114 protein-coding genes (1 of these 114 running past the window's edge) are annotated in these 115,343 nt (G+C 41.5%); 1 reads left to right on the top strand and 113 read right to left on the bottom strand.

The genetic code is table 11. The annotated features are described in order from the left end of the window. The 24 genes from MHB45_RS06360 to MHB45_RS06245 form a co-directional block, all read right to left on the bottom strand. Nucleotides 1–63: the start of an outer spore coat protein CotE gene (locus tag MHB45_RS06360; RefSeq protein WP_034313495.1), read on the bottom strand. Its footprint begins 477 nt before the window's first position; only the first 63 of its 540 coding nucleotides appear in the window; it begins with the start codon at nt 61–63; the stop codon falls past the left edge of the window. A 213-nt stretch (nt 64–276) separates the two neighbouring features. Continuing rightward, nucleotides 277–705, bottom strand: coding sequence for a RicAFT regulatory complex protein RicA family protein (locus MHB45_RS06355; RefSeq protein WP_034313499.1), 429 nt, complete (start codon nt 703–705; stop codon nt 277–279). A 1-nt stretch (nt 706) separates the two neighbouring features. After that, nucleotides 707–2,251 (bottom strand): tRNA (N6-isopentenyl adenosine(37)-C2)-methylthiotransferase MiaB, encoded by a 1,545-nt coding sequence (miaB, locus tag MHB45_RS06350; protein ID WP_048684706.1) that lies wholly within the window; start codon nt 2,249–2,251, stop codon nt 707–709. A gap of 342 nt (nt 2,252–2,593) precedes the next feature. Further along, a complete protein-coding gene (gene tdh / locus MHB45_RS06345; RefSeq protein ID WP_048684937.1) occupies nt 2,594–3,634 on the bottom strand; it encodes an L-threonine 3-dehydrogenase in 1,041 nt (346 codons plus the stop codon). Nucleotides 3,635–4,215: 581 nt separating this feature from the next. Continuing rightward, nucleotides 4,216–5,082, bottom strand: a complete 867-nt coding sequence (locus MHB45_RS06340; protein ID WP_048684708.1) for a 2-oxoacid:ferredoxin oxidoreductase subunit beta — start codon at nt 5,080–5,082, stop codon at nt 4,216–4,218. Next, on the bottom strand, nt 5,069–6,826 hold the full coding sequence (locus MHB45_RS06335; RefSeq protein WP_048684710.1) for a 2-oxoacid:acceptor oxidoreductase subunit alpha: 1,758 nt from the start codon (nt 6,824–6,826) through the stop codon (nt 5,069–5,071). The genes MHB45_RS06340 and MHB45_RS06335 overlap by 14 nt, the downstream gene beginning before the upstream one ends. A 215-nt stretch (nt 6,827–7,041) precedes the next feature. Next, on the bottom strand, nt 7,042–7,974 hold the full coding sequence (locus MHB45_RS06330) for a dipeptidase (RefSeq protein WP_048684713.1): 933 nt from the start codon (nt 7,972–7,974) through the stop codon (nt 7,042–7,044). 134 nt (nt 7,975–8,108) lie between these two features. Continuing rightward, nucleotides 8,109–8,369: a stage V sporulation protein SpoVS gene (gene spoVS / locus MHB45_RS06325; RefSeq protein ID WP_029281188.1), complete on the bottom strand. Its 261-nt coding sequence runs from the start codon at nt 8,367–8,369 to the stop codon at nt 8,109–8,111. A 172-nt stretch (nt 8,370–8,541) separates the two neighbouring features. Beyond that, nucleotides 8,542–9,339 (bottom strand): TIGR00282 family metallophosphoesterase, encoded by a 798-nt coding sequence (locus tag MHB45_RS06320; protein ID WP_048684720.1) that lies wholly within the window; start codon nt 9,337–9,339, stop codon nt 8,542–8,544. Between the two features lie 151 nt (nt 9,340–9,490). After that, on the bottom strand, nt 9,491–11,050 hold the full coding sequence (gene rny / locus MHB45_RS06315) for a ribonuclease Y (protein ID WP_034313519.1): 1,560 nt from the start codon (nt 11,048–11,050) through the stop codon (nt 9,491–9,493). A gap of 353 nt (nt 11,051–11,403) precedes the next feature. Next, entirely contained in the window at nt 11,404–12,450 is a 1,047-nt protein-coding gene (gene recA / locus MHB45_RS06310) for a recombinase RecA (RefSeq protein ID WP_034313522.1), read from the bottom strand. A 349-nt stretch (nt 12,451–12,799) separates the two neighbouring features. After that, entirely contained in the window at nt 12,800–14,032 is a 1,233-nt protein-coding gene (locus MHB45_RS06305) for a competence/damage-inducible protein A (protein WP_340907513.1), read from the bottom strand. Between the two features lie 22 nt (nt 14,033–14,054). Further along, nucleotides 14,055–14,639, bottom strand: coding sequence for a CDP-diacylglycerol--glycerol-3-phosphate 3-phosphatidyltransferase (pgsA, locus tag MHB45_RS06300; protein ID WP_034313524.1), 585 nt, complete (start codon nt 14,637–14,639; stop codon nt 14,055–14,057). 165 nt (nt 14,640–14,804) lie between these two features. After that, nucleotides 14,805–15,704 (bottom strand): helix-turn-helix domain-containing protein, encoded by a 900-nt coding sequence (locus tag MHB45_RS06295; protein ID WP_048684724.1) that lies wholly within the window; start codon nt 15,702–15,704, stop codon nt 14,805–14,807. Between the two features lie 17 nt (nt 15,705–15,721). Beyond that, a complete protein-coding gene (locus MHB45_RS06290; protein ID WP_034313530.1) occupies nt 15,722–16,513 on the bottom strand; it encodes a DUF3388 domain-containing protein in 792 nt (263 codons plus the stop codon). Between the two features lie 242 nt (nt 16,514–16,755). After that, on the bottom strand, nt 16,756–17,013 hold the full coding sequence (locus MHB45_RS06285) for a DUF3243 domain-containing protein (protein WP_034313532.1): 258 nt from the start codon (nt 17,011–17,013) through the stop codon (nt 16,756–16,758). A gap of 81 nt (nt 17,014–17,094) precedes the next feature. Further along, nucleotides 17,095–17,820: an elongation factor P 5-aminopentanone reductase gene (ymfI, locus tag MHB45_RS06280; protein WP_048684725.1), complete on the bottom strand. Its 726-nt coding sequence runs from the start codon at nt 17,818–17,820 to the stop codon at nt 17,095–17,097. A gap of 18 nt (nt 17,821–17,838) precedes the next feature. Beyond that, nucleotides 17,839–19,125 (bottom strand): EF-P 5-aminopentanol modification-associated protein YfmH, encoded by a 1,287-nt coding sequence (yfmH, locus tag MHB45_RS06275; protein ID WP_072272737.1) that lies wholly within the window; start codon nt 19,123–19,125, stop codon nt 17,839–17,841. Further along, complete coding sequence (gene yfmF / locus MHB45_RS06270; protein ID WP_048684730.1) at nt 19,125–20,405, bottom strand: EF-P 5-aminopentanol modification-associated protein YfmF; 1,281 nt, start codon at nt 20,403–20,405, stop codon at nt 19,125–19,127. Before yfmF ends, yfmH begins: the two co-directional genes overlap by 1 nt. Before the next feature lie 211 nt (nt 20,406–20,616). Beyond that, nucleotides 20,617–21,576 carry an ABC transporter permease gene (locus tag MHB45_RS06265; RefSeq protein ID WP_094246576.1) on the bottom strand — a complete coding sequence of 320 codons (960 nt, stop codon included), beginning with the start codon at nt 21,574–21,576 and terminating at the stop codon, nt 20,617–20,619. Then, nucleotides 21,577–22,620 (bottom strand): ABC transporter permease, encoded by a 1,044-nt coding sequence (locus MHB45_RS06260; RefSeq protein ID WP_048684732.1) that lies wholly within the window; start codon nt 22,618–22,620, stop codon nt 21,577–21,579. It lies immediately after the preceding gene. Continuing rightward, nucleotides 22,613–24,148, bottom strand: coding sequence for an ABC transporter ATP-binding protein (locus MHB45_RS06255; protein ID WP_072272736.1), 1,536 nt, complete (start codon nt 24,146–24,148; stop codon nt 22,613–22,615). The genes MHB45_RS06260 and MHB45_RS06255 overlap by 8 nt, the downstream gene beginning before the upstream one ends. A gap of 204 nt (nt 24,149–24,352) precedes the next feature. Continuing rightward, on the bottom strand, nt 24,353–25,441 hold the full coding sequence (locus MHB45_RS06250; RefSeq protein WP_048684735.1) for a BMP family lipoprotein: 1,089 nt from the start codon (nt 25,439–25,441) through the stop codon (nt 24,353–24,355). 161 nt (nt 25,442–25,602) lie between these two features. Further along, on the bottom strand, nt 25,603–26,328 hold the full coding sequence (locus MHB45_RS06245) for a GntR family transcriptional regulator (protein WP_048684736.1): 726 nt from the start codon (nt 26,326–26,328) through the stop codon (nt 25,603–25,605). A 306-nt stretch (nt 26,329–26,634) separates the two neighbouring features. On the opposite strand from MHB45_RS06245, the gene MHB45_RS06240 reads away from it, so the two are divergent. Then, entirely contained in the window at nt 26,635–26,934 is a 300-nt protein-coding gene (locus MHB45_RS06240; RefSeq protein WP_048684738.1) for a DUF6509 family protein, read from the top strand. A 32-nt stretch (nt 26,935–26,966) separates the two neighbouring features. Here the strand turns inward: MHB45_RS06240 and MHB45_RS06235 are convergent, their stop codons facing one another. The 89 genes from MHB45_RS06235 to MHB45_RS05800 form a co-directional block, all read right to left on the bottom strand. Continuing rightward, nucleotides 26,967–29,294, bottom strand: a complete 2,328-nt coding sequence (locus tag MHB45_RS06235; RefSeq protein ID WP_340907511.1) for a DNA translocase FtsK — start codon at nt 29,292–29,294, stop codon at nt 26,967–26,969. 237 nt (nt 29,295–29,531) lie between these two features. Then, nucleotides 29,532–29,759 (bottom strand): YlzJ-like family protein, encoded by a 228-nt coding sequence (locus MHB45_RS06230; RefSeq protein ID WP_034313564.1) that lies wholly within the window; start codon nt 29,757–29,759, stop codon nt 29,532–29,534. Then, nucleotides 29,756–30,502, bottom strand: coding sequence for a ClpP family protease (locus MHB45_RS06225; RefSeq protein ID WP_034313566.1), 747 nt, complete (start codon nt 30,500–30,502; stop codon nt 29,756–29,758). Before MHB45_RS06225 ends, MHB45_RS06230 begins: the two co-directional genes overlap by 4 nt. 122 nt (nt 30,503–30,624) lie before the next feature. After that, nucleotides 30,625–32,295 carry a ribonuclease J gene (locus MHB45_RS06220; RefSeq protein WP_340907509.1) on the bottom strand — a complete coding sequence of 557 codons (1,671 nt, stop codon included), beginning with the start codon at nt 32,293–32,295 and terminating at the stop codon, nt 30,625–30,627. Nucleotides 32,296–32,577: 282 nt separating this feature from the next. Further along, entirely contained in the window at nt 32,578–33,447 is an 870-nt protein-coding gene (gene dapA, locus MHB45_RS06215; protein ID WP_048684746.1) for a 4-hydroxy-tetrahydrodipicolinate synthase, read from the bottom strand. Nucleotides 33,448–33,494: 47 nt separating this feature from the next. After that, nucleotides 33,495–34,721 carry an aspartate kinase gene (gene dapG, locus MHB45_RS06210; RefSeq protein WP_048684748.1) on the bottom strand — a complete coding sequence of 409 codons (1,227 nt, stop codon included), beginning with the start codon at nt 34,719–34,721 and terminating at the stop codon, nt 33,495–33,497. 105 nt (nt 34,722–34,826) lie between these two features. Beyond that, nucleotides 34,827–35,882 (bottom strand): aspartate-semialdehyde dehydrogenase, encoded by a 1,056-nt coding sequence (gene asd, locus MHB45_RS06205; protein ID WP_053534389.1) that lies wholly within the window; start codon nt 35,880–35,882, stop codon nt 34,827–34,829. Nucleotides 35,883–36,093: 211 nt separating this feature from the next. Beyond that, nucleotides 36,094–36,696: a dipicolinate synthase subunit B gene (locus tag MHB45_RS06200; RefSeq protein WP_034313581.1), complete on the bottom strand. Its 603-nt coding sequence runs from the start codon at nt 36,694–36,696 to the stop codon at nt 36,094–36,096. Continuing rightward, nucleotides 36,693–37,595: a dipicolinic acid synthetase subunit A gene (gene dpaA, locus MHB45_RS06195; protein ID WP_048684752.1), complete on the bottom strand. Its 903-nt coding sequence runs from the start codon at nt 37,593–37,595 to the stop codon at nt 36,693–36,695. Before dpaA ends, MHB45_RS06200 begins: the two co-directional genes overlap by 4 nt. 228 nt (nt 37,596–37,823) lie before the next feature. After that, nucleotides 37,824–38,093 carry a YlmC/YmxH family sporulation protein gene (locus MHB45_RS06190; RefSeq protein WP_048684753.1) on the bottom strand — a complete coding sequence of 90 codons (270 nt, stop codon included), beginning with the start codon at nt 38,091–38,093 and terminating at the stop codon, nt 37,824–37,826. Between the two features lie 158 nt (nt 38,094–38,251). Further along, a complete protein-coding gene (locus tag MHB45_RS06185) occupies nt 38,252–39,478 on the bottom strand; it encodes a M16 family metallopeptidase (RefSeq protein ID WP_034313588.1) in 1,227 nt (408 codons plus the stop codon). A 46-nt stretch (nt 39,479–39,524) separates the two neighbouring features. Next, nucleotides 39,525–40,484: a polysaccharide deacetylase family protein gene (locus MHB45_RS06180; RefSeq protein WP_048684756.1), complete on the bottom strand. Its 960-nt coding sequence runs from the start codon at nt 40,482–40,484 to the stop codon at nt 39,525–39,527. A gap of 157 nt (nt 40,485–40,641) precedes the next feature. Then, the gene (pnp, locus tag MHB45_RS06175; RefSeq protein WP_034313594.1) at nt 40,642–42,759 is read right to left on the bottom strand and encodes a polyribonucleotide nucleotidyltransferase; all 2,118 of its coding nucleotides are present in this window, start codon (nt 42,757–42,759) and stop codon (nt 40,642–40,644) included. Nucleotides 42,760–43,078: 319 nt separating this feature from the next. Next, complete coding sequence (gene rpsO, locus MHB45_RS06170) at nt 43,079–43,348, bottom strand: 30S ribosomal protein S15 (protein ID WP_034313598.1); 270 nt, start codon at nt 43,346–43,348, stop codon at nt 43,079–43,081. A 135-nt stretch (nt 43,349–43,483) separates the two neighbouring features. After that, complete coding sequence (ribF, locus tag MHB45_RS06165) at nt 43,484–44,434, bottom strand: bifunctional riboflavin kinase/FAD synthetase (protein ID WP_072272735.1); 951 nt, start codon at nt 44,432–44,434, stop codon at nt 43,484–43,486. 33 nt (nt 44,435–44,467) lie between these two features. Further along, nucleotides 44,468–45,388 carry a tRNA pseudouridine(55) synthase TruB gene (gene truB, locus MHB45_RS06160; protein WP_048684760.1) on the bottom strand — a complete coding sequence of 307 codons (921 nt, stop codon included), beginning with the start codon at nt 45,386–45,388 and terminating at the stop codon, nt 44,468–44,470. A 152-nt stretch (nt 45,389–45,540) separates the two neighbouring features. Further along, complete coding sequence (rbfA, locus tag MHB45_RS06155; protein WP_034313607.1) at nt 45,541–45,909, bottom strand: 30S ribosome-binding factor RbfA; 369 nt, start codon at nt 45,907–45,909, stop codon at nt 45,541–45,543. A gap of 17 nt (nt 45,910–45,926) precedes the next feature. After that, entirely contained in the window at nt 45,927–46,208 is a 282-nt protein-coding gene (locus tag MHB45_RS06150) for a DUF503 domain-containing protein (protein ID WP_034313609.1), read from the bottom strand. Continuing rightward, nucleotides 46,205–48,358, bottom strand: coding sequence for a translation initiation factor IF-2 (gene infB, locus MHB45_RS06145; RefSeq protein WP_048684762.1), 2,154 nt, complete (start codon nt 48,356–48,358; stop codon nt 46,205–46,207). Before infB ends, MHB45_RS06150 begins: the two co-directional genes overlap by 4 nt. A gap of 19 nt (nt 48,359–48,377) precedes the next feature. Then, nucleotides 48,378–48,683: a YlxQ family RNA-binding protein gene (locus tag MHB45_RS06140; RefSeq protein ID WP_034313614.1), complete on the bottom strand. Its 306-nt coding sequence runs from the start codon at nt 48,681–48,683 to the stop codon at nt 48,378–48,380. A gap of 4 nt (nt 48,684–48,687) precedes the next feature. Continuing rightward, the gene (rnpM, locus tag MHB45_RS06135; RefSeq protein ID WP_034313617.1) at nt 48,688–48,963 is read right to left on the bottom strand and encodes an RNase P modulator RnpM; all 276 of its coding nucleotides are present in this window, start codon (nt 48,961–48,963) and stop codon (nt 48,688–48,690) included. Between the two features lie 16 nt (nt 48,964–48,979). Then, nucleotides 48,980–50,110, bottom strand: a complete 1,131-nt coding sequence (nusA, locus tag MHB45_RS06130) for a transcription termination factor NusA (RefSeq protein WP_048684764.1) — start codon at nt 50,108–50,110, stop codon at nt 48,980–48,982. 43 nt (nt 50,111–50,153) lie between these two features. After that, entirely contained in the window at nt 50,154–50,627 is a 474-nt protein-coding gene (gene rimP / locus MHB45_RS06125; RefSeq protein ID WP_048684765.1) for a ribosome maturation factor RimP, read from the bottom strand. 192 nt (nt 50,628–50,819) lie between these two features. Further along, nucleotides 50,820–55,142, bottom strand: coding sequence for a PolC-type DNA polymerase III (locus tag MHB45_RS06120; RefSeq protein WP_048684767.1), 4,323 nt, complete (start codon nt 55,140–55,142; stop codon nt 50,820–50,822). Between the two features lie 165 nt (nt 55,143–55,307). Next, complete coding sequence (locus tag MHB45_RS06115) at nt 55,308–57,008, bottom strand: proline--tRNA ligase (RefSeq protein ID WP_072272733.1); 1,701 nt, start codon at nt 57,006–57,008, stop codon at nt 55,308–55,310. A 270-nt stretch (nt 57,009–57,278) separates the two neighbouring features. After that, a complete protein-coding gene (gene rseP / locus MHB45_RS06110; protein ID WP_048684772.1) occupies nt 57,279–58,547 on the bottom strand; it encodes an RIP metalloprotease RseP in 1,269 nt (422 codons plus the stop codon). Between the two features lie 7 nt (nt 58,548–58,554). Next, nucleotides 58,555–59,715 (bottom strand): 1-deoxy-D-xylulose-5-phosphate reductoisomerase, encoded by a 1,161-nt coding sequence (gene dxr, locus MHB45_RS06105; RefSeq protein WP_072272732.1) that lies wholly within the window; start codon nt 59,713–59,715, stop codon nt 58,555–58,557. Nucleotides 59,716–59,758: 43 nt separating this feature from the next. Further along, nucleotides 59,759–60,556 carry a phosphatidate cytidylyltransferase gene (locus MHB45_RS06100; protein WP_048684942.1) on the bottom strand — a complete coding sequence of 266 codons (798 nt, stop codon included), beginning with the start codon at nt 60,554–60,556 and terminating at the stop codon, nt 59,759–59,761. A 25-nt stretch (nt 60,557–60,581) separates the two neighbouring features. Then, the gene (locus MHB45_RS06095; RefSeq protein WP_034313634.1) at nt 60,582–61,355 is read right to left on the bottom strand and encodes an isoprenyl transferase; all 774 of its coding nucleotides are present in this window, start codon (nt 61,353–61,355) and stop codon (nt 60,582–60,584) included. A gap of 400 nt (nt 61,356–61,755) precedes the next feature. Beyond that, a complete protein-coding gene (gene frr / locus MHB45_RS06090; RefSeq protein WP_048684777.1) occupies nt 61,756–62,313 on the bottom strand; it encodes a ribosome recycling factor in 558 nt (185 codons plus the stop codon). Nucleotides 62,314–62,315: 2 nt separating this feature from the next. Next, nucleotides 62,316–63,038, bottom strand: coding sequence for a UMP kinase (gene pyrH, locus MHB45_RS06085; protein WP_034313639.1), 723 nt, complete (start codon nt 63,036–63,038; stop codon nt 62,316–62,318). A 125-nt stretch (nt 63,039–63,163) separates the two neighbouring features. Continuing rightward, a complete protein-coding gene (gene tsf / locus MHB45_RS06080) occupies nt 63,164–64,048 on the bottom strand; it encodes a translation elongation factor Ts (protein ID WP_034313641.1) in 885 nt (294 codons plus the stop codon). Between the two features lie 308 nt (nt 64,049–64,356). Continuing rightward, complete coding sequence (gene rpsB, locus MHB45_RS06075) at nt 64,357–65,070, bottom strand: 30S ribosomal protein S2 (protein WP_034313644.1); 714 nt, start codon at nt 65,068–65,070, stop codon at nt 64,357–64,359. 154 nt (nt 65,071–65,224) lie between these two features. Continuing rightward, nucleotides 65,225–65,326 (bottom strand): hypothetical protein, encoded by a 102-nt coding sequence (locus tag MHB45_RS28230; RefSeq protein WP_397330412.1) that lies wholly within the window; start codon nt 65,324–65,326, stop codon nt 65,225–65,227. A 10-nt stretch (nt 65,327–65,336) separates the two neighbouring features. Further along, nucleotides 65,337–65,840, bottom strand: a complete 504-nt coding sequence (locus MHB45_RS06070) for a hypothetical protein (RefSeq protein WP_340907503.1) — start codon at nt 65,838–65,840, stop codon at nt 65,337–65,339. A 260-nt stretch (nt 65,841–66,100) separates the two neighbouring features. After that, nucleotides 66,101–66,865 carry a FliA/WhiG family RNA polymerase sigma factor gene (locus tag MHB45_RS06065; RefSeq protein ID WP_072272730.1) on the bottom strand — a complete coding sequence of 255 codons (765 nt, stop codon included), beginning with the start codon at nt 66,863–66,865 and terminating at the stop codon, nt 66,101–66,103. Nucleotides 66,866–66,990: 125 nt separating this feature from the next. Then, nucleotides 66,991–67,494, bottom strand: coding sequence for a chemotaxis protein CheD (locus tag MHB45_RS06060; RefSeq protein WP_072272729.1), 504 nt, complete (start codon nt 67,492–67,494; stop codon nt 66,991–66,993). After that, nucleotides 67,487–68,125 carry a chemotaxis protein CheC gene (locus MHB45_RS06055; RefSeq protein ID WP_048684797.1) on the bottom strand — a complete coding sequence of 213 codons (639 nt, stop codon included), beginning with the start codon at nt 68,123–68,125 and terminating at the stop codon, nt 67,487–67,489. Before MHB45_RS06055 ends, MHB45_RS06060 begins: the two co-directional genes overlap by 8 nt. Nucleotides 68,126–68,129: 4 nt before the next feature. Beyond that, nucleotides 68,130–68,585, bottom strand: coding sequence for a chemotaxis protein CheW (locus MHB45_RS06050; protein ID WP_048684800.1), 456 nt, complete (start codon nt 68,583–68,585; stop codon nt 68,130–68,132). Nucleotides 68,586–68,687: 102 nt separating this feature from the next. Continuing rightward, nucleotides 68,688–70,730 carry a chemotaxis protein CheA gene (locus MHB45_RS06045; RefSeq protein WP_072272728.1) on the bottom strand — a complete coding sequence of 681 codons (2,043 nt, stop codon included), beginning with the start codon at nt 70,728–70,730 and terminating at the stop codon, nt 68,688–68,690. 21 nt (nt 70,731–70,751) lie between these two features. Continuing rightward, nucleotides 70,752–71,849, bottom strand: a complete 1,098-nt coding sequence (locus MHB45_RS06040; protein WP_202186293.1) for a protein-glutamate methylesterase/protein-glutamine glutaminase — start codon at nt 71,847–71,849, stop codon at nt 70,752–70,754. A gap of 10 nt (nt 71,850–71,859) precedes the next feature. Next, the gene (locus MHB45_RS06035; RefSeq protein WP_072272727.1) at nt 71,860–72,726 is read right to left on the bottom strand and encodes a MinD/ParA family protein; all 867 of its coding nucleotides are present in this window, start codon (nt 72,724–72,726) and stop codon (nt 71,860–71,862) included. After that, nucleotides 72,710–73,867 carry a flagellar biosynthesis protein FlhF gene (gene flhF, locus MHB45_RS06030; RefSeq protein WP_072272726.1) on the bottom strand — a complete coding sequence of 386 codons (1,158 nt, stop codon included), beginning with the start codon at nt 73,865–73,867 and terminating at the stop codon, nt 72,710–72,712. The genes MHB45_RS06035 and flhF overlap by 17 nt, the downstream gene beginning before the upstream one ends. Then, entirely contained in the window at nt 73,864–75,900 is a 2,037-nt protein-coding gene (flhA, locus tag MHB45_RS06025; protein WP_048684809.1) for a flagellar biosynthesis protein FlhA, read from the bottom strand. Before flhA ends, flhF begins: the two co-directional genes overlap by 4 nt. Before the next feature lie 41 nt (nt 75,901–75,941). Continuing rightward, the gene (gene flhB / locus MHB45_RS06020; RefSeq protein ID WP_072272724.1) at nt 75,942–77,024 is read right to left on the bottom strand and encodes a flagellar biosynthesis protein FlhB; all 1,083 of its coding nucleotides are present in this window, start codon (nt 77,022–77,024) and stop codon (nt 75,942–75,944) included. A gap of 1 nt (nt 77,025) precedes the next feature. After that, nucleotides 77,026–77,802, bottom strand: a complete 777-nt coding sequence (gene fliR, locus MHB45_RS06015; protein ID WP_048684815.1) for a flagellar biosynthetic protein FliR — start codon at nt 77,800–77,802, stop codon at nt 77,026–77,028. Nucleotides 77,803–77,805: 3 nt separating this feature from the next. After that, nucleotides 77,806–78,075: a flagellar biosynthesis protein FliQ gene (gene fliQ, locus MHB45_RS06010; RefSeq protein ID WP_048684818.1), complete on the bottom strand. Its 270-nt coding sequence runs from the start codon at nt 78,073–78,075 to the stop codon at nt 77,806–77,808. A gap of 14 nt (nt 78,076–78,089) precedes the next feature. Then, the gene (gene fliP / locus MHB45_RS06005) at nt 78,090–78,755 is read right to left on the bottom strand and encodes a flagellar type III secretion system pore protein FliP (protein WP_072272723.1); all 666 of its coding nucleotides are present in this window, start codon (nt 78,753–78,755) and stop codon (nt 78,090–78,092) included. Then, nucleotides 78,752–79,411, bottom strand: coding sequence for a flagellar biosynthetic protein FliO (locus MHB45_RS06000; RefSeq protein WP_142953068.1), 660 nt, complete (start codon nt 79,409–79,411; stop codon nt 78,752–78,754). The genes fliP and MHB45_RS06000 overlap by 4 nt, the downstream gene beginning before the upstream one ends. Nucleotides 79,412–79,426: 15 nt before the next feature. Further along, nucleotides 79,427–79,789, bottom strand: coding sequence for a response regulator (locus MHB45_RS05995; RefSeq protein ID WP_048684828.1), 363 nt, complete (start codon nt 79,787–79,789; stop codon nt 79,427–79,429). 17 nt (nt 79,790–79,806) lie between these two features. Then, nucleotides 79,807–81,024 (bottom strand): flagellar motor switch phosphatase FliY, encoded by a 1,218-nt coding sequence (fliY, locus tag MHB45_RS05990; protein ID WP_048684832.1) that lies wholly within the window; start codon nt 81,022–81,024, stop codon nt 79,807–79,809. Continuing rightward, complete coding sequence (gene fliM, locus MHB45_RS05985) at nt 81,014–82,012, bottom strand: flagellar motor switch protein FliM (RefSeq protein WP_340907495.1); 999 nt, start codon at nt 82,010–82,012, stop codon at nt 81,014–81,016. The genes fliY and fliM overlap by 11 nt, the downstream gene beginning before the upstream one ends. A 52-nt stretch (nt 82,013–82,064) precedes the next feature. Further along, entirely contained in the window at nt 82,065–82,493 is a 429-nt protein-coding gene (gene fliL, locus MHB45_RS05980) for a flagellar basal body-associated protein FliL (RefSeq protein ID WP_048684838.1), read from the bottom strand. Next, nucleotides 82,490–82,726, bottom strand: coding sequence for a flagellar FlbD family protein (locus MHB45_RS05975; protein ID WP_207117682.1), 237 nt, complete (start codon nt 82,724–82,726; stop codon nt 82,490–82,492). The genes fliL and MHB45_RS05975 overlap by 4 nt, the downstream gene beginning before the upstream one ends. Nucleotides 82,727–82,752: 26 nt before the next feature. Then, nucleotides 82,753–84,018, bottom strand: a complete 1,266-nt coding sequence (locus MHB45_RS05970; RefSeq protein WP_072272721.1) for a flagellar hook protein FlgE — start codon at nt 84,016–84,018, stop codon at nt 82,753–82,755. Between the two features lie 316 nt (nt 84,019–84,334). Then, complete coding sequence (locus MHB45_RS05965; protein WP_260088753.1) at nt 84,335–84,469, bottom strand: hypothetical protein; 135 nt, start codon at nt 84,467–84,469, stop codon at nt 84,335–84,337. 10 nt (nt 84,470–84,479) lie between these two features. Continuing rightward, nucleotides 84,480–85,115 (bottom strand): flagellar hook assembly protein FlgD, encoded by a 636-nt coding sequence (gene flgD, locus MHB45_RS05960; protein WP_048684848.1) that lies wholly within the window; start codon nt 85,113–85,115, stop codon nt 84,480–84,482. Between the two features lie 8 nt (nt 85,116–85,123). After that, nucleotides 85,124–86,428: a flagellar hook-length control protein FliK gene (locus tag MHB45_RS05955; protein WP_048684850.1), complete on the bottom strand. Its 1,305-nt coding sequence runs from the start codon at nt 86,426–86,428 to the stop codon at nt 85,124–85,126. 25 nt (nt 86,429–86,453) lie between these two features. After that, nucleotides 86,454–87,062, bottom strand: a complete 609-nt coding sequence (locus tag MHB45_RS05950; protein ID WP_048684853.1) for a MotE family protein — start codon at nt 87,060–87,062, stop codon at nt 86,454–86,456. A 4-nt stretch (nt 87,063–87,066) separates the two neighbouring features. After that, complete coding sequence (gene fliJ, locus MHB45_RS05945; protein ID WP_309247764.1) at nt 87,067–87,516, bottom strand: flagellar export protein FliJ; 450 nt, start codon at nt 87,514–87,516, stop codon at nt 87,067–87,069. Beyond that, the gene (gene fliI, locus MHB45_RS05940; protein WP_072272720.1) at nt 87,516–88,835 is read right to left on the bottom strand and encodes a flagellar protein export ATPase FliI; all 1,320 of its coding nucleotides are present in this window, start codon (nt 88,833–88,835) and stop codon (nt 87,516–87,518) included. Before fliI ends, fliJ begins: the two co-directional genes overlap by 1 nt. A 2-nt stretch (nt 88,836–88,837) precedes the next feature. Then, nucleotides 88,838–89,602, bottom strand: a complete 765-nt coding sequence (gene fliH, locus MHB45_RS05935) for a flagellar assembly protein FliH (RefSeq protein WP_048684857.1) — start codon at nt 89,600–89,602, stop codon at nt 88,838–88,840. Then, nucleotides 89,595–90,614 carry a flagellar motor switch protein FliG gene (fliG, locus tag MHB45_RS05930; protein ID WP_048684860.1) on the bottom strand — a complete coding sequence of 340 codons (1,020 nt, stop codon included), beginning with the start codon at nt 90,612–90,614 and terminating at the stop codon, nt 89,595–89,597. Before fliG ends, fliH begins: the two co-directional genes overlap by 8 nt. Nucleotides 90,615–90,626: 12 nt before the next feature. Continuing rightward, the gene (gene fliF, locus MHB45_RS05925; protein ID WP_072272719.1) at nt 90,627–92,225 is read right to left on the bottom strand and encodes a flagellar basal-body MS-ring/collar protein FliF; all 1,599 of its coding nucleotides are present in this window, start codon (nt 92,223–92,225) and stop codon (nt 90,627–90,629) included. Between the two features lie 93 nt (nt 92,226–92,318). Beyond that, entirely contained in the window at nt 92,319–92,627 is a 309-nt protein-coding gene (gene fliE, locus MHB45_RS05920) for a flagellar hook-basal body complex protein FliE (RefSeq protein ID WP_053087411.1), read from the bottom strand. Nucleotides 92,628–92,649: 22 nt separating this feature from the next. Further along, entirely contained in the window at nt 92,650–93,108 is a 459-nt protein-coding gene (gene flgC, locus MHB45_RS05915) for a flagellar basal body rod protein FlgC (RefSeq protein ID WP_072272718.1), read from the bottom strand. Continuing rightward, on the bottom strand, nt 93,108–93,503 hold the full coding sequence (gene flgB / locus MHB45_RS05910) for a flagellar basal body rod protein FlgB (RefSeq protein WP_048684866.1): 396 nt from the start codon (nt 93,501–93,503) through the stop codon (nt 93,108–93,110). The genes flgC and flgB overlap by 1 nt, the downstream gene beginning before the upstream one ends. 747 nt (nt 93,504–94,250) lie before the next feature. Beyond that, nucleotides 94,251–95,030: a GTP-sensing pleiotropic transcriptional regulator CodY gene (gene codY, locus MHB45_RS05905; protein WP_034313657.1), complete on the bottom strand. Its 780-nt coding sequence runs from the start codon at nt 95,028–95,030 to the stop codon at nt 94,251–94,253. 107 nt (nt 95,031–95,137) lie between these two features. After that, nucleotides 95,138–96,547: an HslU--HslV peptidase ATPase subunit gene (gene hslU, locus MHB45_RS05900; protein WP_048684871.1), complete on the bottom strand. Its 1,410-nt coding sequence runs from the start codon at nt 96,545–96,547 to the stop codon at nt 95,138–95,140. 12 nt (nt 96,548–96,559) lie between these two features. Then, complete coding sequence (hslV, locus tag MHB45_RS05895) at nt 96,560–97,087, bottom strand: HslVU peptidase proteolytic subunit (RefSeq protein WP_048684874.1); 528 nt, start codon at nt 97,085–97,087, stop codon at nt 96,560–96,562. Between the two features lie 20 nt (nt 97,088–97,107). Then, complete coding sequence (gene xerC, locus MHB45_RS05890) at nt 97,108–98,010, bottom strand: tyrosine recombinase XerC (protein WP_048684877.1); 903 nt, start codon at nt 98,008–98,010, stop codon at nt 97,108–97,110. 59 nt (nt 98,011–98,069) lie between these two features. Further along, nucleotides 98,070–99,377: an FADH(2)-oxidizing methylenetetrahydrofolate--tRNA-(uracil(54)-C(5))-methyltransferase TrmFO gene (gene trmFO, locus MHB45_RS05885; RefSeq protein WP_048684880.1), complete on the bottom strand. Its 1,308-nt coding sequence runs from the start codon at nt 99,375–99,377 to the stop codon at nt 98,070–98,072. 401 nt (nt 99,378–99,778) lie between these two features. Continuing rightward, a complete protein-coding gene (gene topA / locus MHB45_RS05880) occupies nt 99,779–101,854 on the bottom strand; it encodes a type I DNA topoisomerase (RefSeq protein WP_048684883.1) in 2,076 nt (691 codons plus the stop codon). A 265-nt stretch (nt 101,855–102,119) separates the two neighbouring features. Then, the gene (gene dprA, locus MHB45_RS05875; protein WP_048684887.1) at nt 102,120–102,986 is read right to left on the bottom strand and encodes a DNA-processing protein DprA; all 867 of its coding nucleotides are present in this window, start codon (nt 102,984–102,986) and stop codon (nt 102,120–102,122) included. A 118-nt stretch (nt 102,987–103,104) separates the two neighbouring features. Next, a complete protein-coding gene (gene sucD / locus MHB45_RS05870; RefSeq protein ID WP_048684890.1) occupies nt 103,105–104,007 on the bottom strand; it encodes a succinate--CoA ligase subunit alpha in 903 nt (300 codons plus the stop codon). Nucleotides 104,008–104,025: 18 nt separating this feature from the next. Continuing rightward, nucleotides 104,026–105,186, bottom strand: a complete 1,161-nt coding sequence (gene sucC, locus MHB45_RS05865) for an ADP-forming succinate--CoA ligase subunit beta (RefSeq protein ID WP_048684894.1) — start codon at nt 105,184–105,186, stop codon at nt 104,026–104,028. A 478-nt stretch (nt 105,187–105,664) separates the two neighbouring features. Then, nucleotides 105,665–105,937: an EscU/YscU/HrcU family type III secretion system export apparatus switch protein gene (locus MHB45_RS05860; protein WP_048684899.1), complete on the bottom strand. Its 273-nt coding sequence runs from the start codon at nt 105,935–105,937 to the stop codon at nt 105,665–105,667. Next, complete coding sequence (locus MHB45_RS05855) at nt 105,934–107,853, bottom strand: hypothetical protein (protein ID WP_340907490.1); 1,920 nt, start codon at nt 107,851–107,853, stop codon at nt 105,934–105,936. The genes MHB45_RS05860 and MHB45_RS05855 overlap by 4 nt, the downstream gene beginning before the upstream one ends. Nucleotides 107,854–107,867: 14 nt before the next feature. Next, nucleotides 107,868–108,650 carry a ribonuclease HII gene (locus tag MHB45_RS05850; protein WP_226990470.1) on the bottom strand — a complete coding sequence of 261 codons (783 nt, stop codon included), beginning with the start codon at nt 108,648–108,650 and terminating at the stop codon, nt 107,868–107,870. A gap of 155 nt (nt 108,651–108,805) precedes the next feature. Further along, nucleotides 108,806–109,678, bottom strand: a complete 873-nt coding sequence (ylqF, locus tag MHB45_RS05845; RefSeq protein WP_048684908.1) for a ribosome biogenesis GTPase YlqF — start codon at nt 109,676–109,678, stop codon at nt 108,806–108,808. A 17-nt stretch (nt 109,679–109,695) separates the two neighbouring features. Continuing rightward, the gene (lepB, locus tag MHB45_RS05840) at nt 109,696–110,256 is read right to left on the bottom strand and encodes a signal peptidase I (protein WP_034313700.1); all 561 of its coding nucleotides are present in this window, start codon (nt 110,254–110,256) and stop codon (nt 109,696–109,698) included. A 218-nt stretch (nt 110,257–110,474) separates the two neighbouring features. Continuing rightward, a complete protein-coding gene (rplS, locus tag MHB45_RS05835) occupies nt 110,475–110,822 on the bottom strand; it encodes a 50S ribosomal protein L19 (RefSeq protein WP_034313702.1) in 348 nt (115 codons plus the stop codon). Between the two features lie 130 nt (nt 110,823–110,952). Next, complete coding sequence (trmD, locus tag MHB45_RS05830) at nt 110,953–111,687, bottom strand: tRNA (guanosine(37)-N1)-methyltransferase TrmD (RefSeq protein ID WP_048684912.1); 735 nt, start codon at nt 111,685–111,687, stop codon at nt 110,953–110,955. Beyond that, nucleotides 111,687–112,205: a ribosome maturation factor RimM gene (gene rimM / locus MHB45_RS05825; RefSeq protein WP_034313708.1), complete on the bottom strand. Its 519-nt coding sequence runs from the start codon at nt 112,203–112,205 to the stop codon at nt 111,687–111,689. Before rimM ends, trmD begins: the two co-directional genes overlap by 1 nt. Nucleotides 112,206–112,215: 10 nt before the next feature. Beyond that, nucleotides 112,216–112,602 carry a YlqD family protein gene (locus MHB45_RS05820; RefSeq protein ID WP_034313711.1) on the bottom strand — a complete coding sequence of 129 codons (387 nt, stop codon included), beginning with the start codon at nt 112,600–112,602 and terminating at the stop codon, nt 112,216–112,218. A gap of 221 nt (nt 112,603–112,823) precedes the next feature. After that, entirely contained in the window at nt 112,824–113,054 is a 231-nt protein-coding gene (locus tag MHB45_RS05815) for a KH domain-containing protein (protein ID WP_048684915.1), read from the bottom strand. A 13-nt stretch (nt 113,055–113,067) separates the two neighbouring features. Beyond that, nucleotides 113,068–113,340, bottom strand: a complete 273-nt coding sequence (gene rpsP, locus MHB45_RS05810) for a 30S ribosomal protein S16 (protein WP_048684918.1) — start codon at nt 113,338–113,340, stop codon at nt 113,068–113,070. Between the two features lie 152 nt (nt 113,341–113,492). Continuing rightward, on the bottom strand, nt 113,493–114,833 hold the full coding sequence (ffh, locus tag MHB45_RS05805; protein WP_034313716.1) for a signal recognition particle protein: 1,341 nt from the start codon (nt 114,831–114,833) through the stop codon (nt 113,493–113,495). Between the two features lie 11 nt (nt 114,834–114,844). After that, complete coding sequence (locus MHB45_RS05800; protein ID WP_034313718.1) at nt 114,845–115,177, bottom strand: putative DNA-binding protein; 333 nt, start codon at nt 115,175–115,177, stop codon at nt 114,845–114,847. Between the last annotated feature and the right edge of the window lie 166 nt (nt 115,178–115,343).

Here is a 115,343-nt window from a genome sequence, read left to right as displayed (position 1 = left end):
CTTAGTGAATTTACGTCCTTTTGCCACCACCGCTTTAGTAATTATCTCTCTATATTGTGACATGCTAGCGAACCCTCCTCATACAGTTTCCATTCATCCTATGCGTGGTAAAAGTCTAGTGTGCGTAGAATTTTAATTGTTTGAAAACTGCTGTAATGTTTTAAACCTAGGTTATTTTATGCTCAAGTTTTGGGATATGTGTCACGAATGGGCACTGTATAAGGATTTCCGCATATTAAAAAAGCCCTTCTGAAACCAGAAGGGCTTTTTTACTATTCATGAACAGCTTCCGCCGCCTGCTTGTACCTGTGAACCTGTCTCACCGCGAAGGACATCGCCTTCGGTCGATTCAATAATCAGGTCCGTCACCTTATTCGATACCTGTGAAGAGACCATTTGTAAAAGATCATTTACATCCACTTGGGATTGTTTGAATTCTTGCACGATCGGAAGTTCATCCAATTGTTTTTCCAGTGCATCAATTTTGGCCTGCACTTGACTGTATGCTTTCTCTTTGCCGTAATGTTGGAAGTTTACAGCCTGTTTTTGCAAACTCTTGATGCTGGCGATCATTTCACGGATTTTTTGATTTTCATTGATGTGAGCTTCTGCCCGTTTAAAGAAATCGACTTCTTCCGTGCTGGCGATCATTTCAGCAAGCTCGGCTGCTTTGTTCAGAATGTCATCTTTAGTATATTTAGTCATATTACTCCACCTCAATCGCCGTTGCTTCTTCAACCATATCCCCATTTAATGACCATGTTTTCGTTCCGGTGATTTTCACTTTTACGATTTTGCCAATAGCGGATTTTGGTCCTTTGAAGTTCACGAGCTTATTTTTCGTTGTATAACCTGCTAATACTTCCGCATTCTTCTTGCTTTCGCCTTCAACGAGCACTTCAACAATCTGTCCATCATACTCTTTCATTTTCAATGCGCACGTTTCATTTACAAGGGCATTCAAGCGTTGCAGACGTTCCTTTTTCACTTCCATCGGTACATTATCCTGCATTTTCGCAGCCGGTGTTCCCTCACGTGGTGAGTAGATGTAAGTATATGCTGCATCGAAACCAACTTCACGGTATAATGACATCGTTTCTTCAAAGTGCTCTTCCGTTTCATTCGGATAGCCTACAATGATGTCCGTGGTTAGCGATGCACTTGGGATAGCTTCCTTGATTTTTTTAACTAGCTCTAAATATTGTTCGCGTGTATACTTACGGGCCATGATTTTAAGTGTTTCCGTACTTCCCGATTGAACTGGAAGATGGATATGGTCAACGAGATTTCCGCCTTTAGCCAGTACTTCAATCAAATGATCATCAAAATCACGGGGATGGCTTGTCGTAAAACGAATGCGCGGAATGTCAATTTTGCGGATTTCATCCATCAAATCGCCGAAACGATAATCGATATCCGTAAAATCTTTACCGTAAGCATTCACATTCTGTCCAAGCAAGGTTATTTCCTTGTAACCCTGTGCCGCTAAATGACGGACTTCCTGGATGATATCTCCAGGCCTGCGGCTTCTTTCTTTCCCTCTCGTGTACGGTACGATGCAGTATGTACAAAATTTATCGCAGCCATACATGATATTGACCCATGCCTTGGTTTTTCCTTTACGCACTTTCGGAAGGTTCTCGATTACATCACCTTCTTTAGACCAAACCTCAATGACCATTTCCTTGGAAAGATACGCTTCATTAAGGATTTGCGGCAGGCGGTGGATGTTATGCGTTCCGAAAATCATATCTACAAAATGGTGCTTCTCTAGAATCCGCTTTACAACTGTCTCCTCTTGTGACATACAGCCGCATACCCCAAGCAATAGATCCGGCTTTTCCAATTTCAATGATTTTAAATGCCCCAATTCACCGAACACTTTATTCTCTGCGCCTTCCCGAATCGCACAAGTGTTAAGTAAAATGACGTTAGCATCATCCACCGAGTCTGTCGCCTGATAACCAAGTGCCATAAAGATGCCCGCCATGACTTCTGTATCATGTTCGTTCATTTGACAGCCAAAAGTGCGAATGTAAAACTTTTTACCTTCTCCCATTCCGCGGAAACCTTCAGGAATGGCAAAGTCATCATGATATTCTACTTCTTCTTTTCCTCGCTTTTTCGCATCCTTTAAGGAAGGCGGAATATAAACGGCTTGAAAGTACTTACTGAAGTCCTTTTCGGATTTTTTGTCCGCTGGATTCTCAGCCTGTACTTGTTGTGATTCTAATCGTTGTTTCTCGTTCATAGTTAATCTCCTTTCAAAATAGTTAGTTTATTTCTTTCACCAACTATTCCAAGACCTATCTTCAAATGGATTTATACGGATTCCTTTTTAAGAATTTCCAGTAAATATTAGCTATTAAGTGTGATATATCCACATTATCATAGTATAAAGCTTTTAACAGCAAGAAACAATCATTCTGTCGTGGCTTCTTCAATTGTAAGAAATATTTCACAAATATTGAAAATAAGAACATGAAAGAAGAGGCTATGACGAAGTTAGCCTCTTCTTATCATTTTCGGATGACGCTTTCCCCTTTCAAGATTTTTCAAATGCAGACCATGCAATTTTCACCTTATCAGGTGTTCAAGGTATAAGGAGAACCTTACCACACTGACCTTTGATCATCAGTTCAAAGCCCTTTTCAAAATCACTAAGTAAAAACCGATGGGTAATCATTGGTTTTACATCAACCTTGCCACTTTCAAGCAGACTTGAAACCTGTTGCCAGGTTGAAAACATCTTCCTTCCAGTTATCCCTTGGACAGTAAGACCCTTGAATACGATATCCTCTGTTATATTAATCGTAACGGGCTTAGAAGGCAGACTTAGAATGGATATTCTTCCACCATTGGTCGCCATCTTGAACCCTTGTTGGATAGCTGTAGGGTTACCGCTCATTTCACAAACAACATCTACCCCATCCCCACTTGTAATGCTTTTCGTGATTTCCACTGGATCCTGATTAATTGAATGAATGAGGTGTGTGGCACCCATCTTTTTGGCTAGCTGAAGTCGATAATCATTAATATCAAGAGCGATTACTTTATCAGCACCTGCGGCCTTTGCTACAGCAATCGCCATAAGCCCAATTGGACCACAACCGATTATTGCCACCGTTTTACCCAGCACCTCGCCGGCTAGCACTGAATGGACGGCATTCCCCATCGGTTCTTGGATGGTAGCTATATCGAGTGGCATATCACTTGGATTTTTCCATAAATTCTTGGCTGGCAGAGCTATGTACTCTGCAAAGCACCCTTGTTTATCAACACCGATAATGTTTGTTTTTTTACAGATATGGAATTGCCCTGTTAAGCACTGCCTGCATGTACCGCAAACGATATGTGTTTCGGCAGATACACAATCACCAACTGAAACATTACTGACGCTTGCTCCTATCTCGATTACTTCCCCTGCAAATTCGTGCCCGAATACGTATGGCGGGCTCACCCTTCCTTGTGACCATTCATCCCAGGTGAAAATATGAATATCCGTTCCGCAGATCGAGGTCATCTTCACTCGAATCAAGACCTCGTCATCACGAATGTCCGGTATATCGACAACTTGTAATTGTGCCCCATAACCTCGGTGATGTTTGACGATGGCTTTCATTTTACCTCTCAACATGTACATTCCCCCTGAAATAGGGCTGTGCTTTTTCATCTACCTTAATATGTTAAAGATATGAAAAATCAATCACAAAAATACCATAATCACTTTTGTACCGGCCTTTTCACATTAATAATGATGATTTTTGGGCATTCGTACATTTTTGTTAAATGGGTCATGTTTCTATAGCATCTTGTCCGCTCCCGAATAAGATATCTTGTACAACAAAAACAATGAAGGAGTGACTTATATGTCATGTGGATGCAATAATCATGATCGGGACCGCGATCGGGATAGAGATCGGGACAGAGATCGGGACAGAGATCGGGACAGAGATAACGATAGAATCGCAGACGATTTTTGTCGTGCTGTGAGGGGCTGCAATAGGCGCGACCGCGACCGGGATCGTGATCGGGACCGCGATCGGGACCGCAACCGCCATTGTCGCAGAAGGAATCGTTGCAATTTATTCTCATTCGGCTGTGGATGTAATAACGGTTGGTGGTAAGCTAATTTAGAGTGATTCTCTCTACTTGAGCTTTCCTATTAATCATAAAAAAAGGTTCACCCCGTCTAAGGGGTGAACCTTTTAACTTTTACATAAATTCAGCAACAAGCTTATCAAAATGCGCTTGATCCAGTGTCAGATCTGATTTATTTAACGATTTTTCAGCATACCCTGGCACTAATTCCTGGTAAGAAGGACGTGAAGAGTCTTGATAAATGATCCCTGTCACGAGACTGTCATGCTGCATCAAAGTCTGCATGGCCTGTTCTTTATTTGAAGAATCATAACCTTCAATCGTGTTCAATTTAGTTAAGTTTTGTTTAAACCAATCATACGTATTGATCTTATTGTATGTTACGCAAGGAGAGAAAACATTGATAAAGGAGAACCCTTTATGGTTTATCCCTGCTTCAATGATCGCCGTCAGGTCTTTCAAGTCAGTGGAAAAGCTTTGGGCGACAAACGTAGCGCCAGCTGATAATGCTAATTCCATGGGTGAAACAGCCTGTTCTATTGATCCTTCTGGAGTGGATTTCGTTTTAAATCCAGCAGCGGATCTAGGAGAAGTCTGGCCTTTTGTCAATCCATAAATTTGGTTATCCATGACAATATACGTAATGTCGATATTACGGCGGATCGCATGGATGGTGTGTCCCATCCCGATTGCAAAACCATCTCCGTCACCGCCTGAAGCTATAACGGTCAATTCACGGTTGGCCATTTTTACTCCTTGGGCAATTGGCAGTGAGCGGCCATGGATGCCGTGGAAACCATATGACTTGATGTAACCGGATATACGCCCTGAACAGCCGATACCGGAAACAACAGCCAAATTCTCCGGCTCCAATCCTACATTGGCTGCCGCACGCTGCATGGCAGCCTGAACGGAGAAATCTCCGCAGCCAGGACACCAGTTAGGTTTTACATCATTCCGAAACTCTTTAAACGTTGCCATATTCGAACATCTCCTTGCATTGTGTGTGAATTTCATGCGGGAGGAATGGGTTGCCATCATATTTTAGGATGCTTTTAATTTTATTAACATGTCCGACATTCATCTTGATGATATTAGCCAATTGTCCAGTCGCATTATTTTCAATAACTACTACTTTCTTAGCACTTTGCACCAATGATAGGACTTCATCAGCTGGGAAAGGATGAATCAAACGGATTTGTGCATGATTCACTTTCATTCCATCCGTTTCTAACCGGCCGATCGCTTCATCAATCGTCCCGCGTGTTGAGTTAAAGCCAAGAATTAATAAATCCGCTTCTTCATGCGGTGTGTTTTTGTATACTGGTGTTTGGAATGTGTTAGTTAAATTATTCAGCTTACGCATCCGTTTATCCATTTGCAATTTGCGATTCACGGCCGTCTCGGAAGGTCTGCCCGTTTCATCATGTTCAACACCCGTAACATGGTGAATTCCATTTTTCATACCAGGCACTACCCGTGGTGAGACTCCGTCTTCCGTTACTTCATAACGCTTGAAGTAAGATTTGTTTTCAGGCTCTTCAATTTCAAAGTCAACCAATTTTCCGCGTCTAATCTCCACTTTGCCGTAATCAAGCGGCTGAACCGTCTGTTTACCTAATGATAGCTGTAAGTCGGATAAAACGATAACTGGACATTGATACTCCTCTGCAAGGTTGAATGCTTCTGCCGTATCATAAAAAGCTTCCTCAACAGTACTCGGAGCCATGACGATTTTAGGTATTTCACCATGTGTACCATAAATCATGGCCATTAAATCAGATTGCTCTTGTTTTGTAGGAAGTCCCGTAGATGGACCGCCACGTTGAGTATCGACGATGACAATTGGCGTTTCGGTAATGCCCGCTAAACCAATCGCTTCCATTTTCAAGGAAAGCCCAGGTCCAGCTGAAGCTGTGATGGCACGTACACCGCCATAGTTCGCACCGATTGCCATTGTGGCTGCCGCGATTTCATCTTCAGTCTGTATGACTGTCCCGCCAAATTGAGGAAGTTTCTTAATTAAGTATTCCATAATTTCCGAGGCCGGAGTAATCGGGTAAGCTGCCATGAAGCGGCAACCGCCTGCTACTGCGCCTAAAGCGATAGCATCGTTTCCGATCATGAACATGCGTTTTTGGCCGTCTGCCTTTTCCAGCTCCATCGCGCCCAGTTTTTCTCCAAGCAGCACTTCCATTGCCTTATAGCCGGCAGTAATGGCATCCATATTCTTCTTAACGATTTCTTCACCTTTACGGCCGAATATTTCATCAACCACATCGTTGAATACGGAAATTTCCATTCCGAGAACAGCACATGTCGCACCGATGGCGACCATATTTTTCATTAATGATGTTCCTAATTCGGCTGCTATTTCCGTAAAAGGAACAATATATAATTCTGCCTTTGTATCTTCTGGGCAGACAGGTTTGAATTTTGCATCTGCAATTATGATGCCACCCTCATGTAATTCTTTATAATTGACGTCAATTGTTTCTTGGTCAAAAGCAACTAAGATGTCTAAATCATCAGAGATAGCACGAGTTTCCGTAGTACTTACACGAATTTTGTTATTCGTGTGTCCACCCTTGATTCGGGATGAGAAATGACGGTAGCCATACAAGTAATAACCTAAGCGATTGAGGGCAATACAGAATATTTCTCCTGTACTTTCAATACCTTCACCTTGTTGTCCGCCAACTTTCCATGAAAGTTGATTGATCATGTCTTACACTCCTTTAGGACGTTCGTATATAAATGCATTTAACCGCACCTCTCTTAGAACATTCAACTATGTATAATTATCGTTCTAATTTAGGAAAGGTGTACTAAACGCTTTCAATTCTATCGGTTAAATCATCAAATTGCAACCTTTTTGCTTTTATTTTTTATATTTTCAGAATATTTATTCATATCTATATAGTAAGAATTGAAAATCACTTAAGAAATTTCCTTTTCAAGCGGAAAATTACGAGTGAAATTATCAAAAAGGAGACCTTTTACAAACTCACTGGAATAAAGCCTGTTCAATTCATTTATTAAGTTATGATAATCCTTATATGACGTTAAATTCTCTACCATATGATCGATTCCATCGAAGTCGGAGCCTAATCCAATTTGTCTTTCCCCGCCCAAACTGCATATATGCTCTATATGTTTCAAGATATCCTTTATCGTAACCGAGCCATTTGCTAGAAATTGCGGGACAAAGGTCACGCCGATCACCCCATTTTTCTGTAAAAGGGCTTTTATCTGCCCGTCCTTTAAATTTCGCGGATGCGGACAAAGATGATAAGCATTCGAATGGGAGGCGATCGGGAATTTCGTCAATTTTAGGGTGTCCCAAAATCCAGCTTCAGATAAATGGGATAAATCACACCAAATTGCCTTCTCATTCAGTAGCGTGACCACCTCCGTTCCAAATCCTGTCAAGCCGCCCCCTCTTGTTTCTAATGCTCCATCCGCTACCAAGTTAGCGTAATTCCAAGTTAGGCCTACGGAGGATACTCCAAGATGAATAAGGGTTTTCAGTTTCAACAAATCATTCCCAATACAATCGCACCCCTCCAAAGTTAGCATGGCACCGATTTCCTTTTCTTTTAAAGATTCGATGTCTGCCTTGGTCTTTATAAATTTCATTTCCGGCTCTGACAAAATCTTTTCATGAAAAATATCCACCATCGCCAAAGCCGCTTGAAATCTCATATCAGGGTGGACTTTTTCAGGAATATATATGGCAAAACATTGTACCTTTCCCCCTTCGTCCAATAAACCCCGCTTTGTTATATGTAATTTATCACTATTCGTAAAAGAAATATCCGGATCGATGAACATCTTCATCAGCACATCACAATGTGCATCAAAAATCTCCATGTAATCCCCCTTTCCTGTACCTTTTTTATGATTATATATTCCATTATAAAGGGACACGGGTCTTTCGTCATTTGGATTTCACGACAAAAAAGAGCCTGCTCGCCATCTGACAAACAGGACACCCAAACATGGAATTATCTTGGTTCAATGATTAGTTTTATTGCCGTTCTCTCTTCGCCATCAATAAGTATATCTGTAAAGGCAGGAATACAAATCAAGTCAACTCCACTAGGTGCGACAAACCCTCTTGCGATTGCTACTGCCTTGACGGCTTGATTTAACGCACCTGCACCGATTGCTTGAATTTCGGCTGCTCCTCTTTCCCTGAGCACTCCCGCTAGTGCGCCTGCTACAGAATTAGGATTAGATTTTGCTGAAACTTTTAATATTTCCATTCCTAGTCCTCCTTGTTTTCCCTGCCGATTCTAACTTGGCTCAATAGTTATAACACTTTCCACTGCTACTATATTCATCAAGTAAAACTTGTATGACAAAGAAAACCGGGATTGTACACCATTTATTTAAGAATGGAAAAACGGATGGCAGTTGACTGTCCATCCGTTCGAATCAATGGTAAAAGGGATGATCTTCGTTAATCAGGATCCTTTCTATCTTCTTTGCCTTGCCAGTTTTCTCATCAATTTCAAGGAGAACCCCACTTAATAGGGTCCGTCCCTCTTTTGGGACTTCGAAACGAACTGGCAGGCTGGTCAGGAACCGATGGATGACTGCCTCTCTTTCCATACCAAGGATGGCATCATATGGTCCTGTCATGCCTACATCTGATATGTAAGCGGTGCCTGCAGGTAATATACGGTTATCGGCTGTCTGGACGTGCGTATGTGTACCAACAACGGCTGTAACCTTACCATCCAGGAACCACCCCATAGCTTGCTTTTCACTTGTAGCTTCTCCATGAAAATCGACAAAGATGATCGGTGTCTTTTTTCGAGCCTCCGCCACAAGTTCTTCCGCCTTTTTGAACGGACAGTCCAAATCCGGCATGAACGTTCTCGCTTGCAAATTGATGACCGCTATTTCATGCTGGTTCAATTTTAAAAATTTCATGCCTTCTCCGGGTACCCCTTCAGGAAAGTTTGCTGGACGGACAAGATATTTCGCTTCATCAATAAAATTGAAAATATCTCGATTATCCCAGGTATGGTTTCCCATGGTCACTGCCTGCGCTCCCCACTCTAAAAAACTGCGGTAAATCTTTTCTGTAATCCCCCGGCCACTTGCTGCATTCTCGCCATTGATGACCGTGATATGCGGACGATACTTTTCTTTTAACTTAGGAAGGTATTCTTGGATCATGTCACGACCTGGAGATCCCACTACATCCCCTATAAATAGCAATTTCATTGTAAAACCCTTTCTGGATTCACCTAATTATATGAATTATTCAAGTATGTATTGTAACATAATTTGGGGTAATTATAAGAATTACGCTTAACGATTCATATCGAAAAAGAAAAAACGAAGTGGTTTGCACCACTTCGTCTTTCACTAACAATTATTTGGCATATTCAACTGCTCTTGTTTCACGGATGACCGTGACTTTTATATGACCTGGGTAATCGAGCTCTTCTTCAATCCTTTTCCGGATATCACGTGCGAGTCGATGTGCCGAAAGATCATCGATTTGTTCTGGTTTCACTAGAATCCGCACTTCTCGTCCGGCTTGAATCGCAAAAGATTTTTCCACTCCATCATAGGACTCGGAAATTTCCTCAAGCTTTTCAAGTCTTCTAATGTAATTTTCAAGCGTTTCACTTCTTGCTCCCGGTCTTGCAGCTGATAATGCATCAGCGGCAGCCACAAGCACTGAAATGATGGAAGTTGGTTCCGTATCGCCATGATGTGAAGCGATGCTGTTAATGACAGTTGGATGCTCTTTATATTTGGTTGCTAATTCAACGCCAATTTCAACGTGACTGCCTTCCACTTCATGATCGATCGCTTTCCCAATATCATGCAATAAACCTGCACGGCGGGCAAGAACTTCATCCTCACCAAGCTCAGCGGCCAGTAAACCTGAAAGCTGGGCCACTTCAATTGAATGTTTAAGTACGTTTTGCCCATAACTGGTACGGAATTTCAAACGTCCTAGTATTTTGATGAGATCTGGATGGAGACCGTGAACTCCAACTTCAAAAGTAGTTTGTTCACCAATTTCACGAATATGTTCATCTACCTCACGTCTTGCTTTGTCAACCATTTCTTCAATGCGAGCCGGATGGATCCGTCCGTCCTGAACAAGTTTCTCAAGAGCCAAGCGTGCCGTTTCCCGTCTAATTGGATCGAATCCAGATAAAATGACAGCTTCAGGAGTATCATCAATAATAAGGTCAATACCTGTTAGCGTTTCTAACGTCCGGATATTTCGTCCTTCACGTCCGATTATCCGTCCTTTCATTTCATCGTTTGGAAGATTTACTACAGAAACGGTGGTCTCTGCAACATGATCAGCCGCACAACGCTGAATGGCAAGAGAAAGGACTTCTTTTGCTTTTTTATCAGCTTCTTCTTTGGCACGGGTATCACTTTCTTTAATCATAAGCGCTACATCGTGAGCAAGCTCGTTTTCCATTCGGTCTATAATGATTGCTTTAGCCTCTTCACGAGTTAAACCGGAAACACGTTCAAGCTCTGTTTGCTGCTTACGAACCATCTCTTCCACTTTGCTTTCCATCTCTTCAATATGCTGTTGTCTTTGGTTTAGAGAATCATCTTTTTTCTCCAAAAGGCTCTCACGTTTGTCTAACGTTTCATCCTTACGGTCCAGATTCTCTTCTCTTTGCAATAACCGATTTTCTTGTTTTTGTAATTCGTTCCTTCTTTCACGGGCTTCCCGATCCGAATCGGCACGAACTTTATGAATTTCATCTTTTGCTTCCAACAAGGCTTCTTTCTTAAGTGCTTCCGCTTCACGTTTTGCATCCTCAAGGATGTGTTCTGCAGAGCCCTTTGCCCCTGCTATTCTACTCTCAAATTTTGATTTGTGAATAAAATAACCAACAACTGCACCGACGATTAGGCCAAGCAAAGTGAAGATGATTGTCATGGGTTCCATCGTTTCACCTCCCCTTGCTATGAACTTTTTACATAAAATGTTGAACTGTCGGCAAGTACATTGCACATAAATTCAATATACAGCACTTAATTTTCAAAATTTTAGTTTGAAAAATTGTAAAATATACATATTAATTGTATAGTTGAGAATTTTTATTGTCAAGCGTTTGTCCCTTATGTATCAATGATTATTCAAGTTTTCTTAATATTAACCATCATAATGTACAGCATTCATTATGGAAGAAGTCTGTAAATCTGATTACAATGCCATTTAATCCGCTGGAAATTTCGCATTTTTCTTAAAATATACATAAAAGGCCTAAGCGAATAAGCTTAGGCCTTTTCCAAATATCATTAATCAAGCAATTCAAAATGCTCTTCTGTTTCATTTTCTTCTGGTGGTAATTCATGCTCTCCATCAAGATTATAGTGATCTCTGATTTTCTGAGAAATTTCCTGAGCGATATCCTGATTTTCTTTCAGGAACAGCTTCGCATTTTCACGGCCTTGTCCGACACGCTCTTCATTGTATGAATACCATGAGCCGCTTTTAAGGACGATATCAAGGTCTGCACCCATATCGATGATTTCACCTTCCTGTGAAATCCCTTGACCATACATGATGTCAACTTCTGCTTGGCGGAATGGTGGAGCAACCTTGTTTTTTACAACTTTGATTTTCGTTTTATTACCCACGATTTCATTACCTTGTTTTAATTGCTCCGCACGGCGCACTTCCAGACGAACAGTTGAATAGAACTTCAATGCCCGGCCTCCCGGAGTCGTTTCTGGATTCCCAAACATAACACCGATTTTTTCACGGACTTGGTTAATGAAAATGGCAATGGTATTTGATTTATTAATGGAACCAGACAGTTTTCTAAGTGCCTGAGACATCATCCGGGCTTGGAGACCCATATGGGAATCTCCCATTTCGCCTTCGATTTCAGCTTTAGGAACAAGTGCTGCCACCGAGTCAATGACAATGATATCTACCGCTCCGCTTCGAACTAACGCTTCAGCAATCTCTAAGGCTTGTTCACCCGTATCAGGCTGTGAAAGCAGTAACTCATCGATATTCACACCAAGTTTTTCTGAATATGCTGGATCTAAAGCATGCTCGGCATCAATGAATGCAGCCGTCCCGCCAGTCTTTTGTACCTCTGCAATGGCATGTAATGCTACAGTCGTTTTACCGGAGCTTTCAGGTCCATATATCTCAATGACCCGGCCTCTTGGATATCCGCCCACTCCCAACGCTACGTCCAATGCTAAAGAACCGCTTGAGATCGTTGAAATCCTACGATCAGTCTGTTCCCCAAGTTTCATAATCGAACCTTTACCAAATTGTTTCTCAATTTGTTTTAACGCCATATCTAAAGCCGCTTGACGATCACTCACTCAATTTCCTCCTCTATATTCAACTAATCGGCTGTCCGATTAAAGGTGTACTTACGTTAGCAATTATTCGAGATCAAGGTTTGTACCCTGTCTCAAAACCTATCTTTACTATATACTCTTTTTACTATTTTGCCAAGCAAAAAGTCGAACATTCATTCGTTTTTTTCTTTCGGGATATTCTTTGTAAAAAAGCGTTTTAGCTTAAGGAAATCTCCATTTCGCTTCACTTACTCCCTAAAAAAAAACATTTTCATTGAATTAACTTTTTTCTTTTTTCCCTATTTTTCAAGAAACAAACTTCTAAAACCAAATAAAAAGCAGAGCTGTAAAAAAGCTCTGCTTATGGCGTTTATAAATCCCTTAATAGGTAATGACAGCCGTACTTCACACTCCGAATACGGTTTTGCGCCCTGCTTCCGGAAAGATTCAACTCCTTGAAGTGAGTGTTTCCATCCCGATAGGAAATGCCAATAAATACTGTACCTACAGGCTTGCCTTCTTGTTCGTCCGGCCCCGCAACACCCGTAAAGCTTATGCCTACATCCGCATCGAGCTTACTCCGGACATTAGAGGCCATTTCCATTGCACACTCACCGCTGACCACCCCATACTCAGATATGGTATCATGACTGACGCCGAGGACATTGGACTTCGCATCATTCGTATAGCAGACCATTCCGCCCTTAAAGACTTTACCGGCGCCCGGGATGGTTGTCAGCTGTTCTTGGAACATCCCCCCGGTCAAGCTTTCAGCTGCCGCGATTGAAAGCTTGCGGACCGTTAATTCTTTTACAAGTTCCTTTATTAGAGAAGTATTATCACTTCCATAATGGAACTTTCCGACCCGGCTAAGAATTTCTTTTTCCGTTTCTAAAATAAGTTCTTCGCATTTTTCTTTAGAAGGGCCTTTGGCGGTGATCCTTAACGTCACTTCCCCTTCGGCTGCAAGCGGAGCGATTGTCGGATTCGTTTGATTGACAAGGAGATCTTCAATCACCGTTTCCAGTTCGGCTTCACCTATACCGTAGAACCGAAGAACCTTGGAATCGATCCGTTCATGCTTTTCCAATTTATTCATGATTTTTTCATAACCATAACTTAAAAACATCGGCTCCATTTCACTTGGTGGTCCAGGCAGGAGCATATATGTAATCCCAGATTTGGACAAAACCATTCCCGGGGCCATGCCATGATCGTTTGCCAACACTTCACTGCCTTCCAAGACAAGGGCCTGCTTTTTGTTGTTTTCCGTCATCGGCCGTTCCCGTTTTTGGAAGTAAGCTTCAATGGATTGCAAAGCTTCATCATTAAAAACGAGCTTTTTCCCGATATGGCGAGCAATCGTTTCTTTCGTTAAGTCATCTTTGGTAGGACCAAGCCCACCGGTAAAAACAATCAAGTTCGCCCTCGATTCAGCGATTTCTATAGCTTGTTGTAATCGGCGGTCGTTATCTCCGACCACAGTATGGTAAAAAACGTTGATTCCCATTTCCGCAAACTGCTGCGATAAGAATCTTCCATTAGTGTTATTGATTTGACCTAAAAGAAGCTCTGAACCCACTGCAATGATTTCTGCATCCATCTTTTCAAAACCACCATTCGTTTTACTTTGAATTAACAAATACTTCTTTGTTTTTTATAAAATAATCCAAACCTGACCAGATTGTAAAGATTAATGCAATCCATAATGCGATATTGGCAAATGGAAGTGAAATGAGGGCAAATGGAAGGTTATGCAGCAATAAAGCCGAAATAGAAACAATTTGTGCCCATGTTTTAATTTTACCTAGCTGGTTCGCTGCAACCACTTCCCCTGTACCCGCTAACACCAAACGCAATCCAGTGACTGCAAACTCGCGACTTATGATCACGATGGCAATCCAAGATTGACCGTACATTAAATCTAGATCAACCAAAACGATTAAGGCAGCCGAAACCAGAAGTTTATCTGCCAATGGATCTAAAAATTTCCCTAAATCAGTAATCATATTATATTTTCTGGCAAAATGGCCATCGATCCAATCCGTAGTGGAAGCGATTATAAAGAGGATGGCTCCAGCCAGGTGTGCCACTGGCAAGCTGTATTCTCCCCAAGTCAGTGTCCCCCATGAAAAAGGAACGAGCATGATGATTAAAAATACTGGTATTAAACAGATTCTTGCTACTGTAATCTTATTAGGCAGATTCAAAACTTTTACCTCCAAAATTTACGCCTGCCATTTGGGCAATGCGTCTTAGATCTAAAATAATGCTTATATGTATAATTTAACTCAAAATCCAATCTTATATGCCGGGTGAACCATTTCCCGCCGCCTTACTATTATATAGAGCAAAAATAGTCATCTATAAGATGACTATTCGGCTTTCGTAAATTGTATCGTAACCAATTGCGTATTCACTTCAGTCGGTGAAATGGAATACTCCAGCTTCTCATCATTCACATAAATCTCAGTTTCATATGCCCTGCCTATATTGATGACAGCTTCTTTTTCATTGGTAAAATCAATTTCCTGGCTTTTGTCCTTTTCGATAGTGCCCTGGAAAAGTAATTTACCTTCACCATTTTTTATGCCGACCCATGGTGAGCCTTTGGAGGTCACCTTTAATTTAAAAGTATCGGTATTTTTTAATTCATACGTACTATTTTTACCGCTGGAACTTGTGACGGCAAGATTTTGCTCTTTCTTTTCATCTTTGACAACAGCATCATCTTCATTCTTCTCGTCAGATGACTCAGATTTTTCTTCATCCTGTTTTTTGTCTGCATTCTCTTTTTCTTCGTTAAACCCATCACTTTTATTGTAGCCCACAGCTTCATTCTCTTTAGCGTTCTTTTTATCATCATTATCTGGGTTACTCATATAATTCGATACCAGTACCCATATCAAAACGGCCGCACCAATGACTAAAACGACAGCCAGGATCCTCGGTAACATTTCCACAACCTTTGAATCTCCTGCCGGAATGGTTTTCCGGGATTGGACCCGTGAAAGCTGTTCTGGCAATTCCTCACTATAGACCGATGGTATTTCATTCTTATATTGTTCGAAAATCTCTTCTGGATCCAGTCCGACCGCTTCACAATATTGCTTTATGAATGCCCGTACATAGAACTTTCCAGGCATCATACTGTAATTTCCTTCTTCAATGCCAATGAGGTAACGCTTTTGGATCTTTGTTAATTCCTGCAAATCTTCTAGGCTAAGACCTTTGGCTTCCCTAGCTTCCTTTAATCGATTACCCAATTCAGTCAAATAAAACACCTGCCATTTTAAAAGTCAAAGGAACCAAAATCGGACCCTGAAAACTGGTCTTTTTGGTCGACAACTTCATATGTTATTTCTTCTTCAGGATTGTTTCTCAATTCAATAATATAATCAAAGTCTTCGAGGGTATACTCCGTATTTTGGACAAAAACATCCGGATGTTCGATTACTTTGACAGCATCAAGCCTCATTATTTCACGAATCAACTGCCAATGACGCTCATTTGCACGGCGAGTGGAAACAATTCCATCTAAAATGAACAAATTATCATTATTATATTCATCCTCAATAAGCTGGCTGCGGATAGTCTGCTTTAAAAGGGTCGATGACACAAACAACCATCTCTTATTAGCACAAACACTCGATGCTACGATAGATTCAGTTTTTCCGACACGGGGCATCCCTCGGATCCCGATCAATTTATGACCTTCCTGTTTAAATAGCTCGGCCAGGAAATCGACAAGCAAGCCTAGTTCATCACGAACAAACCTAAAGGTGTTTTTCTCATCGGCATCGCGCTGAATATAGCGTCCATGCCTGACTGCGAGGCGATCACGTAATTTAGGTTCCCTAAGCTTAATGACCTTTATCGTATCCATCGTACGGAGAATTGACTCGAATCTTTCTATATTACGGCTGTCTTTGGCCAACAAAAGTAACCCACGCCTGCCTTCATCTACCCCGTTAATGGTGATGATATTAATGGAAAGCATACCCAGAAGGGATGAAATATCCCCTAATAAACCAGGACGGTTGACTTGAATTTCATATTCAAAATACCATTCTTTATTATCCACGATAACACTCCTTAAGCCTAAAAGCTTTTGCCCTAATCATGGGCAAAAAACTTATCCATCGTAAATTTCAAGGTCTGAACACTTTAATATTAATTGTCTAGCTTCTATAATATAGCATTTCGTGATAAGTTAAAAGGAAAAACCCTATAAAAGTATTCATTTTTATATAAGAGGACAAATAGTCATCCCCCTAGAATCCAAAAGGCCCTGTTAATTAATAACAGGGCCTTTGGATTGATATTTTACTTTGTTCCATTGTTCTCGACTAACTTGACCATGACACTTGCCATGGCATGTTTTTCTTGATCGCTTGCGACTGACCAAAGATCAGCAAGCACTTTCTCTTGATCATTCTGGGGCTCAACCTGATTAGCTAGGTAATCACCGATTTCGTAAGCCAAGTTGTTAACAGCGCCTTCTGACAAGCCTTGTTGTTCACCTTGATGTAATCTGTCGCCTAAGAAGTTTTTCCATTGATCCCAATTGTCCAGTACAGACATGAATGGTCACCCTTTCCTTCAAAATAGTACAAAGATATTTTGTGAAGGAACCGAGGAAATTATACATGTCTTTAAAAAAAATCATGTGTACCATCCGCCATTTACACCTAAAATCTGCCCGGTTATATAGGACGACTTGTCGGAAAGCAAATAGTATACGGCCTCCGCGACTTCTTTGGAATGCCCCATCCTGCCCATCGGGATATCGCCTTTGATGATTTCCAGATCTTCTGCACTGAAAGATTCGAGCATGGAAGTGGAAATCGCACCGGGGGCAACGGCATTCACCCGGATTCCATTAAGCGATACTTCTTTGCTAAGTGCCTTGATAAAAGCATTTTGGCTGCCTTTGACCATTGAATATAATACTTCACAAGATGCACCTGTCTGCCCCCAAATCGATGTGACGGCAACGATGGCAGCCTGTTCTTGGTACATTAGCTTTGGAAGCAGTTCCTTTGTTAATTGGAAAGGGCTCGTTACGTGCAGCTGAACCATTTCAGTAACGATAGTCTCATCCATGTCAGATATAAGACCGTAATAGCTATTGCCACTATTAAGGACGATTGCATGGAGGGCAAAAATATTTTCCGCCAATTTCTTGTAGCCGTCCGGTGCAGCCAAATCCGCTTGTATCGGAATAAGTTCGACTTGATGAGGCTTCAGTTCTTCAATCAGGGCAAGTATCGCTTCTTCATTGCTGTTATAATGTAAATAAAGTGAGTAATTCTCCTCGGCGAGCTTTATAGCGATTTCCCTGCCGATTCCTCCACTGGCTCCTGTAATAAGGGCAAAACGTTTCCCCACTTTCACGCCCCCTTTATATTATTTCGGAAGTACCTGACAGACTGTCATCCGTTCATCGGATATTAAATCCTTGGCGACCTCCCTGATATCTTCGATGGTTAGTTTTTCCAATACCGATACAACATCGAACAAATTCATATCATTGAATGCATATCTGGTGAATTGATTCGCTATATATTCCGGCGAATTCAAGGAACGGAGGAAAGAACCGATTTTTTTCTTGATTGTCCTTTGCAGGCTTTCTTCATTCAGGCCGGTTCCGGCTTTTGATTTTTGCAGGATACCGAATAAAGACTCCGTCAACTCATCAGGTTTGGCACTGTCCCCGCCAATTAACGCAAACCCAAAACCTTGTTCCTGTGTGTAATCATATGAGAAGCTTTGATCGATCAACCCTTCCTCATACAGCTCCTCATGCAAAGGCGAACTCTTGCCAAACAGCATTTCCAAATAAATATTGGTCGCCAATTCCCTTTTCAAAAGCTGTAAACCGGATTGGTCTACGTTGATGGCCTTGATGCCCAGCATCACTTTTGGTGTCTGGACATTCATCCTTAAGACTTCCTTATCCTTGGCAACGATTTCCGGCTCTTCGTCAAATTTACGTTCCACTGCTGGTTGTTCGTTGTATCCTTTATCATTTTGGTTATCCCGAATCAGTTTCATGGTACTTTCGACATCTACCGGTCCTACAACGAATAGGAGCATGTTGCTAGGATGGTAAAACGTATTATAACATTCATAAAGCATATCTTTCGTAATACCTGCAATCGATTCCACAGTACCGGCAATATCGATTTTCACTGGATGCTGATGATACATATTGGCAATAGTCCCGAAATATAAACGCCAGTCTGAATTATCATCATACATGTTGATTTCCTGCCCAATGATTCCTTTTTCCTTCTCTACCGTCTTTTCCGAAAAGTAAGGATCCTGGACAAAGTCAATTAAGGTAGTTAGATTCCTCTCGAAATCCGACGTGCTGGAAAATAAATAAGCTGTACGGGTGAAAGAGGTAAAGGCATTTGCAGATGCTCCCTGCTTTGAAAATTGCTGAAAAACATCACCATCTTCCTTTTCAAATAGCTTATGTTCAAGAAAATGGGCAATCCCATCTGGTACTTTTGAGAATTCCGTTTCATTCAATGGTTTGAAATGGTTGTCGATTGAACCATAATTCGTCGTGAAAGTTGCAAATGATTTATTGAACCCGCTTTTCGGAAGAATATATACTTCGAGACCATTATCCATTTTTTCATGGAAAAGCTCTTCTTTCAATTGAGTGAATGCTATTTTTTCCATTACCCTTGCACCTCCGCTTCCGTTAGGAAATAAATCGTATCAAGCTGGATCTTTTGACCAACTGCAATGATTTCTTCCTTTGTCGTCCGCTCTGTTTTTGCAAACCACTCGTCGAGTGATATATCCTGCCCGGAAATCACATTATGATATAAAATTTCCACAAGCCCTCTCGAAACGTCAATGGTTTCAAGGAGCTGGTTCTTAACGACCGCCTTTGTCTGTGCCAGTTCTTCATCGGAAAAGTTCCCTTGCTTCATTTCCTTCATTTGTGCATGAATGATATCCAGTGCCTGCTTGTAGTTGGCATTTTCAATGCCGGCCATGACCATCAATAGTCCTTTATGACTTTCAAGCCTTGAAGCTGCATAATAAGCAAGGCTGGCTTTCTCCCTGACATTAATGAAAAGTTTGGAATGTGAAAAGCCGCCAAAAATCCCATTGAATAGCTGAAGAGCATAATAATCCGGATCACCGTATGCAACTTGGGTTCGATAACCGATATTCAATTTCCCTTGTTTCACATCCGAATTCTCGATGATTTCTTTTTCCTTCTCCACTGCCTTACCCGTCTCCCTTGGCAGTCTAACAGGCTCACGTTCTTGCAACGACACATATTTGTCAGCCAGTGCCTCCACTTCCGATCCATCGATGTCGCCGATTACATATAAATCGATTTCATCTTCCGACAGCATTTTTTTATAGTAGGCGAATAGGGATTCTGGAGTTATCGTTTCCAAGTCTTGAAGATTACCGCTCGCTTCTAAAGCATATGGTTCGTTTTTGCACATTTCCTCTACTAGACGTGTAGCTGAATATCGCATTTTGTCATCGGAAATGGATTGAATCCGCTGTTTTAAAGAACGGATTTCATTGGAAACCGTTTTAGAGTCAAAGGCTTCGCCGTTTTTCTTCGGATTGAAGATCACCTCTGATAATAGCCCAAAAGCCTTTTCGAGAAGCGGGGTTGAATCACTAAGGAATTTTTCATTTACGATATCGATCGTAAAACTTATGATTTGATATTCTCCTTTTTTGGCTACATCGACATAAAACCCTGCTCCATATAAATCATCAAGATAAGATCGAAGCTCAGGTGTTGTAGGATATTTACTTGTATTGCTTTGTAACACATATGGCAGCAATGCACGATATGTAACGTCCTCTTTTGTCAACGGGGCTTTCATCTTCAGCACGAGAGTATTCGTTTTATATTTATCCGTCCGGACCACATGAAGCTTGTAGCCGCTTTTTTCCGTAATTGTATCGGAAGCAATAGACATGAATAATCCTCCTCATTATATAAATCACCTTTATTAGCTTATTGTTTGTAGATTGGAACCCTTTTAAACATCTACTTAAAATATACATGTGAAAGGAAAAATCATGCAAGTAACAGCTACTTTTTTTGGTTTTTCACCAGCTCACCATCACTTATGGCTCAAATCTCAAAAGAAAAAACCGGCCAGCACAGTTTGCTGACCGGTTAGACACTTATCTTTTCCCTTTGATGTATGGCTGTCCTGATGCTTTTGGAGCATCAGCACGTCCAATGAAACCAGTTAGCGCAATGATCGTCAGAACATATGGAGCGATCAAGAGGTAAACTGATGGAATATCCTTGAAGAAGGGAAGGCTCGAGCCAACGATACTTAAACTTTGGGCCAAACCAAAGAATAAAGCTGCTCCCATTGCCCCGATCGGGTGCCACTTACCAAAAATCATGGCGGCAATGGCCATGAAACCTTGACCATTAATTGTCGCATGATTGAATTCATTTGAAAAGATGGTAGCATAAATCGCTCCGCCGATACCTCCAAAAGCACCTGATAATAAAACGGCGGCATATCGGATTTTCGTAACATTGACACCCATCGTATCAGCAGCCATTGGGTGCTCACCCACTGCACGGATCCTTAACCCGAATGGTGTTTTATAAAGTACATACCAAACGACAAAAGATATGAGAATCGCTATATATACGATGTAATAGCCATTTGCGAAAAAGATGGGTCCAATAAATGGAATATCACTTAGTAACGGAACATCAATCCTTGGGAATGTTTCTGTGATTCTATCAGTTTGACCTTTGTCAAAAATCAACTTCACCAAAAACATGGTCAGACCAACTGCCAACAAGTTGATGGCTACCCCACTAACCGTTTGGTCCGCCCTGAACGTAATGCATGCCACAGCGTGCAGAATGGAAAACAGCAAGCCGGCAATCATTGCCGCTAAGACTGCAAGCCAAGGAGTCCATTCCCCAAATACATCAGCAAACATTAAGTTAAAAACAATCCCTGTAAAGGCACCAATGACCATCAAACCTTCTAAACCGATATTTATGACACCAGCCCGTTCAGAAAACACTCCTCCGAGTGAAGTAAAAATAAGTGGAGCAGCTAGAGCTATCATTGATGGAATAATAATTTGTAATACTTGGTAAAAATCCACTTATTTCACCCCTTTCTTAAATCGAGCGGCAATCCAACGAATAAAATAACTGGAAGCGACGAAGAAAATGATCAATGCTATGACAATATCCACAATTTCACTAGGTATTCCGGTTTCTAGCGGCATATTTAAGGCCCCGGCTTTCAGTCCCCCAAATAATAAGGCTGCAAGCACAACACCAATAGCTGTATTCGCCCCTAATAAGGCTACTGCAATCCCATCAAAGCCCATACCTGTGAACCCGCCTTTGACTGCGGCATAACCGAAAGTTCCAAGGCCTTCCATCGCACCAGCAAGTCCTGCAAAAGCACCTGAAATAACCATGGAAAGTATGATGTTCTTATTGACACTCATCCCTGCATACTCGGACGCGTGCTGATTGAAACCTACCGCTTTCAGTTCAAAGCCGGTTTTGGTCCTTTCAAGCAGGAACCACATGATGATTACGCAAATAATCGCTACCACTATTCCCCAATGCATCCGGGAAAAATCCGTAATGCTTTCAAAAAAAGGAGACCGCAGTGATGCTGTATCAGCAATTCTTTCTGTTTTATCCAGCTTGTCAGTCATTACATTCCTAATTAAATAATTCGTCACATATAAAGCTGTATAATTCAACATGATAGAAACGATTACTTCATGTACACGGAACTTAGCTTTTAAATAACCAGGGATAAATGCCCACAATGCCCCAGCAGCTGCACCAACTAAGATGGCCAATGGCAAATGGATGATCCTTGGAAGATCAAAAGCGATTCCGACCCAAACTGCCGCCAGCCAGCCTACAATTAATTGCCCTTCTACACCGATATTGAATAGGCCCGTACGGAAAGCAAAAGCCACTGCCAAACCGGCAAGGATATAAGGGATGATTGTCCTCACGGATTCCCCTACATAATAAGAATCCCCAATAATTCCATTTACCATGGAGCCATAGCCGGCAACTGGGTCATAGCCGCTTACTAACATGATTATGGCCCCAACGACTAAGCCGAGGATAACTGCTATTAACGGACTCGTTAATTTAGATAAATACTTAGACATTTTGTTTTCCACCTGCTTCCGTCCGTTTACTGCCGGCCATTAGAAGGCCAAGCTCCTGTTCAGTCGTTTCTTTCGGATCGACAATTGCGACGATTTCCCCTTCGTATATAACGGCAATCCTATCGCTCACATTCATGATTTCTTCCAATTCAAATGATATGAGAAGTACCGCTTTTCCTGCATCACGCTGTTCAATCAGCCGTTTATGGATAAACTCGATCGCTCCTACATCAAGCCCGCGTGTTGGCTGTGCGGCAATCAATAAATCCGGGTTCCTATCAACTTCCCGTCCGATGATCGCTTTTTGCTGATTCCCGCCGGAAAGAGCCCTTGCCGGGGTATATTCACTCGGAGTCCGAACATCATAGCTTTTGATCAATGAACGGGCTTTTTCAAATATTTTCTTTGAGTTCAAGATACCGGCTTTTGAGAAAGGCCTTTGATAGTAGGTTTGCAAGACAATATTTTCCCCAATGCTGTAATCGAGAACCAAACCATGCTTATGCCTGTCTTCTGGAATATGGCCGACACCTGCTTCAGTGATTTTACGCGGCTTCAGATTCCTGATCTCTTTTCCATTTAGCTTTATCGAACCAGCTGTTGTCTTCCTTAGGCCAGCCAATGCCTCAATCAGTTCGGATTGACCGTTTCCATCTACACCGGCAATACCGACAATTTCTCCTGCACGGACTGTTAAATCCAAGTTGCGAACAGCTGAAACGCCCCGGGAATCCTTGACTTCCAGTTCCTGAACCTCGAGAACTACATCCGAAGGAGTAGCGGCCGTTTTTTCCGTCTTGAATAGAACTTCCCTACCGACCATCAAGCTCGCCAATTCGTTAGGATTCGATTCGTTGACATTCACTGTACCAATTCCTTGCCCTTTGCGTATAACCGTTACCCGGTCACAAACCTCCATGATTTCCTTAAGTTTGTGTGTGATTAAAATGATAGATTTCCCCTCTTTGATAAGGGCTTTCATAATATAAATCAATTCCTTGATTTCTTGAGGAGTCAATACAGCGGTCGGTTCATCAAAAATCAATATTTCCGCTCCGCGGTAAAGCGTCTTAAGAATCTCGACACGCTGCTGCATCCCTATTGAAATATCGGCAATTTTCGCATAGGGGTCAACACGAAGTTGATATTGTTCTGATAGTTTCCTAACTTCCTCGCTCGCTTCTTTTAAATCGATCTTACCCGCTTTGGATGGTTCTTTTCCTAAAATGATATTTTCCGTTACTGTAAAAGGGTCAACGAGCATAAAATGCTGATGGACCATCCCAATCCCTAAATCATTGGCAATGTTGGGACTGGTAATCTTGACTGGCTTGCCATTCACACGGATTTCTCCCTGCTCAGGCTGGTATAAGCCGAATAAAACATTCATCAAAGTGGATTTACCCGCGCCATTTTCACCTAATAATGCGTGAATCTCCCCTTTTTTAACCTGAAGTGTAACGTTATCATTTGCGACGATGCCGGGGAATTCCTTACGGATATTAAGCATCTCAATTACATATTCCACGTATTATCAACTCCTAAAATGAGTGTAAATATTCCTAAATCATTTAATTGCTTTTACTAGCTTATTGATTTTTTTAAAAAAACCAAATGAAAAACTACGATTCTTTCATAGTTTTTCATTCGATATTTTTCAGTTGCAAAGCGTGATTGGGAAAAGAAAGAATAGAGGGCAATTCTGCCTCCCTATTCTTTCTGGCATTACAGCTTATAAATCAAGTTTTTCGAATTCTTCATCCGTACCCGGAACTACGAATTCACCTGATTTAATTTTTTCTGTCCATTCTTCGACCGCTTTTAATGATTCTTCTGTTACGTTATCTTTTGTTTCGGAAATGCCTACACCATTTTCTTCGATACCGTACTCAATTACTTTTCCGCCTGGGAAGTTTCCTTCTTTCGCTTTCTCGGAAAGGTCTTTAACTGCCACGTCAACACGTTTTAGCATGGAAGTCAGAGTGATGTTGTCGTCAGTTCCAGGAACTGCCCCCAATTTAGCTTGGTCGCTATCTACACCGATAACATAGATTTCTCTCTTAGGATCTTTTTGCTTTTGCTCTACTGCTTCAGTGAATACACCTTTTCCAGTTCCTCCAGCAGCATGATAAATGATATCGATACCTGAAGAATACATGGAGCCTGCAGTTGATTTACCGATATCAGCTTTATTGAAATCCCCGGCATATTTAACTTCAACTTTTGCATCCGGGTTTACAGATAAAACCCCAGCCTTAAAGCCAACTTCGAATTTCTTGATTAACTCAGATTCAACTCCGCCGATAAAACCGACTTTGTTTGTTTTCGTTTGCATTCCGGCAATTACACCTACCAGGAATGAACCTTGCTGCTCTTTAAAATTGATGCTGGCTACATTCTTTTTATCTACAACTGTATCCACGATGGCAAAGTGTGAATCCGGACGTTGGTCAGCCACTTCACCAACAGCTTCCGCTAAAAGGAAACCGATGCCATAGATTAGTTGGTAATCTTCACGTACAAGCGTATTCAGGTTCTTAGCGTAATCGGCATCAGATTTAGATTGCAGGTAGTTGTAGCCATCTTTACCTTTTTCCAGACCATTATCCTTACCGAATTCCTGAATGCCCTTCCAAGCGGATTGGTTGAACGACTCGTCATCCACGCCGCCAGTATCAGTTACCATCGCAACAGTGAAGTTATCTTTGTTTTTCCCATTTGAAGATTCTTTATCATCATTCTCTGAATTACCACATGCTCCCAGTAGCGTACCGGCTGCAAGAACAAGTGAAAGAGCTAGTCCTAATTTGCGCTTTTTCAATTTTTATCCCCCTAATTTACATAGTTTTTTGAGCAGGAATGTTCTGAAAAGTCATTTATGTTTGCGTTTTCACTTCTCGTTAATTTTTTTTGCATACGTTTGATCGACTTTTTTCGGAATCGAAACAATCGCTTGCACTCATCCGTATGCAGAGTCAAGGCCTACACACGTTTACGAAGAACATGAAAGCTGAACATATTGGCTTTAAAGTAGTTAACAGAATACAGGATAGGCTGGTCCCAATCATCCAGATGCATCTGCTTTAAAACGAGTAGTGCGGCTTCTGGCGAGCATTTAAGGATAGGAGAAACTTTCTCATGATATCCAATAGGCTCAATCTCCGCTACGGCATGCGTAATTTTCCGATGCGCATCTCTTTCCAAAATATCTAAAAGAGACTCATCATTACGGTCAAAATTTTCTGAAAGAATAGATTCAGGAATTTTGTCAATACAGTAGACGACTGGCTCCCCATTCGCTGTCCTTACTCGTTCGATGCTGACGATGCGTTCGTCTGTTGAACAAGAAAACCTGCGTATATCCTCTTCTGTAGGTTCTTGGGCCGTCGAGCTTAAGAAAATCGTACCCGGCTTCATCCCTGCCTCTTCAATCATGTTCGTGACACTTTTTAATTGCTCGATACCTGAAGTGAACCGAGGTTTCGGATTGACGAAAGTCCCAACTCCATGACGGCGAATGATGATGTTTTCTTCTTCCAAAATTCGCAGCGCTTCTCGAAGTGTCGCCCTACTAACTCCCAATTTTTTCGCAAGATCGAATTCTGAAGGGAATTTTTCATTTTCCTGATAGACTCCAGCTTCAATATCCTGCTTCAGGTAATCAATGACCTGCAAATATAAATGTCGACTATCTGATTTTATTGACATACAGTTTCCCCCAGCTAATTTCTTAAGACATCAGACCTCTGATGTTGAATCATTCCTACTAATCGAAAATAATATAACATTTTTTTTGATATAAATAAATAGTGTTTTACTATTTACTTTAAAAGAATTTAGGAGAAATTACCCTTCCCTGTGCCTTTCAATCTAGATGTGGCCGCGGAATTTGTACGATTATTCTCCTAAATCAGATAAATTTTTTTAAAAAAAAGGCTAGATGCATGCAGCTATGTTCAAGATGCTGTTTTCCTGTATAATAGGATTTATCTTCTTTGAAGGGATGTACACAAGATGTTAAAGATTACAGAATACACAATCGAAAAATTGAATGATCCATTTGGTATTTTGTCCGGGGAACGTTACGAGTTGTTCTTGGATATTGAAGTGCCTGAAGAGGATGAACTCTTTTCAGAAGATGGTTTATATATCCGGGTGCTTTTTGCTGTGGAAGAACAAAAAGGCAAATTGATTAAATATGATATTTTTGAAAAAGGGAACGAAGGCGCACTTGAATTCGATTTAGAAGAAGATGAAGAAGCGATGATTACCGACTTCTGCCTTAAACATTTAGACGAGGCGATGAATAATTAAAAAACCGGGCAGATGCCCGGTTTTTTCTTTACCTATGATGAATGTGCTTCATCTTGTTCATCTTTTGTAATCAATACATTTCGTGGTTTACTGCCTTCATATGGACCGACAATTCCCCTCGCTTCCATTTCATCAATCAATCTGGCTGCGCGGGTATAGCCAATCCGGAAACGGCGCTGTAGCATGGAAACGGATGCAGTCTGCATTTCTACGATCAACGATACCGCATCCCCATATAAATCATCTTCGACTTCACCATTTGAGGTTTCTGCAATTTCATCGGGTATCATTTCTTCGTTGTATTGTGCTTTTTGCTGTGAAATGACATATGTGACAACTTCCTCGACTTCATTGTCGGATAAAAAGGCCCCTTGGACGCGGACCGGTTTTGAAGCTCCTGAAGGCAGGAAGAGCATGTCACCCCGGCCTAACAGTTTTTCGGCCCCGCCCATGTCGAGGATCGTTCTCGAATCGGTCATTGATGAGACACTAAAGGCAATCCGAGATGGGATGTTCGCTTTAATGACCCCTGTAATTACGTCTACGGATGGCCGCTGAGTGGCAATTATCAAGTGGATGCCAGCAGCTCGTGCCATTTGTGCAAGCCTTGTGATGGCATCCTCTACATCATTAGAAGCGACCATCATCAAATCTGCCAGCTCATCGACAATGACCACGATATAAGGCAGGAGCGGTTGTTTGGCGTCTTCTTCAATGTTATATCGGTTAATGTAATCATTGTAGCCTTCAATATTTCGCGTACCGGAATGAGAAAATAGCTCGTAGCGCCTTTCCATTTCACTGACGACTTTTTGCAAAGCCTGTGCCGCTTTCTTTGGATTGGTCACTACAGGTGCGAGTAAGTGGGGAATTCCATTATAGACATTCAACTCGACCATTTTTGGATCGATCATCATCATTTTCACTTCATGCGGTTTTGCCCGCATCAGGATACTCGTGATAATCCCATTGATACAAACGGATTTCCCGCTGCCCGTAGCACCAGCCACTAGTAAATGCGGCATTTTATTGAGCTCCGCCTTAACCGCTTCACCGGAAATATTCCGCCCTAAGCCTATTTGCAGTTTTGCGTCAGGCTTATCTACTTCTTTGGCCTCTAAAACTTCCCTTAATGACACCATCGCCACTTCGGAGTTAGGCACTTCTATTCCGATTGCCGATTTTCCGGGAATCGGCGCTTCGATCCTAATATCCTTTGCGGCAAGTGCAAGTGCCAAGTCATCGGATAGGCTGACAATTTTACTTACCTTCACACCTACATCCGGATGTACTTCGTATTTGGTTACGGCTGGGCCTAAATGAACTTTAGTGACTCTCGCTTTCACTCCAAAGCTATGAAAGGTGCGCTCAAGTTTTGCCGCATTTTCATGAATCAATTGGTACTCTCCGCTTTGGTCGGTTTTTTTAGGCTGCAATAACAAGGAAAGAGGCGGTAAAAGATATTCTTTATTCTCCACTTCCGTAAAATTCATAGGCGGAACGGCATCATCCTGGTCCTCTGCATTTTCAGCTGCAGGTTCCGTAACAACGGGAATTACTTCGTTTTCGTCGCTATATGCTTTATCAGCAAAGCTGGAAATGATCCGTTCCGTCGCCATTTCCTGTGTTTCCTCTTCTAGAGGGGGCTGATCCGTTTCTTCCACCGGTTCGTTTTGCCGTTTCTTCTTTTTCACGGGATTCTTTTTCTTTTCTTTTTTGTCTTCATTCCACGTTTTCACATCATCTCTGAATGCGGACCATTGCTTTTTGAAAAAGCCGCCAAGACCCCTGAAAAACTTCCCGAGGGTTTCACCTAACGTTTTCCCGGTCAATAGGACGGCACCTACAATGATAAAGAGGAATGAAACGATTTTCGATCCAGCTTCGTCGAATAGAAAGTAAGAAGCTGCAAATAATATCGCTCCAATCATACCGCCCCCAAGGTCCTTTGAGCTGGCCTTGCCGGTCACTTCCATCCAGAATAGTTCCCATGTATTCGAAATGACGCTGGGCTTCGTAAATGGTCCTCCATCTGCAAGCATGTTAAACAGGGTCACATGACTTAGGAGGAGCATGCTCGCAACAAGGAAGTACATCCCGACCAATTGCCGTTTCAACAGGTACGGGACCTCTCTCTTTATCATCAAATAGAACCCAGCTGCAATTGCTCCCAACAAAAAGAGGATATACCATTCCCCCATGAAGAAGCGGATTAAAAAGACCGTCCCGTTTCCCACTGCTCCAAGCTTGGCAATGGCAATGATGGCCAAACCTATTATAGTGAGGCCAATCAATTCATATTTAAGCGTTAGTTTTAACTTCTCTGTACTATTCTTTTTTCTGCGTTTCTTCTTTGCCATAATATCACCTGATTCTTCATGAAACTATTCTAACTTTCCTATTCAACATCACTACATGATTTCCCTTCACGAAACAAACGTTCGCTACTGATTATACCAAATAAATATGACCCTGTCCTTGATATATATACCATTCATTCTTTAGGCGGACATTTTTCCCATATAATGAATAAAGCAGCCAAGCGGCTGCTGATTTTCATTCCAGTATATCATAATTTACCTCAGTTAGTCGTTTTACTAATGGTTCATATGTTCGAACACATTTATGACAGCTCCCGGCTGAATGTGTACATTCATATAATCTTCAGGATCGGTGCTGACGATTCGATCAATGCGAAACGTACGGCCACCGTCATGTTCAACCATCACATGTACACCATTGTAGATCATTTCTATTAAATTTGCCGTCTTCTCATGGTGATGAGGGAAAATTATTTCTTCAGGAACGATCGTATAAAGCGTCATTGCAGAAGCCCCTCCTCTTCCCCGGCAATTTTTGGCCTTCTTTCTTCCATGAAGCTATTTAGTTTTCTCATGGCCTGGCCCACTCCTCCTACATCATCGATCATACCGATTTCAACTGCCTCGGCCCCGATAACGTTCGTACCGATATCACGGGTCAAGTTTCCTTTGGCAAACATTAAATCCTTAAAACTTTCTTCCGTAACGTTGGAGTGGCGCGTAACAAATTTAATGACTCTTTCCTGCATCTTATCCAAGTATTCAAAGGTTTGAGGCACGCCAATGACTAGCCCTGTCAAACGAATTGGATGAATCGTCATCGTTGCTGTTTCAGCTATATAGCTATGGTCACACGAAACAGCAATCGGCACACCGATCGAGTGCCCTCCCCCAAGTACAATCGAGACGGATGGCTTTGATAGGGAAGCCAGCATTTCTGCGATTGCTAGTCCCGCTTCGACATCTCCTCCGACTGTATTTAATATGACAAGCAGCCCCTCTATATTGGGATTTTGTTCAATTGCCACAATTTGCGGAATAACATGTTCATATTTGGTCGTTTTATTTTGAGGCGGCAGCTGCATATGTCCTTCAATTTGTCCAATGATCGTCAAACAATGGATTTTTGAGTCTTGAGATAGTTGCGGAACATTAGTAGCCCCCAGCTGCTGGATCTTTTCGATTAAAGTTGAATTCTTACCTTCCTGCTTGCCTTCATTTTCATTTGGTAATGGTGCATTATCCACTATGCCAACCCCTTTCTCTTTTAGCCTATAGCTTTATTATGTCTCGAGTCTCGGACTTCATTCTTCAAGATATAAGAGACAGAAAAAAGAACCCCTGACTGTTCAAATCAGGGGTTCCTTTCTTAATATTCCATTATGATCGGTAAAATCATTGGGCGGCGTTTCGTTTTTTCATAGAAGAATTGGTTTAACGCATCACGCATTTCCTGCTTCAGCGTGGACCAATCAAAAGGCTGGCGCGACCCATTTTTCTTTACGATTTCACTTACTATTTCAGTTGCTTCCGCAATCATCTTTTCTGATTCGCGAACATATACGAAGCCCCTTGAAATGATTTCAGGGCCTGCTGCAATGCTTTTATCCTGACGGTTCAACGTGACGACTACAATCAAAATGCCATCTTGGGATAACAAGCGACGATCACGAAGAACGATATTACCCACATCTCCAACACCGCTGCCATCTATCAGGATATTTCCTGCAGAGACTTTTCCGGAAAGCCCCATTTTATTGCCCTTTAGTTCGATGACATCCCCTTTTTCGGCAATTATGATGTTTTCACGCTTAATTCCCGCAGCAACCCCAACTTTTTGATGGGCATATAAATGGCGGTATTCCCCATGTACAGGGATTAAGAATTTAGGATTCATCAAATTGATCATCATTTTAAGCTCTTCCTGGCTGCCATGCCCTGTTACGTGCACTTTATATTTATTGGCAGATACCACTTCAGCACCTACCCTGTATAGCAAATCGACGGTTTTGGATAAAATAAGTTCACCGCCCTGCAGGGGTGATGCACTGATCAAAACGGTGTCTCCCTTTTTGATCGTTACCTGCTTGTGGGTCTGCTTTGCCATTTTTTGAAGTGCTGCAATGGGTTCGCCCTGATGACCTGTCGATAACACGACGATTTCACGGTCTTCATACTGGCCAATTTCATTAATCGGGATTATCAGCTCTTCTTCGACCTTTAAGTAGCCAAGATTCAAGGCTGTTTCATAAACGCGTTGCAGGCTTTTGCCTACAACTGCCACTTTTCTGCGACTTGCTGCCGCTGCATTGAAAACATGTTGAATCCGGTTGATGTTCGAAGCGAAGCACGCAACGATGATCCTTCCGGAGGCAGCATGGAAAGCCTCTGTAATATCTTTGGCCACAACTGCTTCTGAAGTCGTATAACCTGGCCTCTCGGCACCGGTACTATCCGAAAGCAGGCATAGGACACCTTCTTCACCGATACTGGCCATCTCACCGATTTCCGGTTTATATAGATCCGTTGCTGCCTGGTCGAATTTGAAATCCCCTGTATAAACGATTGCACCTTCACGAGTGTGGATCACGACTCCGACGGAATCGGGAATACTATGGTTAGTCCGGAAAAAGGACACGGCTGCTTGAGGGAAACTTAAAAGGGAATCCGAATCGATTTCAGTGAAAGTTGCCCTGCCGTTAAAGCCATCTTCCTTTAATTTCGTTTTGATTAAAGCAAGTGTAAGCTTAGTTCCATAAACAGGAGCTGGTAAATATTTCAAGACATAAGCAAGCGCTCCCATATGGTCTTCATGACCATGGGTAATGAATATCCCCTGCACCCGTTCCTTATTATCCATCAAATAAGAAATATCTGGGATAACCGCATCGATTCCGAGCATTTCGTCTTCCGGCAGCATTAATCCTGCATCAAGAAGATAGATGTCCTCGTTCACCTCAACGACGTACATATTTTTACCAAGCTCCCCTTGTCCTCCAAGAGAAATCACTTTTATTCCATTATTTTTATCTTTACCCAATCGAATATCCTCCTTAAAAAATCCCGTTCATAATTTCCCAATGATTTCATTATAACCGATGTTCAAAAAACATGACAACACTTACCATTTTCAGAGGGACTTTTTCATATAATTCAAAAAAAACAACCTATTATGTAAGAGATCCTTTGTACTTTTACCAGTTTCGATTGATCATAATAAACTCCAATATTTTCATCCCGAAATCGGAAAGTATATCCCGTTCATATACATCATTATGTAAAAACAAGCCAATCTTCAACGATCAGCTTGTTCCGTGTCTTTTTATTTTTTTAATACCTTGGTTAATGCCAGGCGTTCCTGCTCCGTCAATGGCACGATTGGAAGTCTCACCGATCCAACGTCAATTCCATATAACTGAAGCGCTGTTTTGACAGGTGCAGGGCTTGGCGCTGCAAACAAACCTTTTATAAGCGGTAACAGTTCCTGATGCAGCCGGGCTGCCTCTTTCAAGTTCCCACTGATGAAGGCCTCCACTATTTTCTGCAACTCCTTGCCAGCAACATGTGAAGCAACCGATACTACACCCACACCGCCAATCGCCAATACCGGTAGTGTTAAAGCATCGTCCCCGCTATATAATGCAAAATCTTCATCCGTGCCGGCTATGATTTGGGTCATAGCGTTTAAATCCCCGCTCGCTTCCTTAACGGCTACGATATTAGGAATTTTCGAAAGCCGGATGATCGTTTCCGGTTCAATGTTAACTGAAGCGCGCCCAGGGATATTATATACCATAACAGGGAGCGTCGTACTTGCTGCAATAGCCTTAAAATGCTGGTACAGACCTTCTTGATTCGTTTTACTATAATACGGGGCAACCAGCATTATCGCATCGGCGCCATTTTGTTCCGCCTTTTTTGTCAATTCGATGGAAGCATACGTATTGTTGCTTCCTGTACCCATGATGATGGGCACACGTTTTTCAACAACCTTAGAAACATGACGCAATAACGCGATTTTCTCCTCCGAAGATAAAGTTGGAGATTCCCCTGTCGTTCCCGACAGCACAAGCGAATCGGTTCCATTCGTTAATAAGTAATTAACCAATGAAGTCGTCTTTTGAAAATCAATATTTCCCTTGCTATCGAAAGGGGTGACCATCGCGGTTGATACTCTACCAAATATCATCATCTAACACCTCTTTAATTTTTAAAACATTTACTTAATAAAAAACCTGATTATAGGACTTCCCCTTCATGCAATTGAAATGCATAGTGCAGGGAATTAACGGCTTCTATTAAATCTTCTTCTTTTACGAGTACCCAAATTGTCGTATGGCTGTCCGCTGACTGGAGAATGGCAATTTCCTTTTCGGAAAGCGCTGTGACAATCTTCGCTGCAACGCCTGGTACTCCATTGATGCCTGCACCGACTACCGATACCTTGGCACAATTCCTTTCAATGACCGGTTCATGACCAAGCTCGGCCAAAATCGAGAGGGCAAGTTCTGTCATCTCTTCCGATACGGTATAAACTACACCACTTGGATATATATTTATAAAGTCAACTGAAATGGAGGCATTGGCCATCGCTTTGAAAACTTCAGCCTGTAGATTATATTGATCTTTTTTCGCACGGACCTTGATTTGAGTGATCTTTGGTACATGGGCAATCCCGGTAACAAGCCTTTCACGTATGTCACTGCCCTGGCTTCCCTTGTTCACGCTTGTAACAAGGGTTCCCAAACCTTCGCTGTATGTTGACCTTATCCGAATCGGGACTTTCGCCTGCATCGCAATTTCAACAGCTCTCGGATGAATGACCTTCGCCCCTTGGTATGCCATGTTGCAAACTTCCGTATATGAAACGATTGATAATGGACGAGCTTGATCGGCAATGCGCGGATCTGCTGTCATGATTCCTTCCACATCCGTAAAAATATCGACCCGTTCAGCTTGCAATGCGGCACCTAATGCAGCTGCTGAAGTATCACTTCCACCACGGCCGATGGTCGTGATGTCACCATTTTTAGCAGCTCCCTGGAAACCTGCTACAACGACAACATCCTTCACCTCAAGTTCTTTCATGAGTCGATCGCATTTCATTTCGATTATTTTCGCACTGGAATAGTCGGTATTCGTCATGAATCCTGCTTGAGCTCCAGTATAAGCAACCGCATCAATACCATGTTCCAAGAGCATGTTAGTAAATACTACAGATGATATCGTTTCTCCGACAGACATAAGTAAATCCTGTTCTCGCTTTGAAAGGCTGGCTTTGGCTCCATTTACAAGGGAAAGTAAGGTATCCGTTGCATAAGGATCCCCTTTTCTTCCCATTGCTGAAACCACAACCACCACTTTATAGCCTTCTTTAATCGCTTTTTCGATATGCCCCTTGGCAAATGAACGGCTTTCCTCATCACGAACGGATGTCCCACCGTATTTCTGGACGATAATTTTCATAATATGCACCCCAAATATAAGCCAGCTCCCCGATCCGGGAAGCTGACAAAAACTCTCTATCCTATTGGAATTTATTTTTCTGTCGAGTTCATAAAGAATAAATTATTACTTAACGGTAACCAAACCTAATTTCAAAAGGCTTTCAGCAATTTGAACGGAATTCCAAGCTGCACCTTTTAATAGATTATCGGAAACCACCCATAAATGGAAGCCTTTATCTTCATCCAAATCTTTGCGAATCCGACCGACGAATACATCATTCTTGCCGACGGATGAAGCAGGTGTTGGGTAAACTTGTTGTTCCGGTTCGTCTTCCAATACAATTCCAGGTGCCGTTCTCATTAAATCCTTGATTTGAGAAGCCGCTATGCCTTCTTTTTCAACTTCAATGTATACAGATTCCGAATGACCTGTTACAACAGGAAGCCTCACGCAAGTTGCAGCAACTGGAAGGTCTTGCATATGCATGATTTTCTTTGTTTCATTAATCATTTTCATCTCTTCGAATGTGTACCCATTATCTTGGAATTTATCGATTTGGGGAATGACGTTAAATGCGATTTGATAATGCTTTTCGTCCCCTTTTACCGGTAATATTTTCGGATCGATTTCTTTTTCATCAAGCAAGTCGCGAGCCTGTTCCTTTAATTCATTTATCGCTGCTGCACCTGCACCAGAAACAGCCTGGTAGGTAGAAACAACAATTTTTGACAAGCCATATGTCTGGCGGATAGGCTCTAATGCCACAACCATTTGGATAGTTGAACAATTCGGGTTTGCAATGATTCCATTATGCTGCTTCAAGTCTTCCTCATTTACTTCAGGAACGACTAGCGGCACATTTTCATCCATGCGGAAAGCGCTCGTATTATCCACCACTATCGCACCGCGTTTCACTGCTTCTGGAGCCAATTCCTTAGACACGCTTCCTCCAGCACTGAATAAAGCGATATCGATGCCTTCAAAGCTTTCAGGTTTTGCTTCCTGCACTTCGATTTCTTCGCCCTTAAACGTAAGTTTGATGCCTGCGGAACGAGCCGATGATAAAAAGATGATTTTCTTAATCGGTAAGTCCCTTTGTTCGAGTGTTGAAATCATTTGTTGTCCTACTGCTCCAGTTGCTCCCACAACTGCAATACGCAATCCCTGTGTCTCAGTCATTTATACATACTCCTTTTCTATCTCTTAAATTAGTTATTTGTTGGATTTATTACTTCTTGTTCAGAATATCATTTATTTTATCACATTAACATTCCAAAGGGTCGGACTTTAACAAAATATTCTGGTAGTGGAGTGGTTTTTTATAACTTCAACCTACAAATTTATGCATATATGTCAGTCGTTGAAAGCTAGATCCGTGGCAAAAACTTGTTCAGGCTAAATCATCCTTGAACCTTTCGACGATGACAGGTTGAATCTGTTCCCTCTCCAGTGCCGATATGATCGTATCCCTTATCATGCTCATCCTTGCAACCATGGAACTTGGTTTGCCTGTGGGATTATCCTGGCCATATGGAACAAAATAAATATCTTTTGCTGCCATCAGCCTCATTAGATTGACACCATTTAACCCAAGTGCATCATTTGTTGATATCGCGACCACGACTGGACGGTGATTCCTCATCGTCGCTTTTGCAGCCATAAGTACAGGCGAATCGGTAAGAGCATTTGCCATTTTACTCATTGAGTTACCCGTTAAAGGAGCGATCACCATACAATCGAGTGGCAATTTAGGTCCTAAAGGCTCCGCTTTGACGATTGTATCAACGACGTGATTCCCCGTCAATTTTTCTATCCTTTCGACCCAGTCTTCACCCTTTCCAAAACGGGTTTCCGTGTTTTGAACAGTCGATGTTACGATTGGGATGACTTCCGCTCCTTCATTTACAAGTTTTTCTATTTCCGGAAACACTTCATCATATGTGCAATGTGATCCTGTTAATCCGAAACCAATCCGTTTACCTTTGAGACTCATATCATTTTCCCCTTCCTTTTCAAGAACTCGCCTTGAATCAATAGTCCCAGTGCATTCGCTAATATCTGACCAGCTGTTTTCGGGGCAACTATACCCGGCAGGCTCGGTGCCAACAGCGCCTTAATTCCCCTTTTTTCAGCGTAACGAAAATCCGTCCCCCCCGGTTTTGAAGCAAGGTCGATGATTAATGTATGAACGGGCATATTAGCGATGACTTTTGCGGTAATTATGGGAAAAGGGATCGTATTGATACATATATCAACATTTTTCATTTCTGCAGCAAGATCATTTAAATGAAAAGGGGCTAATGCCATTTCACTGATCCTCGCTATATCTTCGCTTTTTCTTGCCCCCACCTTTACTTTTGCTCCAAGTGCCTGGAATGACCGGGCTACACTCATACCGACCCTTCCCAGTCCTAGAACGGCTACATTCGACCCATGGATAGTAAAATCCGTATGTTGAATGGCCATCATGATCGCACCCTCAACAGTGGGAATCGAATTATAAATAGCGACATCATCACGTTCGAACAATAGAACAAGTTTGCGATCCACTTTCTTGAATATTTCATCAAGGTAATCGTTACTGATTCCTGCATAAAAAGTGCAATGTTCCGGGGTATTTTTTATCATTTCTTCAGTCAAAACAACCTCTTCACTGGAAAAGATCGTTTCTACTTTCCCATCTGAATCCGTACCCCGGACAGGTAAAATAACTGAATCTAATTCCTTGAAGTTTATATCTTCCATTTTTTCCTTAACCGCTCCGGTAAAAGCATGGTCGAGCTGTTCAAAACCTACCAATAATAGCTTTGCATCAAGCTCCGTCAGTTTACGGACAACTTCAAGCTGACGCGCATCTCCACCAATTACAGCGATTTGCATGCCTGTAAGCATTAAAACCGTCACCTTCTTTATATAAAAGATCCTAAACATTCCTTGCCTCGTGATACAATTCCTTCAGGAAGCAATTCGGTTTTTGCTACATTCTCTAGTTACCCTGCCATCTTATGTTTTTACTTAAAAAACGGTGATAAGAAAAGAAAAAACGCCATAGCTATTGCCAGCTAAGGCGTTTTCGAGAGTGTATTTCGAGAAGTTCCAAGGAGTATGAAGCGAGCGTCATTATCCGTCCATATGCTCTCCGTCTTTAAGTGAAAGTCCTTCCTGAAAATCAATGATGACCATATCCGCACCGATTTTTTTTATATGTTCCCATGGCACTCTTATTTCACTGCCATTCCTTAAAAGGCCGAACCATTTGACAGATGGAATGATCAACGAGGTAATTTGTCCAGTTTCATCTATTTCCAAATCCGTCTGACCAAGGATTCCTAATCTTTCCGCCCTATTCACATCGACTATTTCCTTACCGCTCAGTTCGCTCAACCTCAATTTTGGTTCCCCCTTTTTCGTCTTCTATTCAATCTATATCCGAAAAAGGTGAACTTAGAAGGCATTTAACCAAATATTGTCCATAACTCTGGACCCTCCCGCACTCAAAGAAAAAAAGCCTGACCTCCCAATGAAGGATGGTCCAGACTTGTTCGTTATTATTTGTCCCAATTTTCCAGCGGGCTCACTAATGACAAGGAATGTTCCGTAAAGATCTGATTTGCCAATTCATTGACGGTATCCTCAGTCACTTCGTCAATCTTGATGATGATATCATCAAGGGAACGGTGCTCACCCAACATAAGCTCATTTTTCCCATTCCGGCTCATGCGGCTATTCGTGCTTTCAAGGCTGAGCATCAAGCTTCCTTTAAGTTGCTCTTTGCTATTCCTTAATTCCTTTTCCGTAATGCCATCTCTTTTTAAAGTATCCAATGTTTCCTGAATGGTTTCATACAGGCTGTCAAGCTGATTTGTGCCTGTCCCCCCATATACTGTCACCATACCGCTATCTTGATAGCTGGAATGATAAGAGTAAACGGAATAGGCAAGGCCGCGTTGCTCCCTGACGTCCTGGAATAGACGGCTGCTCATGCTTCCCCCAAGGATATTATTCAAGGTAATCAGGCTGTATGTTTTATCATTGCCGATTTCCAATCCGTTGTAACCAAGGCATAAGTGGGCTTGTTCCGTATCTTTTTTACGGGTGATCCTATTTTCGTGGAAGGAAGGTTTGACCAATTCAAGACGTTCTTCCCCTCCTTGATACGAGCCAAAGTAGCTTTCGACTTCATTGATCAATTTTTCATCCACATTCCCAGCAATGGACACGACTACCTTATCGGGTGTATACATGTCATGGACGTATTTTTTTAATGTATCACTATTGAAGGTTTCAAGCGTATTTTCCGTCCCTAGTATTGGATAACCAAGGGGGTGATTTTCATATACCGCCTTGCTTAAGAGGTCATGGACAATGTCATCTGGTGTGTCTTCGTACATTTTGATTTCTTCATAGACGACATTTTTTTCTTTTTTCAATTCTTCCCCATCAAATGTTGAGTTGAAGAACATATCAGCCAGGATTTCAAGCGCATAGCTTGCATGGTTATCCATTACTTTAGCATAATAGCATGTATATTCTTTTGAAGTGAATGCATTCACCTGTCCACCGATACTATCGAACGATTCGGCAATTTCACGCGCATTTCTCTTAGTTGTCCCTTTAAAGAACATATGCTCCAGAAAATGTGAAACCCCATTCAATTCTGGCGTTTCATTCCTTGAACCTGTTTTGATCCATACTCCAATTGCCGCTGAACGTACAGTTGGAATATTTTCCAATACAATTCTAACTCCATTTTGACACGTGTATTTCTTAATCAACTAACATTCCTCCCAATCATTCTATGCTGCCATCGTTACCAATACATTATGGATTCGATCGCTCTTCATCTACAGCTTCCGAAACGGTAACTACATCTAAATCTTTCTTTTTTATTTCAATTATTAACGTTTCCAATGATTTTGCAGTAGATTCAGTCGGATGCATCAATATAAATGCTCCAGGGTGTACCTTAGAAAGCACTCTTTGTTGAAGGACTTCAGGGCTTGGCTTTTGCCAGTCGATCGTATCCACACTCCACATGGCGGTCTCCATACCGAAAGAATCCGCGATTTTCACCGTTTCATCCCGGTAGCTTCCACTTGGTGGTGCGAACCATTTCATTTTCAAACCTGTCACAGCTTCAATGACTTCATTCGTTTTCCGAATTTCCTCACGTGTAGCTTGTGCGGATATGTTTTTCATATCTGGATGTGAATAAGAATGATTTCCAATTTCGTGTCCGCCACCCTTAATCATCTTGGCCAATTCTGGATTTTTCTTGGTCCAATTACCTTCAAGGAAAAATGTGGCCTTGACATTATTCTTTTTTAACACGGCCAACATATCTTGTAGGTATTCATTCCCCCAGGCCACATTGATTAAAAATGATACCACTGGCTTTTCGGGATGGGCCCGGTAAATGGGAGCCGGATCCAGATCCTCCATATGTATCTTTGCAGGGACCTGCTGAAATACCAGCTTATTCTTATCGAACACGCCCTCCTTCTTCATGGCTTTATACGAATCATCAATATTTACCTTCAGGCCATTATATGCAGGAACGGTTTTCCAAACAGAATCTATTCGTGCATCCTGTGGTGCAATCTCATATTTTTTTGTTGATTCTTTTATTTGTAAAAGAAGCTCGTCTTCTTGCTTCATAGAAGCAACTGAATCATCGGTTAATTGGGTCAAATAAATTTGTGTATATGGATTTTGCACTAATAACCATGATATACCTGCAATGGCACTTATCGCAACTATCTGCTTCCATTTATTATTCATTTTTTACGCCCCCTTCATACCAAAATGTATGAAGAAAACGGACAAGGTAGAACATGACATCCTTTTGACGCCATTCTCCCCATGGATATTCCAATACCTTTAAACAAAAAAAGCATGCAGATTCACAAGGAATCGCATGCCGGATTTATATTTTTCATTACGATTGAGAAGGGTTGGCTGCCTCTTTTTGCTCTTTCAAGACTGCTTTACGGGAAAGGTTAACCCTTCCTTGCTTATCGATCTCAGTGACTTTGACCAATAATTCATCGCCAAGTGAAACGACATCTTCCACTTTTCCGACTCTTTCTTCAGCCAGTTCAGAAATATGTACCAAACCGTCTTTACCATTGAAGATTTCAACGAAGGCACCGAACTTTTCGATACGTTTAACTTTACCTAAGTATAGTTCGCCCACTACGACTTCACGTACGATATCTTCAATGATTTTCTTCGCTTTTTGAATCATTGGTTCATCAGTAGAAGATATGAATACCGTTCCATCTTGTTCGATGTCGATTTTCACGCCAGTTTCTTCAATGATTTTGTTGATATGTTTTCCGCTCGGTCCAATGACATCACGGATCTTATCCGGATTTATGGACATTGTAACGATTTTTGGAGCATATTTGGATAACTGCTCACGCGGTTGATTGATCGTTGACATCATTGATTCCAAAATGTGCATCCGGCCATGTTTGGCTTGAAGTAAAGCTTCTTCAAGAATCTCTCTTGAAAGTCCTTCAATCTTAATATCCATTTGTAGGGCAGTAACACCTTTTGAAGTCCCTGCGACTTTAAAGTCCATGTCTCCCAGATGATCTTCCATACCTTGAATATCCGTTAAGATTGTATAGTGCTCACCTGATTTGACTAGGCCCATGGCTATACCGGCAACTGGAGCTTTCAATGGAACTCCGGCATCCATCATTGCCAAAGTGCTTGCACAGATACTTGCTTGTGATGTTGATCCGTTCGATTCAAGGACTTCAGATACAAGTCTGATTGTATATGGGAAGTCTTTATCGTTAGGAATGACAGGCTCCAATGCTCTTTCACCAAGTGCACCGTGACCGATTTCACGGCGTCCTGCCCCACGGATAGGACCAGTTTCACCTACACTGAAATGCGGGAAATTATAGTGATGCATAAAACGTTTTGACTCTTCGGTCCCAAGTCCGTCCAGAATCTGCACATCACCAAGTGCACCTAATGTACAGATGGATAGCGCTTGGGTTTGTCCGCGTGTGAACAATCCGGAACCATGTGTACGGGGCAGGATTGTGACTTCAGATGATAATGGTCTGATTTCGTCAGGATTACGGCCATCCGGGCGCACTTTTTCTTCCGTGATCAAACGGCGGACTTCGGATTTAACCAATTTATTAAGGATTTCTTTAATTTGCTTTAATTTTTCTTCATCAGTTTCTTCTTCATAATGAACCAACACACGATCTTTTACTGCTTTGATCGCGTCTTCACGAGCATGTTTTTCCTGAACTTGTACAGCTTTGTTCAAGTCTGCTTCACATAGGCCTTTCACTTCTGCTTCCAGTTCAGCATCCACTTGGTATAAAGTGACCTGCATTTTTTCCTTGCCGATTTCAGCAACGATTTTCTCTTGGAATGCAATGATCTTCTTGATTTCATCATGTCCGAACATGATTGCTTCAAGCATCGTTTCCTCTGGTACTTCATTCGCTCCGGCTTCAACCATGTTGATGGCATCTTTAGTGCCGGCAACCGTCAGATTGATGTCACTTTTAGCTAGTTGGTCAACAGTAGGGTTAATAATGAATTCATTATTGATTCTCCCCACTACAACTCCAGCAATCGGACCTTCGAACGGAATATCGGAAACTGAAAGTGCAAGGGAAGAACCTAGCATGGCTGCCATTTCCGTAGAGCAATCTTGATCGACACTCATGACCATGCTGATGATCTGAACATCGTTCCTGAAGCCATCGGCGAAAAGCGGACGGATTGGACGATCGATTAAACGGCTTGCAAGAATTGCCCTTTCACTCGGTCGTCCTTCTCGTTTGATGAAGCCTCCCGGAATTTTACCGACTGCATAAAGTCTTTCTTCATAGTTGACTGTCAAAGGGAAGAAGTCAACATTTCTAGGTTCCTTCGAAGCTGTCGCAGTACTTAATACAGCAGTTTCTCCATAACGGACTAAAACTGCCCCGTTCGCTTGTTTGGCTAATTGCCCTATCTCTACCGTTACATTACGGCCGGCCCAGTCAAATGAATACGTATGTTTTTCCTGTCCCATTTATTAAACCCCTCTCTGAATCTTCACTTAGAGGCTTAGTTTACCTAAACCTGTATTGGATTAAATCATTTATATGTGAAAGTAACTGAACTCGAGTTAAAACCAAACTATTCCTATTATGCACGAAAAAAACAAGCATTAACAGTAAAATGAATAAAAATTTTATTCATTTGATTATGTATATCCTGATCATTTATAAATGGAAAAGGACCCGGCTCCTGCCGAGTCCCAAGGACGAAGGCCCAGCCTTAAGTAGAACACGTCCAAATCATTTGATTAACACCAAAAAAGCGGGAAATTTCCCGCCTTCCTGAAAAAATTATCTACGTAGACCTAATTTGTTAATTAGTGTACGGTAACGAGTAACGTCTTTGTTACGTAGGTAAGTTAAAAGATTACGACGTTTACCTACCATTTTTAGAAGACCGCGACGTGAATGGTGGTCTTTTTTGTGTGTGCGTAAGTGATCGTTCAAGTTGTTGATTTCTTCTGTTAATACTGCGATTTGAACTTCTGGAGATCCAGTGTCAGTATCGTGAGTTCTGAATTCTGCGATAAGTTCGTTTTTGCGTACTTGAGTAATTGCCATGTTATTATTCCTCCTAAAATTCTGTAAAATCACCTATTACCGAGCCAGCGTCGGAGTCTCGACTAGCCAAGCAATGGTTATTTTCATACATACAATAGAATACATGTTTTTCATCAAAATTGCAAGTCTTGTCTTTTATGCTTCAAGCTTTGCAAAATAGGCTATTGCATTTTGCTTATCCGTTTCGATCTGAGCGACCAATGCTTCAAGTCCGGAAAATTTCTGCTCACTCCGAAGTCTTGTATGCCATTCAACCGAAACCTGGTCGCCATAAATATCTCCCGAGAACTCCAAGGCATGGACCTCTACAGTGGGATATTTAGGTTTTTCTTCGTGGAACGTAGGTTTGTATCCGACATTGCAAACCCCATTATACCATTTACCGCTTATTTTGATCCTGACGGCATACACGCCTGCAGCAGGGAAGATATAATCGTCACTTACTTCAATATTAGCGGTGGGGAAACCCAACTTCCTGCCCCGCTTTTCACCGTGAACGACATGACCTTTCGTTAAATAGCGTCGTCCAGCCAAATGATAAAAGTCGGAAAAGTTGCCATTACCGAGAGTTTCCCTGATTCTCGTCGAGCTAACCTTTTCATCTTCAAGTGTCTGTTTTGCAACGACTGTCTGCGAAAATCTGCCCTGTGCGTAAACAGGCAAATCTTCCATCGACCCTTGACCATAGCGACCGTATGAATAATCAAAGCCTGCAACTACATAACGGACATTCAGCCCGGCAATGTATTCGTCAACGAACCGTTCCGGCAGTACCGAAGCAAATTCCTTGCTGAAATGGACAATGAATAAATAATCGATCCCCATCGACTCTATGATATCCACCTTATCTTCAAGTGGAGTGATATAGCGGATATTTTCCGTTTTCCTACCCAGTACTGCAGAAGGGTGCGGGTCAAATGTCATGACTGCTGACTTAAGATTCATTTCTTCGGCTTGTTGCTTGGCGGTTTGAATGACAATTTGATGGCCTTTATGTATGCCATCAAAAAATCCAAGCGCCATTACAAGCTCGGGAAAATCATCCGTATTAAATTGATGAGGATGCTCTATTGCGATCACTTTCACCTTTCAATCTCCTCTTTCCGGCGGTAAAACGGTCTATAATTCTTGTGCCAATACTTTTACAGGTTTAATTAATCCCTCTTTTGTCGGATGTATTTGATAAATGGCAATGGCCTTATCTGCTGGATCGACCATCACAAATGGCATTCCTTTTTCAACAACAACATCCTTTGTTTGTTCCAATACCGCGCCGTTAAGTACTTTCTTTGCTACTTTATCACTAATCTGAAATTTGGGCAAATGAAATAATCCCCGCTCCAAAGGCAACAGAAATTCATCCGTTTGACCATTTTCCATGAACTCTTCCACTTCAGAAAATGTGAAACAGTCCTCCTGCTTAAAACCTGCTGATTCAATACGCGTCAAGTCTGACATATGAGCAGGAAAACCCAGTTCTTCACCCATCATGACTGCAAGTGTCCGAATATACGTTCCTTTGCTGCAATTTACTCGAAAACGAAAAGATATGGTTTTCCCTTTAAATTCAGAACGATCATCGAGAAGGGTAATATCATAGATGGTGACCTCCCTTGTCGGCCTCTCCACATCTATCCCTGCACGGGCATATTCATATAATTTCTTCCCGTTTACCTTTACCGCTGAAAACATCGGCGGCGTCTGTTCTATTTTTCCTGTCAATGATTCAAGCACTTCCAGAATCCGTTTACGCTGAATCACTTGATCAATCTTTTTCTCTTCGACTTTTTCGCCGCTTGCGTCTTCAGTTGTCGTCGAAAAACCAAGGGTCACTTCCCCTTCATAAGCTTTACCGGCCTCTGTCAGATATTCGGCTATCTTTGTTGCCCTGCCAATACAAATAGGTAAAACCCCTGTTACATCAGGATCTAAAGTACCTGTGTGCCCAACCTTTTTTGTCTTTAAAATTTTTCTTAATTTAAAAACACAATCATGGGATGTCAATCCCTTGGGTTTCCATAATGGAAGAATACCGTTCACGCTTTCACCTCATCTTTTATAAAACACCTTAAACGATTATGAATCCCGTCCAGAAAGGTGTTTTTCCTTTTTTTATATTCGGTTTCAAAAAAAAGAGACCGACTTCAAGAAGTGCAAAGCACTTATTGAGTCGGCCTCCTTTTACTGCTTGCTTATTCCTCGTCTTTTTCAGCCGGTTTATCCTCTGAATTGATTTGGGAAATCAACGACTCGATACGATTACCATAATCGACCGATTCATCAAATTCAAAAAACAGCTCAGGGGTTTTGCGCAGGCGGATTCGCTGCCCAATTTCTGAACGCATGAATCCTTTTGCCTTAGCTAGACCTTGCAGGGTTTTCTCCCTTTGTTCCTGGTCACCCAAAACGGAAATATAAACTGTTGCCTGTTGTAAATCGCCTGTAACCGCGACATCCGTCACTGTAACAAATCCGATTCTTGGATCTTTAATTTTTCGGCCGATAATTTCACTCAGCTCTTTTTTCATTTGTTCGCCAACACGATTTGAACGAAGGCTCATAATATCACCTCGATAGCCTAAAGCCAGTCTATATCTGTTATTGTTCGCTCTAGTTCCGGAAAAGAATCTAGAAATTTAAGGGCATTTTGAAGTTCCCGTTCAGTAGCCTTCCTTGAGGATGTTACGGTTACGATTGAAATCTTTGTCCGCTGCCATAAATCCTGAAAATCGGTCTCTGCTACAGAAATATTGAACTTCTGCTTAAGCCGTGTCATGACACGCTGAAGCACGGCCCTTTTTTCTTTTAAAGAATGGGTGTCATGGATGATGCATTCACATTGGACGGAGCCAACGATCATTTACGTTCGATCTCTTCCATTACATACGCTTCAATTACATCGCCTTCTTTAAGGTCGTTGTAATTTTTAATCGTAATACCGCACTCATAGTTCGTTGCCACTTCTTTAACATCATCTTTAAAACGTTTCAATGCATCAATTTCACCTTCGTAAATGACGACACCTTCACGAATTAAGCGAATTCCGCTATCACGTGTAATTTTTCCTTCTGTAACGTAAGAACCGGCAATCGTGCCTACCTTGGATACCTTGAAAGTCGTACGAACCTCAGCCTGACCGATAATTTTTTCTTCGAATTCAGGGTCAAGCATCCCTTTCATAGCCGACTCGATCTCTTCGATCGCTTTATAGATGATGCGGTGTAGGCGGACATCAACATTTTCTGATTCAGCTGCACGCTTCGCATTCACGTCAGGACGAACGTTAAATCCGATGACGATTGCATTCGAAGCTGTAGCAAGGATGATGTCAGACTCTGTAATGGCACCAACGCCTATGTGAATGATTTTCACTTTAGCGCCTTCCACCTCAATTTTATTCAGGGAAGCGGCTACTGCTTCCGCAGAACCTTGAACATCAGCTTTTAGAATGATGTTCAATTCTTTAATTTCCCCTTCTTTCATTTGTTCGAACAAAGTATCTAGGGTTACACGGGATTTCTCATTACGTTGTGAAGCAAGTTGTCTCTGTGCACGCACTTCCCCAACTTGACGGGCCGTTTTCTCATCTTCAAAGACGATGAAACGATCGCCGGCTTGCGGCACTTCGTTCAATCCAGTGATTTCAACCGGTGTTGAAGGACCTGCATCCTTAACACGGCGTCCAAGATCGTTGACCATCGCACGAACACGTCCGAATGTATTACCGATAACAATCGGATCCCCGATTTTCAACGTTCCGTTTTGAACAAGCAATGTGGCAACCGATCCGCGCCCTTTATCCAGGCGTGCTTCGATAACCGTTCCATTTGCTTTACGAGCTGGATTCGCTTTATACTCCTCGACTTCACTGACAAGAAGAATCATTTCAAGCAAGCTATCGATACCCTCACCGTTCTTAGCTGAAATTGGTACGAAAATTGTGTCTCCGCCCCATGCTTCAGAAACTAAACCATGTTCCGTCAATTCTTGCATGACACGGTCCGGATTGGCAGCTTCTTTATCCATCTTATTGACAGCGACGATAATTGGAACTTCTGCCGCTTTAGCATGGTTGATCGCTTCAATCGTTTGAGGCATAACGCCATCATCCGCAGCGACGACAAGAATGGTGATATCGGTAACTTGTGCACCGCGGGCACGCATTGTTGTAAACGCAGCATGACCTGGTGTATCAAGGAATGTGATTTTCTTATCGTTAACTTTAACTTGATAAGCACCGATATGCTGAGTGATTCCGCCCGCTTCGCCTTCAGTGACTTTTGTATGGCGTATAGAATCAAGCAATGTCGTTTTACCATGGTCAACGTGACCCATGATCGTCACGACAGCCGGACGTTCAATCAAATCTTCAGAAGCATCCTCAGTGACAAGTGATTCAAGGTCTGTTAGATCGACACGAATCTCTTCTTCGGCCACTACACCGTATTCCGCACAAATCAATTCAATTGCATCTTTATCCAAAGTTTGGTTGATTGTTGCCATAACACCAAGCATAAAGAGCTTTTTAATGATTTCAGAAGGTTCACGGTGAAGTTTTTTTCCAAGTTCCATAACCGTCAAAGACTCATAAAACGTAATTTTCTCTGGAAGTTCTCTTTCTTTACGTTTTGTAACAGGTGCCTGAGGCGCTTGTTGTCTTTGTTTATTATTTTTATTCTTGTTATTGCGACCCTTGTTGAACTGGCCGCCAGTTGGTTTTTTCGTCCCTACAGGTTTAACTGGTGGTTTCTTCTTCAGTTTTTCTTTATTGACAGTGCTCTTTTCATCCGCTTCGGCTTCGTACTTCGCAACCGTAGCGTTAGCTTTTGGCTCTTGGCTTTTATCTTCATTTTTAGGTTTGATTGAATCGTTTAATTTATTTACAGTTGAATCGTCTAATGCTGTCATATGGTTTGTTACCTCTATATTCATTTCTTTAAGTTTATTTATTACATCCTTGCTTGAAACGTTCTTTTGTTTTGCATATTCATATACACGCAATTTTGTCATACGTTCACCCCCGTAAAATTTAATCGAGCAGCGTTCGGAGTTTTTGTGCAAAACCTTCATCCAGAACTGCGACGGCAACTCTAGCATCCTTACCTATCGCATGGCCGAGCAATGACCTGCTTTCGACTCTTTTTAAAGGAACCTGATAAAATGCGCACTTATCAGATATTTTTTTTTCAGTGTTTTTTGAAGCGTCCGCGGATAAAATAACAACTTTGGCATTACCGCTTCTAATCTCTTTAACCACTAATTCTTCACCCGAAATTAGCTTGCGTGCTCGATTGGCCAAACCTAATAGAGACATCCATTGTTGTTGTTGGGTCATGGTGTTAGTTTTTCTCCTTATTCACTAATTCGAGCAATTGTTCATAAAGGGAAGAATCGATTTGGGTACTAAGGTGATTAGCCAGCACATTTTTCTTTTTGGCCAGCTCGATAACATCCCGATCAAGAGTCAAATAAGCTCCCCTTCCAGATTTCTTACCGGTCGGATCCAGGCTGACTTCCCCTTCTTTAGATCGAACGATGCGAATGAGTTCTTTCTTCGGCTTCATTTCGCCTGTTGCCACACATTTACGCATCGGGATTTTTTTTCGGTTATTCATCTTTTTTCACCTCGAATTACTCGTTATCCTCTTCGAAATCTGTTTCCTCTTCAGTAACATAACTATCTCTGCTCAAAAGGAATTCCTGTTCTTCCACAGGATATATGCCAGCTTCGCGGGCTTCCGTTTCACTCTTGATATCAATTTTCCAGCCTGTAAGCTTGGCAGCTAAACGGGCATTTTGTCCACGCTTACCAATTGCCAGGGAGAGTTGATAATCCGGAACGATTACAGTCGTCGCCTTTTCCTCTTCTTTAACAATGACCTCAAGTACTTTTGAAGGGCTTAAAGCATTCGCAACGAAAATGACCGGGTTCTCCGACCATTTGACGATATCGATCTTTTCACCTTTCAATTCGTTGACGATCGCCTGAACACGCTGGCCTTTTTGGCCTACACAGGAACCGACAGGATCGACTTCTTCGTTATCGGAGTGCACGGAGATTTTTGAACGGTCGCCTGCTTCGCGGGCAACTGACTTGATCTCGACTGTCCCATCGAAAATTTCAGGCACTTCGATTTCGAATAAACGTTTTAAAAGGCCAGGATGTGAACGGGATACAAAAATTTGCGGACCCTTGGAAGTCTTTTCAACTTTAGTGATGAAAACTTTAATGCGGTCATGCGGTTTATATTGTTCATTCGGCATTTGCTCATTCACCGGGAGCAAAGCCTCGATTTTACCTAAGCTCACATAAATGAATCGGGAATCCTGGCGTTGAACGATACCAGTCATGATATCCTCTTCACGATCGATGAATTCGGCATAAATGATGCCCCGTTCCGCTTCACGCACCCTTTGAGTGACGACTTGTTTTGCTGTTTGTGCAGCAATACGGCCGAAATCCTTAGGTGTTACTTCCATTTCGACAACATCCTCTAACTGATAGTTGGGATCAATTGCTCTTGCTTCTTCAACAGAAATTTCCAGACGCGAATCGAACACTTCGTCAACAACGTCTTTTCTGGCAAATACACGCATTGTTCCTTTACCAAGATTCAAGTCGATACGTACATTTTGTGCTTGGTTAAAGTTACGGCGATATGCCGATATAAGGGCAGATTCAATCGCGTCGATCAAAACCTCCCTGGAAATTCCTTTTTCGTTTTCTAAAATATAGAGAGCATCCAATAACTCATTGCCCATGGTGATCCCCCTTACGGATATTTAAATTAATGATTTGCTTGACTTAAGCGAAGGTAATCGCCAATCTTGCTTTGGCTACCTTTTCGAATGGTATGACGATCGTTTTCTTTCTTGTCTTGATTCTGACTTCGAGTGTCACTTCTTCACCATCGAAACTGGTTAAGATTCCTTCGAATTCTTTTTCATCTAAAATGGGCTCGTATGTTTTTATGTAAACATTTTTACCGATAGCATTAAGGAAATCCTTCTCTTTTTTCAGAGGCCTTTCAGCTCCGGGTGATGAAACTTCGAGAAAATAATTTTGTGGAATCGGATCAACCTCATCAAGCTTTTCACTGAGTTTTTCACTCACATTTCCGCAATCATCAATATCTACGCCTGTTTCTTTATCAATGTACACTCGAAGGAACCAGCTTTTACCTTCCTTCACATACTCCACTTCGACTAATTCAAGCTGCAATTCTTCTAGAATTGGTAATGCTAATTCCTCTACGACTTCCGTTACCTTTTTACTCATTTGTTTCCTCCATACGTGCGTTGTATGCGCTTGGTTTCGGATTCAAAATAAATGGTCATTACAACACGAAAGAGTGGGTTTCCCCACTCTTGCCATTGGTTCCTCTTAGTATTTCCAATAAAAATATACCATAATCAAGATATTTATGCAAATATCATGTCTGTTTCTTCCTTTTTGAAATCCGTTTCCTCTTTAAAATAAAGATAACTGATTTTGTTCAGGCAATGACTCCAGGCAGCCTTGTTTATCAAGGTATTCAAGGATGGTCTTCGAAACCTTACCCCGCTGTTGAAGGTCTTCTTTGGAAAGGAATTCACCATTTCCCCGCGCGTTGACGATATTGATCGCCGCATTCGTTCCAAGACCTGGAATCGAATTGAAAGGCGGAATCAAAGTATTTCCTTCAATCAGGAATTGATCTGCACTGGATTTGTACAAGTCCACTTTAGCGAATGAATATCCTCGTTCACACATTTCCAAAGCTAGTTCAAGAACCGTCAATGTATTCTTTTCCTTTGTGGATGCATCCAATCCCTTAACCATGATTTCTTCCATTTTTGCTTTGATCGCTTGCGATCCCCGTGTCATGGCGTCGATTTCAAAATCATCGGCACGTACTGTGAAATAGGCCGCATAATATAATAAGGGCAGATGCACTTTAAAATAGGCAATCCGGACAGCCATTAAGACGTAAGCTGCAGCATGGGCTTTCGGGAACATGTATTTAATCTTCTTACATGAATCGATATACCATTCCGGCACCTCATTTTTCCTCATTTCCTCTTCGAATTCCTCCGAGAGCCCTTTCCCTTTACGTACAGATTCCATGATTTTAAACGCCAGGGAAGGATCGAGACCTTGATAGATCAGATAGACCATAATATCATCCCGGCAGCCAATAACCTCACTTAGTGTACAGATCCGGTTGTGGATCAGTTCCTGTGCATTGCTCAGCCATACATCCGTACCGTGGGAAAGGCCTGAAATCTGAACAAGCTCGGAAAAAGTAGTAGGTTTCGTATCTTCAAGCATCTGCCGGACAAAACGCGTACCAAATTCCGGGATGCCTAGCGTACCCGTTTTACACATGATCTGTTCTTCGGTAACCCCTAAAGATTCAGTACTGCTGAATATTTTCATTACTTCCGGATCATCGGTAGGAACGGTCTTTGGATCAATGCCACTTAAATCTTGAAGCATCCGGATTACAGTCGGATCATCGTGTCCAAGTATATCAAGTTTCAAAATATTATCGTGAATGGAATGGAAATCAAAGTGAGTTGTTTTCCACTCTGAATTCCGGTCATCCGCAGGGAACTGAATTGGTGTGAAATCATAGATATCCATATAATCCGGAACGACGATGATTCCGCCCGGGTGCTGTCCAGTCGTCCTTTTCACACCAGTACAACCGGCAACAAGGCGATCGGTCTCGGCTCCGCGCATATGGATGTTATTATCAGAGGAATACCCTTTTACATATCCATAAGCCGTTTTTTCAGCAACCGTACCAATCGTTCCGGCACGATATACATATTCTTCACCGAATAAGACCTTCGTATAGTTATGGGCCTTCGGCTGATATTCACCGGAGAAGTTCAAGTCGATATCCGGAACCTTATCCCCTTTAAATCCAAGGAAAGTTTCAAACGGGATATCATGCCCGTCTTTTGTATAAGCGATGTTACAATCGGGACAGTCTTTATCGGGCAGGTCAAACCCGGAACCTACAGAACCGTCATTGAAGAATTCGGATTTCTTGCACTCAGGACATACATAATGCGGCGGAAGAGGGTTCACCTCTGTAATTTCAGTCATGGTGGCAACGAAAGATGATCCAACCGATCCCCTTGAGCCAACTAGATAACCATCATTCAATGATTTTTTAACAAGCTTGTGGGAAATTAAATAAATAACGGCAAAACCGTGGCCGATGATGCTTTTCAATTCTTTCTCAAGACGGGCTTCCACGATTTCCGGCAGGTTTTCTCCATAAATCTTCCTTGCCATGCCATAACTCATTTCACGCATCTCTTCATCTGCACCTTCAATTTTAGGTGTGTATAATTCATCCTTGATTGGCTTGATTTCTTCAATCATATCAGCGATTTTATTCGTGTTGGTTACCACGACCTCTTTGGCTTTCTCGGAGCCGAGGAAGGAGAATTCCCGCAGCATTTCATCTGTTGTCCGAAAATGTACGTCAGGAAGCTTATGACGATTCAGCGGATTTGCGCCGCCTTGTGAATTCACAAGGATTTTACGGTAAATTTTATCATTCGGATCCAAATAATGCACATTTCCCGTGGCTACGACTGGCTTGTCCAGCTTTTCACCAAGCTTGACGATATTGGAGATGATCGTTTCTAATGATTTATCATCCCGTACATATTCAAGCTCAATCAAATGCTGATACACTTCCTTCGGATGGATTTCAAGATAATCGTAGAATTCGGCGATATCGACGACTTCCTCAAAACCCTTCTGCATCATCCCTTCAAAAACTTCCCCTTTATCACATCCCGATCCGACCAGGATTCCTTCACGATACTTTTTAAGTTGTGAGCGCGGTAATCGAGGCACACGATAGAAATAATCGATGTGTGATATTGAAATTAATTTAAAAAGGTTTTTTAAGCCAGCCTGTGTTTGCGCGATCAACGTACAATGGGACGGCCGGGAACGCTGGTAAGCATTTCCTTTACCCATATTGTCATTAAGTTGATCATGATGGGTAATCTCCTTTTCCATTGCATCCTTCAGCATCTTCAGCATAAGGTAACCTGTTGCTTCGGCGTCATAAATGGCCCTATGATGCTGGGTCAAATCAATATCGAACTTTTTACATAATGTATTTAACCGGTGATTTTTAAACTCCGGATATAAGAAACGGGCAAGTTCCAATGTATCAAGCACTGGATTGGAAGCTTTAGGATAACCCAAGTTTTTATAACCTATATTCAAAAACCCCATATCGAAGGCCGCGTTGTGGGCAACCAGAATCGCATCGCCCGCCCAGTCCTTGAACTTTTCCAGCACTTCCGAGACTTCTGGAGCATTTTCTACAAGATCATCAGTGATTCCAGTCAATTCTATCGTCGTATTGGATAGTGGGTGATGCGGATTAGCAAATGACTCGAATCGATCAATGATGTCACCGTCACGGATTTTCACTGCAGCAAATTCAATGATCGTATCATAAACGGCTGACAGACCCGTCGTCTCTACGTCAAACACAACATAGGTGGCATCTGCCAAAGCGATATGGGCCTCATTATAAACGATGGGTACACCATCATTTACAAGATTCACTTCGACGCCATAAAGGATTTTGATACCATTCTTTTTCCCGGCACTATAAGCTTCAGGGAATGATTGTGCTCCCGCATGATCTGTAATGGCAACAGCCTTATGCCCCCACTTTGCAGCCTGGGCAACAAGCGCTGAAGTAGGTGTCACTGCATCCATCGAGCTCATTGGGGTATGCATATGCAGTTCTACACGCTTTTCTCCTTCTGGGGCCTTATCCTGCCGTCCTTGTTTAGAAATTTCATTTATATCATTTGCGATCATTACAAGGTCACGTACGAATGTATCATTTTGGATGCTTCCTTGGGCACGTACCCACATCCCTTTTTTCACTCGGGCAAGTATGGCAGCATCTTCTTTATCACGTGAAAACATTTTGACCAATATCGAGCTCGTATAATCCGTGACTTTAAATGTTAGCAGGCTTCGTCCGCTTCGCAACTCACGCACTTCTGCATCAAATACGAATCCTTCGATAGCAATCCTGCGCTCTTCATCGATAATTTGTTCGATTCTGCGGAAATCCGCATCTTCTTTAATCGTATAGCCAATTTTAACCGGTCCTTCGTAGACGCCATCGTCGCCGCCTTTTTCCGATTCTTTCTTCTGCATTTCCACTAGCGCAGCAAGTCCTTTTTCCGCGTCTTCCTTTTGTTTCTCTTCCAAAAACTTTTGGTAATCAGGATTCGACACCGTTTCCTTCACTTCCGCTTCAAGTGTCAACGGAGGAAAACCGAATGTTTGGTAGATATTCGAAATGATGCCGGAGTATTTTCGTTTCAGCTGACCAGCTTCCGTATCATTTCGGGCGCTTACGATAAGCTTATATCCATTTACCGTTGGCACTTGTTCATTCAGGAGCGATAACAGTGCTGGAGACATGCCTTCAAGCTCGCCAATGCAGTTTTTCCAATACTCTTTTACCAATTGTTCGGTCACTTGCGGATTGGCCACATTCAAGTTGAATGTGACCTTTGCAATATGGGAAAACGTACTTGCTAGATGAGTAGCAAGTCTTGTATGAACACTGCAAGGAATCAATGCAGGTATATTAAAGGCAAAATGCCATGTTTTGGACTCCCTCTCGATTGAGAGTTTATCAATTTCGGCACCTATGAAATAATTTACAAAGGCATCCTCGGTCAAGTCCATTTGCTGGAGCAAGAGTTGAAATCTCTCTCTACCGCTATTTGGATTTTGATCCATTCCCTCTCTCCCCTATCTACTATCTCTTTAGATATTATTCACTATCATTTTCTTTTTGATATCAGAGGCTATTATAACATATCATGAATGTTTCACTAGTATCCAAATCCATGAAAAGGAAAGGCATCATCCTATTGAATGATGCCTAGTTCCCCCATTTTTAAATTATCCCAGTATTTCGTGAAGCTTTTGAGTTAGTTCAGCTCTTTCAAGTTCAAGAACCTCACCCGTTTTGCGGATTTTCACTTCGACAATTCCGTCGGATGCCTTTTTACCAACAGTCACCCTGACAGGAAGACCGATCAAGTCGGAGTCTGCAAATTTTACGCCCGCACGTTCTTGACGATCATCCATTAGAACTTCCATGCCTTGTCCCTTTAAATCTTTATATAATTCTTCTGCCAGGGCAGCCTGAGCCTCATCCTTCATATTGATTGGAATCAAATGGACTTGATATGGCGCTAAATTCTTTGGCCAGACCAATCCTTTTTCATCGTTGAATTGTTCAGCGACAGCTGCAAGTGTACGGGAAACCCCAATACCATAACATCCCATGATCATTGGCTGCGACCGCCCATTCTCATCCAGGAATGTCGCATTCATAGCTTCGGAATATTTTGTTCCTAGCTTGAATACGTGGCCTACCTCAATCCCTTTGGCAAATTTAATTTTTCCGTTTCCGTCGGGTGATGGATCACCCTCTTGGATGAAACGAAGATCTATATAATTGGCCACGTTAAAATCACGAGCGGGATTGACGTTCACATAATGGTGGTCTTCCTCATTTGCACCACAAACTCCATTAACCATGGCTTCAACGGCAAGATCCGCAATCACTTCCACTTCAGAAGTGACATTTATTGGTCCAAGAGATCCAATGGCACATCCCAAGACTTCCTTCGTCTCATTTGGATCGACCAAATCAACGATTGAAGCGTTAAAGAAGTTCTTCAGCTTGATATCATTGACTTCATGATCTCCTCGTACCAAAACTAGCACATACTTTTCATCCACTTTAAACAATAATGATTTTATTAGTTTCGCTGCATCAGTATTCAGGAATGAAGCAACTTCTTCTATCGATTTTTGACCTGGTGTATGAATTTTTTCAAGTGCAATTTGTTCTTCGCCGCTTTTTTCATATTTTACATTCACAGGTGCCATTTCAATATTGGCTGCATAATCGGAAGTATCCGAATAAGCGATGGTATCCTCCCCTATTTCAGACAGGACCATGAATTCATGTGTATCCTTACCACCCATTGCCCCAGAATCGGCAATGACCGCACGGAAGTTCAACCCACAACGGCTAAATATGTTCGAATATGCCGCATATAAATTTTTATATACATCATCCAGGCTTTCTTGATTAGCATGGAAAGAATAAGCATCCTTCATGATGAACTCACGTCCACGCAACAATCCGAAACGCGGTCTTTTTTCATCACGGAATTTGGTTTGGATTTGGTAAACCGTCAATGGAAGACGCTTATAGGATTTCACCTCATCGCGAACTAAACTGGTTATCACTTCTTCATGCGTGGCACCAAGCGCAAATTCACGGTTGTTGCGATCCTTGAGCCGCATCAGCTCTGGACCATAAGTATACCAGCGTCCAGATTCCTGCCAGAATTCGGCTTGTTGTAAAGCCGGCATCAACAGTTCCACTGCACCAGCATTTTCCAGTTCTTCCCGAACGATCGCCTCAACCTTTTGAAGCACCTTTTTTCCAAGCGGCATAAAACTATAAACCCCGCTGGAATTTTGTCTCATAAATCCTGCACGCAATAGCAGCTGATGACTTTTGATTTCAGCATCTGCAGGCACTTCCCTCAATGTAGGGATCAACGTCATACTTTGTTTCATATTTGCACCTCTTCAATATTTCCTTTAAATTACTTGCAGCTTCGGTAAATTTTGATACCGCAACATTTTAATACGGTCATTTCATACAAAAAAGACTTTCCGGTCATTCAGAAAAGCTAATTTAATATACTCATTCTCGATTATACTTACGATTTCCCTAGAAAACAAACAATTTCCCCAAAACGATAAAAAAACTAGGCAATCCCTTCAGATAAGAAAACGGCCAACAGATAATTCTGCTGGCCAGTTTTTGCATTATCCAAACATGTCTTACAGGAAGAATCGTTGGATGTCATTCCAGGTAACGACGATCATCAATAACATCAGCAAAGCAAAGCCGATGAAGTGGACCATCCCTTCTTTTTGACGGTCAATTGGTTTCCCTCTTAAGAATTCGACCACAAAGAATAACAGTCTTCCTCCATCCAATGCCGGCAGCGGAAGCAGGTTCATGATTCCCAGATTAATGCTGAGCAGCCCTGCCCATTTCATTAACGTGAATAAACCTTGTTTCGCCACTTCCTCAGTTGATTTATATATGCCTACAGGACCAGATAAACTGTCGATCGTAAATCCGCCCGTTACAAGATCACCAAGGATGATGAAGATTTGTTTTGTCCAAAAATACGTTTCTGTAAAACCATATTGTATAGCTTTAATCGGTGCTTTTTCAACCGGAGGGTAAACACCGATAATCCCGATTTTCTTCCCTTCCCTTTCCACTTCTTGTGGAACAACCGGTACTTCTAATGTTTTCCCGTCCCTGTCAACGACGAACTCGATCTCTTGCCCAGGGTTCTTCTGAATGCTTTCCTGAACATCTCCCCAAGTGGAGACTTCCGTCCCTTCTATGGATTGAATGACATCTCCCGATTTTAAACCGGCATTTACAGCCGAACCATCCGGAGTCAACTCACCAAGTTTCGCTTCATCCACCACGACACCTTGAAACAGGCCGATCAGCACAAAAATGACAAAAGCCAAAACGAAATTCATTGCCGGACCAGCTACAATCGTCAGAAAACGATGCCCAAGCGATTTTGAGGCAAATTGCCTGTCAAAAGGAGCAATCTGGTTCTCTACACCATTTTCAACGATCACAGCTTCTTTATTGATGGTAAACGTTTTTAGTGTATCTTCCTCGCCCTCTTCATAACCAGTAAGGATCAGTTTATGATCAAGGTCGATCACTTCAACTTCCACAAGACGAATATCAGGATATTTATCTTTATTGTTCAAAATGATCTTTGTAACATTCTCATCATTATCGAACATTAACCCCACCCGATAGCCGGGTTTCAATTCTATATTTTCTGCATCTTCACCGGCCATACGCACGTAACCGCCAAGAGGAAGCAATCGGATGGTATAAACGGTTTCCTTCTTTTTATATGTGAATACTTTTGGCCCGAAACCGATTGCGAACTCACGGCATAAGATTCCTGCTCGCTTTGCAAACACTAAGTGCCCAAGCTCATGGAAAAATACTAGAGCTCCAAAAATGATGATGAACGCTATAATCGTTTCTAAAGTCTGCATGTTCCGGTCACCTATCTTTCACTAAAGATTCTATATACTGCCTTGTCATATTATCGACTTCCTGAATCGTTTCTAAATCTGGAAGGGCTATGACGGAATGCTGATTCAGCGCTTTTTCAATCAATGTCTCAATTTCAAGGAAGGTTACCTTTCCAGATAAGAATGCAGAGACTGCGGCTTCATTGGCGGCATTTAACACAGTAGTCATCGTTCCGCCCATTTTACCTGCTTTATAAGCGAATTGCAAACAAGGATATCTGGTGAAATCCATATCCCTAAAATGCAGTTTGCCTGCTTCAGCAAGGTTCAATCGTTTGCGACCTGCCAGCGGAATACGGTCTGGATAAGTAAGTGCATATTGTATCGGCACCCGCATATCCGGTGTCCCCAGTTGTGCTATCACGCTGGAGTCATGAAACTCAACCATGGAATGGATGATGCTCTCCTTATGTAGCAATACATCAATTTTATCGTAGGGAAGTTCAAATAGCCAATGGGCCTCAATCACTTCCAAACCTTTATTCATCATTGATGCTGAATCGATCGTGATTTTAGCTCCCATTGACCAGTTCGGATGGTTCAGTGCCTCTTCCACCGTTACATCCTTCAATTCTTCCCTGGTCCGATCTCGAAAACTGCCTCCTGAAGCAGTAATGACAAGACGTTCTATATTTTTTTCCTTTTCACCTTGCAGTGCCTGAAAAATAGCGGAATGCTCACTGTCAACCGGCAGCAATCTGACCCCCGCTTTTTTTGCTTCACTTATGACCAAATGACCTGCCGTCACCAACGTCTCCTTGTTGGCGATTGCAATATCCTTTTTAGCCTTTATTGCTTGAAGCGTGGGATAAAGACCCACGCTTCCGATGACGGCATTGACCAATATCGTCGCCTGACCATAAACAGCAACAGCAGTCAATCCCTCATCCCCATACATGAACTCGATATCTTTGCGGTTGGAGAATTCACTTTTCAAAACATGATAATCTTCTTCCGTCTGGACTGAAACCAGTTTCGGTTCAAACTCTTGTATATAAGTCCTGACCAATTCTATATTCTTTCCAGCAGAAAGCGCCACGATCTTGAATTGATCTGGATGGGACCTAACTACATCCGCTGTTTGTTGACCAATCGATCCTGTCGCGCCCAAAAGGCTGATATTTTTCAAATTGTTCATCTCCTAATTCATATAACGCTTGCCTATATTTATATTATAAAACATGCAATAAATGCAAAATCGGTAAAATGAAGATCACACTATCAAGCCTGTCCAAAATTCCACCATGTCCCGGGAGAAGGTTCCCTGAATCCTTTACGCCATAATGACGTTTATACGCCGATTGGACGAGATCACCCAATTGGCCGAATACCCCAATGATTAATGAAATCAATAATAATTGTAATAACGTGTAATCAAGGCTGGAGAAGGCGTAAAATAGAACACCCACCACCATCGCGGATATTAACCCGCCGATAAATCCTTCCACCGTCTTGTTTGGACTTATTTCTGGCCACAGCTTTCTTTTACCAAGCGATTTACCAATGAAGTAGGCTCCGGAATCAGTTGCCCAGATCGTAAATAGGGTAAGCAGGATATAAATCAGCCCCAACCCCAAAGAGTCACGTGTTTCAAATAGGAAGTAGAAACCTATGCCCAAGTATAGGATTGAAATCACTAGAAAGCCTGCGTCATCAAAGGTAAAACGGTTTTTTGAAACGACTGTATAAAGTAACAGCAGTAAAACCCCGATTAAGAATACTTGAACTTTATCATAATTAATTTCTGCCAAAAAAGCGGTATGCTCATTAGGCAATAAAAGCACCCACAATAATATGTGAGAAAGAATTGCTTCAAAAGAAAGTACACGCAACTTTTTCATTTTCATCAGTTCATATAAACCAATTGAACCTAACAGATAAACCGTCAGTAAAAAGGGAGTGCCCCCTAAAATGACTAGTGGAATGAAGATAGCGGCAACTACGACCGCCGTAATAATTCGTTGTTTCATTATTCCATTTTCCTCGCCTTCTACATTAAACGCCACCGAATCTTCGTGAACGCTTTTGATACTCCTCAACTGCCTGCAATAAATGCTCTTCACTAAAATCCGGCCACAGCACTTCAGTAAACCACAGCTCCGTATAAGCAGACTGCCAAAGCATGAAATTACTTAAACGGATTTCACCGCTTGTACGGATCAGTAAATCAGGATCCGACAAATGTTTGGTCATCAGGTAACTGGATACCATTTCCTCCGTTACATTTTCCTTTATTATACCATTCTTAGCATCTTGAATGATGCTATTCACTGCAGATACAATCTCCCCACGGCTTCCATAGTTCAGGGCAAAATTCAGAATCATCCCATCATTGTCTTTCGTGTCTTCCATTGCCCGTTTAACGGCACTTTGAGTATGTGACGGAATGAGTGACAAGTCCCCAATCGTTTCAACTCTAACATTTTCGGAAATGAGCTCGGGTAAAAAAGTCCCAAGAAATTCCTGGGGCAGCTTCATCAAAAAGTCGACTTCACTTTTCGGACGTTTCCAATTTTCAGTGGAAAACGCATAGACCGTCAAAGTTTTGACCCCTAATTTATTGGCAACTTTCGTAATTCTACGAACGGTTTTCATTCCTTCATGATGACCCGCCACACGTGGCAATGCACGCTTTTTGGCCCAACGGCCGTTCCCATCCATAATGATGGCGATATGCTGAGGAACATCAAACTGTTTAATATGCTGAATCCTATTTGTTACATCGGAAGAAGCATCTTTTTTAACGAAACGCTTCCAAAGTGAATACATATGTTAGTCCCCCATCAGGTTGTACTTATCTCTCTACAAAGGCAAAGTTTTTCGTGCACTATGTATATCAAGCTTTCTGCCGCTTAAAAAGAATCTATATTATAATATCAAAAAAAAACTGGTTCTCATATTATTATTATGAAAATTATTTCTTCATTAGAAGCTTGAAAGGGAGAAATCATTCCTTATTTTTTTCTAAAACCGATTATGACTGCCATGAAAAATGCAAAAAAAGGACCACCTCCAACGTTTGCATGCAACATACTAACTCAAGGAGTAATCATTATCGGAGAAACCTTATTATAACAGTTTTCTCCTTTAAGCACACCTATATGTTAGCACCAAGACATGACCCAGTATGGATTCGGCCCTCTTTATTTAATCAATACTTCAATGGAAATTATACTTCCAAAATTTCTTTTTCTTTATCTTTTGTAATTTCATCGATTCTCGTGATATTGCCATCTGTCATCTTTTGGATGTCATCAGCATAGCCACGTAAATCATCTTCAGTGATTTCACCACTTTTTTCAAGCTTTTTCAAATCATCATTAGCATCGCGACGCACATTACGGACAGCTATTTTCGCCTCTTCCGCTTCTTTTTTCACAACTTTCACAAGCTCTTTTCTGCGCTCTTCAGTTAACGCCGGGATGGCTATCCTGATGACCGATCCATCATTAGAAGGATTTAAGCCTAAGTCTGATTTCAAAATCGCCTTTTCGATTTCACCCAATACCGTTTTATCATATGGTTGAATGACTAATAGTCTAGCTTCCGGGACAGAAATACCAGCCACCTGATTAACTGGTGTCGGCGAACCATAATAATCAATCGAGATTCTATCAAGCAATGAGGCATTTGCCCTTCCGGCACGGATGCTTGCTAATTCACGTGTGTACGCTCCAATGGCTTTTTCCATTTTCGTTTTCGCATTCGAAATAACTTGTTTCGGCATCTTTATTTCCCCCTTACAATAGTTCCAAGCGTTTCGCCTAAAACGGCCCGTTTAATATTACCTTTTTCCATGATCGAGAAGACGATCAATGGAATATCATTGTCCATGCATAGTGAGGACGCAGTTGAATCCATTACTTCTAACCCTTCTTTAATCACATCAAGATAGGAAAGTTTATCATACTTCACTGCATTTTTGTCTTTAACCGGATCTGCATTGTATACGCCATCCACATTATTCTTCGCCATCAAGATGACATCAGCTTCAATTTCTGCAGCACGCAGGGCGGCAGTGGTATCCGTTGAGAAGTATGGATTACCTGTACCAGCTGCAAAAATCACCACTCTCTTTTTCTCTAGATGCCTGATTGCACGGCGTCTAATGTATGGTTCTGCGACTTGTCTCATCTCAATGGAAGTTTGCACGCGCGTTTCAATTCCAAGCTGATCAAGGCTGTCTTGTAATGCCAATGAGTTCATGACTGTAGCCAACATCCCCATATAATCGGCATTAGCACGATCCATGCCCATTTCACTGCCTATTTTCCCGCGCCAGATGTTTCCGCCACCGACAACAACAGCCACTTCCACATCAAGCTCAGCCACTTCCTTGACTTGTTCAGCAATGGATTTAATCACTGCAGGGTTAATTCCAAATCCTTCTTCACCGGCTAATGCTTCACCACTTAGTTTTAGAACGACACGTTTATATTTAGCGTTACTCATGAGAACCTCCAACTATGTAATCTTTTCATTCGTTCATCATGCTTTCTTGCAATACTGCCAAAAATTCATGACATTTCAAAAAATAGGGAACACAAGAGTGTTCCCCATTATTAATTATCTGACAATTAGTCTTTTTTAACTTGGTTCATTACTTCTTCAGCGAAGTTTTCTTGACGTTTTTCAAGACCTTCCCCTACTTCATAACGAACGAATGATTGGATTTTTCCACCTTTTGATTCAACGAATTGTCCCACTTTTTGATCAGGGTTCTTAACGAAAGCTTGTTCGTTAACACAGATTTCTTCGTAGAATTTATTGATACGTCCTTCAACCATTTTCGCAACGATTTTTTCAGGTTTTCCTTCATTAAGAGCTTGCTGCGTAAGAACTTCGCGTTCGCGTTCTAATTCGCTAGCATCCACTTGGTCGCGAGAGATATATTTAGGGTTAATTGCAGCAATATGCATTGAAACGCTTTTAGCTGCCTCTTCGTCAGTTGTACCTTCAAGAACTGATAGTACGCTGATGCGTCCACCCATGTGAAGGTATGCACCAAATGCATCGTTATCTGTTTTAGAAACGACTTGGAAACGGCGAAGAGTTAATTTTTCCCCAATTTTAGCAACAGCAGCATTGATATGATCTGCAACTTTTGCTCCATTTTCCATTGTTTGCTCAAGAGCAGCTTCAACGCTTTCAGGTTTGTTCGCAAGAAGGAACCCAGCCAATTCCTTAACAAGAATTTGGAAGCCTTCGTTTTTAGCAACGAAATCAGTTTCAGAGTTCACTTCAAGAATAACCGCTTGGTTTCCTTCAACAACGATTGAAGTTAAACCTTCAGCAGCGATACGGTCGCCTTTATTAGCAGCTTTTGCAATTCCTTTTTCACGTAGGAAATCGATTGCCTTTTCCATATCGCCTTCAGTTTGTACAAGTGCCTTTTTACAGTCCATCATACCGGCACCAGTTTTTTCACGCAATTCTTTAACTAATTGTGCAGTGATTGCCATAATATATATCCTCCTCAAATTAAATGCAGTTTATTCAATCTTTACCCATTATTGCCAAAAAATACTTGTTATCATCAAAGAAAATAACGAGCTTTGACAATATTTCCGAAAAACATCCACATTTTCAGTCAATATGACGGAACTAAACCAGCAGATGATTTTCATCCCTTAAAAATCGCCCATACCTTTTAAAAATGACATTCCGTACAGTGATTTTATGTATGTTTATTTAGTGCAAAAAAAAGGGATAAAAGGCATTATCCTCTTATCACCTTTTTTCTTACTGAATAAGCAACCTTTTTTACTTATTAAGCAGTAGTTGTTTCAGTTGCTGTTTCTTCGCCTTGTTTAGCTTCTAAGATAGCATCTGCCATTTTACCTGTTAATAATTTAACAGCACGGATTGCATCGTCATTCGCAGGAATAACTACATCGATTTCATCCGGATCACAGTTTGTATCAACGATACCAACAAGTGGAATGTGTAATTTGTGTGCTTCCGCAACAGCAATACGCTCTTTGCGTGGGTCGATAACGAAGATTGCATCTGGAAGAGTCTTCATATCTTTAATACCGCCTAAGAATTTCTCTAAGCGATCCCATTCTTTTTTAAGTTGGATAACTTCTTTTTTAGGAAGGACTTCGAAAGTTCCGTTTTCTTCCATTTTTTCGATATCTTTAAGACGAGCGATACGTTTTTGGATTGTTTCAAAGTTTGTTAAAGTTCCACCTAACCAACGTTGGTTTACATAGTACATACCAGAACGGATAGCTTCTTCTTTAACAGATTCTTGAGCTTGTTTTTTAGTTCCGACGAAAAGAACAGTACCGCCGTTAGCAGCTAGTTCTTTCACGAAGTTATAAGCTTCTTCAACCTTTTTAACTGTTTTTTGAAGGTCGATGATGTAGATGCCGTTACGCTCAGTGAAGATATATTTCTTCATTTTCGGGTTCCAGCGACGTGTTTGGTGTCCGAAATGCACACCAGCTTCAAGCAATTGTTTCATAGAAATGACTGACATTTTAGTTCCTCCTAAATGGTTTTGTTTTTCCTCCGCACCGATCATTTTCATACAGAAACTGTCGTAACAGCACCATCTGCAAGAATCACGGGGCGTGTGTATTAACACCATTTCATAATATATCATAATGACTCTGCACAATCAAGAGATAAGTTTATCTATTCATGCGAAACTTTAGTAATAGCTCTATCTCCGTTTGACCGCGACCTAACTTTTTGGCGATTTCAACTACTGAATGTCCTTGATCCGCTAACATATCCACTTTTTCATTTAATGACCGTTAATGACCGTTCATTTAACGAAGCCTGCAGCATGTCCGAAAATTCCATGGCAGCCGATGCAAGTTCCAATTTGTCCTCGACTTTTACGGGTAAAGCATTGGCCTCATTTTCTTCAGGCATTATTTTATATGCGTTAATCGCCTGCTTTTTAGCGGCGGCAGGACTTCCCGCTTTATACTCTAGCAGAATGTTTTGTTCTTGTTTTTCTTGTTTTTCTTCCTTAGTTTCTTTGATTGAACCATGTTCTTGTCCTTTTTGTCCATGCTCAGGATTCATCGCCACCGAATTGTTGATTGCCTTTACCAGTGTCTCGTTGTCCTCCTTTATCTCCATTAAATAACCAGACAAAAGTTGTTCCATTTCTCCAATGACGGCTTTTTGGTCTTTTTCCAACTTACTTAAACGATTTTGCCGAAGATATAAAACGATGATGGCAAAAATGGTGAATATGTTCAATATAAACAACAGAAATATAAAAAATGCTGACATGCTGCCTCCTAATTAACCGGAATAGTCAATCCTGTTACCTTTAGCGGATGGGGATCTTTTTTCACTGTTGTTTTTTTCTTGATTACTTTCCCTATGCTCTTCTTGACAACGTACAGTTCGAAGATTCTGTGATCTCGAAATATTTATTGATGAAGGTATCCCTAAAAATTCTATCAAGTTGATTTATAGGGCTTTCTTCGATCAATAGGAATCTCTTATGCCTTCCAGACTCCATAGCCTCTTCAATGAAAATATCTTCATTAAATCTTTTGATCTTGCATCGTGTTTCTTAATTTATAAATCGCTTTCGAGTGAATTTGGGATATCCGTGACGTAGATAAACTCATCACTTGTCCGATTTCGGTTAACGTCAGTTCTTCTTTATAAAAAAGCTGTAAAACCAACTGTTCTTTTTCATTTAGGGTTTCAATGACTTTGGCTAATTCCTCATACAGTTCATCCCTTAACACATGTTCCTCAGGTAAATCCGCCTTTTCATCTTTAATATGAAAATTCACGCTTTCTTTATCGTCCTCTTGGGGATTTTCATCCATAGATAGTACATTGGCAAAGAAATTCTCATTTAATGCAGCATATACTTCATCTTCCGGAATATTCAATTCAGCGGCAATTTCATTTGACGAAAGGTTCCTCATGTATTGCTGCTCCAGCTTCTCTATTGCAGATTCAATTTTCTTGGCTTTATCTCTTGCACTCCGTGGAAGCCAATCCTCTTTTCTTAATCCATCTAAAATGGCACCACGAATTCTAAATGATGCATATGTGTCAAACTTGAGGTCACGCTTCGTATCAAAACGTTCCAGGGCATCGAATAACCCCATCATCCCTAAACTCCTTATATCATCCCGGCTCACACTTTTAGGAAGACTTACTGAAATACGTTGAACATGGTACGATACGAGAGGTATGTATTTCTTTACCAAAATGTCCCCGGCTAGCGGATCTCTGCAATCCACCCAATTTTTCCAACATAACTGCTCCTCTTCGATGGTCAGATGAGACATTGGACATCCTCCTAACATTGTTATACGATTTGTGATCAATACGGCCCTTAAAGCCATACATGCAATAATAATTCGGTTGCAAATGCACCTGTCATATTTTGGTTTTTAAAAAGTCAAATCCGATCCTATATGTTTTTAGTCCCTTTTGTAACGGTCCGTATATTTAGCAGACAATCATTTAAATTGAATTCAATCGTTCTTCCGCTATTTCCGCCAACATCTTCGGCAACGATTCTAATCCGCAAGTCAGATAACCCTTTCCGGACCGCTTCCACATTCCGGGGTCCGATTCTCATTAAATCCCCTCCGGAGGCAAATTGAAACATTTGTGCTCCGCCAGCCAGCTTCGCTTTTAGGAATGGCATTCTTGCGCCTTCTTTTACTAATACCTGAACTAATTCCTTTATCGCCGTATCTGCAAATTTGGCAACGTTGATCTGTCCCGATTTAGCGAGTGAAGAGTCTGGAAGCATGATATGGGCCAAACCTGCAATTTCTTTTTTTTCATCATAAATCACAACACCGACACACGATCCCAAACCTGAAGTACGAATCGTATAGGGAGGTTTTATTATATTCATATCAGCTATTCCAACCTTAACAACCTGGACCTTTACCGATTCAGTCATTAGGTGAGACCCCTAAGGCGGAAAAAATGATATCAAAAAATTCGGGATCAGGTAATAAAAAGAAATGACCACTAACCGAGTCAGCAAAAAGCTGGTCCTTTTCAAGTACAGTTTCAATGACGATGGCTGCGTCACTTACTTGAGATAATTCCAATAACCCATAACTGATCGTTGCCCCTGCCATATCGATGCTCAAGGAAGGAACGGATGGATAGATATTCAATCGGGTAAAATCAGAAAGGGCAGAGAGATAGGATCCCGATAAAATATTCCCTAATTCCTGAAGGCAAGAGAGTGCCAATTCAGTATAGGGTGCGGATTCCATCAAAAAGGTTTCATCACCAGTCATCCTACGAATCAAGTATTGGGCTACAGGTAGTGAAAGGATAAAAAACATACTTCCTGAAGCATCACCTTCTATTCTAAGAAAAACGCTGGCCACGACGTGATCGGCCCCGCCAGCCATTTCCATCATTTCATCAAAGGAAACGATTCGGACATTAGGAACATTCATATCAATTTTCCTATTAAGGATGGCAGAAAGTGCAGTTGCTGCGTTTCCTGCACCTATATTACCGATTTCCTTCAAAATATCGAGCTGAAGAGTGTTGATTTTCTCAATGAACGACATATGATTATCCTTCTCTTAACATATTTTCAGTCATATCAAGACTTAAGGCCTTCTCCAAATTAATCAGGACAAGCAGTCGCTTTTCAATTTTAGCCACTCCGCTAATGTATTCTGAAGCCAAATGTCCCACAACTTCAGGCTGAGGTTCGATACTCTCCACTGGAATATCCAAAACATCATTGGCAGAGTCCACTATTAACCCCACCTCCATATCATCCAGAATGACGATGATAATCCTTGTTGATTCATCGTATTCCACCTCTTCAAAATCAAAACGAACCCGTAAATCAATAATTGGAGTGATTACCCCCCTTAAATTTATGACTCCCTTAACGAATTTTAAAGCCTTTGGAACCCTGGTAATATGCAGTAGCTTTTCAATGCCGCTGACCTTATCCACTGGAATTGCATATTCCTTATCCTTTATTTGAAATACGATTACTTTCATATCCTCCGACATCTATTCCCCTCCTTAAAAAAACTAATGATGATTGTGAAGTCTTGACGAAATCTGCATCGACACGGCCGAACCATCTCAATACCTGCACGATTCATCTATCATTCAATGAATCAATGTGTTGCAATCTATGATTAATGCAACTTGACCATCACCAAGTATCGTAGCCCCGGATATGGCAAATGCACTGGTTAAATAATTGCCCAATGATTTCAGAACGATTTCCAGTTGCCCGATAAATGAATCTACAACTAATCCCGCTAATTTATCACCTTTTCTTACAATGACCACAGAGAGGGACTCTTCTTCTTCCTGATTGATAGGAACTTCAAATATATCTTTCAAGAACAGAAGCGGCAGAACCTTACCCCTGAAGTCAATGACTTGTTGATTATGGGCATTCATGATATCTGCTTTTTTTATGATTGCTGTTTCTATGATGGAAGAAAGCGGTATGGCATATTTTTCATTTTGGATGGCAACCAGCATGACAGAAATTATGGACAATGTAAGCGGAAGCTGAATAAGGAAGATGGATCCTTCATTTTCTTTGGAATCGATCGTCACAGATCCACCAAGGGACTCAATGGTATTTTTAACTACATCCAGCCCCACACCGCGTCCCGATACATCTGAAATGGTTTCCGCTGTTGAGAAACCAGACGCGAATATCAATTCATAGATTTGCTTATCCGTTAGGGTGGCGGCAGTTTCCTTAGTTAATATCCCATTGGATAGCGCCTTGTTCAAGACTCGATCCTTATTGATTCCTGCGCCGTCATCCTCGATTTCAATGAAAACATGATTACCGCTGTGATATGCTTTTAACAGGATTTTCCCTTCTTCATTCTTCCCTTTCGCCAAACGTTCTTCAGGTGTTTCAATTCCATGATCCATGGCGTTCCTTATCAAATGTACGAGAGGATCACCGATTTCATCAATGACTGTACGATCAAGTTCCGTTTCGGCACCGTTGATTTCCAAATTGACTTTCTTGTTTAAGTCCCTTGCCAATTGACGTACCATTTTAGGAAAACGATTGAATACAGTTTCCACGGGCACCATCCGCATATTCAATACGATTGTTTGTAAATCACTGGTTATACGGGACATTCTTTCTACTGTTTCATGCAATTCTTGATTATCCAAATCACTGGAAATTTGATCAAGCCTGCCTCTATCGATTACTAGTTCCTCGAATAAGTTCATCAATATATCAAGCCGCTCTATGTTCACTCGAATGGTCTTGCTTGATGCCGTCTTAACGGGTGCCTGTTTTTTCTTATCATCATATTCCGTTGGAAGCTCGGCATTATTTGTCTCTTGTTTTGGGATTTCAGTAACTTTATAATCTTTAGAATGGGCGGCATACCGCAAGTGTTCAAGGTCAAGGGCAATTACGACAACTTGATCCACTTCGGAAACCTTCATGATTTTATTCTTTATCTCATCACTCGTTTCCCTTGTTACCACCGTGATGGTAAATCGCTGATCGAATTGCTCTTCTTCCAAAAGTTCGACGGGTGGGTGTGACTTGATTACTTCACAGGACTTTTCAAGCACCTCAAAAACCATAAACACCCTGGCAGCTTTTAAAAGACAGTCCTCACGCAACCCTATCGAAATTTCGAAGCTGCTGAATCCCTGATCCTTTGACTGCTGTAGTACTGTCCATTCAAATTCATCGTACTCTACAACAGTCATTTCCTCCTTTTCAAGGACGGCAGAAGCTGCCGCCACTTCTGCAATGATTGAAGAAACGGGCGACTCGCCTTTTTCAATCATTTCCAGCTGATGGACAACCCCCATCACATTTCTTTTTCCATCTCCACCTTCAGCAATGGACATGACCATCGCTTCTAAATCATCTACCGCTAAAAATATCACGTCAAACAATTCAGGCGAAAGAACGATTTGACTGTTTCGGATCGCATCCAAAACATTCTCCATTTTATGAGTTAAATTGGCTAGATCCTCATAACCCATAGTTGCTGACATTCCTTTTAAGGTATGGGCGGAACGAAAGATTTCGTTTACAATCGAGAGGTCTTCCGGGTTCTTTTCGAGTACCAGCAACTGTTCGCTGCATGTTTGAAGATGTTCTTTACTTTCTTCAATAAATACCTCTAAATACTGATTCATATCCATACAATCTCACACCTCCACGTGTTAACAATAGCTTATTACCGCTCTAGCTATTTTTTCTACATCCTCTATGCAATCTATTAACTTGGTATTGATTGCCGCCTTAGGCATACCAAAAACGATTGAAGTCTCCTGTGATTCGGCTATCGCTTTTAAAGGACCCTTTTTTTTCAGCTTGGTAAGCCCCTTTGACCCATCCATCCCCATCCCGGTCATAATAACGGCTATTTTCGCATAATCATTCATTTCACTCACCGATTCAATTAACACATCAACCGACGGGCGATGTCCATTACGCAATTCGGATTGATCCAAAAGGATTGCCCAGCTCATTCCGACTTTCCTCACTTTCAAGTGATAACCTCCAGGTGCGATGTAGGCGACACCTTTTTGAATCAGTTCTCCCTCTTCAGCTTCCTTCACTTTAATCTTGCATAACGAATTCAGGCGTGTTGCCAAGGATTTTGTGAAACCGGGGGGCATATGCTGGACAATGAGTATAGGAGCATCAATGTCTTCTGGAAGTCCTGTCAAGACAGTCTGCAGAGCTCTCGGGCCTCCTGTTGATGTACCGATGACTATAATTTTTTTGTATCCATAGAACCATTTTCTTCGGTTTTTTTCATTTATCGGCGATAACATTGAATCTATTTTACTATATTTTCCCCAAACGGATGGGCTTCTTTCAATATTTCTCGCATTTTTTTCTAGTTTGTGAACATTTGCCCTGCTGGCAGCCATAACTTTTTCATGGAGTTCTTTCTTGATTTTATGTAAGTCCAATGAAATGGCTCCCGAAGGTTTAGCCACAAAATCAAAGGCTCCGCTGTTCATCGCGGCCAATGTATTTTCCGTTCCTTTTTTTGTTGTGCTTGATAACATGACTACAGCGATTGGACATTCATTCATGATCCGGTTTAATGCTTCCAACCCGTCCATAATCGGCATTTCCACATCCAAAGTCACGACATCGGGTTTTAAAGCCTTTATTTTTTCTATGGCATCTATTCCATTCCTGGCAGTCCCGATGACTTCCATCCTGTTATCTTCTGCCAAAAACTCTGAGATTAACTTTCTCATAAATGCAGAATCGTCCACTATCAGCACTTTTACTTTATCCATAGAAGGAGACCTACTTTCCAAAAAAATATCTCTTCATATTTTGGAGGAAACGGCTTTTTTGCAAAGTCAATTCTTCCCCAAATGAATGATTTTCATATCTCGAAGCAATGTCCATGATGGCTTTGGATACACCGGCTTCAGAATCGAAAAGGAGAAAGGGCATTAGTTTGGTAACAGATTGGGGTACGGTTCTATCATCTGGCAAGTAACCTAGAGCTACAGCTTCCAGACCTAAAAATTTCACTAGCGCATTTTGTAGCCGCTTAATCGTTTCTTTGCCGTCCTTACTCGAGAAAACACGATTGCAAACTAGGAAGAATGGAATCTCTTTGTTTACTGAATGTATATATTTCATTGCGGAATATGCATCCATGATGGAAGTAGGTTCAGGCGTCGTGATAACGACCAATTCATCCACACATAACAGGAATTTCATGGAATCCTCAGTGATGCCTGCCCCCATATCAAATAAGATATAATCGTAATTTGCCAGCAATAAACTGAATTCTGCATTAAAGCGGGTATACTTATCTTCATCAAGTGAAAAGAGATTCGTCATCCCTGTTCCGCCTGTAATGATTGAAATATTTCCCGGTCCTGACATGATGATATCCTTCAACCTACATTCTTTTTCAAAAAAATCAATAATACTACAGGGCGAGTGTTCCCCGATCAAAATATCAATATTCCCCATACCGATATCCATGTCGAACAACAGTACCTTTTTCCCACTTTGGGATAAGGCAATGGAAAAATTCAAAGAAAAGTTTGATTTTCCCACTCCACCTTTACCGCTTAAAATGGCAATCGTTTTGGCCATTGATTGATTTTGGCGGGCTTCCAATCTTCTTCGTAAATTCTCAGCTTGATCTTTCATATTTTTTAGCCCCAAAAGCCATTTTCATTAGCTGTGATGATGTAGCTATTTCAATATCGTCCGGTACATTCTGTCCATCTGTTATATAGGCGGCTCCTAATTTATGAGTGTGTATAAAATTGAATACAGGACCGAAAGTGGAAGTTTCGTCCGCTTTTGTAAAAATGACCTGTTTAAGCGGTATGGAAGCAAACTGTCGATAAATATCTTCCATATCCTTCTGTTTAGAAGTCAAAGACAACACTAAATAGGTTTCCATCTCATCTGTAAAATGGATGATTTCATTAAGATCCTTTACATATTGAGGGTTACGGAAATTCCTTCCGGCCGTATCAATAAAAACAAAATCATAATGGGAGAAGCGTTCAGCCGCCCTTTTGAAGTCTTCCAGATTATAAGCGACTTCTATGGGAACGTTTAAGATCTTGGCATATGTTTTAAGTTGATCTATTGCAGCAATCCTGTACGTATCTGTCGTAATGAAAGCCACCTTTTTATCATGCTTCAACATGGTTTCTGCAGCCACTTTTGCCAAGGTTGTCGTCTTTCCCACACCTGTCGGGCCAACAAAATTAATATACTTTTTTTGCAGCCCGGTTTTTCCATTATCGACCTTTTCCAAAATCCCGAACATGGCTTCTTCCAACCAAACTTGAACCTCTTCATCAGTGGATTGTTGTTTAAAAACGAACCATTTTTCAAGAAGTTCATCCATGATTTTGGACCGAAGTGAACGATCCACTTCCTGCTCGGATAGGTATTCATGCATTTTCTGTAGTTTCCCCGGATATTTTCGATCAGGAGAATAGACTTGCAAGCTCTTTATCATATCTTTCAAACCTTCGATTTCTTTTAATAAGGCAGCACTTTCCCTATTGCCTTCATTAGATTCAAGGGCATGACTTGCCATTTCCAGCTTTGATGGCAACTTCTTCGATTTTTGTTTGGTTACGGTTTGGTTAGACTGGGACATGGGGTCCATGGCTGCAATGACTTCAATATTCCTCTTCTTGAATAACCCTAAGAAACCACCAGTATATACAGCCTTTGAACTTAAGATTACCGCATCACTGCCTAGTTCCTCCCTTATTCGCTTCATTGCCTCGTTCATTGTTGGTGCCAAATATTTCTTTACTTTCAATCGAAATTCACCACCCCTACACTTTGTACTTCTACATTCGATTCGAGTTCATTGTATGAAAGAATCGGTACATTAGGAAAATAACGTTCAGTTAATTGCCGGGCATACATCCTTACTGCTGGAGAGCAGAGTAAAATCGGTTGGTGATCCATTAGGGTCAGCTCTTCCAATTTGGCTGCAATTGCCTCCAATATGGATTGCGATAGAGTTGGATCCAATGATAAAAAATTACCATGTTCGGTTTGCTGTACACCATCCGCGATGGTCTTCTCCACTTTCCCCGATAATGTTATGACTTTAATTCTATTTTCATCCGTAATAAAAGAATTCGTTATTTGTCTGGCTAAATTCTGCCTTACATACTCAGTAAGCAAATCTGTGTCAGTCGATAACTTGCCATAATCAGCAAGTGTTTCGAAAATGATCGGTAAGTTCCTTATTGAAACTTTTTCCTTCAATAATTTTGCCAATACCTTTTGTACATCTCCTATAGACAAAGGATTCGGAGTGACTTCCTCCACCAGTATAGGTGCCGATTCGTGAAGATGATCGATCAATTGTTTCGTTTCCTGCCTCCCCAATAATTCCTGCGCATTGGCCTTTATGACTTCCGTCAAATGAGTGGATACAACGCTTGGCGGGTCCACAACTGTATAACCCAACAACTCGGCATGTTCTTTCATGTCATCCGTGATCCACTTGGCTGGTAAACCGAAAGACGATTCTATTGTATCGATTCCTTCTATTGAATCATCCTCCATCCCCGGACTCATGGCCAAGAAATGATTAAGGAGCAATTCACCCTTTGCCATGACGCTTCCTTTAATCTTCAGCCGATACTCATTGGGATTCAACTGAATGTTATCACGTATTCTGACAACTGGGATCACGAGCCCCAATTCAATTGCAAGCTGCCTGCGGATCATGACGACCCTGTCCAGTAGGTCTCCCCCTTGATTGGCATCCGCAAGCGGAATCAATCCATATCCAAACTCAAATTCGATCGGGTCGACACTTAAAAGGTTAACGACGCTTTCTGGACTTTTCATTTCATCGGTTTCCAACACTTCTTCCATTTCTTGTATTTCACTTTCGTCCTGCTTCGGTATCCTTGAAATCGTATACCCACCAACGACTAATAAAGCAGCAATCGGAATGGTGAATAAGTCAGAAATGGGAGTGAATAACCCTAAAAGGAAAATGGTTGCTGCTGTTAGGTAAAGCATTTTGGGAAATTGAAATAACTGTTCAACAATATCCGCTCCGAGGTTTCCATTCGAGGCAGCCCGGGTTACAACTATTCCCGTAGCTGTAGAAATCAATAAAGCAGGTACCTGACTCACGATACCGTCACCAACCGATAACATGGAAAAATGGACGGCTGCTTCTCCAAAGCTCATGTCCAATTGCATGACGCCAATGATCATACCGAAAATCAAGTTAATGATGACAATGATGATGCCCGCTATGGCGTCCCCTTTAACAAACTTACTCGCTCCATCCATGGATCCATAAAAGTCTGCTTCGTTACTAATTTTTTCCCTTCTGGCACGTGCTTCGTTTTCGGAAATCATCCCAGCATTTAAATCTGCATCGATGGCCATCTGTTTCCCTGGCATCGCATCCAGCGTAAACCTTGCCGCCACCTCCGAGACCCGTTCGGAACCTTTCGTGATCACGATGAAATTGATGATGACCAAAATGATGAATACAACTAATCCTACAAGCACGTTACCGCCGACTACAAATGACCCAAAGGTTTCTACAACTCCCCCAGCATCACCATAGGTCAAAATGGCACGAGTCGTGGAAACATTCAACCCCAGCCTGAACAATGTCAGTAAAAGGAGCAAGGAAGGAAAGATTGAAAATTCGAGAGGTTCTTTCATATTCATCGTAGTCAATAGAACCAGCAACGCAAGAGAGATATTTAATAGGAGTAAAATACTTAACAACCATGTTGGCAATGGAATGACCAGCATGGCAACGATCATGATGACGCTCGATATAACAACTAAATCTCTTGCTCGCATGTTTTTTTCTCTCCTAACTAGCGGGTTACCTTATTACTTCTTTACAGTTTACCTTTGGTTTTATATACAAAGGCCAGTATTTCAGCGACCGCCTTAAAGAACTCTTCAGGTATCGCCTGGCCTAATTCAGCCTGATCATATAAAGACCTGGCCAAAGGCCGATTTTCCACCATAATCACATCATTTTCTTTAGCAATGAATTTAATTTTCTGCGCAACAAAATCAACGCCCTTTGCCACTACATACGGAGCCTCAGCTTTTTCTTCATCATATTTTAAAGCAATGGCAAAATGCGTCGGGTTGGTGATGACCACATCCGCATCGGGAATTTCCTGCATCATTCTTTGAGCGGCCATCTGCCTCTGCTTTTGCTTTATCTTGGATTTGATGAGCGGATCCCCTTCGGAATTTTTATACTCATCCTTAATATCCTGTTTGGACATCTTGATGTTTTTTTCAAAGTCATATTTTTGATACAAATAGTCCAATAGAGCAATGAACAATAAGGCCACGGCGGCATAAAATCCTACTTTTATCGTAATATCCGCCAATGTTGCCATTGCTTCTTCCACAGAAATCTGTGATAAGATCATAATCTCATCCATGCGCTGCCATAGTACATAGAAGGCAACAAAACCAACAAATGCTATTTTAAGAATGGATTTCAATAATTCAACAATGGCCCTCATTGAAAAAATACGCTTGAATCCTTTAATGGGATCCAATTTTTCAAGTTTGAACTGAATGGATTCAGTCGAAAACAAAAATCCGACTTGCATGACATTAGCCAATATCCCAGCCACTAACGCTGCTGCGAAAACGGGTCCCAGGATAAGGCCCATCTCCTTTAAAACCTCAATCATGATAATTTTCATATTTTCCTCGTTGAATCCATTCAAGGTAAAATGTTGCAGATAATCTTTCATGAGACCGAGCAGATGATTATACATGTACGGTCCCATAAGCAATAATACTGAAAACACTGCAAGTAAATTCACAGAGGTATTTACATCCTGACTCTTTGCCACCTGACCTTTTTTCTTCGAATCCTGACGTTTTTTGGGAGTCGCCTTTTCGGTCTTCTCACCTGCGAAAAACTGCAAATCCAACTGAAACCTCTCCACATCAAACGCCTCCAATCAACTGCATTAGATGACGCATGGTCAAAAGCAAGAAATTGAAGAGTTGGGTGACAACTGTCATCATCATCCCCATTACCAGTATGATAACCGCTAAGCCGGCAATGATTTTCACTGGAATTCCGACAACGAACACATTTAATTGAGGGACTGTCCTGGCAAGGATCCCCAGTGTGACATCCACTAAGAAAATACTTCCCACTACAGGTATGGACATTTGAAAAGCAATCATGAAAGCTTTGCTGAAAGCTTTGGCCAAATATTCTATCAGTGCATGATCTCCGAATGGTACAAATAATTGGTCAATCGGGATGAACTGATAACTATAAAAAATTCCATCCAAAAGCAAATGATGACCGTTAGTGCTCAATAGGAATAATAAAGCGACCGTATAAAGGTATTGTCCCATCAACGGGCTTTGTGCCCCCGTTTGGGGGTCGATGACATTCGCTATTGAAAAACCCATTTGGAAATCAATCAATCCGCCAGCGACTTGAACGGCCGACAAAATCATATACGCTGCAAACCCAATGAAAAGGCCAACAAGCGCTTCTTTCATGATCAATAAATAAAACGTCACATCCAATTCCAGAACCGGAGCATCGATGGTGTAGTACATGATCCAGGCAAGGAAGATTCCAAGCCCGACCCGATGTTGTACCGGTATTGAACGGTACGAAAAAATCGGCATGGCCACGAAAAACGTAGTGACCCGGACTACAATTAATAAAAAGGCGGGAAAGTGCGGAAATAATTCCTCCATGCCCTACCCTACAAATCGGTTCAGATTGCCGAATATTTCATTTGCATATGATAATAGGTGGCTCAGCATCCATGGAGCCAATAAAATGAGTCCCAATAAGACTGCGACGATTTTCGGAACAAATGCCAAGGTTTGTTCCTGAATCTGTGTAGTCGCCTGAAAGATGCTTACTACTAGTCCTACAATAAGAGCGATTACCATCAATGGACCGGCAATTATCAATACCATATAAATTCCTTTTTCTGCTATATCAATAACAAAATCTGCACTCATTTTTTCTCACCTGCTTAAAAACTCTGTAATAAAGACTTCACCACTAAATACCATCCATCAACAAGAATGAAAAGGAGGATTTTAAATGGCAGGGAAATCATGACTGGCGGCAACATCATCATCCCCATCGACATCAGAACACTTGCAACGACCATATCAATAACCAAAAAGGGAATGAAAATCATGAAGCCAATTTGAAAAGCTGTTTTGATTTCACTTATTGCAAAAGCAGGTACAAAGGCACTCAAGGGAATGTCCTGTATCGTTTCAGGCTTATCCACCTTGGCATAACCCAAAAATAACGCCAAATCCTTTTGCCTTGTATGGGCACTCATGAATTCCTTGAATGGTATCGAGGCCTGTACATATGCCTCTTCTAAATCTATCTCTTCATTAAATAATGGGGTTAATGCCTTTTCATTCACTTCCTGAAAAGTCGGTGCCATTATGAAAAATGTCATGAAAAGTGCCAAGCCGACCAACACCTGATTCGGCGGCATCTGCTGTGTAGCTAGCGATGTTCTCACAAAGCTCAGGACAATGATGATTCTTGTAAAACAGGTCATCAAGATCAATATGCTTGGAGCCAGCGATAAGACAGTCATCAGAAGAACAAGTTTGACGGAAGTAGAGACATTAGTGGGATCACTGTTATTAAAAAACTCCATGAACTCATTCATTCATTGTCTCTTCCTTTCCTATCAAGCTCCTTTAACAGCTTTTTCCTGCTATCAGACATTTGATCAAGTTGACTTTTGAACTCTGCAGAGAAACTAGCGGTTTCTGAACCGCTTTTCTTCAACCACTTATTTTTCAACTTCATTGCAAGTTCCCCAGGCTGGATCATTTGATCGATCTTATCGTTGTGATCTTTCAAAAGCTGTTCATATTCCTCGGGATCATCTATTTCTTTCAAAAGCTGAATATTCTCGCCGACCCCGATCACCAATATTCGCCCGCCGACCTTAACAAGCTGAACAGAACGGTTTGCACCAAGGGCCGTACCGCCTAAATTCTCCACTGAATTTGCCTTTTGATACGATTTACTTTTTTTATTAATGAACTTTAATAGGATATATAGAAGGGCCACTACAAAAATAGTAGCAAATATCATCCTCAGAAACTCCCAAACGGTTATCCCCACTTTGTCAGAATTCGTTGCCTGTTTGGTAGATTTCGAGTCTATTGATTCACCTTTATCCACCTTTAAATCATCTGGCTGTTCATAAACATCCTTCACTGTTTTTTCAAGATCTTCCGCATGGGCCTGAATGGCCCCAGAGAAGAATACTGCTATCATCAGTGAGAACTGAAGCCATTTTTTAATTAATACCAATATGAAGACACCCTCTTAACTTAATGCTTTATTTATGGCTTCCAAAACACGGTCTGCCTGGAATGGCTTCACGATAAAGTCTTTTGCACCCGCCTGGATCGCATCGATGACCATGGCTTGCTGCCCCATCGCTGAACACATGATGACCTTAGCTTGAGGATTTATCTTTTTAATTTCCTTTAACGCTGTAATACCATCCATTTCGGGCATGGTAATATCCATCGTTACAAGATCCGGATGGGTTTCTTTATATTTATCCACTGCTTGGGCGCCATCTGCTGCTTCCCCGACTATTTCAAAACCATTTTTAGAAAGGATATCCTTTATCATCATTCTCATAAATGCTGCATCATCCACAATTAAAATTTTATTAGCCATTATTTTAGTCCCCCAAATTATTTTATTTTATTTAATCGTTCACTTTGGCTCATGATATCCGTAACACGCACTCCAAAGTTTTCATCAATCACCACTACCTCACCTTTTGCTATCAAGCGGCTGTTTACCAGGATATCCACTGGCTCTCCTGCTAATTTATCCAATTCGATGATCGATCCGGAGGAAAGCTCCAAAATATCCTTTACGGAGCGCTTCGTTCTTCCAAGTTCCACAGTCACTTGCAAGGGGATATCCATCAGCATGCTGAGATTTTTCGTTTCAGGCTCCTGAAGCTGATAAGGCTGGAAACTAGTGAAACTGGCAGGCTGAACATTCACCGGCTGTCCTGTTGGTACGGATGAAACTCCAAAATGTTGTGGTACATTCGGTATTTGGTTCATGGGTTGGGCTTGATGACCGCCTTGTCCATAAGTTTCATTTACCGATCGATCAGTCCGGTTATCCTGGAATGGTGCCGGCTCCTGAGTCGGAATGTTCATTTCTGGATCACTCAGTGCTTTTTGCGTATTCATATCGGCAGGTTGGCTTTCGCCCGTCCCATTTAATAATTCAGAAACTAACCCTTTAGCAAACTCTAACGGCAACAATTGCATAATGCTGGAGTCAATTAAGTTACCGACACGGAGGCGGAACGAGATTTTTGCAAATAAATCCTCGTCAGGTATCGCATTTTCACCAACACCATTTAAAAAGTTAAGTAAATCTACGCTAGGTGGTGAAATATCCACTTTTTTACTGAAAATGGTCGACATGGATGTCGCAGCAGAACCCATCATTTGGTTCATGGCTTCCTGGACAGCACTCAATTGAATTTCCCCAAGAAGGTCAGAAGGATTCCCCCCATCTCCGCCAAGCATCAAATCTGCAATGATAGCTGCATCGCTCTGCTTGATTACCAGCATATTTATACCTGAAAAACCTTCTGTATATTGCACTTGAATCGCTACGTACGGATGCGGGAATTCTTCCGCGATCTGCCCCCTTTCAATTAAAGTAACCGTCGGGGTGGTGATATCCACTTTCTGATTCAACAACGTGGATAGAGCAGTGGCCGAACTTCCGAAGGAGATATTACCAATTTCACCGAGGGTGTCGAGTTCCATCATTGATAAATAATCATCAATCGAAAGAGGGAACACCTCATCCTCTATATCACTTGTACCTTTTAAAAGGGCATCTATCTCGTCTTGTGAAAGCATTCCATCACTTACCATCTTCGTCTCCCCCTTTCAAAATATCAAGAATCTGGATAGCATGTTTTTTTCCTACTTTTCCTGGCTGCCCGCTGTATTTCGGGATCCCTCCAATGGTAATCGTCAAAGGTTCATCGATTGCCTTATTTAAATCGATGACATCGCCAACATCAAGCAGCAAAAAATCCTCGATGGTGATGTCCGTGGAACCAAGCTCGGATATAATGGGAAGATCTGCGTTTCGGATACGGTTTTCCAAAATCATGATTTCCTCCGGGATTTTTTCCTTTTGGGAATTTCCCATCCAATAATGAGCGGACAACTTTGGTATGATCGGTTCCAATACGACGTGAGGAATGCAAACATTAATCATTCCGCTCGTTTCTCCGATTTGTGTATTCAAGGAAATGACCACAACTGTATCGTTGGGTGAAACCAGCTGCAGGAATTGTGGATTCACCTCGAACTCAGTCATCACCGGGTCTATGTCAACAATCGTTCCCCAAGCCTCCTGTAAATTCTCAAAAGCCTTCTCGAATAAATTCGACATGATTTTCGTTTCTATTTCCGTTAAACTATCCACCTTATTCACGCTTATGCCCCGCCCGCCCAAAACGCGATCCATCATGGAATATGCGATATTCGGGTTGACCTCAAGAATGATTCGGCCATCCAAGGGCGGCACCTCAAAAACATTAATGATAGTCATTTTCGGAATCGATCGGATAAATTCTTCGTATGGTATTTGATCTGCAGAAGCAACGGATATTTGGACATATGTTCTGAGCTGAGCAGAAAAGTATGTGGTCAGCAGCCTGGCAAAGTTCTCGTGTATCCTTGTCAAACTCCGGATTTGATCCTTTGAAAACCGAAGCGCCCTTTTAAAGTCGTATACTTTCACTCTTTTTTCTACTTCTTCTTTTTTTAAATCATCTGCATCCATTTCCCCCGTGGAAATGGCCGATAACAAAGCATCGATTTCATTTGGCGATAATATTTCCCCGGACATTAACACTCACCTCCAAAGCTTCCCCTTCTAATTTAATGAAGCAAGGATGTTCTTATTGCAGAATCGAGGAAGTTATATAAACCTTTTCAACTTTTCCTTCTTCCATTAATTCATTCACTCTAGTCTTTAAAGCTTCCTGAAGCTTTTCCTTGCCTTTTTTACCGGTTAACTCTTCCGCTTTCATTTCGGATAGTTCGGTAATGATGATATTTTTCACTTGAAAATTTCTTTTTTCCAACTCTTCTTTTGCTTTTTTATTTTCTGTTTGGACCATAAATGAGATTTTAATATAATCATTGCCTGCAAGATTCGTAGTAATTTCAGGAACCTCCACTAATGATTCCACAATTTCGTCAATGCTAGGTTTATCTTCGGCAGATGTGGGTTCAGATAACTTTGTCACAACCACGACCGCTATGACACCAACAAGCGTTATAGCCACGAGTATAATCAACATAATAGTCAATAGGTTTTTTTTCATGAACTTTCCTCCACATCCTTACGAAAACCGAGAACATTAACGGTACGATAAAATTGTATGATAGCTGCAACCAGTTCCTCTTCCTTCTCTAGCACAACGATTTTCTTACCATTTGTAAAAGTAATGGTCGTATCTGGCAATGACTCGACCGTGTCTATGTACAATGCATTTATATGAAAGCATTTGCCATTGAGCCTTCTGACTTTGATAATGATATTTAGGAGCCAGAGCAAAAGACCTGGCTCCTCCCTCCCTTAACCTATCGTTTTAAGTTAACTAATTCCTGTAAAATTTCATCCGACGTCGTAATGATCCTGGAATTCGACTGGAAACCACGTTGAGCAACGATCATTTCAGTAAATTCTTCGGATAAATCTACATTGGACATTTCCAATGAACCTGATGCAATCACACCGCGCCCCTCACCTGCGATATTGATGTTTGCAGTACCTGAATTGATTGATTCCTGAAAAGTATTACCACCCGTTTTCGTCAAGCCTGATGCATTGGAAAACTTGGCAACGGCCAGTTGGCCTAAGGTTGTGATAAGTCCATTGGAATAAACGACATTTATTTCGCCTGACGAACCAATATTAAAACTTTCCAGTTTACCTTCTTTATTACCGTCCGGATTGACAAGAGCAGTAGTGGAACCTTTAACTTGAGTGAGGTTCGAGAAATCAAAATCCAAATTAACTTTTTGAACGCTTTCATCAACTGCTGTATCCGAGTCATCCTCATTGCCGCTTGAAATGTTAATGGTTTGACCTGTCTGGGTTTTATCTGCTGCCACAATCTGACCATTACCATCGAAATTCACTGAAGTGAACGGCTTTGGTTTAGTTGCTGAGGTATCCCCCAAAGCAGCAGGTTCTTCATCAAATAGCTCCCATTTATCATCACCGTTTTTTTGGAAATAGATAGTTGCCGTTTGTTCTTTTCCCTTTTCATCCACAACTTTCATTTGCTGGCTAAATACGGTACCATCAATTGCGTCAGAAGCTAGATTTCCACTTACTGATATTTTAGCAGTGGTAATGGCAGGTAAAATCGCATTGACGTTAACAGCAACGTCGCCAATCGTTTTTGATCGTTTCCCGTTTTCATCAATCTTGTATGCCTGTACTTTCAAACCATTCGCGTTTACAAGCGTACCATTATCATCCAGATAAAAGTTACCTGCACGTGTATATGAAAGAGAATCACCTTGCTTGACGACAAAATAGCCATCACCGGATATCCCTAAATCAAGATCGCGACCGGTGGTTTGAAGGCTTGACTGTGTATGGATCGTATCGATTGTAGCAATCGTGGAGCCCAATCCAATTTGTTTGGAATTGGTTCCGCCTTTATTGGCTGTTGCTGCACTTGCACCAGATACCGTTTGGTTCATCGCATCACTGAATGTCACACGGCTTTTTTTGAAACCATATGTATTGACATTGGCAACGTTATTACCGATAACATCCAATTTTGTTTGTAAGTTTTTTAATCCGCTTATTCCCGAATACATTGAACGAAGCATGTAAAAGCTCCCCTTTCATATAACGACTGCTTCCGTCATTCCGCAGTCCAGGCTTCCTTTTCCAGGTCCAGCCTATTTATCTATAATTATGGTTCCATTGATTTCGTGAAAATTTGTGATGTTGCTTCATCTCTGTCCATTACCGTGAAGGCCTTGGTGTTTTCCGTGCCTATGAGTGCCGCATTAGCTTTAATGAAAAAGGGCTTCGGTTACCCCCATCTTTTTGGTCTCATTGGCTTTATGGGCTATTTTGTCCCAAGTTTGCGGTGCTATATCTGTATTGACTCATCAGTAATTGAGCATGTTTACTAATGGTCTATTTTTCATTTGTGAAGACAGCAGCTTGAAAATGCTGTCGAAAGCCTTGTGGGATCATTTGCCTTTGCCTAAACTGTAATTTGGTTTGTGACAGCAGCTGAGCGGAATCTTCTTGAAAACCAAGTTTATTCATATTCTGCCCCTTAAGCTTCAGCGATTTTTATCAATTGCCCTGATGATAACTTGGTTTTGTTTTCATCATCCACTTCAATTTGCAGCTTGCCATTACTCATGGATACCGAGATTACGACAGCGGACGACTCTCCACTTTTTTCGTCCATCCAGGAAACGCGCTTGCCTATTAATTCACTTGCCGCCGTCAGGCTATTCGCCGTGGAACTTGTTTGTTTCATTGCCGAAATATTTGCGGGTTCAAGCTTTGTGCCATCTTCTAAAAGAAAATAAACACCATCCCCCTTATATTGGATGGATTTAACGATGCCTGTCCCTTCTTCTATCGCAAGGTCGTCATCTCCCTCATCCAATTTGTGCCAAGTTACTTCCTTTCCTACAAAAGAGTTATAGTTCATTAAACTATTTTGTTGATTGATCCCAATTATTTCTTCCAATTGGGCTCCCATATTCATCATCTGTTCCAGAGAAGAAAAAGTGGCCATTTGGGCGATGAATTCCGTATTATCCATCGGACTTGAAGGATCTTGGTTTTGAAGCTGGGTAAGCAACAATTTCAAGAAATCATCTTTTCCCAATGCATCCCCGGCTTTTCTGTTTTCAGTTTGAGATTTTGGTAATAATAGCGACGTATCGATGGTCGTCATTTTTTCACCTACACTTCCAGATTTAACAGAGCATCGGCAAGGGATCCCATAAACTCGCTTTCCGCCTCATCATTGTTTTCTTCCTTACTCTCCTGTTGTTCATTATGTTCTTCCGCATCTTTCTGGCTGAATTTCTCAGAGTTAAAAGCATTGAAGGCCTGTGATATTTCAATTCTTTCAATTTGAATGTTTTGTCCGCTAAAGGCGTGTTTTAAACCATGAATCTGATTCTCCAGCATATCTTTGGCCTGGGAAGTAGTAGCCAGAATCTTGGCTGACAGCATGCCATCCTTTTGAATCAACTCGATTCTTAGGGACCCTAAATGTTCAGGATTCAATCTGATCAACAGTTTATTTACACCGTTAGTTCCGCTAAAGTTAGCCTTACTTAAAATATTTTCAAATTGCTTAACAAACTCTTCTTGACTGACGGTTTGCTCACCTTTTGGAGCTGCCAAGACGAATTGTTCCAGCTTTGTCATGAGAAAAGGCATACCAGGCCCTTGATGTTTACCACTATCCGTACTTTGCAAAGTCACACCGCTGCCCACTGTCCCGTCCTTATTTACCTTGTCACTCCCGGATAATTGCGAGAATGCGCTTTTCAATGTTTCCATGGCTTTAGTTTGCCCTTTCTCCAACGTGTTAAAAGATCGGTCAATTTCTGATTTAGACTGATTGGACAGCCATTTCTCCAGCTTTCCCGTTATCCCTTCAAGCAGGCGTTTCATTTGTTTCTGGATGGCCGCTTCATCTTGTGTCACATCCTTATTCTCCGAGAGAAGATCTTGAATTTTTACCAGTTTCAAAAGATTCACCACACCAGATAAGGGTAGGTCTTGCCATTCTTCTTCGCTCAATGCAGTAACTTTTTTCAGGATTGTATACAGTTCCATGACATTGGCAGATAACAAACTTTGTGGATTCAGGCTGAAGTCATCCACTTCTTGTTCTAAATCCAATTCCTCGATTCTCGCTAAGAAATCAGCAAGGGCATCCTCATCATTCCCAGCTACGTTTGTTAGGATCTGTAAAATATGGTTGTTGTCTTGTTGGTTTACTATAGGGGCAACGGCTGCACTCTCTTCCCCTGTATCACTCAACCTTTCAAGTTTCAAAAAAACAAGCAAATCCTTTATTACAGACATTCGTCCTTCAGTGATGGCTACCATATCCGATTGAATGGGGGGTTCTGCCCCCATGGCTGATTGAAGGACGGAACCAAACCCTGAATTAGTTTGCTGATTTGCCTTAATTGGTACCTTTAGATTCAATGATGCCAAAGGAAGTACAAAATTAATGGCTAAATTCATCTATTCACCTCCTCACTCCTTCCGCTTAAGAACCTTGTTCCGTTAGTTTCTTCGTTAATCTTGCAGCATCAGCTGTTGTCATTTGCTCCAAAACCTTAGCTAAAGTGGCTGCTTTCATACTTGAGAGAATATTGACTGCATCTTCATCATTCATTTCTGTAATGATAGGTGCAGCTCTCTTGGGGGCCATCGTTTCATAAGTACGGATTATATCTTTGAACGCTTGTTTACTATTATTCTGACTATCCTTAAGTTGATTCATTTCTGTTTGAAGCTGCTGTTTTTCCACTTCTGCCTTCGCAATGGCCTTGTCACGTGTATCAATGATGCCCTCAAGCTTTTCTATCTCTTTTTCCTTATTTTCAATCTCGGTTTCTAATTTTTCGAGCTTCATGGAAACTTTCTCATCATTTTTCACTGTTTTACCATTCTTTTCACCCTTTTGATCCGATTCAATGAAGGGTATTTTCGCCGACATTTCCTTTGCCTTTTCCACTACATTCACCCCTGCAACGGTAAAAACGATCAACGCTACAGTTACCGCAAAGATTAATGGAATGAAGATGACAAGAAACCATTGAAACTTGCTTATCTTGCTTTCTTCCAATTCATTAGATTCACTTTTTTTACGCATTCCATCACCTTACGCCTTTGCTTAAGTATTGCCGGATAGAAATTTCATCCATTTCTTTGTTCTCAGCTTCCTTCATGACATGGAGAAATTCAAGAAAATCATTTTCTTTCATTTTCTCGTACTTTTTAACCTCGATATTTCTTTCCATTAATATATCCCGTTGAGTATTCATCTTGTATCGCGCTTCAATGACTTCCTGTTGACAGAGGCTTAAGAGTTTTTCCAAATTGTCCATAAATAACTGATGATGACGAATATCCTGAACGGATAATCCATTTCGCAGCTTCTCCTGTTGAAACTCAAGCAACTCTTCTTTTTTCTTTAAAAGCTTATATAATTTTTCTGCCACTTCTTCAAATTTTTTTAAAGCGGCATTATATTTAGCTAGTGCATCGGTTTTTTCTTTTTCTTTGATGGACAGGATCTTCTCGAATTTATATTGATAAATCATCATTAATCACCTTTCTCCATCAATTCGACAAGGGCGTTGATACTATTATCTTTAGAAGCTTTTTCATGGGTTCCTTGCTTTAAAAATGAAATGATGTCCGGATAGCGTGTAATTGAATGATCAATTTGTTTGGAAGACCCCTTCTTATAAGCTCCTATATTTATCAAATCTTCCGACTCCATATAGGTTGATAAACTTGCCCGCAATTTTTCTGCAGCGTTTTTATGCTTTTCACCAACAATATTGTTCATGACACGACTAATGCTCTTTAATACATTAAGCGCTGGAAACTGTCCTTTATTGGCCAAATTACGGTCCAGTATGAAGTGACCATCCAAAATTCCCCTGACAGCATCAGCAATCGGTTCATTCATATCATCACCGTCGACGAGAACTGTATAAAAAGCTGTAATGGTACCCAGCTGATTTGTTCCCGTTCTCTCGAGTAACCTTGGAAGGATGGCAAAAACGGATGGAGTATACCCTTTGGTCGTCGGCGGTTCCCCGATGGCAAGCCCAATTTCCCTCTGGGCCATCGCAACCCTCGTGACCGAATCCATCATCAGCATCACATTCAATCCCTTATCACGAAAATATTCAGCGATGGCAGTTGCCGTCAAAGCACCCTTTATCCTCATCAACGCTGGCTGGTCAGATGTCGCCACTACAACGATTGATCGTGCCAGCCCTTCTGGTCCAAGATCTTTCTCAATGAATTCCCGAACTTCACGGCCCCGTTCTCCAATAAGACCTATTACATTTAAGTCCGCCGTCGTATTCCTTGCCACCATTCCAAGCAACGTGCTTTTCCCGACACCGCTCCCTGCAAAGATACCAACACGTTGTCCTTTTCCAACTGTTAATAAACTATCAATCACTCGAACTCCTACATCTATTGGCTCATTAATGGGAGGTCGTTTCATCGGATTCGGTGGATCTTGATCCACAGAAATTGTCGCGAGACCTTTTGGAAGCATAGAGTCATCTATAGGATGTCCCAATGGGTCGACTACTTTGCCAATCAGCCCACTTCCCACCTTTATCTCAAGGCTCCGTCCGCTCCCTTCCACGATACAACCCGGTGCAATATCACTAACTGCTGTAAACGGCATTAAAATAACCATTTCATCACGGAAGCCGACAACTTCAGCCAAGATTCTATTTTTCTTTTTTTGTATACCTGTATAGATATAACAAACATCGCCTACAGAGCTTTCAGGGCCTTGAGATTCTATCATTAGCCCCACGACACGTTTGACCCGTCCATAATGTTTGAAAGGATCAACTTCATCAACTAAGGCCAATAGGTCTCTGGTTTTCATCTCTACTCCCCTTCCAGCACTTCAGTTAGTTTCAATTTTATTTCCTGCAGCTGACTGTCGACACTGGCATCCATCCTTCCGTTTTCGGATTCAATGATACAGCTGCTTTCTTCAAGCTCATCATCCGGAAAGATATACAACTCGGTATCTTTCGGAAAGATTGCCATCAATTCATCTTTATGAGAAAGAATCGATTGATATTGGATCGGATGGATATGCAATTGCACTTCACGATAATCCCTCACCTCTTTGATGGCTCTTTTGACTATGGATAAAAAAGACAATTCATCTTTTTCAAGCTGTTGCCCGATAATTTTCTCTGCCACTTTCAGGGCAAGATTCAAAATAACCGTTTCAGATGATTCAATGTGGTGCCGATAATCTTTTTTAGAAGACTCTACCACTTCCTTAGCGAAGGCTATTTCCGCTGCAATCTCGTTATACCCCTTTTGAATACCATCTTCGACTCCCTGCCGATACCCTTCATTTTGAGCTTGTTCGATAAACATTGCTTTCTCTTGATTCTCCCATTGTTCTCGGTCTTGCTGGATTTCGGCAGCAATCGCTTGGGCTTTTTGTTTAGCTTCAAGCAATAACGTTTCCGCTTCCTGTTTAGCATCATTAAGAAATTCATCAGATTGAAGATAATGAAGGTTTTTCCGCTCATCTGCATCATCATTTTGAAGAAAGTCGAAAGGGCGAACTTTTATTGCAATCTTTTTGCTTTTCTCCTGGTTAGCCTGCTGGGATTTGATAATCCTAGACAATGATATCATCCCCTCCGCCGCGGGCTATCACAATATCACCAGTTTCCTCCAGTTTTCGAATGACGGCAACAATTCTTGATTGTGCTTCTTCCACATCACGCAAACGTACCGGTCCCATAAATTCCATTTCTTCCTGGAACGTTTCAACCATGCGTTTTGACATGTTTCGAAAGACGATTTCCTTCACTTCATCACTAGCCACTTTAAGAGAAAGTTTAAGGTCTTCGTTATCAGATTCCCTGACTACTCGCTGAATCGCCCTGCCATCAAGGGTCACGATATCTTCAAAAACAAACATTCGTTTCTTGATTTCCTCAGCAAGCTCCGGATCTTGGATTTCAAGTGCATCCAAAATCGTTCTTTCCGTTGAGCGGTCAACCCCATTCAACACATCTACAACAGCTTCAACTCCACCAGTCTGTGTATAATCTTGGGTTACGGTCGCAGAAAGTTTCCTTTCGAGTATTTGTTCCACTTCATTGATGATTTCCGGAGAAGTGCTATCCATTAATGCAATCCTTCTTGCAATATCGGCCTGCACCTCTTGCGGAAGTTCAGACAATATTTGTCCAGCCTGTGTGGGATCAAGGTAAGACAGGATTAATGCAATGGTCTGTGGATGCTCGTTCTGGATGAAATTCAAGATTTGTCCAGGATCTGCCTTTCGTGCAAAGTCGAATGGACGAACCTGTAAGGATGATGTTAAACGGTTAATGATGGCGGTTGCCTGATCAGTGCCTAATGCTTTTTCCAGTACCTGCTTCGCATATCCTATCCCGCCCTGCGAGATGTAATCCTGTGCCAAAGCAATATTATGGAATTCTTCCAGGATTTCTTCTTTATCATGGGAGTCCACTTTCCTCACTCCAGAGATTTCAAGGGTCAATCTCTCAATTTCCTCTTCAGTAAGATGCTTATATACGGATGCAGAAACATCCGGGCCTAAGGAAATAAGGAGGATGGCAGCTTTCTGTTTGCCAGTCAATCCGGCCTTTTTTTTTCTATATGTCACTTTCCAAGCCTCCTAGTCTTCCGCTATCCAGCTTCTTAATAATTTTGCAAATTCATCCGGCTTTTCTTTTGCAAGTTTCTCCAATTGTTTTCTTTTTAAGGATGCTTCCGTTTCCTTCTCTTTGTTCAAATCCGGAACTTCGAATACGACCTCTTCCTCTTCAACCACGTACTCCTCTTCCATTTCAGCTTGTTTTCGGGACCGGAGGAATAAGATTAATAGAATGATAATGGCAAGTATTAGCACTCCGCCGACGATGTACGCCCAAATTGGTAACGAAGGATTCGTTTCATCTTTTTGCACCTTCATTTTTCCGTTAAACGGCTGAACGGAAATCGCAATTTTATTATTAAGCTCCTCGTCCGTCAGTTCTTCCCCTTCAGCTTTTTTCTCGATTGTCGTGCGTATTATCGTACCTAGGATTTGTGTAATATCATTCACACTCTGTTGAGATAAAGAATCCGGATCGTCAGCTGAAGGCGGCTCGACCATGACTTGAATACCTAAATCTTTAACTTTATATGGGCTTTCGACTATTTCTTTCTTGATTCGGTTCACTTCACTATTTATCGTTTCATCCACTTTTTCATAATCACCGGAACCGTTTGTGCCTTCAGCATATTGGGTTCCCAATGAATCTGAGGAATCCTCACTTTGCGGAACGCCTCCTGCCCCCGCTGCGTCCCCGCTATACGATTCATTGATTCTTTGCGCAGAAATCTCAATCCCAGCCATATTTTCTTCATCGACCGGTTCAACTAAATTCTCTTCCCGATTTTCTTGAGTGAAATCGATGTCTGTCGTGACTGAAACTACGACTTTGTCTCTTCCCATTATCGTTCCAAGCATATTTTGTACCTGTCTTTGAATATCGCGTTCTATCTCTTTTTTTATTTCGTTTTGGGTAGCAAATGCGGACGCAAAAGAAGAATTTTGTTTTTCAAGATCGAAGTACTCAAACTCTTGGTTCATAATGACGATATTATCTGTAGGGAGATTCGGAACACTTTTTGAGACAAGATGGTAAAGGGAATTGATTTGACTTTCCTCAAATTTATAACCGGGTTTCGTATTCAATACAATGGATGCTGACGCTTCCCCAGCTGAATCACTGACAAAAACTCCTTCATCAGGAAGAGTGATCATTACACTGGCATCTTCCACTCCATCAATCTTTTTTATTAAACTTGCCAATTCCGTTTGCATCGAGTCCAATTTAATGACATTGAATTCATTTTCAGTCATGCCGATACCGGCACTCTGACTAAAAAAGGAATAGTCGATGCTGCCCGATTCCGGAATTCCTTCTGCTGCCAGTTCCACTTTAAGTGAATCCAGTCTTTCTTCAGGAACTTTTATGGTCGTTCCATTTTCAGAAACTTCATTCATAATCCCTTGACTGTCTAGATTCTCTTTAATGCTCCCCGTTTCCGATGGAGTTAAGTTGGAGTATAAGGGCACCAGCGTCGTACGCGTGGTTAAAATTGAAACCGTCGTAATGATGATGATAATTAATGCTGCTGAACCAACCATCATGATTTTTTGGTTTTTACTGCGGCTCGTCCAGTAAGCAGTTATTTTGTTTTTAAAATTCACTAGTACTTCATTCATTTAAATCCCCCGGTCAGTCTATGAATTTATGATTGGGGATTTCTTTTCCCCCTGGTCATTTTTCTCTATATTATCCAGGTTAAAAAATGAATGCTATATACTCATTCTCATCATTTCCTGGTAGGCTTCCACAACCTTATTCCGAACCTCTAATGTAGCCTGCATGGTGACACTGGCTTTTTGTGAAGCTATCATCACCGAATGAAGCTCAACATCCTCTCCATTAACCAATTTGGTTGTAAGGTCATCGGATGCCATTTGTGTTTCGTTGACTTTATTCATTGATTCTTTTAATACCGACGCAAAATCCCTCTGTGCTTCGTATGGTGTATTAGTATTTCTATGATCTTTTTTTAGTAGATGATTTGCATTGGTCACTGCCGAAAGAGAAATCCCCTCCATGACAACATCTCCTTTCAAAATTTTATTTTCCGATTTCCAAAGCTTTCATCATCATTCCCTTTGATGCATTTAGAACTGTCACATTCGCTTCGTATGAACGTGTGACACTCATTAAATCAACCATTTCCCTAAGTGGGTCGACATTTGGCATTTCAACATAACCATCTTCATTGGCATCAGGATGGGCGGGATTGTAATCCAGTTCAAAAGGTGTTTTATCTTCTACTATTCCAGTCACCTTCACTCCATTCCCTACTTCGCTCGTTTTTCCGGATGCTGCGTTTAAGAAACTCGAAAAACCATTTTCCTTACTTTGCAACACAACCGATTTTCTTGTGTATGGCTTCCATGTTTTCGATTCAGCGTTATATTCCGCCCTGGTCGTATCGGCATTAGCCATATTAGCAGAGATTACATCCATCCTAACCCTTTGACTCGTCAGGCTAGATCCGGTCATGTTTATACTTTGGAAGATCCCCATCACTTACCTCCTCTAATTACATTCTGCAATGATTGAAACTTACCCGAAAGCCTGTCGTTTACTGCATTATAGTAAATTTGATTGGCAGCAAGATCCGTCATTTCCTTATCAATGTCCACGCTATTTCCATTGTTGTTATATCGGACATTTTTCTGCGCCACGATGTGAGAAGCATGACTCCCCTCTGATTTGAAGGTAAAATGTCTTTCATCGGTACGATATGACTCGAGGGAAGATTCCAGCTCTGCCTTAAAGGACTTTGTTTTGTCAATATCTTTAGCTTTATAATTAGGCGTGTCCGAATTGGCTATGTTCTGTGAAATGACTTTTTGTTTTGCATTAGAATATTCAAGGCCATTTTCTAGTGATTGAAAAGTATTCGAAAATAATTCCATATCGATCACCTCTTTCTATAATTGACAGATAATTACTTTATCAATAAATTAGCCCAGCGGATTTACATTTTAATTTTAAAGAAACATTATAACTATGTCCATAAACAATACGTAGACTTTAGACCTATTATCGTCGAAATTTGTCATAAATTGCTCAAATTTGTCTTTTTTCTTAGTATCATTATACAGCTAATATTACGTAATCTTACATTTTAATATGATATTCTACATATTAACCAAATTTTACTTCTATTAACTTTTATATCATATCGAAAAACCCGCCTATATACCTGATACTTTAGAACTAATTTTCACATTTACTTTCAAATTTTTAATTTATTTTAGTTGATTTCACCCTTTAAAATAAAGGATTTATAAGAAAACAACGGATTGCTGCATTTTTTCTTTTTTGAAAAAAACCGTTTTTATCAAAATTTTGAACCATTCGACAAATTTCCCTAATGACTAAAACCGTTATCAATAGTCTTTTAAGAATCAAAAAGTTATCCTATCGTTCATTTACACCATTTCGACAGTTATAATAATATAATTACCCTTTATAGGAAATATTTAACTACTTTCTGCTTCAAACAGAAAGCATGCCCATATTCACATGTCCATTTTATCTGAATTACCTCTTTTCCCTCCCCCTGCCCTTCACCGTATTTACCTGTTTGTCCCGGACAGTAACACATCCAAATATCAAAAAAAGGCAGCCCTTTTTTTCAAGGACTGCCTTTCTATATGTTAATTATTTTTAAGCTTCTCTAATTCAAGAAGGAATTTATCGTTCAATACCTTGATATAAGTACCTTTCATTCCAAGAGAACGTGATTCAATGACCCCAGCACTTTCCAGTTTCCTTAGGGCATTTACGATAACGGAACGGGTGATGCCGACACGGTCCGCAATTTTTGATGCTACAAGCAGACCTTCATTACCTTTAAGTTCCTCAAAGATGTGCTCTATTGCTTCCAATTCACTGTAAGATAACGAGGAAATCGCCATTTGAACGACAGCTTTACTACGAGCTTCCTCTTCTATCTCTTCTGATTTTTCACGAAGGATTTCCATACCGACTACAGTCGCACCATATTCAGCCAAAATTAAATCATCATCGTGAAATTTTTCTTGTAAACGGGCAAGAACCAATGTTCCTAAACGTTCTCCCCCACCCATAATCGGTACGATCGTTGTTAATCCAGTTGAGAAAAGTTCCTTGTTTTCGACTGGGAAAGCAGTATATTCGCTTTCGATATCAAGATTCGAAGAGGTTTCAGGAATATTGAACAGGTTTTTTGTGTACTCTTCAGGGAATTGTTTATCTTCCAACATTTTGTACATGCGTTCGTTTTCAATTTGCTGACTTACTGCGATGCCAAGTAATTTCCCGCGGCGGCTGACGACGAATACATTTGCTTCGATAACTTCACTTAAACTCTCAGCCATTTCCTTGAAGTTAACTGCTTTACCTGCTGCTTTTTGGAGCATTGCATTGATTTTTCTTGTTTTTGCTAATAAGTTCATTTGATTTGTTCCTCCTAAAAATACCATGGTTCACAATAACTATGAAGTTGTATTTCCGTAATTTTATGTTCATTGCTTAGGCAAATCATTGCCAAAATTGTTTCTAATTAAAGGATAAACTGGCTTAAATCTTTGTTCCGGGCGATAGAACCAAGCTTACCTTCGACATATTGGGGCGTAATTGTAATCTTCTCCATCGTTATTTCCGGAGCTTCAAAAGATAAGTCTTCAAGCAACCGTTCCAAAATGGTATGAAGTCTTCTTGCACCAATATTGTCTGTGTTTTGATTTACTTCGAAGGCCACTTCTGCTATCTTACGAACAGCATCGTCAGAAAATTCAATTTCTATACCCTCAGTTTCCAATAAAGCAACATATTGTTTTAACAAGGCATTATCGGGTTCATGCAGAATCCGCACAAAGTCGTCTACAGTCAGTTTGTTCAATTCTACACGAATTGGGAATCTACCTTGTAATTCCGGGATTAGGTCGGATGGCTTAGCCATATGAAAGGCCCCTGCAGCAATGAATAGGACATGATCCGTTTTAACTGAACCATATTTAGTCACTACTGTTGAACCTTCAACAATTGGCAGGATATCCCTTTGGACACCCTCTCTGGATACATCCGCTGATGAACTTCCAGATTGCTTACTGGCAATTTTGTCTATTTCATCTATGAAGATAATCCCATTTTGCTCAGCCCCGTATACTGCATCTGAAGTTACTTCATCCATATCAATCAATTTTGCCGCTTCTTCATTTGTTAAAACGGTTCTCGCTTCACTTACTTTCAATTTGCGCTTCTTGCTTTTCTTCGGCATCAAGCTTCCTAAAGCGTCCTGCATGTTCATCCCCATTTGTTCCATTCCCGAACCTTGGAGCATATCAAACATAGAAGCAGCCTGTTCTTCCACTTCGACCGTTATCATTTCACTTTCCAGCTCACCATTAGCCAGCTTTTCAGCGACGATTTTTCTTTTTTCCTGCAAACTTAAATCTTCGGAATTTTCTTCCGGATCCTGTTCGTCTTGATTGTTATTGCCTCCAAAAAAGACTTCAAGAGGATTCTTGAAATTACTCTGTTTTTTAGTCGATGGCACTAATAGCTCTATTAAACGGCGATTTGCATTTTCTTCTGCCCGTTCCTTTACACTGGCCATCTTTTCTTCCTTCACGAGGCGGACGGAAGTCTCCACCAAATCACGGACCATGGACTCTACATCCCGGCCGACATACCCGACTTCCGTAAATTTCGTTGCTTCAACTTTTACAAAAGGAGCACCTACCAATTTAGCCATTCTCCGAGCTATTTCTGTTTTCCCAACACCTGTCGGTCCAATCATTAATATATTCTTCGGAACGACTTCGTCACGAAGTTGATCCGAGAGAAGGGAACGTCGGTAGCGATTCCGAAGAGCCACTGCCACTGCCCGTTTTGCCTCACGCTGCCCAACGATATACTGATCCAGTTTTTCAACGATTTGCCTCGGTGTTAAATTAGCTTTTTTTGACATTTGCGCTCCTCCTTACAACTCTTCCACGATTATATTCGTATTTGTAAATACACAAATTTCCGCTGCAATTTGTAAAGATGATTGAGCGATTTCCTTTGCCGATAAGTGGTCGCTGGAAAACCGCATTAATGCCCTGCCGGCAGCCAATGCATAATTCCCTCCCGATCCTATGGCGAGAATCCCGTCATCCGGTTCAATTACTTCCCCGGTGCCAGAAACGAGCAGTAAATGGTTCTTATCCATCACGACTAGCATGGCTTCAAGCTTTCTCAATACATTGTCACTTCTCCATTGCTTTGCCATTTCAACGGCAGCGCGCTGAAGGTTGCCATTATACTCTTCAAGTTTAGCTTCGAACATCTCAAATAAAGTGAAAGCATCTGCAACGGAACCAGCAAAACCTGCAAGGACATTACCATTAAAGATTTTTCTTACTTTCCTCGCTGTATGCTTCATCACTACTGAATTTCCTAAAGTAACCTGCCCATCACCGGACATGGCACATTCACCTTTATGATGCACTGCAAATATCGTTGTCATAAAGTGTCCCCTTTCAACATTTAAGGCCGCGGATGTGATGCATTGTAGACTTTTTTCAATTGGTCTTTTGTAACATGCGTATACACTTGCGTTGATGAAATTTTTGAATGACCAAGCAATTCCTGAACCGTGCGAATGTCCGCCCCATTATTCAATAGGTGTGTAGCAAACGAATGCCTTAGCATATGGGGATGAAGACTTCCATCTGCGGCTGACTTTTTAATCAATTCATTCAATATATAGCGAACTCCCCTAGGTGTCAGAGGGTCTCCACGAAAATTAACAAATAAATAAACATGCGCCTTGGCGTCAGACGAAGTCAATTCCATCCTGGCTGTACGTATGTATAAATCTATCGCTTCCTGTGCATATCTACCAACCGGAACGTAGCGATCTTTTTTTCCTTTTCCATGGATCAGTACCGTCCCTAAGGAAAGATCGATATCCTGCAGTTTAATATCACAACATTCACTTACGCGAATGCCTGTAGCATACAATAATTCCAGTAAGGCATTGTTCCTTATTCCTATCGGTGAATCTTTCTTTAAAGAAGAAAACAACTGATCCATTTCCTTCTCATAGAGAAAACGTGGCAGTCTTTGATCCTTTTTAGGTAAAGAAGCAAGGGAAAAAGGGTTATCCTTCACATCACCTTCACGCAGTAAAAATTTATAAAGGCTCCGCAAGCAAGAAGTTTTTCTTGCAACAGTGCGCTTAGAAAGTTTTTTCTCATATAAATTCGTTAAATATAACCGGACATCAAGATATTCAACGGACGTGATGTCCTCAATCCCCTGTTCATTAAGGAACAGGAAAAATTCGTGAATATCACGTTTGTAATTTTCAATGGTGTAATGTGAACTGTTCTTTTCAATTTGTAAATATTCGATGAAGGATGATAATGCCTTTTTTTGATTAATCATGGAAACACCTCGCAAAGGCTAATAAATAGTATCATACTTTAAAACAGCAGGCAAATATTTTACAAATTTTTCACAAAGTTCTGAATTGTGTCCAAAGCGCGTTTAGCATGCGTTTCATTCCGCTCTTTTTTGGATTTGATTCTCACTTCAAGGTCAGGAAGCAATCCAAAGTTGGCATTCATCGGTTGGAAGCTCTTACCATTCGTCGACGTTATGTACCTTGCCATACTGCCCATCGTCGTCTCCGCAGGGAAAATGATAGGCTCCAAACCTTCGACGATCCTTGCAGCATTGATACCTGCGACAAGTCCCGACGCAGCCGATTCAACATACCCTTCAACGCCAGTCATCTGACCAGCAAAGAATAAATCATCCCGATTCTTGAATTGGTATGTTGGCTTCAAAACATTAGGTGAGTTTATGAAAGTGTTTCGATGCATGACCCCATAACGTACAATTTCCGCATTTTCCAATCCGGGTATGAGCTGCAATACTTCTTTTTGCGGCCCCCATTTCAAATGTGTCTGAAAACCAACAATATTGTAAAGTGTTCCTGCCGCATCATCCTGACGCAATTGAACTACAGCAAAAGGGCGTTTTCCCGTTTTGGGATCTTCTAGGCCAACAGGCTTCAATGGACCAAATAACATCGTTTTCTTCCCACGTGATGCCATCACTTCAATCGGCATGCAGCCTTCAAAAAAGATTTCTTTTTCGAATTCTTTAAGCGGGACTGTTTCAGCAGCAATCAATGCATCATAAAAACGGTCAAACTCTTCTTCCGTCATCGGACAGTTCAAATAAGCTGCTTCCCCTTTATCATAACGGGATTTCAAATATACTTTATCCATATTGATGCTGTCTTTTTCAAGAATTGGTGCGGCAGCATCATAAAAGTACAAGTATTCTTCATCCATGATTTGCTTTAAGCTATCAGATAGTGACTGACTTGTAAGCGGACCGGTTGCAATGACGGTAGGACCTTCCGGAATTTCCGTCACTTCTTCATTAATGACCGTCACATTTGGATGATTTTTGACCCTTTCCGTAACAAGACCGGCAAATTCATGACGATCAACGGCTAATGCACCGCCAGCCGGTACAGCACAAGCATCCGCTGCTGACATGATGACCGAATCCAGTATACGCATTTCTTCTTTTAATACACCAACTGCATTTGTTAACGTATTTGCCCGAAGTGAATTGGAACAAACAAGTTCAGCGAATTTATCGGTATGATGGGCTGGCGTTTGTTTTACAGGGCGCATTTCATATAGATCGACTTTAATTCCTCTTTTAGCTAACTGCCACGCCGCCTCACTTCCAGCAAGCCCAGCACCGATTACACTTACTTTTGTTTCTTTCATTTTTCGAACCTCCATGTATAGATATGATAAGACAGGATCATTTATCATTAAAACTGCTTTCCAGAAGTTTCATTTTTAACGATATCTATGTATTTATACCCGAAATACTCATTCCTGCTAACGATTATTTTAAAAATATGCCATCCTTATTTACTAAAAGGGTAACGGACGCAAATAGGAATTATATCTTTAAAAGAATGTACTTGTCCACTGAATTTTACATCACAAGGCCTAAATAAAAAAGTTTCAAGCTTTATCCATTTTCTTCTTGGAAGTAAATCCACCTATCACCATGATATCATACTTCCCTGAACATAAAGAAACCCGGCAGATGCCGAGTCCATTTATATTTAGGGTTTTTCAATAGTTCACAAGGAAAGTAAACGATTTCAAGGCCTATTCTATGCTTGGGGCATTTCTTTAAAATCACAATCCATGCACTGGACCTGGACACCTTTTTTGAGTTTTTTCTCAACAAGTGTACCTTCACATTTTGGACAACTCCGCGGCAGCGGTTTATCCCAAGATATGAAGTCACATCCAGGGTAAGTATCACACCCGTAAAATATGCGGCGTTTTTTACTTTTCCTTTCAATGATATTTCCTTCTTTACATTTTGGGCATTTGACACCGATTTCTTTGACGATTGGTTTGGTGTTACGGCAATCCGGGAAATTACTGCATGCCATGAACTTTCCATAACGTCCCATCTTAAAGACCATCCCATGTCCGCACTCCACGCAATCTTCACCTGCAGGTTCATCTTTGATTTCAATTTTCTCCATCTCGACTTCGGCTTTAGCCAAATGAATTGCAAATTCTTTATAAAATTCATCGATGACCTTAATCCATTCAATATTGCCTTCCTCAACGCTGTCAAATTCCTGTTCCATCTTGGCAGTGAACTCTGCATCGAGAATATCCGGGAAGAATTCGCGTATCAATTCGAGAACGATCTCACCAAGCTCTGTCGGGATGAACCGTTTATTATCCAAGGTAACATAGCCCCGTTTTTGGATCGTATCCAAGGTAGGCGCATATGTAGACGGACGGCCTATTCCCAGTTCCTCTAGGGTCTTGACCAGACGGGCTTCAGTATATCGGGGCGGAGGCTGTGTGAAATGCTGCTTCGGCTCGATATCTTTTGAAAAGAATTGATCTCCTTTTTTCACATCAGGAAGTGCATTTTCCTTTTCTTCCACCGAGTCATCGGACCCTTCAACATATACCTTCATGAAACCCGGAAATTTAATTTTTGAACCATTAGCCCTGAAGATGACATCCCCGTTATGCAGGTCGATGCTCATCGTATCCATGACCGCCGAAGACATTTGACTGGAAACGAATCGTTCCCAAATCAATTTATAAAGACGGAATTGATCTCTGGATAAGAACTCCTTGACTACGCCCGGTTCACGTAATGTGCTTGTTGGCCTGACGGCTTCATGCGCGTCCTGGGCATTAGTTTGTTTTTTCTCCTTGCGCTGCTCGACCTGAACATATTCTTTACCATAACTATTTTGAATGAACGTATGGACTTCCTCTTTGGCACTATCTGAAATCCGGGTCGAATCGGTTCTCATATAAGTGATTAACCCGACTGTACCTTCCTTGCCAAGCTCGATTCCTTCATAAAGCTGCTGAGCAAGCATCATGGTTTTCTTCGCACGGAAATTCAATTTACGTGCCGCTTCCTGTTGCAGGGAAGAAGTTGTAAAAGGTGCTGCTGGATTACGCCTTCTTTCCTTTTTAGCCACAGCTCCTATCGTAAATTCGCCGCCATTTAAAGAAGCGAGCACTTTTTTGACGTCCTCTTCGGTATTTAATTCCTTCTTCTCGCCGCCAAGGCTGAAGAAAGAACCTTCAAACTGTTCTTTTCCTTTTACAAAATCAGCCTTGATTGTCCAATACTCTTCCGGGATAAAATCTTTGATCTCCTTCTCCCGGTCAATGATCATCCGTACAGCAACCGATTGGACCCGTCCCGCGCTTAAGCCCTTTTTCACTTTTTTCCACAATAACGGGCTTATATTGTATCCGACCAAACGGTCCAAGACCCTTCTTGCCTGCTGAGCATCAACCAATTTCATATTTATTGGCCTTGGCGATTTAAATGATTCCTTGATAGCCTCTTTCGTGATCTCGTTGAATACCACGCGGCAATCTGAGTTAACGTCAACATCAAGACTGTGAGCCAAATGCCAGGCAATTGCTTCCCCTTCCCTGTCGGGGTCAGCCGCGAGATAGATTTTTTTCGCTTTTTTTGCAGCAGTTTTCAATTCTTTTAAAACCGGGCCTTTGCCGCGGATAGTTATATATTTAGGTTCATATTCATGTTCAACATCGACACCCATTTGACTTTTAGGCAAATCACGTACATGCCCCATGGAAGCCTTTACTTTATATTTTTTTCCCAAGTAACGTTCTATTGTTTTCGCCTTTGCGGGCGATTCCACAATCACTAAGTATTCTGACATCCAATAAATCCTCCTCAAAGAGGTAATATAAATCTTCACTATTATTAATCATTCAAAAATCATTTGTCAACACCTCTTTACTTTTCAAAGCATGCTGATTCATTTATTTCTAGTTTTTTGACAAGAGGTGCCATTTGCAAAACTTATAACAGTTTTACAATATTTTCAACCTTTTTGTCTAATAATTCAACCCACCCTTCAAAAAAAGCACCTATTTTTTCAATTTTCCCGTTTGATTCTCCGTCTATCTTCTATATTATATTGTTCAAAACTCTTCCTCGATCTGCCTGGAGCTAAAAACAAGTTTGGCACCATCATAAATCAATTGATTGGTACCCAGTGATTCAGGGCTCGTAACATTACCAGGAAGCGCAAATACTTCCCTGCCGTGTTCCAAAGCAGCTTGTGCCGTAATAAGAGAACCGCTTCTTTCTTTTGCCTCTACCACGAATACGCCCTGTGATAATCCGCTGATGATTCGATTCCTAAGTGGAAACATCCATGGTTCCGCCTTCACTTCCGGTGGAGTCTCAGATATAAGCAGGCCTTTATTCATGATTTCTTCAGCAAGGGTAAAATTGGATTTCGGATATATTTGCTTAAGCCCTCCGCCTAAAACCCCGATCGTATCTCCGCCTTCCCTTAATGCGATCTTATGTGACTCTGCATCGATTCCAGCCGCCATTCCGCTTATGATCACGAACTTTTTCTTTACAAGCGGTAATAGAATCGTTTTTAAGGCCTCCAGCCCATACGAGGTTGGCTTGCGTGTCCCAACAACACCTAGGGTATTCTTTCTTGTTAAAAGCTTCTTATCACCTTTAAAATAAAGAACCCACGGAGGATCGAATATTTGCTTTAGCAAAAAAGGATATTCATCATCGAAGATCGTTAAACAATGGATTTGGCTATCTTCGTATTTTTTAAGTTTTTCGATGGAATGGAGTGAATGTAAATCTTTGAGAAAGAGGTTAAGCTTATTTGAAGGGATAGGGAGCATTTTTGCCCATTCAACGTAATTCGTCGTGAACAGGGAAGATAATGATGGGTCTTTGGACATGATTGCTTGGATTGTTTTCCATCCTGCTCCGCGGCAATGATGGAGATGGATTAACTTTTCTTTTTTATTCAATCGGAAACGCCCCTAATCGGATATTTTTAAAGGTAGGTTGATAGTGATGTACTTGGTCTCTCCCGAGGAAATTCGAGGAAATAAAGACCGACCCAAAAAAAGGTCGGCCCAGCTTAAATCAATGTGTTTTACAAGGTTCGTAAATATCTTTTTCTTTTAAAACGGAAATCAATGTTTCTCCCATTACGGATGGAGTTTCGGCAACTTTAATTCCACATTCGTTCATGACGCGGATTTTCTCGTCAGCCGTCCCTTTTCCTCCTGAGATAATGGCACCAGCATGTCCCATGCGTTTACCGGCAGGAGCCGTACGGCCACCAATGAAACCAACAACTGGCTTAGTCATATTTTCCTTCACCCAGATTGCCGCTTCTTCTTCCGCCGTTCCGCCGATTTCCCCGATCATGATCACCGCATGTGTTTCCGGATCTTCATTGAACGCTTTTAAAACATCAATGAAATCCGTTCCGTTAACGGGATCTCCACCGATACCGACAGCCGAAGATTGCCCGATGCCTGCTTGCGATAATTGGTGAACAGCCTCATAAGTCAAAGTTCCAGAACGAGAAACTACGCCTACATGGCCTTTTTTGTGGATATACCCTGGCATGATACCAATCTTACACTCTTCAGGAGTAATGACACCTGGGCAGTTCGGTCCGATCAAGCGAGTTTTTTTGCCTTCCATGTAGCGCTTCACCTTGACCATATCCAGTACAGGAATATGTTCCGTGATACAAATGGCAAGATCAAGTTCTGCGTCTACGGCTTCAAGAATTGCATCGGCAGCAAATGGTGCCGGTACATAGATAACAGATGCACTCGCACCGGTTTCAGTGACAGCTTCGGAAACTGTATTGAATACAGGTACCCCTTCCACTTCTGTTCCACCTTTACCCGGAGTGACTCCCCCTACGATTTTCGTGCCGTATTCCAACATTTGTTTTGTATGAAATAATGCTGTTGCACCAGTGATTCCCTGAACGATCACTTTCGTATCTTTATTAATATAAACGCTCATTATGTTCCCCCCTGCCTATTATCCTACAAGTGATACTATTTTTTGTGCTCCATCTGCCATTGATTCAGCAGCCGTAATATTTAAACCTGACTCTTTTAGAATCTTTTTGCCAAGGTCCACATTCGTTCCTTCAAGACGAACAACAAGAGGGACATCCAGTCCAAGCTCTTTGGCAGCAGCCACGACGCCTGTAGCGATGATGTCACATTTCATGATTCCTCCGAAGATATTAACGAAGATGCCTTTAACATTTTGATCGGAAAGGATGATTTTGAAAGCCTCTTTTACTTTTTCCTCAGTGGCGCCGCCACCAACGTCAAGGAAGTTAGCCGGATCTCCCATATAATGTTTAATGATGTCCATCGTCGCCATAGCAAGCCCGGCACCATTAACCATGCATCCGATATTTCCGTCAAGCGATATGTAACTTAGGCCATGTTTTGATGCTTCAATCTCTTTCGCATCCTCTTCATCCAAATCACGGTACTCCGCGATGTCCTTATGGCGGTAAATCGCATTATCATCGAAGTTCAATTTAGCATCAAGCGCCATTACATCGCCGTCACCCGTTACCACTAATGGGTTGATTTCTGCGATTGAGCAATCCTTTTCAACGAAAGCTGTATATAGGTTAATCATCAGTTTGGAAGCTTTATTTATAAGTGGAGCCGGAATATTGATATTGAATGCAATCCTCCGTGCTTGGAAACCAGTCAGGCCTACAACCGGATCGATTACTTCTTTGAATATTTTCTCTGGTGTCTTTTCGGCCACTTCCTCAATTTCCGTACCGCCTTCTTCAGAAGCCATCAATACGACACTGTCCGTAGCACGGTCAAGGACAAGCCCGATATAATACTCTTTCGTAATGTCGCAGCCTTCTTCAATAAGTAAACGCTTAACTTCCTTACCTTCAGGTCCCGTTTGATGGGTCACCAGTGTCTTGCCAAGAATCTCTTCTGCATATGTACGTGCTTCATCAAGATTCTTTGCTACCTTGACTCCGCCGGCTTTACCGCGGCCGCCCGCATGAATTTGAGCTTTGACGACAACAACTTCCGTACCTAACTCCTTCGCTGCTTCAACTGCTTCATCAACAGTAAAGGCAACCCGGCCATTTGGAACGGATACCCCGTATTGTCGCAATATCTCTTTCCCCTGATACTCATGGATATTCATTTCCCATCCTCCTTATCTACTAAAAAACAACCTTGAAATTTAATGCGTGTTTTCTCTATCATATTACAACAAAATTCTCCCTCGTGCATAATATTCTTTCACATAATTTTTAAAATATTATTATAATATACTTCCTTACCCTTTAAAAAAATAGAAAAAACCTTCTGCGCCGTTGTGTTTTTTTCTTATTAATATCATTTGTTTCGGATCTGCAATTCTAGTACAAAAAGAGTCATATTTCTATCAAAAACACTTCCATGAAAGCCTTTTCAATTTATTGATCCAAAGATATTCTCATGAAGAACTACGGTTATCCTGGTCTTGATTCAAAGGAAAAGCAAAAGGACAAAGCCATGGCGCCTTGTCCTTTAACAAATAGTTTAGTATTTTTTTAATATAATGAAAAATCGTCGGTAATTCCCCTAAAATTCTACATAAACCAACAGAAACCCATTGGTGAAACCAGATGGTTAGTCTCCTACCGATTCATGTCCTTGTCAACTTTATAAATGAATGCAAATACCTCTGCAACAGCTCCATACAATTCTTCAGGAATCGTTTGATTTATATCCAATTGACCTAAAAGTGCAGCAAGCGATTCGTCCCTTTGGACCGGTATATCGAGTTTCATGGCCTTTTCCATAATAGTTTCAGCCGTTTTCCCTTTCCCTTTGGCCAATATGACGGGCGCTTTGGATGTCTTTTGATCATACTTTAAAGCAATGGCTTCTTTTCGTTTATCATTTATCATATTCGAATATCCACTCCACTATATGAACCTGCTTCTGTAAAAGGAATCGGTTGCCCCCTAAGGTCCCGCTCTTTTTCATATACGGGATTTACAAACGAAACTCCTGATAATCTGTAATCCATTTTCCCAAGATTCTCTCTCAGGATGTCAAGGTATTGACCGGCTGCCTCTTCAAGGGTTTCACCATGCCCATTGATGACCGTCACTTTTATGATTCGGTTTTGAACCTGCATGTCGATGACCGTCTCTTCAAGGTGCTCCAACTCTAAATAAAATAGGACTCGGCAGTAATCCGGGTCTATTTTGCCTTCTTTTGTCTTCCTTCCGCTCCATTGTAACGTCAGATCCGTTTTAGTAGATCCCAGATTGAGTGGAATTGTAAGGAGTAAATTCTGAATCGGCCCGTTTTCCTGTGAAAGGATCTGTTGCGCAGTAATCCGATTCAGGATTTGTTTTGCCCTTTCCTTGATAGCTGCCGGAATTTGCTCATTCAGCAATTTAAGCAGCAGTGGTTTAAGTGTCTCTAAATCATTGGGAAAATCCGCCAAATCATCTCCTGGAAGATTAATGAGTGCATGTTCCAGCTGGAGTCCAAGGATCTTGGTCATTTCTTTCAGTTGGTGTGCGACAGAAGGTCCATGGGTGAAATCGATTGTTTGAAAATCAGCTGCCAATACATGTGAAAGGACCAGCTTCTCATTAATCCTAGTGGATTGGGCCTCAGGAGGCTTATTAAGCGACCGAAACAGTAATTCAGCAGCTTTACCCTTCGACTCAGCTACTTGCTCTGTGTCCTTATTCAAGTAGCCTATAAGGTCATTCGCTTCTATTTTTCCGTCTACTGCCTTTGTAGCTATCGCTTCGGCAAAAGCATTCTGGAGTAAATGAAAGGCAAGAGGGGTAAGTTTTTCTGCAGAAATGTTTTTTCTCTGCATCGAGTGGATATCAATCGGCAGTTTTGCCTTCTCATGATCATGACTATTCAATATGCGGTTAATAGCCATTTCGATTTCTTCAACTTGTGCAAATGCTCCGCCTTTAGCTGCGGAAAGCAGCTGCAATCCTTGGTGTAATTTATCAATCGCTGAATTTTTAGGAATACCGGACCTAACCTCAGCTCCATCCATTAAACTTTCCAGAAAGACGGATTCCGTCATTCCCTTTGGAACGAAACCCGTCTTTTGAAGCAGGGAAAATGCCCCGGATTTCATTTCTGGCGTTGAATCGGAATTCAGCCAAGCGGTCACAAGTTTTTGTAAACCGATTTGTTGAAGCTGGTTCTGTTTGGCAACATGTAAAGAGTCCAATACCTCCATTAGCTTGGAGGCAGTCCTCGTTACTGCCCCACCATCCTGCAGCTGCTGCCTGAAGCCACTGAGGAGTTTGTGGAAAGGTTCACCTTTGGACTGCGTAAATAATGCATCAAATACACCTTTTACAAAAGGCAGTTGCTGAATGAACATTGTTTTTATTACAGGCAGACCAACTTCTGCAGCATCAGCAGCTTTTAACCATCGCAAAGCGGATTGAAAAGTTTCCTTGGTTATCGGAAGGCGGTTTGTCAGCAGGTATTCGGCAAGCTTGGTTGCGGCCGGTTCAGGTTTTATGCCGAGGTGAGCGATCAATTGTGCAACTGTTCCCTTTAAGCCAGAAACGTTTAAATTGGGGGAATCTAAAGCTTTTAACACGACACACCCCTCAATTTGTTGCTGCACTTGAAACCAATACTTCACTCCTGTACGAAGCGGGATATCAAGAGTGGCAACCATTTTTTGATGGCCAACCTGTACCTCGGCCGTTTGGTTAAGAAAAAACTTATTCACCTTCCCGAAAAGGATTTGCCCGTTTTTCAAACTCGCAGTTCCTTTTATTTCAATGGGTGAAGCTACGGGTTGACTGCTTTTTATGGATTGCACCACTCATCCCCCCCTTATTCCTTCGTTCGTGCAGCGATTTCCTTAACCGGTGCAAAACTTCTTCTATGCCAAGGTGTAAGCCCGTGTATGTCGAGAGCTTCTAAATGTTGGCTTGTCCCGTAACCCATGTGCTTTTCAAAACCATATTCCGGATATTTTTCACCATATTCCTTCATCATCCTATCACGAGTCACCTTGGCTATTATGGATGCCGCAGAGATGCTAATGCTTCTTGCGTCCCCCTTTATGAGCGAAAGCTGGGGAATCGGCACATCCAGTTCCATCGCATCGATCAACAAATGATCCGGAAGTTCTGACAGATCGTTCACTGCAGCCACCATTGCCTTTTTCGTAGCTTGATATATATTGATTTCATCAATTACTTCGCTATGTACAACACCTACACCTACGGATATCGCTTCCTTAAAAATCATCTCATAAAACTGTTCCCTTTTTGACTCCGGAATCTTTTTAGAATCATTAAGCCCTGGCAAATAAAAAGAATCAGGCAAGATGACTGCACTTGTCACAACCGGTCCTGCAAGAGGTCCTCTTCCCACTTCATCGATGCCAGCGAGAATGGAAAACCCTTGTTTCCGTAATTGCCTTTCAAACTCTGTCATTTCCGTGAAAGCATCCCTTACCTGTTGTTCTTTTTCATAAGTTCTTTGCCATTTGTTTACTAAGTCGGTTACTCCCTTCCGTCCGTCCTCCCGGCATTTCTGTAAAAATGAATCTTCCGGCTCTCTTATCGTCTTTAACTTTAAGGAGATTTCCTTAATGCTCATTGCAGTTATCATCTTTTATCACCCATCATATTAATTATCGGCAGTCTTGCTTCTTTTCTACAGTTCAGACAAAAATACGGAGCGGAAAAGAGACATCAAAAAGAAAAAATCTTTTCGACATCCAACTCCAGCTCCGTATTACAACACTCAAGTCAATGTTAATCTTATTCGGGGATATCATCCTTTTCATAATCTGAAGGAACCTCGAACGTAAGCGGGCCCATCTTTTCTGAACGGATTTCACGTACGACCAACTCTGCGGTTTTGTCATAATCGATGAAGCCCCCAGATGCTAAACAGCCCCTGAACTTTCCGACAGCATCGAACAATTCGAGCGTTTCCTGTGGAATTACATCCAGGTTATAACGGGATTTCAATCTTTCCGGATATTCTTTTTCCAAAAAGCGAAGGCCATATAATGAGACTTCGTGCAAGTTTAAAATCGTATCCTTGATCGCACCTGTCAAAGCAAGCTTCAAACCTACTTCTTGATCCTCGAATTTCGGCCAGAGAATCCCCGGCGTGTCGAGCAATTCCAATTCCTTACCCACTTTTATCCATTGCTGCGCTTTCGTGACTCCAGGTGTATTTCCTGTTTTGGCAATGTTCTTTTTGGCAAGTCGATTGATTAAAGTCGATTTCCCCACGTTCGGAATGCCGACTATCATGGCACGGATCGCTCTCGGCTTTATTCCTCTTGATTCCATCCGCTCATACTTTTCTTTTAAAAGATTTTTGGATGCAGCTGTAATCTGGTTTAAACCGTTTCCTGCCTGTGAGTTAATGGCAATCGCCGTTTTCCCCTGCGATTTATAATGTTCCAGCCACATATTCGTTTTTGCCGGATCGGCCATATCAGCTTTATTCAAAAGGATGACCCTCGGTTTATGCTGAATGATTTCGTCGATCATCGGATTTCGTGAAGATGCCGGAATCCGGGCATCCACAAGTTCAAAGATGATGTCGATCAGTTTTAATTTCTCTGTTACTTCCCGTCTTGCTTTGGCCATATGGCCAGGGAACCACTGTATTGTCAATGGAATCCACCTTCCTACTATTCCGCCAATCGAAAGTCTTCGATCGGCCAATAAACTAATTTAGTTTTTCCTAACACTTTATCGTAAGGAACGACACCTACACCAATATGGCGGCTATCCTTGCTGAAACGGCGATTATCCCCCAGGACGAATAGGTGATCTTCAGGCACCGTTCCTTGTTCTATTACATCACTTAATGTAAAAGGTTCCGTCAAAGCCCCGCCATCAATCAATTGTTCTTTATATTCATCCAAGTATGGCTCATCATAAGCTTTTCCATTCACGTAAAGAGTATCATTTCTATATTCAACTTTTTCCCCTGGCAATCCGATGACCCGCTTTATGTAATCTTTGCCTTCTGGAGCTTCGAAAACGATAATGTCGAATCTTTTGGGTTCGCCAATCGAATAGGAGATTTTATTAACGATCATGCGGTCCGTATCCTTTAATGTCGGCATCATGGAATTGCCGTCCACAACAATAGGAGCCAGGAGGAAATAACGAATCAGCGTCGCCGCTATAACCGCGATTATGACCGCCTTTGTCCATTCCCACAATTCATTTTTCTTTTTCGCCATCCTTATCCACCCTTTTTGAAGCATATCAACAATTATTTTAACATGTTGCGGACGCTATAGCGAGCAGGATTCTATATAGCTTTCACCCTATGTGCATTCATCGTTTCTTAAAGTGCAAAAAGGGAGCCTGATAAACAAGCTCCCTTTTTTTGCATGATACTGTTTGGTTATTCACCTTATGTGGATCATGGTAAACCCGCATGAAGATATTCGAAGAATTAACGACGAATTTCTTTAATACGTGCTTTTTTACCACGAAGTTCGCGTAGGTAATAAAGTTTCGCACGACGTACTTTACCGTGACGGATAACTTCTAGTTTCGCAATTTTTGGTGTGTGAACAGGGAAAGCACGTTCTACTCCAACGCCGTAAGAGATCTTACGTACTGTGAAAGTTTCACTAACTCCGCCGCCACGACGTTTGATTACAACGCCTTCAAACAACTGGATACGTTCGCGAGTTCCTTCAATAACCTTTACGTGTACACGTACTGTGTCACCAGGTCTGAATGATGGAAGATCTGAGCGAAGTTGTTCTTTTGTGATTTCGTTAATAAGATTTTGCATCGATTTCAACTCCTCCTGGACGCTCTTGCAAATACTTATTGTTTGCAGCGGAACATCGTTATAAGACTGAGCATTTTGCCCAAGTCACAAGGTATATCCTATCATACTCTAAACGTCGATGCAATAGGCATCAGTCTTCTTTTTTAATCTCGGACAATAATTTTTTTTCAACTTCCGATAGTTCATAACTATCGAGCAAATCCGGACGTCGAATCCAAGTTCTTCGCAGAGATTCCTTCATCCGCCATTCATCGATTTTTTTATGATTCCCGGATATTAGCGGATCGGGAACTTTCATTCCCCGGAAATCTGCAGGTCTAGTATAATGGGGATGCTCTAACAAACCAGAAGAATAGGAATCAAGGATCGGGGAGTCAACATTTCCCAAAACGCCCGGCAGCAAGCGAACAACGCTGTCAATAATGACCATTGCGCCCAATTCCCCGCCTGTAAGCACAAAGTCACCAATAGATATTTCATCCGTTACGACATGCTCCCGGATGCGCTCATCATACCCTTCATAATGCCCGCAAATGAAAATGAGATGTTCTTCTTCAGCAAACTCTTCGGCTTTTTTCTGCGTGTAACGCTCTCCCTGAGGACAAAGGAGGACTACCCTTGGGGTTAGCTCACCTTGTCCTTTAAGAGCTTCCACAGCATCAAAGATCGGCTGTGCCTTTAATACCATTCCAGCACCGCCTCCATAAGGATAATCGTCTACTGTCGAATGCTTATTATCTGCATAATCTCGAAAATTGGTCACCTTATAGCTGACAGCCTGCTTTTCCGCAGCCTTTTTTAAGATTGACGAACCAAATACCCCTTCGAACATTTCTGGAAAAAGCGAAAGCACATCGATTTTCATCAGTCTAAAAGTCCTTCCATAGGTGTAATGATGACCTTTTTAGCGGAAATATCCACTTCTTTAACAATTTGTTCAATATACGGGATCAGGATGTCCTTACTGCCAGCTTTCTTAATGACCCAAACATCATTGGCACCAGGCGTAAGAACCTCAACGATTTCCCCAACTTCCATTCCTTCATCCGTAAATACCGAACAGCCGATGATTTCATGGAAGTAGAACTCACCTTCGTCCAATTTACCAAGCTGTGCCTCCTTCACTTTCAGGACCCCGTTTTTAAATGCCTCGACCTGTCCGACGTTATAATAGTTCTCGAACGTCAATAGGTTAAAGTTTTTATGGGTGCGATGCGACCTGATGATGAGGGGCAAAGGTTTTTTCTCCGTGTCCCTAAACAGATACAGAGTATTTCCCACTTTGTATCGTTTTTCTGGAAAGTCTGTTGAAGAAATTACACGGACTTCTCCTAAAAGACCATGTGTGTTGACAATTTTACCTACATTAAACCATTTTTCCATTCTTTCACCTCTAACGAATTTCCGAGACGATTCCATCTTTTATGACAATGGTCTTCGTTGCCATGATTTCGTCCCAATCTGCCCCAATTTCCACATCAATGATACTTTGAACTTCCCGTTCCTTCAATTCACTACCTGCGGGAAGGATCTCCAACTGCTCCATCTGAAATTCAAGCAGTTTTATTTTTTCTTGCCTCTGGTTTATTTCTTTTTCAAAATGAGCACGGAGACTAGCAGGTTGGAGAGTTCTTGTTTTTTCAAGTTTTTTCAGTTCAAAGCGAAGCTGTTCACTCTCTTTTTGAAGCTGAAGGCGTTTTGACTTGTATTTCTCGAGGAGCTGATTCTTGCTGGATTCCGTTAATACTTGGTTAACGATTACATTTTGGAGAATTTTCATTCCAGCACCTCCTATTATCTATGATTTCTTATTTCCTTCAAAAAATATGTATGATGGGGTAATCTTTTTGAAATGGGGGTCATTCTCTTAAGTATAACGTAAATCGGTAAAAGATGCGTCTTAAAAAGGCGTAAAGTTTAAAGTCCGGGTCTATTCAATTAGGATCCAAGTCGAAATTTCACTTTCTTGAAGTACAAAAAAAGGAGGGGTATTAACCCTCCTTATTCGGAAATCTCCAAATAGATTTTCTTCTGCTGTGAAGATCCTGCTGCATATACCACAGTCCGAATCGCCTTAGCAACACGCCCTTGTTTACCGATCACCTTGCCCATATCCTCTTTATGAACGGAGAGGATATAAACAATCCGGTCGGATTCTTCCTTGGAGGTCACGATGACCTCTTCCGGATAATCCACAAGTGCTGAAACAATCGTTTCAATAAGTGCTTTCATCAACTACCGTCGATTACTTGCTGTTTTTTGCAACATGGAATTTTTCCATGATGCCTTGTGTAGAGAATAAGTTACGAACTGTATCAGATGGTTTAGCTCCATCTTGTAACCATTTAAGAGCAAGCTCTTCGTTGATTTCAACTTTAGCTGGTTGAGCAACCGGGTTATAAGTTCCTACCACTTCAATGTAACGTCCGTCACGTGGTGAACGAGAATCTGCAACTACAATACGATAGAAAGGAGATTTTTTAGCTCCCATACGTTTTAAGCGAATTTTTACTGCCATTTTAAATAAGCACCTCCGAATAGTTTCACACAAGATAGTATAATATCAAATGTCTTGCATGTTTGTAAAGGTTTTTTTCTTAACAGGTAAAAAAAGTGTTGAAATACATGGCTTCGACCCGTATTCGCCTCAGTTTAGACCTGAAATAAACCTTACATGAACGGGAATTTGAATCCCTTTTTCTTTCCTTTTTGCATGTTCGTGACCTGTTTCATCATCTTTTTCATTTCTTCGAATTGCTTCAGTAGACGGTTCACTTCTTGAATCGATCTGCCGCTTCCTTTTGCAATCCGTTTCTTGCGGGATGCATTCATGGTTTCCGGATGTTCCTTTTCATGCGTTGTCATTGAACGGATGATAGCTTCAACATGACCGATCTGTTTCTCATCGATCTGAAGGTTGTCCATCCCTTTCATTTTATTCGCACCGGGAATCATTTTCAGAATATCATCAAGCGGTCCCATATTCCGCACCTGACCAAGCTGATCAAGGAAATCATCAAAGGTAAAAGTGGCGGTACGCATCTTTTTCTCTAATTCTTTCGCTTTTTCTTCATCTACATTGGCCTGTGCTTTTTCGATAAGGGTCAATACATCACCCATGCCGAGGATCCTTGACGCCATCCGCTCTGGATGGAACGCTTCAAGTGCATCCAATTTTTCACCCATACCGACGAATTTGATCGGCGTGTCGGTGACTGAACGAATTGAAAGTGCCGCACCACCACGTGTATCCCCATCAAGTTTCGTTAATACGACTCCTGTCAGGCCTAGCTGTTCATTGAAGCTTTGGGCTACATTGACCGCATCCTGACCTGTCATCGCATCGACAACCAGGAAGATTTCATCAGGTTTTGTCAACTCTTTGATATCCTTCAGTTCGCCCATCAAGTTTTCATCCACATGAAGACGGCCTGCGGTATCAATCAACACATAGTCATGATGTTCTTCCTTAGCTTTTTCAATTGCCTGTTTGGCAATTTCAACAGGGCTGACCTGGTCCCCAAGGGAGAAAACAGGCATGCTTAATTGTTTGCCAAGTGTTTCGAGCTGCTTAATCGCCGCCGGACGGTAAATATCAGCCGCAACGAGCAATGGCTTGCGGTTGTATTTTTTTCTAAGAAGATTGGCAAGCTTTCCGGTGGTCGTCGTTTTACCAGCACCCTGAAGACCTACCATCATAATGACAGTCGGTGGTTTCGAGGCAACGGCAATCTTGCTCTGTTCGCCGCCCATCAGCTCAGTCAATTCTTCCTTAACTACTTTAATTACCTGTTGACCGGGGGTTAAGCTTTTCAGCACTTCCTGACCTACCGAACGTTCACTGACACGTTTTACAAAATCCTTCACGACTTTAAAGTTAACATCCGCTTCAAGCAGGGCCAATCGAACTTCACGCATCATTTCTTTAACGTCCGCTTCGTTGACCTTCCCTTTTCCACGGATCTTTTGCATCGTGCTCTGCAGTCGGTCGGCCAATCCTTCAAATGCCATATTGCCGCCTCCTAATCCAACTTCTCAAGCGTTGTGATTGCGTCTAGCAGCTTCTCTTTTGAAAAGGATTCCTTTTCTATGAGTCCCTTCATATTCGCAATCCACTGGTTACGCTCTTGAAATTTTTGAAATAACAATAGCTTTGCTTCATATTCCTCAAGCATCGCTTCTGTTCTTTTTATATTATCATAGACTGCCTGCCTACTGACTTCGTATTCATCGGCAATCTCGCCAAGAGAGTAATCATCCAGATAGTAGAGGGACATGTAGCTCTGCTGCTTCTCTGTTAACAACGATTGGTAAAAGTCATACAAATAATTAATCCGCGTTGTCTTTTCAAGCATCTTAGCAAGCCTCCCTGCTGTTAAGTGAAAACCCTTTACAAGTTTATATTGTAAAGCCTTGTTTATTTGATGTCAAGTTAAACTCCTTACCACGTGTTTGCAAAGCATTATTTTTTCATTTCCCGCTTCTTTTTTGGACCTTTCTTCAATTGGTCCTCCAATTATC

It is taken from the genome of Peribacillus sp. FSL K6-5616 (assembly GCF_038008245.1).
In the GTDB taxonomy this organism is placed as follows: Bacteria; Bacillota; Bacilli; order Bacillales; family DSM-1321; genus Peribacillus; species Peribacillus frigoritolerans.
Note: the sequence above shows the minus strand (reverse complement) of the source record. Positions and strands in the feature narration are given on the sequence as shown.

What these genes read in the sequence shown, in the direction of transcription:
- MHB45_RS06355 (WP_034313499.1), bottom strand. Translation starts at nt 705, where the DNA reads ATGACTAAATATACTAAAGATGACATTCTGAACAAAGCAGCCGAGCTT.
- miaB (WP_048684706.1), bottom strand. Translation starts at nt 2,251, where the DNA reads ATGAACGAGAAACAACGATTAGAATCACAACAAGTACAGGCTGAGAAT.
- MHB45_RS06340 (WP_048684708.1), bottom strand. Translation starts at nt 5,082, where the DNA reads ATGGCAACGTTTAAAGAGTTTCGGAATGATGTAAAACCTAACTGGTGT.
- MHB45_RS06335 (WP_048684710.1), bottom strand. Translation starts at nt 6,826, where the DNA reads ATGATCAATCAACTTTCATGGAAAGTTGGCGGACAACAAGGTGAAGGT.
- MHB45_RS06330 (WP_048684713.1), bottom strand. Translation starts at nt 7,974, where the DNA reads ATGGAGATTTTTGATGCACATTGTGATGTGCTGATGAAGATGTTCATC.
- spoVS (WP_029281188.1), bottom strand. Translation starts at nt 8,369, where the DNA reads ATGGAAATATTAAAAGTTTCAGCAAAATCTAATCCTAATTCTGTAGCA.
- MHB45_RS06320 (WP_048684720.1), bottom strand. Translation starts at nt 9,339, where the DNA reads ATGAAATTGCTATTTATAGGGGATGTAGTGGGATCTCCAGGTCGTGAC.
- rny (WP_034313519.1), bottom strand. Translation starts at nt 11,050, where the DNA reads ATGGAACCCATGACAATCATCTTCACTTTGCTTGGCCTAATCGTCGGT.
- MHB45_RS06305 (WP_340907513.1), bottom strand. Translation starts at nt 14,032, where the DNA reads ATGGATGCAGAAATCATTGCAGTGGGTTCAGAGCTTCTTTTAGGTCAA.
- MHB45_RS06285 (WP_034313532.1), bottom strand. Translation starts at nt 17,013, where the DNA reads ATGTCTGTACTGGACAATTGGGATCAATGGAAAAACTTCTTAGGCGAC.
- yfmH (WP_072272737.1), bottom strand. Translation starts at nt 19,125, where the DNA reads ATGGAAAAAATAGCATTCACTCAATTGAAAGAAGAGCTTTTCCATGAA.
- yfmF (WP_048684730.1), bottom strand. Translation starts at nt 20,405, where the DNA reads ATGTCTATTGCTTCCGATACAATTACGGAAAAAAGCGGCTACAAGCTT.
- MHB45_RS06260 (WP_048684732.1), bottom strand. Translation starts at nt 22,620, where the DNA reads ATGTCTAAGTATTTATCTAAATTAACGAGTCCGTTAATAGCAGTTATC.
- MHB45_RS06245 (WP_048684736.1), bottom strand. Translation starts at nt 26,328, where the DNA reads ATGTCAATAAAATCAGATAGTCGACATTTATATTTGCAGGTCATTGAT.
- MHB45_RS06240 (WP_048684738.1), top strand. Translation starts at nt 26,635, where the DNA reads ATGTTAAAGATTACAGAATACACAATCGAAAAATTGAATGATCCATTT.
- MHB45_RS06235 (WP_340907511.1), bottom strand. Translation starts at nt 29,294, where the DNA reads ATGGCAAAGAAGAAACGCAGAAAAAAGAATAGTACAGAGAAGTTAAAA.
- MHB45_RS06230 (WP_034313564.1), bottom strand. Translation starts at nt 29,759, where the DNA reads ATGACGCTTTATACGATCGTTCCTGAAGAAATAATTTTCCCTCATCAC.
- dapA (WP_048684746.1), bottom strand. Translation starts at nt 33,447, where the DNA reads ATGATGATATTTGGTAGAGTATCAACCGCGATGGTCACCCCTTTCGAT.
- dapG (WP_048684748.1), bottom strand. Translation starts at nt 34,721, where the DNA reads ATGAAAATTATCGTCCAGAAATACGGTGGGACATCCGTTCGTGATGAG.
- asd (WP_053534389.1), bottom strand. Translation starts at nt 35,882, where the DNA reads ATGACTGAGACACAGGGATTGCGTATTGCAGTTGTGGGAGCAACTGGA.
- MHB45_RS06200 (WP_034313581.1), bottom strand. Translation starts at nt 36,696, where the DNA reads ATGAGTCTCAAAGGTAAACGGATTGGTTTCGGATTAACAGGATCACAT.
- dpaA (WP_048684752.1), bottom strand. Translation starts at nt 37,595, where the DNA reads ATGCTTACAGGCATGCAAATCGCTGTAATTGGTGGAGATGCGCGTCAG.
- MHB45_RS06180 (WP_048684756.1), bottom strand. Translation starts at nt 40,484, where the DNA reads ATGAATAATAAATGGAAGCAGATAGTTGCGATAAGTGCCATTGCAGGT.
- pnp (WP_034313594.1), bottom strand. Translation starts at nt 42,759, where the DNA reads ATGGGACAGGAAAAACATACGTATTCATTTGACTGGGCCGGCCGTAAT.
- rpsO (WP_034313598.1), bottom strand. Translation starts at nt 43,348, where the DNA reads ATGGCAATTACTCAAGTACGCAAAAACGAACTTATCGCAGAATTCAGA.
- rbfA (WP_034313607.1), bottom strand. Translation starts at nt 45,909, where the DNA reads ATGAGCCTTCGTTCAAATCGTGTTGGCGAACAAATGAAAAAAGAGCTG.
- MHB45_RS06150 (WP_034313609.1), bottom strand. Translation starts at nt 46,208, where the DNA reads ATGATCGTTGGCTCCGTCCAATGTGAATGCATCATCCATGACACCCAT.
- infB (WP_048684762.1), bottom strand. Translation starts at nt 48,358, where the DNA reads ATGACAAAATTGCGTGTATATGAATATGCAAAACAAAAGAACGTTTCA.
- MHB45_RS06140 (WP_034313614.1), bottom strand. Translation starts at nt 48,683, where the DNA reads ATGACCCAACAACAACAATGGATGTCTCTATTAGGTTTGGCCAATCGA.
- rnpM (WP_034313617.1), bottom strand. Translation starts at nt 48,963, where the DNA reads ATGAATAACCGAAAAAAAATCCCGATGCGTAAATGTGTGGCAACAGGC.
- nusA (WP_048684764.1), bottom strand. Translation starts at nt 50,110, where the DNA reads ATGGGCAATGAGTTATTGGATGCTCTCTATATTTTAGAAAACGAAAAA.
- rimP (WP_048684765.1), bottom strand. Translation starts at nt 50,627, where the DNA reads ATGAGTAAAAAGGTAACGGAAGTCGTAGAGGAATTAGCATTACCAATT.
- MHB45_RS06120 (WP_048684767.1), bottom strand. Translation starts at nt 55,142, where the DNA reads ATGGATCAAAATCCAAATAGCGGTAGAGAGAGATTTCAACTCTTGCTC.
- MHB45_RS06115 (WP_072272733.1), bottom strand. Translation starts at nt 57,008, where the DNA reads ATGAAACAAAGTATGACGTTGATCCCTACATTGAGGGAAGTGCCTGCA.
- rseP (WP_048684772.1), bottom strand. Translation starts at nt 58,547, where the DNA reads ATGCAGACTTTAGAAACGATTATAGCGTTCATCATCATTTTTGGAGCT.
- MHB45_RS06100 (WP_048684942.1), bottom strand. Translation starts at nt 60,556, where the DNA reads ATGAAACAACGAATTATTACGGCGGTCGTAGTTGCCGCTATCTTCATT.
- MHB45_RS06095 (WP_034313634.1), bottom strand. Translation starts at nt 61,355, where the DNA reads ATGTATTCACTTTGGAAGCGTTTCGTTAAAAAAGATGCTTCTTCCGAT.
- frr (WP_048684777.1), bottom strand. Translation starts at nt 62,313, where the DNA reads ATGCCGAAACAAGTTATTTCGAATGCGAAAACGAAAATGGAAAAAGCC.
- pyrH (WP_034313639.1), bottom strand. Translation starts at nt 63,038, where the DNA reads ATGAGTAACGCTAAATATAAACGTGTCGTTCTAAAACTAAGTGGTGAA.
- tsf (WP_034313641.1), bottom strand. Translation starts at nt 64,048, where the DNA reads ATGGCAATCACTGCACAATTAGTTAAAGAATTGCGTGAAAAAACTGGT.
- rpsB (WP_034313644.1), bottom strand. Translation starts at nt 65,070, where the DNA reads ATGTCAGTCATTTCTATGAAACAATTGCTTGAAGCTGGTGTGCATTTC.
- MHB45_RS28230 (WP_397330412.1), bottom strand. Translation starts at nt 65,326, where the DNA reads ATGTTAGCGGATCAAGGACATTCAGTAGTTGAAATCGCCAAAAAGTTA.
- MHB45_RS06070 (WP_340907503.1), bottom strand. Translation starts at nt 65,840, where the DNA reads ATGTCAGCATTTTTTATATTTCTGTTGTTTATATTGAACATATTCACC.
- MHB45_RS06065 (WP_072272730.1), bottom strand. Translation starts at nt 66,865, where the DNA reads ATGTCTCATCTGACCATCGAAGAGGAGCAGTTATGTTGGAAAAATTGG.
- MHB45_RS06060 (WP_072272729.1), bottom strand. Translation starts at nt 67,494, where the DNA reads ATGACTGAATCGGTAAAGGTCCAGGTTGTTAAGGTTGGAATAGCTGAT.
- MHB45_RS06055 (WP_048684797.1), bottom strand. Translation starts at nt 68,125, where the DNA reads ATGTCGTTCATTGAGAAAATCAACACTCTTCAGCTCGATATTTTGAAG.
- MHB45_RS06050 (WP_048684800.1), bottom strand. Translation starts at nt 68,585, where the DNA reads ATGTCGGAGGATATGAAAGTAATCGTATTTCAAATAAAGGATAAGGAA.
- MHB45_RS06045 (WP_072272728.1), bottom strand. Translation starts at nt 70,730, where the DNA reads ATGGATATGAATCAGTATTTAGAGGTATTTATTGAAGAAAGTAAAGAA.
- MHB45_RS06040 (WP_202186293.1), bottom strand. Translation starts at nt 71,849, where the DNA reads ATGGATAAAGTAAAAGTGCTGATAGTGGACGATTCTGCATTTATGAGA.
- MHB45_RS06035 (WP_072272727.1), bottom strand. Translation starts at nt 72,726, where the DNA reads ATGAAAGATCAAGCTGAGAATTTACGAAGAAGATTGGAAGCCCGCCAA.
- flhA (WP_048684809.1), bottom strand. Translation starts at nt 75,900, where the DNA reads ATGCGAGCAAGAGATTTAGTTGTTATATCGAGCGTCATCATGATCGTT.
- fliR (WP_048684815.1), bottom strand. Translation starts at nt 77,802, where the DNA reads ATGGAGGAATTATTTCCGCACTTTCCCGCCTTTTTATTAATTGTAGTC.
- fliQ (WP_048684818.1), bottom strand. Translation starts at nt 78,075, where the DNA reads ATGAGTGCAGATTTTGTTATTGATATAGCAGAAAAAGGAATTTATATG.
- fliP (WP_072272723.1), bottom strand. Translation starts at nt 78,755, where the DNA reads ATGAATGAGTTCATGGAGTTTTTTAATAACAGTGATCCCACTAATGTC.
- MHB45_RS05995 (WP_048684828.1), bottom strand. Translation starts at nt 79,789, where the DNA reads ATGGCTAATAAAATTTTAATTGTGGATGATGCAGCATTTATGAGAATG.
- fliY (WP_048684832.1), bottom strand. Translation starts at nt 81,024, where the DNA reads ATGGTAAGTGATGGAATGCTTTCACAAGACGAGATAGATGCCCTTTTA.
- fliM (WP_340907495.1), bottom strand. Translation starts at nt 82,012, where the DNA reads ATGTCCGGGGAAATATTATCGCCAAATGAAATCGATGCTTTGTTATCG.
- fliL (WP_048684838.1), bottom strand. Translation starts at nt 82,493, where the DNA reads ATGAAAAAAAACCTATTGACTATTATGTTGATTATACTCGTGGCTATA.
- MHB45_RS05970 (WP_072272721.1), bottom strand. Translation starts at nt 84,018, where the DNA reads ATGCTTCGTTCAATGTATTCGGGAATAAGCGGATTAAAAAACTTACAA.
- MHB45_RS05965 (WP_260088753.1), bottom strand. Translation starts at nt 84,469, where the DNA reads ATGAATAAACTTGGTTTTCAAGAAGATTCCGCTCAGCTGCTGTCACAA.
- flgD (WP_048684848.1), bottom strand. Translation starts at nt 85,115, where the DNA reads ATGACGACCATCGATACGTCGCTATTATTACCAAAATCTCAAACTGAA.
- MHB45_RS05955 (WP_048684850.1), bottom strand. Translation starts at nt 86,428, where the DNA reads ATGAATTTAGCCATTAATTTTGTACTTCCTTTGGCATCATTGAATCTA.
- MHB45_RS05950 (WP_048684853.1), bottom strand. Translation starts at nt 87,062, where the DNA reads ATGCGTAAAAAAAGTGAATCTAATGAATTGGAAGAAAGCAAGATAAGC.
- fliJ (WP_309247764.1), bottom strand. Translation starts at nt 87,516, where the DNA reads ATGATGATTTATCAATATAAATTCGAGAAGATCCTGTCCATCAAAGAA.
- fliI (WP_072272720.1), bottom strand. Translation starts at nt 88,835, where the DNA reads ATGAAAACCAGAGACCTATTGGCCTTAGTTGATGAAGTTGATCCTTTC.
- fliF (WP_072272719.1), bottom strand. Translation starts at nt 92,225, where the DNA reads ATGAATGAAGTACTAGTGAATTTTAAAAACAAAATAACTGCTTACTGG.
- fliE (WP_053087411.1), bottom strand. Translation starts at nt 92,627, where the DNA reads ATGGAGGGGATTTCTCTTTCGGCAGTGACCAATGCAAATCATCTACTA.
- flgC (WP_072272718.1), bottom strand. Translation starts at nt 93,108, where the DNA reads ATGGGGATCTTCCAAAGTATAAACATGACCGGATCTAGCCTGACGAGT.
- flgB (WP_048684866.1), bottom strand. Translation starts at nt 93,503, where the DNA reads ATGGAATTATTTTCGAATACTTTTCAATCACTAGAAAATGGCCTTGAA.
- codY (WP_034313657.1), bottom strand. Translation starts at nt 95,030, where the DNA reads ATGAACTTATTAGCAAAAACAAGAAAAATCAATGCAATGCTCCAAAAA.
- hslU (WP_048684871.1), bottom strand. Translation starts at nt 96,547, where the DNA reads ATGTCAAAAAAAGCTAATTTAACACCGAGGCAAATCGTTGAAAAACTG.
- hslV (WP_048684874.1), bottom strand. Translation starts at nt 97,087, where the DNA reads ATGACAACGATATTTGCAGTGCATCATAAAGGTGAATGTGCCATGTCC.
- xerC (WP_048684877.1), bottom strand. Translation starts at nt 98,010, where the DNA reads ATGATTAATCAAAAAAAGGCATTATCATCCTTCATCGAATATTTACAA.
- trmFO (WP_048684880.1), bottom strand. Translation starts at nt 99,377, where the DNA reads ATGAAAGAAACAAAAGTAAGTGTAATCGGTGCTGGGCTTGCTGGAAGT.
- topA (WP_048684883.1), bottom strand. Translation starts at nt 101,854, where the DNA reads ATGTCAGAATACTTAGTGATTGTGGAATCGCCCGCAAAGGCGAAAACA.
- sucD (WP_048684890.1), bottom strand. Translation starts at nt 104,007, where the DNA reads ATGAGCGTTTATATTAATAAAGATACGAAAGTGATCGTTCAGGGAATC.
- sucC (WP_048684894.1), bottom strand. Translation starts at nt 105,186, where the DNA reads ATGAATATCCATGAGTATCAGGGGAAAGAGATATTGCGACAATACGGG.
- MHB45_RS05860 (WP_048684899.1), bottom strand. Translation starts at nt 105,937, where the DNA reads ATGATAAATGATAAACGAAAAGAAGCCATTGCTTTAAAGTATGATCAA.
- lepB (WP_034313700.1), bottom strand. Translation starts at nt 110,256, where the DNA reads ATGGCGAAAAAGAAAAATGAATTGTGGGAATGGACAAAGGCGGTCATA.
- rplS (WP_034313702.1), bottom strand. Translation starts at nt 110,822, where the DNA reads ATGCAAAATCTTATTAACGAAATCACAAAAGAACAACTTCGCTCAGAT.
- trmD (WP_048684912.1), bottom strand. Translation starts at nt 111,687, where the DNA reads ATGAAAATCGATGTGCTTTCGCTTTTTCCAGAAATGTTCGAAGGGGTA.
- rimM (WP_034313708.1), bottom strand. Translation starts at nt 112,205, where the DNA reads ATGGAAAAATGGTTTAATGTAGGTAAAATTGTCAACACACATGGTCTT.
- MHB45_RS05820 (WP_034313711.1), bottom strand. Translation starts at nt 112,602, where the DNA reads ATGAAAATTCTCCAAAATGTAATCGTTAACCAAGTATTAACGGAATCC.
- MHB45_RS05815 (WP_048684915.1), bottom strand. Translation starts at nt 113,054, where the DNA reads ATGAAAGCACTTATTGAAACGATTGTTTCAGCACTTGTGGATTATCCG.
- rpsP (WP_048684918.1), bottom strand. Translation starts at nt 113,340, where the DNA reads ATGGCAGTAAAAATTCGCTTAAAACGTATGGGAGCTAAAAAATCTCCT.
- ffh (WP_034313716.1), bottom strand. Translation starts at nt 114,833, where the DNA reads ATGGCATTTGAAGGATTGGCCGACCGACTGCAGAGCACGATGCAAAAG.
- MHB45_RS05800 (WP_034313718.1), bottom strand. Translation starts at nt 115,177, where the DNA reads ATGCTTGAAAAGACAACGCGGATTAATTATTTGTATGACTTTTACCAA.